Source organism: Butyrivibrio sp. MC2013, from assembly GCF_000424585.1.
Lineage (GTDB): Bacteria > Bacillota > Clostridia > Lachnospirales > Lachnospiraceae > Butyrivibrio.
Window position 1 is genome coordinate 1 of the sequence record NZ_AUKE01000013.1, and the last position, 112,195, is coordinate 112,195.

The window sequence follows — 112,195 nt, forward strand, 5'->3', positions numbered from 1 at the left end:
TTGACAGGCTCGCTTTCCTGCGTGCGAAGTCTACGCCGATAACGGGGAACTGAACATGAGTTACAGTCATACCGTTATCGAATCTCCATTGTACGCAGGAAAGACACTACATTCTGTACTGATACATGAACATAACCTGGGGCTCTGCCCCAGACCTCGGCCTCCTCCAAAGAACTGAATCTTGGTGCTCTGGCTCACAGGGATGTTCACTCGTTATCGAAGGAAGCGCCGCCTTAAGTGTAAGAGTAAATTCCACGTAAGATGAAGTGGAATTTGGTGTAAGACTAAATTCAACTTTCACCCCTTTGAAGTGGAATTTAACTTTTCACTTCATAGGAATAAACATCTCGTTGACTCACCTTGACAATTCACGTTTTCATGATTTATAATGTCGGCAATTGTATGGTAAAAGCTATGACGAAGACAGTAGCGGATTTTCCAAAGCTCAGAGAGCTGCCGGTTGGTGCGAGGTAGTGCAAGTAGTGGTCCGTGAATATCCCTTCCGAGCTGCAAGGTTGAATATATAGCATATATGATATCTGCTATAGTAGGCTGCGCCGGTATCTTACCGTTATTAAGACGCGTATGGAGCTCTTTTCCATCAGGACAGAGACAGTACGTATGTAAAGAGGTGGTATAACGATAGTCTATGGCTCTCGTCCTATTTACATAGGATGGGAGCTTTTTTCATCTTATCTTTTTCATGATCAAGGAGAGAAGAAATGTACAAGAAAGTATCAGCCGACATGAACTTCACTCAGAGAGAAGCTGAGGTTGTGGAGTTCTGGAAAGACAATGACATCTTCAACAAGAGCGTAGAGGGCCGCGAAGGTAGCGAGATCTACATGTTCTATGACGGACCGCCTACAGCTAACGGTAAGCCTCATATCGGACACGTGCTGACACGTGCCATCAAGGATATGATCCCCCGTTATCGTACCATGAAGGGTTATCAGGTTCCCCGTAAGGCAGGATGGGATACCCACGGACTTCCTGTAGAGCTGGAAGTTGAAAAGGAAGTTGGTATCGAGGGCAAGGACCAGATCGAAGAGTACGGTCTTGAGCCTTTCATCGCCAAGTGTAAGGAATCCGTATGGAAATATAAGGGCATGTGGGAGCAGTTCTCCGGTAAGGTTGGCTTCTGGGCTGACATGGATGACCCTTATGTAACCTACTATGACAATTATATCGAATCCGAGTGGTGGGCTCTGTCTGAGATCTGGAAGAAGGGTCTGCTCTATAAGGGCTTCAAGGTAGTACCTTATTGTCCTTCCTGCGGTACACCTCTTTCATCTCACGAGGTTGCCCAGGGCTACAAGAAGATCAAGGACCGCACAGCTGTTGTACGCTTTAAGGTCAAGGGCGAGGACGCATATTTCCTGGCATGGACCACAACACCCTGGACTCTGCCTTCCAATATCGCGCTCTGCGTAAACCCTGATGAAGAGTATGCCAAGGTAAAGGCTGTAGACGGACATACCTATTACATGGCATCTGCTCTTCTTGACAGCGTGATCGGACCTCTTGCAGCAGATGAGAAGGTAAACCCTGACAAGAAGCCCGCATATGAAGTTCTGGAAACCTATAAGGGCAAGGACCTGGAGTACAAAGAGTACGAGCCCCTTTATCAGTGCGCTGCAGATTCAGCAAAGAAGCAGCACAAGAAGGCATTCTTTGTATACTGCGACAACTATGTAACCATGGAAGATGGTACAGGTATCGTACATATCGCTCCTGCATTTGGTGAAGACGATGCAAGAGTGGGTAGAAAATATGATGCTCCCTTCGTACAGATGGTAGATGATCACGGAAGGCTCAAGGAAGAAACCGGCAAATTTGCAGGTATGCGCTGCAAGCCCACTTCCAAGGAAGTAGAAGAAGGCGCTGTAAGTGCAGATCCTGAAGTATTAAAGGACCTGGCTGAGAGAGGCATCCTCTTCTCATCACCAAAGGCCGAGCATGATTATCCTCACTGCTGGAGATGCGATACTCCCCTTATCTACTATGCTCGTGAATCCTGGTTCATCAAGATGACCGAGGTAAAGGATGATCTGGTAAAGAATAATCAGGAGATCAACTGGGTACCTGAATCTATTGGAGAGGGAAGATTCGGCAAGTGGCTGGAGAACATCCAGGACTGGGCTGTATCCCGTAACAGATATTGGGGAACACCTCTTAATATCTGGGAGTGCCCTGACTGTGGCAAGCAGATCGCTGTAGGATCAAGACATGAGCTGGCTGAGCTCTCCGGAGATCCTTCCGCAGAGACTACTGAGCTCCACAGACCTTATGTAGACAGATATATGATAAAGTGTGCAGACTGCGGTGGCTCCATGCAGAGAGTACCCGAAGTTATTGACTGCTGGTTTGACTCAGGAGCATGTCCTTTTGCAGAGCTCCACTATCCTTTCGAAAACAAGGAGCTCTTCGAGCAGCAGTTCCCCGCACAGTTCATTTCAGAAGCTGTAGACCAGACAAGAGGCTGGTTCTACTCACTTCATGCAGAGGCTACCCTTCTCTTTAACAAGCCTGCCTTCAAGAACGTTATCGTACTGGGACTGGTACAGGATGAGAACGGACAGAAGATGAGTAAGTCCAAGGGCAATGCTGTAGATCCTATGGAAGCTCTGGATCAGTACGGTGCAGATGCTATCCGCTGGTATTTCTATACAGGCAGCGCTCCCTGGCTTCCCAGCCGTTTCTATGGCAAGGCAGTACAGGAAGGACAACGCAAGTTCCTGGGTACTCTTTGGAACACCTATGCGTTCTTTGTACTCTATGCCAATATCGACGGCTTTGATGCAGGCCAGTACAAGCTGGAAAAAGATAAGCTGACTGTAATGGACAAGTGGATACTCTCACGTCTTAATACTACAGTAGCTATGGCAGACAAGAACCTTGAGAATTACAGGATCCCTGAAGCAGCCAAGGCTCTGGACAGCTTTGTAGATGACCTGTCCAACTGGTATGTAAGACGCAGCCGTGAGCGTTTCTGGGCTAAGGGCATGGAGCAGGACAAGATCTCTGCATACATGACTCTCTGGACCTGCCTGACTACAATCAGTAAGGCAGCAGCTCCTATGGTGCCCTTCATGACAGAGGAGATCTACCAGAACCTGGTAAGAAACAGCTTTGCAGATGCTCCCGAATCAGTACACCTCTGCGATTATCCTGTGGCAGATGCTGAGTACGTGGATAAGAAGCTGGAAGATGATATGAAGGAAGTCCTGGACATCGTAGTACTGGGACGTGCCTGCAGAAATGCCTGCAACATCAAGAACCGTCAGCCTCTGGGCAATATGTATGTCAAGGCTGAGGAGACTGTGGGTGATTTCTATCAGGATATCATCACAGACGAGCTCAATGTAAAGGCTATCAAGTTTACAGATGACGTTCGTGACTTTACATCCTACAATTTCAAGCCTCAGCTCAAGACTGTAGGACCCAAGTACGGCAAGCTCCTGGGCGGCATCAGACAGTATCTTACAGAGCTGGATGGCAATGCTGCTATGGATACCTTAAATGCTGAGGGTGCTCTTAAGTTTGAAGTAAATGGCGAAGCAGTAGAGCTGACAAAGGAAGACCTGCTCATCGACATGACCCAGAAAGAGGGCTTTATGAGCCAGGAAGACTGGGGCATCACAGTAGTGCTTGATACCAACCTGACTCCCGAGCTTGAGGCAGAGGGTCTTGTGGCCGAAGTCATCTCCAAGATCCAGAATACACGTAAGGATTCCGGATTTGAGGTTATGGACCGTATCAAGGTATCTATTACAGGCTCTCAGAAGGTAATCGACGCAGTTAAGGCAGGAGAGGCAGCTCTCTCTACCAAGGTCCTTGCTGACAGCATCGATTATGTAAATGACCTGCCCGGTGCCAAGGCATGGGATATCAACAAGGAAGAAGCTACTATCGGTGTATGCCGCGTATAATTTAATATAATAGCTAAGCGGGTTTTGTCTTTTAATAATGACAAAACCCGTTCCTCATAATATGGATTTGATAATTTTGCCCAAAATTAGTACACTAAACTAGTAAAGTTTTAACAGCCATCTTAGACTATTTGGCCGCATATGAATATCAGTTCAAGGAGGTAGGATCTTATGGCATCAAAAGAGCTCCGCTTTAACAAGGAACTGTTCAAGAGAAGTGTTCTGTACAATATCAAGACTCTCTACAGACGTACACTGGAAGAAGCTACTCCACAGCAGATATATCAGGCTGCTTCACTGGCTATCAAGGATCAGATCATCGATCAGTGGATGGACACACAAAAGGCTATGGAAGAGCAGGATCCCAGGATCGTGTATTACATGTCCATGGAATTCCTTATGGGACGTGCTTTTGGTAATAACCTGATCAATCTCAGAGCTTACAAAGAAGTGGCAGAAGTACTGGACGAACTGGGAATAGATCTGAACCTGATCGAAGATCAGGAGCCTGACCCGGCCCTTGGAAACGGCGGTCTTGGCAGGCTGGCAGCTTGTTTTCTGGATTCACTGGCCAGCCTTGGCTACGTTGCTTACGGCTGCGGTATCAGATATAAGTATGGTATGTTCCGTCAGGAGATCCATGACGGATATCAGGTGGAGAAGCCTGATGACTGGCTGGCAGGAGGTAATCCCTTCGAGCTGCGCCGTCCTGAATATGCCAAGGAGATCAAGTTTGGCGGTTATGTCAACATGTATCAGGACGAGAACGGAAGGACCATTTTCCGTCAGGAGAATTATACGGCAGTCCGCGCTGTACCTTATGACCTGCCCATAGTAGGCTATGGTAATAATGTTGTGGACACCTTGAGGATATGGGACGCTGAGCCCATTACCAATTTCAAGCTTGACTCCTTTGATAAGGGAGATTATCAGCAGGCTGTTGAGCAGGAGAATCTTGCCAAGCAGATATGCGAAGTCCTTTATCCCAATGATAATCATCTGGCAGGCAAGGAGCTTCGTCTCAAGCAGCAGTATTTCTTTATATCTGCATCAGTGCAGACAGCAGTTCAGAAGTATCTCAGGACCCATGATGATGTGAGACGTTTCCACGAAAAGAATGTATTCCAGCTTAATGATACCCATCCTACAGTTGCTGTAGCAGAGCTGATGAGAGTACTGATGGATGACTATTATCTTAACTGGGATGAGGCGTGGGAGGTTACCACAAAGACCTGCTGCTATACTAACCATACCATCATGTCCGAAGCTCTGGAGAAATGGCCTCAGGACCTCTTCCAGAGACTCTTGCCCAGGGTATATCAGATTGTGGAAGAGATCAACAGGCGCTTTGTCAATGAGATAATAGAGCGCTATTCCAGAAAGCCCGGCTATGACGTAGATGAGAAGATCCGCAAGATGGCTATCATATACGGCGGACAGGTACGCATGGCTCACCTGGCTATTGTGGGCAGCCGCTCTGTTAACGGCGTGGCCAAGCTCCACACCGAGATCCTCAAGAAGAGGGAGCTGGCTGACTTCTACGAGATGATGCCTGAGAAGTTTAATAACAAGACTAACGGCATCACCCAGAGAAGGTTCCTCATGCATGCCAATCCCCTGCTGGCTGACTGGTGTACCAAGAAAGTGGGAGACGGCTGGATCACAGACCTTACCGTACTTTCCGGACTTAAGAAATCAGCCAATCAGGTCAAGGCCAGGAAGGAATTCATGGCCATCAAGAAAAAGAACAAGGAGCGCCTGGCCAGGTATATTCTGCAGCATAACGGCGTAGAGGTGGATCCTGATTCCATCTTTGACTGCCAGGTAAAGCGTCTCCATGAATATAAGAGGCAGCTCCTCAATATCCTGCACGTGATCTATCTCTATGATCAGATCAAAGCCAATCCGAAGATGGATATACCAAAGCAGACCTTTATCTTCGGAGCCAAGGCGGCAGCAGGCTATCGCATAGCCAAGCTGACCATCAAGCTCATCAATTCCGTAGCGGATGTGGTGAACAACGACTCTGATGTAGACGGCAGGATCAAGGTTGTATTTATCGAAGATTACAAGGTATCCAATGCGGAGCTGATATTTGCAGCAGCTGACGTATCCGAGCAGATATCCACTGCCAGCCGCGAAGCATCCGGTACCGGCAATATGAAGATGATGCTCAACGGAGCAGTGACTCTTGGTACCATGGACGGAGCAAATGTTGAGATAGTACAGGAAGTGGGCGAAGACAATGCATTTATCTTTGGCATGTCTTCTGATGAAGTCATAGAGCACGAGAGGCGAGGTGACTACGATCCCATGAGCGTATATAACAGCGATCCTGAGCTTAAGAGGGTAGTGGACCATCTGGTAGACGGTACCTTCTCCAGGGACAAGGAGCTGTTCAGACCTCTGTGGAACTCACTACTTAATACCAGAGATACATCCAAGGCAGATACCTATTTTATCCTCAAGGATTTCAGATCATATGCAGATGCACAGGCTAGAGTAAGAGAGGCATACAAGGACCAGATGGCCTGGGCAAAGATGGCTGTCATGCAGACAGCCTGCTGCGGCAAGTTCTCGTCAGACCGTACCATCCAGGACTATGTGGATGAGATCTGGCACCTGGATAAGATAGAGATCAAGTAATATAAAAATATATTTATTTAGAGGGAGAGTAATTTAATGATCACAAGCACACAAGGCGGAGCATGGCTAATCGGCGGAAGGGAACTGATAGAGGACGGACCGGAGGCATTAGAAGCAGTCCGTGCAAAAACAGGTCTTTCTGCAGATAAGGCAGAAGCAGCTAAAGAAACAATCGCGTACCAGATCCTGAAGGATCATAATACATCAGGCAACATGGAGAAGCTTCAGGTGAAGTTCGACAAGCTGACATCACATGATATCACCTATGTGGGCATTATCCAGACAGCACGTGCATCAGGACTGGAGAAGTTTCCCATTCCTTATGTACTGACCAACTGTCACAATTCTCTCTGCGCTGTAGGCGGTACTATCAATGAAGACGACCATATGTTTGGTCTGACAGCTGCCAAGAAATACGGCGGAGTCTATGTACCCCCTCACCAGGCAGTCATCCACCAGTTTGCAAGAGAGATGCTGGCAGCAGGCGGCAGCATGATCCTGGGCTCTGACTCTCACACCAGATATGGCGCTCTGGGAACCATGGCTATGGGTGAAGGCGGACCTGAGCTGGTAAAGCAGCTTTTGGGACAGACCTATGATATCAATATGCCCGGCGTAGTAGCCATCTATATGACCGGCGAACCTGTTAAGGGTGTAGGTCCTCAGGACGTAGCTCTTGCTATCATCGGCGCTGTATTTAAGTCCGGCTATGTTAAGAATAAGATCATGGAGTTCGTAGGACCCGGCGTGGACGCTCTTTCTGCAGATTTCAGGATCGGTGTGGACGTAATGACCACAGAGACTACCTGTCTGTCCTCTATCTGGCAGACAGATGACAAGATAGAGTCCTTCTATGAGATCCATGGCAGAAAGGATGCTTATAAGAAGCTTGCGCCCGGTAATCTGGCATATTATGACGGCGTAGTAAAGGTGGATCTCTCTACTATCAAGCCTATGATCGCTATGCCTTTCCATCCTTCCATGGCTTATGAGATCGACTTTGTAAATGAGAACCTCTCCCAGATGCTCCATGAGACCGAAGAGAGAGCCAAGGTTTCTTTTGGCGACAGCATAGAGTATTCACTTTCAAGCAAGATCGTAAACGGCAGATTCCTGGTAGATCAGGGTGTTATCGCAGGCTGTGCAGGCGGCGGCTTTGAGAATATCTGTGCTGCAGCTGATATCATGAGAGGCAGCTACATAGGTGATGACAAGTTCACTATGAATATCTATCCTGCATCTACACCTATTTATATGGAGCTCTTAAAGAACGGCGTGGCAGCAGACCTGCTTGAGACAGGTACCATACTTAAGACTGCATTCTGCGGACCCTGCTTTGGTGCAGGAGATACACCTGCTAATAATGCATTCAGTATCAGGCATTCTACACGTAACTTCCCGAACCGTGAAGGCTCAAAGGTGCAGAACGGCCAGATCTCTTCTGTTGCTCTTATGGATGCCAGATCCATCGCGGCAACAGCAGCGAATAAGGGCTTCCTTACACCTGCTACAGCATTTGACGGCGAGCTTAAAGAGTACGTATATCACTTTGATGCAAATATCTACAAGAACAGAGTATTTGATTCCCACGGCGTGGCTGATCCAAACGCTGAGATCCAGTTTGGTCCCAATATCAAGGACTGGCCCAAGATGGAAGCTCTGCCGGAGAATCTCCTTCTCAAGGTGGTATCTGAGATCCACGATCCTGTTACCACAACAGATGAACTGATCCCTTCAGGTGAGACCAGCTCCTACAGGTCCAATCCTCTGGGTCTTGCAGAGTTTACACTCTCCAGAAAAGATCCCGAATATGTAGGCAGAGCAAAAGAGATCAGAAAAGCACAGGAAGCTATCGTAGCAGGTAACTGCCCTGTAGAAGCATGCGGCGAGTTAAAGCCTGTAATGGGCAAGGTACTGCCTATGCTGGGCCTTGGTGAAGAGCATCCTGACAGCAAGACTCTGGGCTTTGGTTCTACTATATTTGCAGTTAAGCCCGGTGACGGCTCAGCCCGCGAGCAGGCTGCATCCTGCCAGAAGGTACTGGGCGGATGGGCCAATGTAGCCAATGAGTATGCTACAAAGCGTTACAGATCCAACCTCATCAACTGGGGTATGCTGCCCTTTATCATCGAGAAGGGTGATCTGCCCTTCAAGAATCTGGACTACATCTTCCTGCCCGGCATCAGAGCTGAAGTAGAAGATAAGGCAGATAGCATAAAGGCAGTCGCAATATGCGGAGATGAAACAAAAGAATTTACTATGACCCTGGGCGATCTTACAGATCACGAGCGCAGGATCATACTGGACGGATGTCTTATCAACTACAACAGAGAGATCAGCAGGGGACGCGGATAATATATGCATTTCTGGGGGAGAAAGACAATAATACAAACAACATGGGCAGCTGTAATGGCTGCCTGTGTTCTTATTGGATGCAGTAAAGCTGAAGGTACGCCTACAGTCATAGCTCCTTCACAAGAAAATGCCCTGCCTTATGAGGACCCGGCAGATAAACTGCCTGTTACCGGCGCTATCAGCCCGGTAAGGCCAAGGATCCTGGTGGATCAGGGCGGGTATCTCACTGGAGCTGAGAAGATCGCCTACTTCATAGGAGATGACATTCCCCGTACCTATGAGATCAGGCGTACAAGGGATGACAAGCACATGTTCACGGGGAGCATCAGTTCTTCTTCCTATAGGGGAGAAGGAGAGCCTTGCCTGGCAGATTTTACTGAATTCCAGACAGATGGAGAATACTACCTCTATGCAGAGGGAATGGGCGAGTCCTGTGCCTTTACCATAGGGGATGATGCTTATGATAGCCTGTCATCTGAAGCTATGCATCTCTACTACCTTAACAGGTGTGGAGTGACTCTTAGCGAGGAATATGCGGGAGAGGCAGCAAGGAGCGGCTGTCATCTGGGAGGCGCAGCCACAGAAAAAGACCCGGCAGCTCTTCTTGATGTGACAGGGGGCTGGCACCTGGACGGCAATGCAGACAGGGATGTACCTGCAGGCTGCAGAGTGGTCAATAATCTCTTGTTGGCCTATGAGATGAATAAGGACAGCTTTGGAGATGACAGTGCCATACCAGAAAGCGGTAACGGCCTTCCGGATATACTTGATGAAGCAGGAGTGGAAGTCAGATGGCTCCTTAAGATGCAGGATGAAGCCACGGGCTCGGTACATGCTTCAGCCATCACAAAAGATACGGGCAAGGTGACGGTCACTGCAGCCACCAATGATGCTACTGTTTCTTTTGCGGCTACAGTAGCCTGGTATGGATACCTTTATGAAGAGTATGACAGAGGCTTTGCCGAGAAATGCAAGTCAGCTGCTGAAAGAGCATATGAATCCTTCTTAAAGAGCGGCTATCCGGCGGACTATCCTGCCAGTCTTCACGCTGCAGCCCAGCTCTACCGCCTTACCGCAGACAAGCATTATGAAAATGTACTGACATTGTATTTTAGAACTGATGATTATTACAAGAAGATGATCACAGATGAGAATCTTTTCCTGGCAGGTATTTGCTATCTTATGACAAACAGGCCTGTTAATACCCAGGTATGCAGCAGGATCATGGACGGCTTTAAGGACGAGACTCTTCGCATTGTAGGACAGTCCAATATGTCAGTGTGGGGAGTGGGAGAAGAGGACCTCTTTGATGAAGAGATGACAGTCAGGGAGGATGACAGAGAGAGCTTTGAAGCCTTCTATGAGAAGCTCGAGAGGATCCTTGATGAGATGAGGATCCTGACAGTCATGAATCATATTATATACAGCAGGGAGTACACAGGAGTCCTTGAGGATTATCTCCATTATCTCCTGGGCTGCAATCCTACCGGTGCAGATCTTGCTGCCTCAGGCGGAGAGTACAGCGCTTCTGATCTGGGAGCACCTGCAGGCGTTATGTACGATGCGGTGTATGATGCCAAGTTCCTGATACTGCTGGGAGCTGTCAGGTAAGATTTAAATACTAAACTATCTGTTAGTTATGAGAGGGAGATATAAGTCAGCCTTTTAGAGCTTTTGTATTCTCCAGATATTTATCCCTGATCATATTCCTGAAATACTCATGTATCTTCTTTTGATCATCAGCTGAGAGCTCGCTAAAGCGGACAGGAGGCAGATACTCAATAGTGACTCTGGCAGACTTTATCCAGGGGAAATGATTCTCAAATACATCTCTGGAGCCTGAGATCACCATGGGTACAATGGGACAATCTGTTCGCTGCGCCGGTTTAAAGCTGCCCTTGTGGAAGGGAAGCAGGTCATCTTCCTTGTCTGATCTGGTACCTTCAGGGAAAATGCAGATTGAGGTGCCGCCCTTTATCATATCTATGGCATCAAAAATCACCTGAGCGCTCTGCTTGATATCGGACCTGTCCATAAAGAGGCAGTTCATCAGGATCATCCACCAGCCAAGGATTGGCACTTTCTTTACTTCCTTTTTGGCAATATAGCCTGTGGGTCCTTTTACCAGAGGATAGCTGATCACAGTATCAAAGTCGCTCTTGTGATTGCCTATATAAAGAACCGCTTCATCTGTAGGAATATTCTCACGACCCTTGACAGTGAGCTTTATGCCCGCTATAAATGAGAGGACCTTAAATGCAAGGGAAACATTAAATAATGCTGCACGGGATGCGGCATTTTTATTAAAATGTCTGATGATAAACATTATCCCTATAACGGGAATTGATAGTACCAGAAAGACTGCAAGAAACAAAACTGCAATTATAAGTCGTAACATTTTACTCCTTTGATCAGAGGCATATATAATTATTATCACTAAAGTGACTTTAGCCCTGATTGTACTAGATCACATATATATTTTTGAATCTTTATCCCCTGCATATGTATTTTGACTTGCCTCAAACTAGACGTATATGGGATAGAACTGTAAACATTATAATAGTGCAGATGGAGATAAATCAAATGATAGTTGTAAAAACCGGCAATATTATTGACCCTTTGACTGATGATCGCTATAAAGGTGATGTCATTATCGGAGATGATGGAAAAGTAGCAGACATCGTAAGAGAAGGAGAACAAAGCCCTCTGGATGTCACAGGCGCTGTTATTATAGATGCATCCGGCCTTATGGTAAGCCCGGGACTGGTGGACGGTCATGTGCATTTTAGAGATCCCGGCCAGACAGCCAAGGAGGATATCATAACAGGAGCCGCTGCAGCTGCTGCAGGGGGATTTACCACTGTGGTCATGATGGGCAACACTATTCCTGCTATGGATAATAAGGACACTATCAGCTATGTACTGGACAGGGCAGCGGAAACAGGTATCAGAGCATATGCCTGCGGCAACGTGACAAAGGGCATGGCTGGCAGGGAGCTGGCTGATTTGTCTGAACTCTCTGAGGCAGGAGCTGTTCTTTTTACCGATGATGGTAAGCCTCTTACAGATAAGGAGCTGATGTTGGAAGCATGCAGACAGGCAGCAGAGCTTGGCAAAGTGGTGAGCCTCCACGAAGAGAATCCCGAATACATCAGCGAGAACGGAGTAAATGCCGGGGAAGTGGCAGCGGCTATCGGCCTGAAGGGCTCTGACAGGATGGCTGAAATATCTATGGTAAAAAGAGACATTGATATAGCAAGGCAGACAGGTTGCGAACTGACCATTCAGCATATTAGCACGGCAGAAGCTGTGGACCTGGTCAGGAAGGCAAGGGCAGAGGGATTAAGGATCCATGCAGAGGCTACTCCTCATCACTTTAGCCTGACTCAGGACGCCGTCCTTATAAAGGGCACCCTGGCCAAGATGAATCCGCCTCTTCGTTTGGAGTCTGACAGACAGGCCATAATAGAGGGTCTCAGAGACGGCAGTATAGATATGATAGCTACAGATCACGCTCCTCACACCATGGATGAAAAAAAGAGAGCCTTTAAGGAAGCGCCAAGTGGTATCATAGGACTGGAAACAGCGCTGTCACTGGGCATCAGGGAACTGGTCAATAAGGGATATCTGACCATGCCCTGCCTTATCAGGAGAATGACAGAGGCTGCAAGGGTATATGGCCTTAAGGGCGGCAGGATAGAGAAGGGAAGGGAAGCAGATATAGTGATATTTGACCCTGAAGGAGAATGGACCGTTCCTGCAAAGGGAGCCTCCAAGGCTACAAACAGTCCCTTTATCGGAGAGAAGCTGCCCGGAGTGATAAGATATACTATCTGCGAAGGCAAGATCATATACAGGTCCTGCTGATACAGATGTGGTTCAATGTCATAAGGGGATATTTATAAATAAACATATATATATTACAAAGGAAGAGGTCTATGAAAAAGAAGATCAGCTGCAGGGTATTATCCCAAAAAATGATTGCAAAGAATATATATGATCTGAAAGTGGAGAGCGAACTGGCAAAGGACGCTGTCCCCGGGCAGTTTGCCGGTATATATACAGGAGACGGCTCTATGCTCCTGCCAAGGCCTATCAGTATCTGCGGCGCAGATAAGGAGCAGGGGATACTCAGATTTGTATACAGGATCCAGGGCAAGGGAACAGCTTTTTTCTCAGGCTTAAAGGAAGGAGACAGGTTGGATATACTGGGACCTTTGGGTAACGGATACCCCATTGAGGAGGCTGTAGGAAAGCGCGCAGTACTTATAGGAGGCGGTATAGGTGTACCTCCCCTTCTGGAGATGGCAAAGAGATTGTCAGAGCTTGATGCAGACAAGGCACCCTCAGCTATAGATATAGTCATGGGTTACAGAGACAGTGAGACCTTCCTTTCAGATGAATTTAAAAAATACGGCAATCTGATCATAGCAACAGATGATGGAAGCGTGGGAGTACACGGAACAGTAACGGACGCCCTTAAAGAGAAGGCTGTCACGGACGGCGTGATCTACGCCTGCGGTCCCATGCCTATGCTAAGGGGACTGGCCTCATATGCAGGTGAGCATGAGATGAAAGCATATATATCGCTGGAAGAGCATATGGCCTGTGGAGTGGGAGCCTGCCTTGGATGCATAGTAAAGACCAGGGAGGTGGATGGTCATTCTCATGTGAAGAATGCTCGTATATGCACAGATGGTCCTGTGTTTGACGCAGAGGAACTGGACCTGTAAGAGTAATGTAGACTAAACTGAGGATAGGAAGGGTATATGAATACAAAAGTAACTATTGCAGGAGTAGAATTTAAGAATCCCGTTATGACAGCCTCCGGTACCTTTGGTTCCGGGGTAGAATATGGAGAATTTGTGGACCTTAGTAGGCTGGGAGCTGTAGTCACAAAGGGAGTGGCAGATCATCCCTGGGAGGGTAACCCGGTTCCCAGAGTAGCAGAGACAGCCAGCGGCATGCTCAATGCCATAGGACTGCAAAATCCGGGAGTAGATGTTTTTATAGAGCGTGACCTGGCTTTTCTTGAAGGCTATGATACCAAGGTGATAGTCAATGTATGTGGTCACAGTGAAGGGGAATACCTTAATGTAGTAGAGCGCCTCTCGGATGATGACAGGGTAGCTATGATGGAGATCAATGTATCCTGCCCTAATGTCAAGGAGGGCGGCATAGCCTTTGGTACCAGGCCTGATGCTCTCTTTAATATCACAAAGCTCCTAAAAGAGCATAGCAAAAAGCCCCTGATCATGAAGCTCTCTCCCAATGTGACAGATATAAAGGAGATGGCAAAGTCTGCAGAGGCAGCAGGCGCAGATGCTATATCCCTGATCAATACCATCACAGGTATGAAGATCGATATTTACAAGAGGAAATTCGCCCTGGCCAATAAGACAGGAGGACTCTCAGGTCCTGCCATCAAGCCTGTGGCTGTGAGAATGGTATATGAGGCATCTCACGCTGTGAATATTCCTGTCATTGGTATGGGAGGCATAGCTACTGCAGAAGATGCTATAGAATTTATCATGGCAGGAGCCAGCGCAGTTGCAGTGGGCGCTGTTAATTTTCACAATCCCTATGCGACAGTGGAAGTAATAGAAGGCATAGAAAAGTACATGAGAGATTACAATGTATCTGATATTGCTGACATCAGAGGCATAGTCTGATCCTCTTGTCTAAAAGGGGCGGCAGTCACAAATATAAATAGTGATGAGTAAACCATATATGCACGCCAAAAACAGGCCCGGGGATAAACCGGGCCTATTCCTTTGAGTAATACAATATGAACTTTTATTTGACTTCTGATAATGATACGCCTGCTTCTTCGGCCATCTTATCAAAGCCTTTGAGGACTGCTTCATAGGTCTGTTTGGAGATCTCAGGGAGTTCTCCGCCCCAGGTATCTGCAGCCTTCCGGTAGCCCTTTAAAAAGGCATCGCGCATCTTTTCAATCTGAGCAGGGTCTCCGCCTGTCAGTGCATTGGCGAAATCTAGTATCCTTTCGGATGTCTGCTTGACGCCCCAGTAGCCATTTTCAGAGATATCTTCCTGGGCCTGCTTTTTGGTCTCGGCATCGACTTCGAAATCGCCGCTGGCGAGGAATTTCCACATATCAGTGGCTCCCTCTGTGCCGCTGTTTGCCCGGCCAAATGCAGTAACCTGTTTGTTGAGCATCTTATTTACGATGTTCAGAAGGTTCTGCTGCTGTGCTGCCTGGTCTGCCTTAAGCTGCTGTACCAGAGCAGAATCGGGGCGGTAGGTGCGTTTGGCAGGCGCCGCATTACTCTCGGCCTGCTTGTCCGATCTGTCATAGACCGCGCTAACATCCTTTTTAGCATCGGATTCTTTCTGGCTTTTCTCCTTGGCAGTTACTTCGGGAGACAGATACGCTGTTTGCAGATTGTCAGTTGCTGTGTTGATTGAATTTACGCTCATCAGGGACTCCTTTCCCGCGCTACATGAGCACGAACATTATTATCCGGTTTGTATTTCGGCTGATCTTTCGTTTTAGAATAGGTCTTGTTGAGATTTTTTTGCGGAAAATATATCATGATATAGGAGACATGACACGGATCTGCATATAAAGCAGCCACGGCATCTGCTGTATATGATCCGGACAAACAAGCAAAATGAGCAATATGATATACGAGAGGAAATCCATGATTACTGTTAAAGCTTACGGTAAGATCAATCTGGCACTGGATGTGACTGGCAGAAGAGATGACGGCTACCACCTGGTCAGGATGATAATGCAGAATTTAGACATATATGACACCCTGACCTTTGAGAAGAACAGCGAGGGCAGAATCATACTCACAGCTGATAAGCCCGGCGTACCCACAGATGAACACAATCTCATAGTCAAGGTTGCGCAGCTCCTTAGGGAGAAATACAATATCTCAGAAGGCGTCACAGTGGACCTCAAAAAGAGGATACCTGTGGCAGCAGGCATGGCAGGGGGAAGCGCAGATGCAGCCGCTGCCTTTGAAGGTATGAAGAGACTTTTTGACCTGCCCCTTGAAAAGGTAGAGATGTGCAGGATGGCTACTCCCCTGGGCGCGGATATCCCCTATTGTATCATGGGAGGCACCATGCTCTCTGAAGGCATAGGCGAGGTGCTTACTCCCCTCAGGGATCTGGCGGACTGCCATATCCTGGTGGGTAAGCCATCAATAGATGTATCTACGGGATGGGTATATACAGAGTATGACAGCATGCCTGCCGATACACATCCCGATATAGACAGGATGTGTGCTGATATAGAAGAGGGTAACATAGGGGGCATATGCACCGGCCTCTACAACGTGCTGCAGCCTGTGACAGAGGGCAAGTATGAAGTTATAGGCAGGATCATAGATATCATGAAGGCAGAAGGCGCAGACGGCTCTATCATGACAGGCAGCGGTCCCACAGTATTTGGTATATATACAGATGAGGCAGCAGCCAAAAGAGCCTATGAAAAGCTGTATGCATCCGGTTTGTGTCCTGAGCTCTTTTTGACAAAGCCCATTAATCCTGCTGCTAACTCAGATTCTGCCGCGACCGGAGCTGAGTCTGAAAAGAGGGTTACAGTTAATATTAAAGGTTTGCACAAAAGGGGCGGCGGAAATGATGAGACCATCGAGAGCAGGAGCGGCGCAAGGCTCATAAGAGAGGAAGGCTGCATTGTGATCGAGGGCGATATGCAGGATGAGAGCACGGGGGAAAGGACGGCCACTAATTTCAGGATCTGGAAGGACAAGCTCAAGATGATCCGTAAGGGCGATTTCTCGTCGGTGATGGTATTTGAAGAAGGACAGGACCATCATAGCAGTTACCGTACTCCTTATGGTGATACCGACATGCGTGTCAGCTGTAAGACCCTAAAGCTTGATACAGATGAGAATTCAGGCACTCTTAGGGCACATATTGATTACGAGCTCTATCTGGATGGCGATAAGAGCTCTGACAGCAGCATCGATATTATTGTAGAGTGATGATAAATGTCTCTTATGGCAGGCATTGCTCTGCTTTGAGAAAATGATGATCATGGCATTATAAAAGCTGATATCCAAATGGGTATCAGCTTTTTATAATGCGACGAGCGCTTATCTATTTGGTTTGTGATGAAATTATTTGATCTGTTTTGCTCCTGCCTTTTCCTGAGCCTTTTCCAGTGCTCTCTTCCAGAAGCCCTTCTTCTTTTCCTCCTGAACTACTGTCCTGGAACCGTGGAGTCCTTTGACAGAGGAAACATATATGCCGGATACGCTGGCCTTTACTTCCTTCTTTTCAGGTACTGAATCAAAGATCTTGGAATCGCAGATCAGGTTCATGACCTGGGGACCTACCTTGACCTTGAGGATGGGGAGCTTCTGCCTGCGCATGAGCTTGGGCACTGACTGAAGTGCCTGAGCCGGAAGTCCTGCTTCATTCATCTTCATCATCTTCTTGCTGATAACAAACATGGATATAGTCTGCTTGGTAGCTTCGATCTGCTTCTCCATGTCAGCGGATTTCTCTTCCTGATTCTTGTAGTAGATAAGAGCTGCGGTGAAAACTGCTGCCATTATAAAGAGCATAACCGCAAGTACCGGATGACCGCTTACAAAGAATGCTATAACGATCGCCAGTGCGATCAGATCCCCTACGATATACGGCCAGTATTTCTTGATAACGTTCACAAAAATAACCTCCCTGAAAAACAATGGTAAAGAATAACATTAACACTATATCATTTTTTTAAGTGCGGGTAAAGAATATTGTACAAGCTGACACTTTAAAGCGGACGTGAGTTATGGTAATATTGACATGTTGTTCTAGGGCTCATCTGAACCTTTAAAACATATTATCTATAAAACTATGATTGAAAAGAAGGAAAAGTTATGAAAAAGAGAAAGCTTGCTGTATTAACAGCTGCATGTCTGATGGGCGCCGTTGTGGCAGGATGTGCAGAAAACGGGGACAATAAAGAGCAGGAGAATACCGCTGATGCTTCCGGCGAAGCTACAAGCGAGGATGTGACTGCAGAAGAAGTAGAAGAGAACGAAGAGGGCGCAGAGGCAGGAGAGGCAGGAGAGGCAGCTGCAGAGCCTGTTACCGTATTTGGCGAAGACGCCTATATCAGCTACTACAACTTAGATGAGTATGTAAAGCTGGGCGAGTATGAAGGCGTAGAGATCAAGGTAGAGCCTGTAGATGTTACAGACGAAGAGGTTGATAATGAGATCACTGCTAATTACCTCTCCAGGATCACTGAAGAGGTAGAGGGCAAGGCAGTTGAGAACGGTGATATTGCCAATATCGATTATGAAGGCAAGTATGCTGATTCCGGAGAAGCTTTTGAAGGCGGCACAGCTCAGGGCTACGACCTGACCATCGGTTCAGGAAGCTTTATAGCAGGCTTTGAAGAAGGTCTTATAGGCGCAGAAGTAGGACAGACACTGGATCTGAACCTGACCTTCCCTGAGGATTATCATAGCGAAGACCTGGCAGGCAAGGACGTGGTATTTACAGTAACAGTCAACAGCATCAAGGCTCCTGCAAAGGAAGTGACTGATGATAATGTAGGCAGTCTTGCCATCGAAGGCGTAGAGACAGTTGCTGACCTTAAGGCTTATGTCAAAAACGACCTCACAGCTACAGAGCAGAATAAGTATGACAATCAGGTATCTAATGATGCCATGCAGGCTGCTGTTGATAACGCAGAGTTCCTTCAGGATTTCCCTCAGCCGCTGGTAGACAGATATGTACAGATGTATGAGAACAGCCTGAATTACAATGCTCAGATGATGTCTTACTATACAGGTCAGACTATGACAGGTGATGAGTATCTTGAGCAGTATCTGTCTATACAGGGAGAAGATACGCAGGACCTTGATTCCTACAAGAATAAGGTTGCAGTAGATCAGCTCAAATCTACCTTTACAGCATATGCTATTGCCGCAGAGCAGAACTTTGAAGTAGCTGCAGAGGATATTGATAATGAGATCAATACAGCACTGGCTTCTTCCGGATATTCATCAATTGAGGAATATGTCCAGAACTACACAGATACAGTAGGAATGGATGTAAGACAGCTGGTAGAAGAGAGCATCATAGACGAAAAGGCTATCCAGTACGTATCACAGCTTGCAGTAGTAAGCGCACCGTAATATCGTTTATCAAAATCTTTTAAGGCCGGTATTTTGATGAACATCAAATAAAAAGAATAGAGAGAATAAAAAGATGAGAACAAGAATCAAAGAGCTGTTTGCAAAAACATCAGAATTTGCTTCAAAGGAATTGACTGTATGTGCGTGGGTAAGAACCAACAGGGCGCAGTCTAATTTTGGCTTCCTTAATGTAAATGATGGTTCTTTCTTTGACAATCTGCAGGTGGTTTACGAAAAGGAACTTGAGAACTTTGCTGATGTTTCTAAAATTGGCGTAGGTGCAAGTGTTAAGGTTGTGGGAACACTGGTGCTCACACCTGAGAATAAGCAGGCTTTTGAGATAAAGGCTAAAAGCGTTGAGCTGTTGGGAGATTGTCCCGAGACATATCCTATTCAGCCAAAGAGACATACGAGAGAGTTCTTAAGAACAGTTGCACATCTTCGCCCCCGTACCAATCTATTCAGTGCGGTATTCAGGGTAAGAAGCGTGGCTGCCATGGCTATTCACAGTTATTTCCAGGAGAGAGGATATGTGTATGTACATACTCCCCTTATCACCTGTGCTGACTGCGAAGGCTCGGATCAGATGTTCAAGATTACAACACTTAACATGAATGATCTTCCCATGGGCGAAGACGGTAAGGTTGATTTTGGCGAGGATCTCTTTGGCAAGCAGGCATTCATTACAGGTTCAGGACAGCTCCATGGTGAAACCTTCGCAATGGCCTTTGGTGACATTTATACCTTCGGACCTACATTCAGAACTGAGAATTCCAATACTCAGACCCATGCTAACGAATTCTGGATGATCGAGCCAGAAATGGCTTTTTGTGACCTGAATGATCTGATGGATATCGAAGAGGAAATGCTCAAATACGTAGTTAAATACGTGTGCGAAAAGTGTCCGGAAGAGATAGACTTCTGTGATAAGTTTGTTTCAAAGGGGCTTAAGGATAAGCTGGATGGTATTGTTAATTCTGAGTTTACCAGGATCAAACACCATGATGCCATTGATATCTTAAAGAAGGCAGATGTTAATTGGGAATTTGAACCGGATTATGAAGAGGATATTGCCAAAGAACATGAAAAGTATCTGGTAGATTATTTTAATGGCCCTGTGTTTGTTACTGACTGGCCAAAGGACATTAAGGCATATTACATGAAGCTGAATCCGGATGGCAAGACTGTTGCAGCAGTGGATCTCTTAGTACCTCAGGCAGGTGAGCTCATGGGAGGCAGCCAGAGAGAAGAGAACCTGGACAAGCTGCTCGAAAGAATGGATGCAAACGGTGTGGACAAGGAAGGAATCAAGTGGTATCTCGATACCAGAAGATATGGCGGATGCATTCACAGCGGATTTGGTATGGGATTTGAGCGTCTCATAATGTATCTCACAGGAGTAGAGAACATCCGTGACGTAATACCTTATCCCAGAACTCCTCAGTCATGTGAATATTAATATCTGAGCAGATATCGGGGCTTGTATCGTATAGGTACAGGCCCTTATCTTATGCGCTAAAGAGTTGCATTAGCCTGTGAGATTTGTGATAAACTATGTATTAGAAGAATGCACCGGGCGCGAAGATGAGTCCGCTTAACGGGGGAGATGATATGAAGGCAGGCAGGAGAATAGTATCTGCGGCATTGATAATAATTTTTACAATTTTGACATTGACAGCAGAACCCGTATGGGCCGCCACCAGTTCTGAACTTCAGAAAAAGCAGGATAAGCTTAATCAGCAAAAAAACCAAACCCAGCAGGAACTGGATAATGCCAATAGCAAGGCCGATGCCCTGGAGAGGGAGCAAAACCAGGTCGGTGAGAAGATAGAGGAGACTAACGGAGAACTTGTAGCTATTCTCGCAGATATAGAGCTGATAAAGGGCGAGATCAGCCAGAAGGAAGCCGATATCACGGATACTCAGGCCAAATATGATGAAGCACAAAGGCAGGCTGAGGAGCTTTATGCTGCCATGTGCTCCAGGATCAAATTCATGTATGAGAAGGGCAATGTGACCTATGTGGAGATCATGCTCAAGGCAGCCAGCTTCTCGGACATGACAACCAAGGCAGGCTATGCCGAGAGCCTCTATGAATATGACAGAAACCAGCTGGACGCATATGCTACTGCTCAGCAGGAAGCAGCTGATTATAAGGCTCAGCTGGAAGAAGAAAAGAGCGAACTGGAGACCACTCAGGAAGAGCTGGGTGAGGAACAGGGATATCTGGAGACCATGCTCTCCAAGTACAGGTCGGAATACAGTGATTATGGAACCAGGCTTGCATCTGCACGCTCCGCAGCCGGTGAATATGCAGCCAAGCTAAAGAAGCAGACGCAGGAGATCGCTTCCCTGGATACTGAGATAGCAAGGGCCAAGGCTCACGAAGAAGCGGAAAGGAAAGCTGCGGAAGAAGCCAGGAAGAAGGCCGCAGAAGCTGCTAAGAAGGCAGCGGCTTCAAATACTGCGGGTGGAGATGGGCAGTCAGCTTCGTCATCTTCTTCATCCTCAGGTTCCTCCAATAAGAGCTATTCGCCTCCGGGATCGGCAACAGGCTCCAATATTGCATCCTATGCCTGTCAGTTCGTAGGTAATCCCTATGTCTTTGGCGGTACCAGTCTAACCAATGGCTGCGACTGCTCGGGATTTGTATATTCCGTATATGGGGCTTTTGGTATCAGCGTGCCCAGAAGCTCTTATTCACTGGCTACTGCAGGTACAGCGGTATCATACGAGGATGCAAGGCCCGGAGATGTCATAGTGTATCCCGGACACTGCGCGATATACCTGGGGGATGGCAGGATAGTGCATGCATCCTCAGCAAAGACAGGTATCAAATACGGATACGCACTCTACAGGACCATCACTGCTGTGAGGAGATTTGTGTGAGTATATATTATGAGGTAGGTGTCAAAAGTTCCTTTTGACACCTTATGACTAACGGATTGTTCCGTTTCTTCGAAACTCTCACAATCCTAAAACATTCGCATAATTACGACATAGAAGTGCCTCCCTGCACTTCTGGACATGTCGAAATGCATCCATGCATTCCGCACTACGTGCTACTTTGCTCATGTTTTGCGGGTCATAAATTCATATTCGATTTCGAGCAAGCTCGAATCGAAATGACTTTTGACCCTTACGTCATATTATCAGCTGCTTGCGCCTTATCCTTCTGCTTCATAAATGCTTGCATTAAAAGACCCTTTGCTTTTAGGAATCATAATTATACTTGCTTTATTTCATCCCATAATATAGAGTATATGGTGTCCGAGATTTGAACATTTGGACAAAATTCTGTAATTGTTTTTAGAAAAGATAGGAGACAAAATGGCTCAGGAATGTGTATTGGTTCTGGACTTTGGCGGACAGTATAAGCAGCTTATAGCCCGCCGCGTCAGGGAGTGTAATGTCTATTGTGAGATCATTCCCTATACCACACCCCTTGATGAGATCAAGGCCAGAAATCCCAAAGGAATCATACTGACAGGCGGACCTGCCAGCGTATATGCAGAGGATTCACCCACTTATTCAGCGGACCTTTTTGAATGTGGTATCCCTGTTCTGGGTATCTGTTATGGATCACAGCTTATGGCATACCGCTGCGGAGGCGAGGTTAAGACTGCTCCCGTTTCAGAGTATGGTCACACCAAGGTGGCTATACAGGCGCTGGACAGCAAGCTCTTCACATCTGTGGAGACAGATTCTGATGGAGTGACCAGCTGCTGGATGAGCCATACTGATTATATAGCCAAGGCACCTGCAGGCTTCGAGATCACTGCCAGTACAGGCAATTGCCCTGTTGCAGCTATGGAAAATGCAGACAGGAAGCTCTATGCAGTACAGTTCCATCCGGAAGTGCTGCATACTCCCGAAGGCACCAAGATGATCCGCAATTTCGTAATGGACATATGCGGATGCTCCGGTGACTGGAGAATGTCCTCTTTTGCAGAGACTACTATCAAAGAGCTGAGAGAGAAGATTGGCGATGGCAAGGTACTGTGTGCACTTTCAGGCGGTGTTGATTCATCTGTATGTGCAGTACTGCTCTCCAAGGCTATCGGCAAGCAGCTGACCTGCGTGTTTGTAGATCACGGCCTTCTGAGGAAGGATGAGGGAGATGAAGTAGAGAGAGTATTCGGACCCGAAGGACCTTATGAGCTTAACTTCGTAAGGGTCAATGCTCAGGACTATTTCTATTCCAAGCTGGCCGGAGTTACAGAACCCGAAGAGAAGCGCAAGATCATAGGCGCCGAATTTATAAATGTATTTGAAAAAGAAGCAAAGAAGATCGGTGCTGTGGATTTCCTGGCTCAGGGAACTATTTACCCTGATGTTGTGGAATCCGGTATCGGCAAAGGCGCTACTATCAAGTCTCACCACAATGTAGGCGGACTTCCGGATCACGTGGATTTCAAGGAAATCGTAGAACCCCTCAGGCCCCTCTTTAAGGATGAAGTCAGACAGGTAGGCCTGGAGCTTGGCATTCCTGCTAATCTGGTATACCGTCAGCCCTTCCCCGGCCCCGGCCTTGGCATCCGTATCATTGGAGAAGTGACTGCTGAGAAGGTGAAGATAGTACAGGAAGCAGACTATATCTACAGGTCAGAGCTTGAAAAGGCCGGTATCGATATGGGCAAGGGTCAGTTCTTCGCTGCTCTCACCAACATGAGAAGCGTAGGCGTCATGGGCGACGAGCGTACCTATGACTACGCCATAGCACTTCGCGGAGTTATCACCTCCGACTTTATGACAGCAGAAGCTGCCGAGATTCCCTGGAATGTCCTCCAGATCTGTATGAACAGGATCATCAACGAGGTCAAGGGCGTCAATCGCGTACTCTACGATCTGACCAGCAAGCCCCCGGGAACGATAGAGCTGGAGTGATTTTTTCTTAAAAGAACCCTAGTATTTATGCGGGTTGCAAGCATATTTGTTTAAGAGTTGGCAACGATTTGGCAACATTTTAGAGTTATTCTCTGAATAATCTCAAAACACAATAATAAAAGACCTTACTGATTCATATTGGATGGAGAATCGGTAAGGTCTTATCTTTATTTCTTCTTATTGGATTTTGACTTTTTCTTTTCTTCTTTTATCAAGGCATCGCTGATCTCTCTTGGCAGGACATCTACCGAGAACTGATGTGTATCAAGTTCCGGATATTTGTACCGCCAGTCATCATACTGATCTTTCGAGATTTCTCCACCTTTAAGTTTTTTGGCTTCCTGAAGCCAGGAGCGAAACTTGTCATAGAGTTCCGGAAATTCCGGTGTGAATCTGTCCAGACGCAGAACCATCTCACCATCAAGCTCATCAATCTTCAGACCATACATATCTTCTATGGCAAAGAGCGTGTGCATGAGACCGAGCTGGGTGTCTATGTCGGGAACTGTCAGAGCTCTGGGATCCACATCAAGCAGATCAGCCATTTCTTTTACAAGGTCTGCTTTCGGAACCCGGACTTCGGATTCATATTGGGTGATCCTTACATCGGAAGTTTTTCCGAGAAAGCCTAGTTTCTCACCGAACTGCTTCTGAGTCATGCCCTTGCGGTTGCGGAAAAACTTTATTCGTTGCCCTATAGCCATAGCAATTTCCTCCTAAACATATATGTTGAGGATATTGTATCAGATACAGAATAAATACGCAAGCAAAAACTAAACAAAAATATTTAAGAAAATACTTGACCTAAACAAATATGTATTGTAATATATGAGACAACAACACAAAGCAAATATGTTTAGGGAAACGAGAGAGGAGGTGAATATCATGGAAAACAAAGCATTTTTAACGGTAGAAGAGGTGGCTGCTGAGATGGGAGTTTCAAAATCTTACGCTTATAAGATTGTCAAGAAACTCAATGAAGAGTTGCAGCAGATGGGGTATCTGACTGTCGCAGGACGTATCAATGCCAATTACTTCCGTAAGAAGGTATGTTACACGGAAACAGCTTAATGGAAGGGAGATGATGAAATGGCTGTTTATAAGGATGGCGATAAGTGGAGAGTGCTCTATCGCTATACAAACTGGAACGGAGAGCGAAAGCAGACGCAGAAGCGTGGATTTGCCACCAAGAGGGAAGCGCAGGTTTGGGAACATGAAGCAATGCTCAAGCAGGATGCCAACCTCGACATGACTTTTGAAAGCTTCTTTGAAATCTACAAGGCAGATAAGATCAAGCGGTTAAAGGCAAATACCTGGGAATCAAAGGAGCATATCATAAGAACAAAGATTATGCCGTATTTCGGATGGCGCAAGATTGCTGAGATTGAAGTCAAGGATGTAATCGCCTGGCAGAATCAGTTGCTGGCAAGGGAGATGGCAAGCGGTGAAAATTATTCGCCAACGTATCTGAAGACTATACATGCACAGCTTTCGGCAATATTTAATCATGCAATGAAGTATTACCATTTGAAATCCAATCCTGCAGCGATTGCTGGAACGATTGGATGTGAGGAGCGTAAGGAGATGCTTTTCTGGACAAAAGACGAATATCTGAAATTTGCCGATGCGATGATGGATAAGCCCAAATCCTACTACGCCTTTGAAATGTTGTACTGGTGCGGCATCCGGCTTGGTGAGCTTTTGGCACTGACACCTGCCGACTTCGATTTTGAAAAGAAGACTCTCAGGATAAATAAATCCTATCAGCGGCTTAAGGGTGAGGATGTGATCACTTCTCCCAAGACACCGAAAAGTAACAGAGTCATTGCCATGCCACAGTTCTTATGTGATGAGATGCAGGATTATCTGAAGATGTTGTATGAGCTTGGAGAGAATGATCGTATCTTTCCATTGTCAAAATCTTTTCTTCATCATGAAATGGATCGTGGAGCTGAGGAAGCCGGAGTTAAGCGTATCAGGATTCATGATCTGAGACATAGTGCAATCTCGTATCTGATTGAACTTGGATTTTCGGCGCTGGCTATAGCAGAAAGAGTTGGACATGAGAGCATAGATATCACATATCATTACGCGCATCTCTTCCCGTCAAAGCAGACAGAGATGGCGGATCGTTTGGATATTGAGCGCATGGGGAAGGATGGTGAAGGGGATGTCTGAGAAGCTGTTGGACTACAAGGGCAGATGGAGACACCGGATGGTTGCATTCAGGGTATCGGAGGAAGAGGCGCAGCTCATAGATCGTGAGGTTGCATTGTCCGGACTTACGAAGCAGGACTATATAACAAGGAGGCTCCTTAACAGAGATGTAGTAGTACAGGGAAATCCCAGGGTATATAAGGCACTTCGTAATCAGATGGATGAAATGCTTACAGAACTCCGGCGGATTGAAAAATACAGTGAGGATCAGGATGAACTTATGTACACGATACAGATGATCGCTGAAATTATGGAAGGAATGAAGGAGGATGGATTATGCGGAAAATAAAGAGGATCTTATTCCGGGTAAGAGATGAACCTTTGGAAAAATAAATGCCCCTGCCAAAAGCAAGGACATTCATCACCGAAAGAAAAGGACGAGCCTTTGTCTTCGATAAATCTCGCAAATTTATTATAGCAAAGGCTCTCCCGGATGTTAATACCCATTTTTCAGAAAGGAGGGCGTGATTTTGCCTATTTTTAAGGAAATAAAGGAACACCTGACCACCAGACAGATAGCTGAATACTATGGTCTGAGGGTTGGAAGAAACGGGATGGTCTGTTGTCCGTTTCATGATGATAAGCATCCCAGCATGAAGATCGATACCGGTTATTACTGCTTCGGGTGCGGAGCACATGGTGATGCCATCGGATATGTGGCGCAGATGTTTGGACTATCCCAGTATGATGCCGCCTGCAAGCTTATCGAAGATTTTTCTCTTCCCATAGAGATACATCCGGCAGATAAGCGTGAGCAGGAGAAAGCCAGGATTAAGTGGCAGAAGGAAAAGAAAGAGAGGGACAAGATAGTTCATATCAAGGATCGCTTCAAAAAATGGTGTTTTACACAGATAGATATCCTTCATGATGCAGAGGATGGAATACAGCGCATTAAGGATAGTTTCTGGAACGCTACACCGGATGAAGTATTTGGATCACCGGAATTTGAAACAGCAGTTAATGCGGAGTCACTCATTGGTTACTGGCTAGATATCCTGTGTATGGGAACTGATGAGGAGAAAATCGAATTGTTTATGAATGCCAGAGAGGAGGTGGATCGCTATGTCAGAAAAGTTACAGGAGCCGTCGAAAGACGCCTGGGAGGAAGTCGGACAGGTACTGGATGCGGAATGCAGCAGTGTGGATGATATAAGGCTTGATCTTGAGAAAAGTGATAAAGGCGGCGTGAAGCAGACTATAGAGAATTGCATGACAGTGTTTTACCGCGATCCCCTGCTGAAAGGGGCAATAAGAAAAAACGAGCTGACCTGCCGTCTGGATCTCAAAATGAAAACGGGTTGGAAAAGAAGTATTTCCAGTAGTCTGACAGAAGTTGATGAGTATCAGATACAACGTTATATGGAAAGTAATTACGGGTTGAGAAGCGAGAATAATATCAATAAGGCGATACATATCATAGCAAGTGAAAACGGCTATCATCCGATCAAGCAGTATTTGGAGTCACTTGAGTGGGATGGAGAAGAACGTATCAAACACGCGATGACGAGGTATCTTGGGGTTGACGAGGATGAGTATTCGGAAGCGCTTATGAAACTTTTACTGACTGCTGCTATAAAACGGATTTATGAACCTGGATGTAAGTATGACATCATGGTCTGTGCTGTTGGTGGACAGGGAGCCGGGAAATCAACTTTTTTCCGTTTCCTTGCGATCAACGATGACTGGTTCTCTGATGACCTGAAGAAGATCGATGATGAACAGGTGTACCGGAAAATGCAGGGACATTGGTTTATAGAAATGTCGGAAATGCTTGGAACAGTAAACGCAAAAAGCATCGAGGAGATTAAATCTTTTCTCAGCCGTACGAAAGAAACATATAAGGTCCCGTATGAAAAATATCCGGAGGATAGACCGAGACAGTGTGTATTTGTCGGAACATCCAATGATCTTCAGTTCCTTCCGTTTGATATGACCGGAAACAGAAGATTTGCACCGATTCTTGCACATCCGGAACGGGTTGAAAAACACATACTGGAGGATGAAGCAGAAGCCAGAGCATATTTTGTTCAGGTGTGGGCTGAAGCGATGGAACTGTATCGGGCAGACGAAAAACATGATCTGAAGCTTCCGAAAGAGATGGAAGATTATCTGAAAGAAATGCAGAAGGAATTCATGCCGGAGAATACTAATATCGGAATGATCCAAGCCTGGCTTGATGAATGTGGCGAGGAATATGTATGTACCATGATGATTTTTGAAGAGGTATATGCGCGAGATGGAGATCAGATCAAATCATGGCAGGTTAAAGAGATCAACGAAATCATGAATAACTCCATTGTCGGATGGGAGAAATATAAGCAACACCGGTTCCGTAAATATGGCCAGCAGAATAGCTGGAAACGTAAAGCAAGAACGGATGGATTTATGGAGCTTCCGGACGATGCAGATAATCCGTTCATCTAAAAAGTTTTTACAGCTCCATTGACAGTTGACATTGACAGGAGCGTCAATGGAGCGATTGACAAGAAAATCCAGTATTTATAGGGGATACAGGACTTGTCAATGATGTCAATGAACAAAATGAAAAAGACCTAAAAAGTTATACCGGTCATACCGGAGAAAGGAAAACTATGAGCAACAACAATGAAAGACTAACATACAAAAATATGGAGATCATCGGGATCGATCATGGTTTCGGTCAGATGAAAACAAGGTATAACACCTTTCGTTCCGGAGTACTTACCAGTGCCACGGAGCCACCTGTGGGTGGAGATATCCTGATCCTTGATGGAAAGTATCACCTTATCGGGGAGCAGCATAAGGTGTTTGCACAGAACAAGACGCAGGATGAGGACTACTATATCTTAACGGTAGCAGCACTAGCAAAGGAAATGGTTAGCAGGCAGATGAGGGAGGCGGATGTGATCATTGCAGCGGGACTTCCACTTCAATGGGTAAGTTCCGGCAAGGAGGATTTTAAGGAGTATCTTCTTCAGAGGGATATGGTTGAGCTTGCATATAAAGGAAAGGATTATCGTATCCGAATTAAAGGAGCTTTCATTTATCCACAGGGTTTTGCCGGGATTGCTACCAGACTGAATGAATTTGGTGGGATCAATATCCTGGCTGACATCGGGAATGGCACTATGAACACCATGTATATCAAGAACGGAAGACCGAGCGCATCGGAGTGTTATACGGATAAGCTTGGCGTTGAGCAGTGTATTATCCGGATGCAGAATGAATTTCAGACTATCGGTGGCTCAAAAGCACCTTATGAACTGATGGAAAGTTATCTGTGGACAGGGAAGACAGATCTTCCGGAAAAGTACCGCGAGATGATGAAAAAAACGGCAGAGGATTATGCCGCAAGGATTGTTGGAAGGCTCCGGGAATATGAGTACAATCCCGATATCATGAGGCTCCGTGTGATGGGCGGAGGTATCTGTATCCTTAAGAACTTCTGGGATTTTGGAGAAGCAAAAGTGGATTTCATCGAAGATATCAGAGCTACGGCAAAAGGATATGAAGCACTGGCACTTAATGACCTTCGCCGGGGTAAAGATGCGGGAAGGAGCAGGATACCGGCATGATAAGGAAGAATGAAAAATGCTTTCATATCAGGCTGAATATGGCTAAACCAACAGACCGGGAAATCTGGGAATGGCTTCATGGGAAAGAAGAGTCGCAGACAATATCGCTCAACTCTTTTCTGATCGAGGAGCTGCGGAGGATGATGTTGGCAGATAAAGGGATGGTGGCAGTAATGCCATCCCCGATATTGCCGGAACCTCCGACGGGTAAGGCATCATCGGAGAAGGATACAGAATCGGAGGAAGATTTGAACCTGTCGGAAGATGTATTGGACTTCTTAAGTCAGTTTTGAGAGTGGTAGCAATCTGGCACCACAGAAGATATGGAAGCCGGAATAATAGTAGCAATTTGTAACCAATAAAAAGAAAAGGGCTGCCGTATAAGGCAGCAAGATAAAGGCAAATGCAGGAGAAAATCATGGAAAATGACATGGTAAAGAACATATATAAGAGCCCTCGGCGATTGAGAGCGAAATACACCCATCGCACAAACCTTGCGGTTTATGCTCTGGATATTTCGCCACTGCGTGGAGCTGCCAGTCAGCAGAGGGCTGACCGGGTATCTGAACGAAACCTGCCACAGGCAGTTTCCGATATGTTCAGATACAGTCCCGAAATAAGAAAGCTATTTCGGGATATGCCGTGTTATGGGGTAGACACCCCATCCCGGCAAGGAAAACATCCACCGGATGTTTCCAGATGTATCCTGCGGATGCCTGAAAGCATAAATGCGAAGGAGGAGCATCATAAAAAGACATGTATTTGTGCAGGAGAGCAAGCTGAGCAATTTAAAAGGCAGAATCGATTATATTTCAAATCCCAAAAGGCAGGAACATCTCTATGCAGTGTATGATACTGCCGATCCACTTTTCTGGAGGGAACTTGCGAAAGAGAATATGAGAATCCATAAGCAAAGTGGTACCAAAGGTGATTGCATCGAAGCAAGGGAGTTAATAATAGCCCTCCCGGAACCTTTAGTTGAACTGGATCCGGAAAAACTGCTCCGGGGAGTTGTGGAAAGGTTCCGAGAAAAATATGGTGTGGATTGTATAGCGGCTCTCCATCATAACAAAACAAAGACGAATTATCATATACATCTGATCTTTTCGGAGCGAAAGCGTAAGGAGGTGGTTAACGAAAAGATAGCGACGAGGAATATGTTTTATGATGAAAACGGCAGACATGTCCGAACGAAGAAGGAGATCATGGACGAGGACGGCAATATACGAAAAGGCTGTTATATCATTAAAAAGGGAGAGGCGTACGAACGGGACATCTTCTCCATAAAGGACAAGCAGTTTAAGTCAAAAAGATTCCTGAAGGAAGCCAAGGTACATCTGATGGATTATATCAATACCCTGCTTCCAGAGAATTATCCGAAGCTGACGATCTTTGATGACGAGGAAGTATATCTTCCGATGCTGAAAATCGGAAAGAATAATCCGAAGGAAGCAGAAATAAAAGAGGCCAACGAACTGCGAAAAACTTGGAACCAGATTGCAGATCAGGCACTTGTGGAGGGAGTACCGCAGGCCGAGATAAAGAAGATCAAGCAGGAAGAAATAATGGAGACTGCACAAAAATCCATTAAGGAACATGGGAAAGAGCCTGGGCGGTTTAATCAGATCGTACGTAATGCTATCCAACATCTCCGAAAACTGATCCTTAAGATAAGGGATGCAATCAAGGAAGCAGAAGTTAAAGCAGAAACATCTAAGCAGCCTGTAAGCGAAAGCGATAACAGGAAAGAATTGCAGATTCCTGTTACCCTTGAAAAACCTGTCGAGCCGGAGTTGTCGAAGCAGTTCAAAAAATACTATGCTACATATAAGAAACTGGAAAGCACAGGGAAAGAAATACAGACACTTGAAGATAAACTTGAAACGCTTCAAGAAGAACTATCACAGATGACCGGTTTCTTCAAGGGGAAAGAACGCAACAGGATCATAGGTGAAATCGCAGATACACAGGTGGAGTTATCAAAGAAGAGAGCATCTCTTGGAAGGATAGCAATCAAGGCAAAATGCGGATCAGTTGATGAATTCTATACAAAGTATAACGCATCCAAAGCCAGTCATAACGAGTACCAGAAACAGCTTGAGGCGTGGTACGCCAAGTATGGTACCGGAGAAAATACTTCTACGCCGAAGGAATCAACAAAGGAACAAAAATCATCAAATCGGTCCAAGGTAGATACTTCCACACCTAAGCGGCAGCTCAATAAGGTAAGTATGAAGGCTGCGCTTAAGGAAAAGAAGGATATTGTCAAAGCATATGATGAACAAAAGGACAGATCACTAAAAAAGGTCAAAAACAGGAATGCTGGATTGGAATAAAGTATTATATTTTGCTGAAGTATTGCAATTTGGAGGAATCCCGTGGTTGTCAGAGATACCCCGCGACTACGGGATCCTTAAAAGTTTTTTAAATTTTTAATCAAATCGTATGTATGTTTCGTTTATATATATAGAGTGATCACTTAGGAGAACAAGAATTACATGAAAGACGATTTATTGATAAAGCGGATCCGCGCCGGGGATGAGGACGCTGCGGAGGAACTGGTACGAAAGTTTTATGCTCAGGTCATGAGATTCTGCAGATGGCAATGCGGTAACAATGATCTGGCTGAGGATCTGACGCAGGAAACATTTCTCAAGGTATTCAAGAGCCTTGATCAATACAGAAACAGAGGGCACTTTAAGGCATGGCTTTTCTGTGTTGCGAGAAGTGTATGTATTGATGAACTTCGGAAAGATCGAATCGAATATGAACCGGACATAGATATCAGCGAAATTGGTGACGAATATGACGGTATCAGGCATGTGGAGGATGAGGATGAACTTTACAGGCTACTGTCTGGGTTGCCCGACGAACAAAAAGAAGCGATCATCCTTCATTACATGGAAGGCTTCTCTTATCGCGAGATAGGAGAAATCTTGAATATTCCGTATAGAACTGTGCAAAGCAGGGTGAATCTGGCCAGAAAAACGTTGCGCAAGAAAGGGGAATACAGATGAGAGTAAATCAAATAAAGAAATGCCTTAGTTCATACGAGGGAACAGAGAATACACAAAAGATGGAAGAGACCATTGCCGAATGCCGGAGGATTACAAGAGAAAATGCTGCTGCATCAAGGCCACGAAGCAGTTTTCTGGATTTTTTATCTGAGGTTTTACGCATGAATGGGAAGATCATATTGGGCGGACAGATGGTTACATTAGTCATCATATGTCTGATCATTCAGATGGTGAGCGATTATCCAAAACTGATCCCTGTTTTTATTCCATTTTTTATCCTTGCCGCACTTCCGGTTTTGTTCCGGGCAGAGATCAACCATATGAGTGAGATAGAACTTGCGACAAGAAATTCATATGCGCAGCTGCTTCTTGCCAGACTGATAATCATTGGTGCGGCAGATATCATATGTTTTACATTGTTGCTGGCTGTAGAAATCTGCTGTTTCCGGTCAGGACTGGGATTGTTAAACCTGATACTATATGTGTTTGTTCCTTATATGCTATGCGTAACGGCAATGTTAAGGATGATACGAAGCGGAAAGGGGAAGATTATCAGTTCAGCTATGGTGGCGCTCACAGCAAGTTTTTTATGGGGCATTACAGCGTTTGCCATACCGGGACTGTATGTGGGTTCAGCAGTAGGCGTATGGATGATCTGCTTTATTGTATTTGGAGTCTTTTTTATTCGCGAGATGGAGTATCTTATCTCGTATGTTAAGGAGGGAAAAATATATGGTTTTGTCGCTTGATCGACTGACAAAGACATTTGGGAGCAAAATCGCAGTTGACCATTTAAGTGCCACGCTACAGCCTGGAGTTTATGGGCTTTTGGGAGCAAACGGTGCAGGTAAAACGACATTGATGCGGATGATCTGCGCGATTTTAGAACCAAGCAGCGGAGAAGTGTTGCTGGATGGGCAGAATGTGTCGGATATGGGGGCTGATTATCGGGATCTTTTGGGATATTTGCCGCAGGACTTTGGATACTATCCGAGTTATACAGCGAAAGATTATCTGGAATATATTGCTGTTCTGAAGGGAATTCCAAGACATGCAGCAACAGCGAAAATAAAGGAGCTGCTGAATGTGGTGGGACTTTCTGAAGTTTCAAAGAAGAAAATCAGGACTTTTTCTGGGGGAATGAAACAGAGGCTGGGTATAGCACAGGCGCTGCTTAATGATCCGAAAATACTGATCCTTGATGAACCGACAGCAGGTTTGGATCCAAAGGAAAGGGTGAGATTCCGTAATCTCTTATCTTCACTTGCAAATGACAGAATCGTTATTCTATCCACACATATTGTCTCTGATGTTGAAGCTATCGCAGACAAAGTTTTTGTGATGAAACAGGGAAATTTCGTTTCGCAGGGGAGCATTCGGGAGCTGGTGAAAGAGGCACAGGGACATGTATGGGAGATAGCCGTGAATCCTTCAGAAACGGGAAGATGGGAAGAGCAAATGACAGTTGCTAACTTAAGGAGAGAGGATGACAAGACAATACTCAGGATAATCAGTGAAAACTCTCCCTCTGAATCCGCAACTTGCGTCCCGGCAACACTGGAAGACCTGTATTTATACCATTTCCCGACAGAAAGGAGCGAATAAAAATGGAAATCTTCCTAGCAGAACATAAAAAACTGTGGAGCAAAAAGTATGTAAGGATCAGCGTGCTTTTATGCTTTGTATATATGATCATTTTTGCCGGAATACTTCAATTTCAGTGGTTCACCTTTGGCAGCCCTAAGGATGTTACAAGCGCGTTCGGGAACCACTTTGACGGGTATGAGGTGATACGGGAGCGACAGGAATATGCCGAGCAATTCCACGGAGTGCTGACGGATGAAACTTTATCGGATATGGTATCGGATTACCAGAGTATAGAGAAGAACGGATCATATGATGAAACCAAGAAAACGGATTGGAGCGTAAAGACATCCTGGCTGGAAACCCTATTTCCGGAACTGAAACAATCTGACACGTATTTATTAATGTTGAGTTATGTGGATCCAGAAAAACTGACGGACATATATGAGCGGCGGAATAAAGCAATTGAAGCATTCATGGATGCTTCAGGGATTGAAGGTGATGAGAAAGAATACCTGTTATCTATGAATGAAAAGGTTGAGATTCCGTTTTCATACGTCTGGACGGAAGGCTGGAGAACCGTTCTGGGGGATTCGCTTCCGGATTTTGGATTGATGATCGCAATCGTGCTAGTCGTCTGTCTGGCGCCGATGTTTTCAGGTGAATGGCAGACCAAAACCGGAGCAATGATCCTAACGATGAAGCAGGGGTGGAGGAAAGATGCTCTTGCAAAGTTGGCTGTGGGCTTTTCTTTTACGATAGAGATATTCCTGCTCATTGCTATTCCGAATATCATTGTTCAGATGGTTTATTTGGGGGCATCTGGATGGGATGCACCTATTCAGTGTATAAAGATGATCGCGATCGCACCGATGAATATGGTTCAAGCAGAGATTTATGAGTACTTGTTTGCTTTATTTGGAACGTTGGGATTTGCTGGGCTGGTAATGCTGATCTCATCACTGTCGAAAAATGATTTGCTGTCTATCGTCGGCGGATTTGCCTTGTTATTTGTACCGATGGTGATATCTGAGTATCTGCCATATACCCTGCAGCTTATAGTAAGTCTCATACCGATGGCAGGAAGTTCTGCTGACATATTCAGAATGAATACCCTGAATATATTTGGAAAAGCTGTGTGGTTGCCATATGTCGAGCTTTGGACACCATTGATTTTTATGATTGCATGTATCCCTGTCACAGTCTCTCGTTGGGCAAAGATACAAAAAAGCTGAACAGCGGCAGAAGACGTAGCAGAAGGAAAATTCGAAGGATAAGAGCAATCTGGACTGGATTGTTTGTGCTCTTATGCGTTTTTCTGGTCGCACATGTAATACATTGCTATGAAGGAGATTCTCTGGACTATGATGGAGATACTGACAGGGATGCGGTTGTTGAGACAGAGGATATTCTGTGGAATCTTATACTGGTAAACAAATGGAATCCGTTACCGGATGATTTCAACATAGAATTTACACTGTTGTCCAACGGTCAGAGGGTGGATAGCAGGATTTATCCCGATCTGCAGTCAATGTTTGACGATGCCAGGGAAGAAGGTGTCTTCCCGGTTGTAAGAGAAGGCTTCAGAACCCATGAGGAACAAGTAGAGGTTTTTGAAGATAAAGTCGCTGCTTTTATGCGTGAGGGATATCGAAGAAGAAAAGCAGAGGAAATGGCCGAGCAATGGGTCGCAATTCCGGGAACCAGCGAACATGAATTAGGCCTGGCAGTAGATATCAATGCTGATAAGGAGCAATCAAGCAACGAAGAGGTTTATAATTGGCTGGCGGAAAATGCTTGGAGATATGGGTTTATCCTCAGGTATCCGCAGGGTAAAGAGGATATTACCGGGATTGATTATGAACCGTGGCATTACAGGTATGTAGGGAAGGAGGTTGCAAAACAGATCTATGAGGAAGGGATTACGCTGGAAGAATATTACAGGAAAGAGAATCAGATTAAGGGATGGTTAAAATCCGATGATGGAAGCGGTGATTAACCTGTGTAGTGACATTAGAATATGCTATATACGGAATGGCTCCTGCATTTAAACCGGCAGGAGCTTTTTTGAAATCATTACTTGACATGTAACAACAATGTCGTTACAATAAGATTGTATGGAGGTGCCATTATGGAAAAAACTGCAACATTAAATTTAAGAGTAAATCCTACACTGAAGCAAGATGCGGAGTCAGTATTGGGGCGTTTAGGTATCCCGATGTCTACTGCTGTTGATATGTTTTTGAACCAGGTTGTCCTTGTTGGTGGAATACCTTTTGCTGTCACTTTACCCAATGCGCCTGAAAGCATCGATGCAACGAAGATGAGTGAAGATCAGATTCATGCCAAGATACAAAAAGGATATGAAGCGTACAAGGCCGGTCGAACCCAGAATGCTGCAGAAGCATTTAGCCGATTTCGGGAGAACCACAGCTGATGGATAGATACATAGTTAATATCACCGATGAGGCGCTTGCTGATATGGAAGCGTTATATGAGTATATTGCAAAGAAGCTGCTTGCTCCGGAAAATGCTATGGGGCAGTATAACCGTATCGCAGATGCGATACTGACATTAGATACTTATCCTGATCGATTTGGTCTGTTTGAATGTGAGCCGGAACATTCTATGGGGATTCATAGGATGATAGTGGATAATTATCTAGTTTGTTATGTTGTTGATCCAGGTGTAGTTACCGTTACTGATGTGTTGTATGGAGCATCGGATGTGCATAAAAGGTTGCAGGAGAGACATAATCAAGTTTAGTGATTGAGTTACGAAGGAGAAGATAGATATGCAGCATGAAATCGACAACAAGACATTGAAAGTAGAAGATTGCGCAGAGACTTTTGAGACAATTTACGAAAAGGATTATTTTCCTAAAAAATTGCTGAGCGAGATAAAGGAAGCCAATGTTCTCTTAATTCCAGATTATGTAAAAAGAAATGAGGGATATGTGTTCCCTGAACTTACACAAGAATTTCTAGAATACTTAAAAGATAATGCTTCAAACAACATAAGACCAGACATTGCTATTGATGATGAGGACTTTAAAAAATTAGAATTGCATTCCGCGACAATAACAGTCGTAACTTTTATTGTGAAAGATGTGGTTTTTCCAATAATGATAGGTATAGTGACCAATTTCCTATATGATCAAGTAAAAAAGATGCACAGAGAGAAAAAGGATGTATCTGCAAAGGTGAATATTATTACCACAGAAGAGACAGGAAAAAAGAGCAAGATGATTTCTTATGATGGTCCAGTAAGCGGGGTTGAGGACGCGTTAAATACAGCAGCTAGGGATATATTTGGGAATGATAGCAAAGGAAATTGAAGAATATCTTGATAAACCGAATCGTCACCTTGATTCTCAAGTCATGGATGAATTAGTAAAACTGAAGGAACAGGCAAGAATAAATAAAGATGAGTATATTGCAAATTATTTATGGTGCCTACAGCAGGTATATAAGATTCAATCATCATATTTAACGGCTTTTAGAATGATGAAGGTTGGGAAATATGAGGATGCTTGGAATGCGCTAGACAGAACAGATATAGAAATATCGTTTCTAGAGCCGCATTTTGAGAAATACTTTGGATGCATTGTTGGATTTAGGTTTTATATTGCTCCTATTCTGAATGCGGTAAAGCAATTTCAAAAATTATTTCCGTATAAATATTTTTTCAGTCATGAAATTATTGTGAAAGAAGAGAAATGTTCCATATGTGGTAAAAAGATAAGTTTGAGACATGGATGCAATCATAGAATTGGTCAACTGTATTTGGGGGAAATGTGTTGCCATGAGATTACTGACATGGAATTTCTTGCTGAGGCAATAGTTACAGATCCTTTTGACAAATATACAATCATACACGTTGAAGGACAGGAATATAACTATTATCCGTTAGAACAACTTATGAAAGTGATAAAGGATCCCTTTGCACTTTGGAATGTAGATGAGTTACAGGTGGTTAGTCCAGAATATAAAAATATTGGACGAAATGAATTATGTCCATGCGGAAGTGGAAAAAAGTATAAGAAGTGTTGTCTTGGGACTAATAAGATATATACAAAGCACTTCCGCATTAATCTTGCAAATAGAGAATTTGGAGAAATTCAACCATTAACATTTTATAATACAGTCAAGAAGTAACGAGGTGCTGATGAAAAAGTAATAATGGAATAAACAATACTGGCAACAATTTGGCAACAAAAAATCAGATAGTCAGAATAAAATGTGTAAATGAGATAAAAATATGCCTCAATTTGCACCGAAACTAAACATATATGTTTAAGAAAAACAAAGAACTTATAGAGCTGGAGTGATAACGAGCCAGGCACGAGAAATTCATATGGAAAAACCACGAAGTGGTTTTAGTAGATAGCGAATAACCGGTCTGAATGCTAACATTCAAGACCGGTTATTTGATAGCTACGGAGAATCCCATAGGGATTTCCATATGAATTTTCGAAGTATCTGGCGACAACAGACGCTTATAGAAATCGCGTTTTGTAGCGATTTCTATAAGAGGAGTGAATGTGCAGGATATAATTAAGTGAACGTTATGCCCCGGAAGCGCATATATGCGACTTCTAGGGCTTTGTTGTTTTGCAGGCTGAAATTGTCAGAGGCTTATCTTTCAGGCATAACCGTATGGGAATCCATACGGTTAGAAATTTCTTTACTTTTTTTCTGAGTTGTTATATATTGTCATATGTATTTCAAGATAGTTCTTTTAAAAGTTCGTTTTGAAATGGCTGTTCTTTCTGGGACAGCTTGGTAAATCCCAAAATAATAGATAAAGAAGGGGCAAAAGGAGACGGCTTACGTGAGAAGTAGTTTTTTTGAGCTGCTATTCCCGTAGTGACACGCATGATATTTATGGCATCTACGTGAGATGTTGCTCTTGATTCTCGTGGTTCACGTAGAAATAGGTAGATATCTGGATAATTTACGTGATGAGAGGCTTGTTTACAAGAGCGTATCACGTAGAATGCCTGATGTATCATTGCAGCACTACGTGATAACAGTCAAAAGATAAAGTGTAGTCACGTAGATCTGAATAAAGGAGTTTGGTGATGCAGAATTACAAGGAAGAATTGGAAAAACAAATACAGGAGATTGATGCTCTTATAACCCAAATTGACAAGAATACGTTAAAGGTAAAGAATCTGAGCAAATGTGGAATTGCAATAAGTAAGAGCAACGGGAAAGACCAGTATTACTGGGTAGATAAGCTTACACAAAAACGGAAGTATGCGAGAATCGAAGAAATGGGCAAGCTAAAGAAAGTGGCACAGCGTGATTATGAAATGCTGCTTAAAAAGAAACTTGGAATAATCAGAAATGATATTTGGGGGTTTTTAAAGCTCTATGATATAAAGGCGCTTGAAAATGTGTATATAGGCATGGCAGACGCAAGGAAAAAACTCGTTACACCGATTATTGAACCTCTGGAATTATATGTTGAGAATTGGAAGAAAGAAATTTATGAGCCGCTGGGATTTAACGAAGGCGTTACAGAGTTTTTTTCAAATGATGGAATAAGGGTAAGATCAAAATCTGAACTGATAATAGCTAATATGCTGGAACAAAAAGGCATTCCATACAGGTATGAATATCCACTTATACTAAAAGGCATAGGAACTGTGAGGCCTGATTTTACTTGCCTTAATATCCGTACCAGAAAAGAATATATCTGGGAACATTTTGGAATGATGGATAACATATCTTATGCAAACAAGAATATAGCTAAGATAGAGTCATATGAGCTAAGTGGATACTTTCCTGGGAAAAACATGATTATGACCTTTGAGACTTCTCAACATGCAATCAGTTCTAATATAATAAAGGCTATGATTGAAGAATATCTGGTTTAGCAGGTTGTGCTTCAAAAGAGGGAAAAAAGGCGAAACAGCAGTAGTTTAATTCAAAACTACGAATAAAAACTATCACTACTACTATTCACACAACAGGAAAAAGAATGGATAATAAGGCATTTGACTCAAAAAGGATAGCACAGGGCAATGCCAAGAGACCTTGGCTTCATAAGTCTGTAGTAGAGCAGATTCAATGGTTGAAGTGTGCGATGAGATTTATGGCACAGATCCTACTTACTCCTTTTATGCTGCTAAAGCGGAAGAAACAAGAATTCCGAATGAAAAATATGATATTGTAACTGCTGCAGGATGCATCAACTGGGTGGATGAAAGGTTTCATGAGATAGCGATGTATTTTAAAATGCTTTGGTATTTCCTTGATCGATGATCCGGGCGTTGTTTCGGATTTGTTGAACCGGCTGAAAACAGTATGAGTTGAGGATTCAAGAAAATCAACAGTATGAGAAAAAGGAAGAATTTATGCGAGAAGGAATAGCTATAGTTGGTCTGAATGGAAGCGGAAAATCCACGCTCGGTCATGCGTTGGCTAGGGAATTGAGTTATTACGAAATAGATGTCGAGGACTATTATTTCCCGGAGCAAAAGGAATCCAGACGTGCGGCTCTTGATGGAGAGTATGGAGATTGCCTAGATTATCTGGGGGATATGCCATATTCGGTATCTCGCACAAAGGAAGAGGTTGAAGAAGGCATAGCGAAAGATATTGCAGCGCATCCAAGATATATTCTTACCGGAGTTACCATCAACTGGAGCGAGGAAATCCTTTCTACGATTAAAAAGGTGTTTTGGCTGAAAACAGGGACGGATGAAAGAGTACGCCGGGTAAAAGATCGGGAAGAGAAACGGTGGGGCGACAGAGTGGCTGAAGGCGGGGATATGTATGAGCAGCAAAAATCCTTCCGAGACCTGATAGCTGGATTTACAGATGAAAAGGTTAAAGACAGTATCGGCAAGATCAACTGCGGTGTAATCGAACTGGACGGAACCCTTCCGGTTCATAGAAATGTAGAGATAATCAAGAATTGGATACAGTTATAGTCAGCTTTGTAAAAAGATCCAGAGAAATACTAAAGGATAATCTGGTTGGAATATATCTGCACGGGTCAGCGGTTATGGAATGTTTCAACCCTGCTAAGAGTGATCTGGATCTAATCGTGGTTGTAAAGGAATTTCTGACAGATGCAAATAAACGATTCTTTATGGATATGGTAGTGGAACTAAACAACAAAGGCCCGGCAAAAGGGATTGAAATGAGCATTGTCAGGCAGAGCGTTTGTAAGCCGTTTGCTTATCCAACGCCTTTCGAATTACATTTTTCGATTGCGCACCTTGATTGGTATAGGAAAGATCCGAAAGACTATATTTCCAAAATGGAAGGTGAAGATAAAGATCTCGCAGCGCATTTCACGATCATAAACCACAGAGGTAGGTGTTTGTACGGTGCTCCAATCAAAGAGATTTTTGATGATGTTCCAATACGGGATTATATAGATTCCATCTGGAATGATATAGCTGATGCTGAGGATGAGATAACGGATAATCCGATGTATATTATCTTAAATCTGGCAAGAGTTCTTGCGTACGTCAAGGATGGTCTTGTCCTTTCCAAGAAAGAAGGCGGCGAATGGGCACTAGACAACATTCCAGAGGTTTATCATTCTCTGTTGCATAATGCACTGAAGGAATATGCAGAGGGAATAGATATGGAATACGATATGAACAATGCAGAGAACTACGCTGTTTGCATGGTTGAACAGATAAGATCTGAGATGAAAAGAGTGGAAAAAACATGGAACTGAAGATTGTTTAGAATAGAGTTGTAGAAATCTGGTGTGACCGGATTGTTTTCTTCGATGTAAAGGGTTACCATAGTCTTGCATGTTTTCGTACACTTCTGTGTACGGAGTTGCTAAGGCAGTATACCAAACTTTGGTCGGGGAGGGATCCTGCCTTTTATTGTCAGTAACTTTCCCATGATAACACAAAAGGCATGGCATTAAAAAATCTGGTGTATTATGCACCAGAATAAATAAGTCCACACCTTTAAATAATCTGCTTGAAAAACTGGAATTAGGAAGCATGTAAAGTTACGAATAACGCTTATGATGGAAAACTAAATAGGATTGATGTAATGACATTAGTACGTGGGGAAGAAGTCCCAAATGGAGTTTTTCACCTTGTATGCGAAATTATAGTAAGACATGTCGATGGTACTTATTTACTTATGCAAAGAGATCCCAGAAAACATCTGGGCGGAATGTGGGAAGCCACGGCAGGCGGGTCTGCACTTCAGGGAGAAGACCCACTAACATGTGCGTTAAGGGAACTCTCTGAAGAAACCGGAATCAAAGCTGACAAGCTTACAGAAGTCGGCCGTGTGTTACATCACCTACATAAATCAATATATGTAAACTATCTGTGCGAGACAGATGCTGATAAAAATAGTGTGGTATTACAGGAAGGTGAAACATCGGCATATAAATGGGTTACGGTAGAAGAACTACGCTCAATGCCCCGCAATGAACTGGCAACACAGAGGATGCTTAATTTTATTGAAGAACTGAAATGAGGGACGGAATATGTTAAAACATAAGCTAATAGAGCAAACTGAAGATTTTTTGAAAAAGGCTTTTGAGGATTCTTTATATCTGAACGCTGAGGAGCATTTAGCGGGCAAAAACTATCGGTTAGAGCATACCTACAGGGTGGCCAATATAGGTCTTGAGATTGCGAGAAAAGAAGGATTTGATGAAACGGAGATGGTAATAGCCTGCTTGCTTCACGACATTTCGTATTGTGAGGATTTCGGAGAGAACGGCTGGATCGAACATGGAAGACGGGCAGCGCAACTGGCTCGCTCATTTCTCGCGGGGCTGGGTCTGTCAGAAGATCGAATAAACGATATCTGCTATGGAATAGCTATTCATGTAGATGACAAAGCAGATTTTGAAGGAGAAAGAACGCCTTTTGCGCTTTCTGTGGGTGACGCTGACAATATCGATCGCTTTGATGTTTACCGCATTCACGAGATTCTCAGTCATGACGGCTTTCTTGGAATGGAATACGAACAAAAACGTGATTACGCCCAAAAGCGTCTTGAAAAGCTTCGTGAGATCATAGATATGCCTTTGGGAACGAAAGCAGCAGAGGAACTTTGGAGATCCCGTCTGTCTTTCTACATACAGTTCTTCGAAAAACTTGTCAGCCAGGTAGAAAACAGTAAAAGAATTATATTTTGAAAATCGTATAGTATTAAGAACGGAGAGCAGAAGCAAATCTGCACAGATGATAGAGAAACGTGATATCTATATTTAGATAGTGATTATCTACAATAGACATATTATTTAATGATAATGAAGGGAGAATACTACTATGGTGGCATTTTTGAGATTAAGAAATATCTGATAGCATGAGACTTTATTATTAGTTTCATGCTTATAAAGTAGATAAAAAGCATACTAATAAATAAAGGAGAAGCATTATGATATTTCAAGATAATGTAATTAAAGAGTATTTAAAAAACGTATATTTTATCACCGGAACACCATGCGGAGGAAAAACTACCGTATCAAGAGCATTAGGAAAAAAATATGGTATTCAAGTTTATGACATTGATGAGATGTTTCCAAGTCATCAGTTGCTGTCAAATGCTGAGCATCAGCCTGCTATGAATATGACTTTTACAGATGCTGACGAATTCTTTGGAAGGTCTGTTGAGGAGTATCGGAATTGGCTGGTCTCTAATACTCGCGAACAACTTGATTTTGTGGTGTTAGATTTGATCAGACTTTCTAAAAATACAAAGGTCATTTGCGATTGCCATTTGACAGTAGAACAGGCTGATTTATTGTCAGATCCATCAAGAGTAGTTTTTATGATCAAAGAACCTACCGATTTGGTTGACGATTACTGCAATAGGCCGGATCATCAGGGGTTCAGTGATTATATACACAGTGCGACTGATTTTGAAAGTGCGAAAAGAACTTGTAATGAAACTCTATATTCGCTTAATGCAGAAAAATATGCGCAAATAAAGGCAGGAAACTATTTCTGGATTGAGCGAGACACCAAAAGAAGCGTAGAAGAAACAGTTTCTTTGGTTGAGAAGCATCTAGGATTAGTTTAGATTGGTGTTGATAACACTCCTGTGATAACAATTTGATAACGTTAAAGGCCGGAAAGTACATTGGAACACCATTAAAATATTATTTTGAAGATGTAGGACTTCGTAATGCAAGACTTGGATTTCGTCAGGTTGAAGAAACTCACTTGATGGAAAGTATTGTCTATAATGAACTGAGGGCAAGAGGATATCAAGTTGATGTTGGCGTTGTGCCAATTAGAAGAAACAATGATACCGGAAGCAGAGAACGGGCATACAGGGCGACAGGACTGGTTCTTGCCGCCTTTTTAAACTTTTTAAAAATTTTCCAACACTTTTTCTATCCATTACGTCTTAACTAATAGAAGGACAAAAAGACCTTTCGGCCGAAGGGTATTTCACATGAAGGAGGAACCGTCATGGATACCCGAAATATGTACATGGAAATATATGGCTCTGGCTGCGTTATGGGGAATGCATACTCTGTACCAGCATGGGCCAAGAGCGAGCGACTTGAGTATTCTGTGCCGCTTGCAGAAATATGGAGGATGGGAGAGAGTGCTGTAGAGAAAAGAAAACGATGGAACTTGAAGCGATTTTTCAACAATTTAATAAAGATCTGCTTGCATACATCTACAGAATGTGCGACAGCAGACAGCTTTCGGAAGATGTAGTTCAGGAAACCTTTGTCAGGGCAACTGTAAATCAGGAGCTGCTGAAAACACTTCATAAAAATCAGGTGAAATCATGGCTCTATAGAACAGCACGCAACATCTACATAGATGTAGTTAGAGCCGGAACACTAAGGGAAAATCCGGATGATGATATTCCGGAATCGATGGAGGAGCCTGAAGATTATTCCAGGATAGAGTGGTCGCAGCTTTTGGAAGAACTTCCGGGCAGGCAGGGCGTAATAATGTACATGAGATATGTGGAAGGCTATACCGCTGAAGATATCGGAAAGATACTTGAGATGCCATCAGGTACAGTCAGATATGAGATCAGTATGGCGAGAAAAACACTGAGAACATCAATGAAAAACTATTGGAAGAGGTGAAGAGGAATGTCAAAAGAAAATCTTGTTATAAATGTAGAAGTATGTGATTCAAGACAGATGAAGGAAGATGTTTACGAAGGATATAAGAGGATAATCATAAATGCAGAAGTGCTTATTGCCAGCCCAAGGAGCAGGGAGATTCTGAACAAACTTGGGGCTGTTATCAATAGTGAGGCGATTGTCGATGTGGCTGAGGATGAGATTGTTGAGAGCAGGATTAGTAATGGAAAAGAAGTTATTTCAAAGGGGTCAAAACCACAGAATAAGGTAATCCTGCTCGCTAATGGAAAAGTCACAATCGAGCCCGGCTCTGAGGAGGTAATGGAACAGTATGTATATATGCTTATAAATGGTCCATTATACTGCCCGAGAAGTATGAAAAGGTATACTGACAAAATGCTCATAAATGGGCCAACAGTAATTTATCCTGAGGATGCAGTCATGCTTGATTCAAAATTTGTTATGGATAAGTTCTTTCCGCTCCGGGTTAAGGAAAACGAAAAGTACTATATCGCGAAAAAGCTTATTATCGAAGACGCAGTTGACGCAGACAAGTTAGTGGAGAAGAATGTGAGATTTGAGACTCCCTGCGTGGTCATGCGTGAGAGCAAGGTGGAGAAGCTTGCCGGATTATTTGATATTTCAACCAGGATAAATGTAATCCCTGAAGAAATGACTTTTGTAAAAGGCGATGCAGAACTAGATGACGCCCTGTTTGATAAAAGTGGAAGCAGGTTGTATGTTGACGGAGATCTTACAGTATCAACAGAATTTACAAGGCTTGATAAGTTGGAAAAGCTCACTGTAACAGGGACCCTTATTGTAAGGGAGAGCATGTATCAGGATATGAAACATGTTGATATTAACGCGGATGTGGTGGAGTATTTATTTGAAGGAAAGAGCATAGTCAACAGTGCTAAGGCAATAGTTGACAGATCACTTCTTATGGCTAATGAAAAGGGCGTGAGAGTAGTAAACTGCGCTCTGCTTTCCATAGATAAGGATGTAGAACCACAGCTTATCTGTGACAGGCTTCAGATTAAGAACTGCGCAAAAGTCTCCTGCACAGAGGAACAGGAAAGTGCTGTTCATACTGTAGCTAAGAACGTTGCTATGGTGGGATCACTCAAACCTGGTGAGAATGGTGGAGAGTCCGGAGGCATTATGGGCATGATGGGCTCAGTATTTGATGTTGTAAAGCAGGTGGCAAATACAAGTATGATCAATGCAGAGAAGCATATCATGTAATTATAGCTGAGCATATAGTGATGCAAGGGAGACCGGAAGCGCTATTACTGTTGTAAGTGCAGTTTTGATGAGAGTTATTATGTGCCATGCATTTGAAGAGATGTTAAATGATGCCTCAATGAGGATACAGGATCAGAATAGGAAGAGGCTGGATTATCACCCGGCCCCTTCCTGTTTATTCCTAAATTTTATTATGGGAATTCGACACCGTTTACAATGTCCTGTCACATACTCTCATAAAATATAAAAAAGAAAAAATTGACACGACCAAGTATCCACCGGAGATTCTGGTAGAAAGAAGAGAAGCTGCATTAAAAAAGCTTGAAAATATGCGGTCTGCCGTTATTGAACCCGGCAAAGAAACGGTCTATAATGGAATTGTTGAGAGAGGTGGTCATTTAGATATAGTAATTGGCTTACCTGCGTCTGGAAAATCTTCCGCGATAGTAGATACCCTTTCACAATTTTATAAAGCAAGAATTGTTGACAATGATGAAGCTAAAAAACAGCTCCCAGAGTTTAATAATGGTTTTGGGGCAGATTTGGTTCATCGAGAATCTCAGGACATTTCAAATGCACAGATGCTGGAATGCTTTAAAATGCATGAAAATGTGGTAATTCCTAAGGTGGGCAGCAATTACAAGAAAATTGAGGATATTGTTAAAACAGCCCAGGAACACGGATATAAAAAAATCAATGTTCATTATGTTGATTTGCCACATAACAAGGCTATGGGTAGGTTACTTGGAAGATTTGTCACTCAGAATCGATATCTGAAACCAGAGTTGATTGATGAGTACAACAATATACGGGAAGGGAACAAAATCGAGAAAACATTTGACGCATTTAAGGCAGCTTTTTCAAAAGGAGGTATTATCGATGGATATGCAAAATGGAACAATGACGCTAAAAGAGGCGAAAGTCCAGTACTTGAAGAAAGCAAGGGAATTATGGAAATCGAGAGGATCCAATCTGAACGCTCCGGACTACATAATTCAGGACGAGATAGGGGAGATGGCACTAATACTAATCAGGTTATTCAAGAAGGAAAACGGGAAACAGCTAACAGACCTGGAAGAAATTAAGCTGCATCAGCAAATTCTGGCAGAGTTGGACGGGGAGAAGGAACCCGACTTCCTGAAAGTGGAGTAAAAAAGCCGTCAGTGCTTAATCCACTAAAGGCTAAGCAAAAAATAGTAGAACAGTATAAAGCTGAGAGGACATAAAGATGACGCTAGAGATGCCGTTATGGCCTATGATAATGATAATGACCAACAAAAAAATATTGAAACTAGTCAAAATATGCACTATAATACACTAAAGCGTGAAAGTGCAATTTATCAACCACAGGAAGAAAGGAGTGATCTTTTATGAAAAAAAATAATCGTGTACGGAGGGCCCGCGAAATTTGACCCTCCAATAAAAAATCGGAGGATTATAAAATGGTCAACTTAATTGAATTAAGTGAAGAGAACTGGATGGACTTTGCCGGACTATCCGTTGATGAAAATCAAAAACACTATCTGGCAAGTAATATTGGCATCTTGGCAAGAGGGTATGTTTATCGTTATTCTAGGGCAAATGTCATTGGAATTGTGTTTGACGGAACTCCCATAGGACTGGCTATGGTAAGGGATATGGATGATGAACCGGCATGCTATGAATTGCAGCAGTTTATGATCGATAGGAATTTTCAGGGCAAAGGATATGGATTTGAAGCGCTGAAACTTATTCTTGCCAGGCTTAAAGATGAGCAGAAATATGACTGTGTGGAAGTTTGCGTTAAAATGGAAGATGCGCAAGCAATACATGTCTATGAGAAGGCTGGATTCGTTGACACCGGTTATATTGATGATGATGTTCCCGACAGCTATAATTTAGTTTATCGCTTTGAAGGTGATGATAAGCTTGAGGATGTGGGCATAAGAATTATTAACGTAGAGGAACCAACAGAGAAGCAGTTGATTTCCAGAACAATACTTGAAGCGCTTCCTGATTGGTTTGGAATTCCTGAATCTAGGGAACAATACATAAGAGAAAGTGTATCTCAGCCTTTTTTTGTGGCATATGATTCAGAAAAACCTATAGGTTTTCTTTGCCTTAAAGAGACGGGAAAAGAAACCGTAGAACTCTGCGTTATGGGAGTGTTGAAAGACTACCACAGAAAAGGTGTTGGAAGGAAACTTTTTGAACAGGCGAGAGAAAAGGCCAAGCAAGCGGGTTATTCGTTTATGCAAGTTAAGACGGTTCAGATGGGACGATACGAAGATTATGATGCTACCAATCATTTTTATCTGTCCCTCGGGTTCAAAGAGTTTGAAGTGTTCCCGACCTTGTGGGATGAGTGGAATCCATGTCAGATATATGTAATGACTCTTTGATAACACTCCCGTGATAACAATTTGATAACATTAGCTGATACAGTCCGTGTGATATGGACAGCTGAAACCAAATGAAGTCAAATCGCAACAGAAAACCCTAACAAAAATGTTTAAGACACAGGTCTGGTTAGGGAGCTGGAGTAGACGAATAAATGTGGGAATCCGCGCGGGCAGTGGGTTCCCATTTTTGTTGTTGCAAAATGGTTGCAATTATTTTGCATTCACTCTTTTTAAGAATCTTACAAGCTGGATGAGGTTGAATATTTACTTGACTGATTAAAACATTTAGTATCTTAAGAACAATGTGTTTGATGTATGTCGCTTTCTTTAATGATATATTAAAACATATTACGTGGATTGACAAAATAGGTATAAAGCATTAATACTTTTCCAGAATTGAAAAGATAAACCCGCAAAGCGTGTATTTACAAGGCTTTGCGGGTTTTGTATACAATATTTTGTATTTGTATACAAATTTATATATATACTACTAAAATCCATGGACTTTTATTAATATAATTGTTATTATCTGACAAAATGCCAATTTAAGTCAAAATATAACAAGTTATTGCTTGAAAATACACATCTTTGTAACATATACTCTTCATGTAACTTTTCAATCCGCACAGAATGCCGGATTGATATGTATTTTACAAATAGGAGGTTTATGTAAATGAAAAGAAAGCGATTTGGGTCTTTAGTAGTTATGGCTTTAACGCTTATTATGGTTTTCGCCACAGTCATTTCACCGCTTGGGGCGAAGAAGGCTCTGGCTGCCAGTGAGGCGCCTGCTTATCGCAATGTAATGTATTACGGCGAGTGGTCAATTTATTCGGGACAGAAAAATTTTTATCCCGGCAAAATTGACGGAAGTCAGATCACTCACTTAAATTTTGCATTTCTTGACATGGATTCAAACGGAGATCTGGTACTGTGTGATGAGCACGCGGATTTTCTTGCGATCCTTCCGGAACAGACCGGTCTTACCTATGGAGAGCCATACGCAGGTGTTCTCGGTGCAATGAGTATTCTTCGCACCAAATATCCCAATATGAAGATAGGAGTCTCAGTTGGCGGATGGACTCGTTCGGGAGATTTTTCGGCGGTTGCTGCTTCTGCAGATAAGAGAGCACATTTTGCAAAAAACATTGCAAAGTTCGTTGATTACCTGGGATTTGACTTTGTGGACATAGACTGGGAATATCCCACTGCAGTTCGCGAGAGCGATCCTGCGGGCAACGGTGTGACTATCGATGAAGGATGCCCCGGCTCTGAAGCTGACACAGTTAACTTCACTAAATTATTGCAGGCAATACGTGACGAGCTACGCAAACTTGGAGATGCCAACCAAAAGTACTATGAGCTTTCTGTAGCAATGTCTGCTTCGCCCTCTATGATGTCAAAGATCGAATACGACAAGGTCCTTGGAATTGTAGACTTTGCAAACATGATGACCTACGACCTGAATGGCGCATGGAATAGCTATACAGGTCACCAGACTGCCCTTTACACCAATCCTGCATACGATCCGGTAAATCAGAAGGACGGTGCTTACTCGGTTGATGCATGTGTTCAGTATTTAAGGAATACTTATGGAAATTCCATTGATTACAGCAAGATTGTGATCGGAGTTGCTCCTTACACAAGGGGCTGGGCAGGTGTACAGTCTGATGGCAGAGATGCTGCAAATCCGGGGCTTTATGCTACAGCAGAGCCCAACTCTGTTCGCGCTGACGATGGCGTTATGAGCGGCACTTTCGCTTACGGAGATATCGAAAGCCTGAAGGCAAAATATCAGCTTAATGAATACTATGATGAAGTAGCCCAGGCTGCATATTATTACAGCCCTTCCACAGGTTATTTCTTTACCTGTGACAACGAGCGCTCCGTTGCAGCTAAGGGACAGTATGTAAAAGAAAACGGTCTTGGAGGACTTATCTCCTGGATGGCTTCCCTTGACAGCGCAAACAGCATAACAAGAACCATGAAGGAATCTCTTTATGGAAATGCTCCGCTTCCCGTACAGGATATAAAAACAGGAGATATCAAGGCTGAAGTATCTGTCAGCGCAAGCGGCAACACATATACTTTCACCATTAAAAACAATGAACTTGCAAGTGAAAATAACACAGCGCTTAAGGATGCTGAGTTGTTCAAAAAGACTGTGATGTTTCCAAAGCTTTACATTTCCACAAAGAGCGGCAACACATTAAGCGCAGGCTCTGAATGCGGTCAGGTAAGCACAAAGGGCGATGTGACCGTGGTGGATCTGTCAGGTGTTTATGCTGCAAAGTCCATGAAACCCGGAAGCTCACATACATTTACTTTGAGAACATCCGGCGATGCCGATGTTAATGACATCGAAGGCATCACCATGACACAGAGAATCCTTACAAGTCTTGATGAGTTTGGTACTCAGTCTGTCTATGGCGCAGGCAGTTCTGCCACTCCCGGCAGCGATCCTGAAGGCAATGACGATCAGCATGAGGGTACTACTCCTGACACTGAAATCGGCGATGATGACAATCAGCATGAGGGTACTACTCCGGAAAACCACTATACTGATAACGGCCTGCTTCCTCAGCATATGGTTACAGGCTATTGGCACAATTTCATCAACGGCTCGGCCAATCTGAAACTTAGCGATGTGCCTTCCTATTACGACATGATATGCGTTGCCTTTACAGATAACACTTCTGTTCCTGGTGAAGTGACCTTTAGTCTGGACGATGATCTGAGCCGTGCTTTGGGCGGATATAGCAAAAGTGAATTTATCAGCGATATTGCTGCTTTGAAGGAAAAGGGCCAGCACGTAATAATCTCTGTAGGAGGTGCTGAAGGACGTATCACCATTAATAGTGCAGAAGCTGCAGACAGATTTGCAAACGGACTTATAAGCATTATCGAGGAATATGGATTTGAAGGCGTGGACATTGATCTGGAAGGCTCAGCGGTATCAGGAGTTGACTATATTGCATCTGCTTTAAGAAAAGTGCACGACCATTTCGGAGACGGCTTTATCATCACCATGGCACCTGAAACCTTCTATATTCAGGCTGGAAGACTTGCAAATAACGATTATACCACTTCATATTTAAGGCTTGCTCTGCAGATCAAAGATATTCTGACCGTATGCTACCCTCAGTTCTATAATTCAGGAAGCATGGTAGGCTACAATGATGTGATAGTAAATCCCGGAACAGCAGACTTCATCACATCCCTTTCAACACTGATAATCGAAGCTGGACTTCGCCCTGATCAGGTGGCTGTTGGTGTTCCTTCCACTTCAGGCGCTGCAGGCAGTGGTTATGTGACACCTTCAGTTTTGGAAGGTGCAGTCAATGCACTGGTAAATGGCACTTCTTCAGGTACTTTTACAGCTCCTCGTTCATATCCTACACTCAGAGGTGTTATGACCTGGTCCATTAACTGGGATGCTACCAATAATTATGAATGGGGCCGTGCTATGGCTGCAGCCATGGACAGAATTCCCGTTGTAGAAAATGATGGAACTATCACAGATCCCGGTACCGGTTCAGGTACTGGTTCAGATGAAGGCGGCACTACTGACCCTGGCATCGGTGACAGTACGGATCCAGGCTTGGGAGACAATACAGATCCTGATGCAGGCTCAGGTACTGGTCCTGACGCTCCTTCAGGCTCCTATCCTGAATGGAATGCCACACAGGTCTATCTAGCAGGAGATATGGTCAGCTATGGCGGCAAGATTTACAGAGCTGCTTGGTGGACTCAGGGCGACAACCCTGAAAGTCAGGGGCAGTGGGGCCCATGGAAGCTTGTGGGAAATAATCCCGGTGTAGGTGCCGGTTCCGGAGGCAATACCGGAAGCGGCTTGGATGCCGGTTCGGACGCAGGCGGAACAAGCGGCCCGGCTACAGGAGATGCTACAAATCCGCCTGCAGGCGATACTGGTACTCCTGACACCTCTTTGGGCTCTTATCCTGAATGGAATGCCACACAGGTCTATGTAGCAGGCGATATGGTCAGCTACGGCGGCAAGGTTTACAAAGCCGCATGGTGGACTCAGGGAGATAATCCTGAATCTCAGGGTGCATGGGGACCATGGAAAATCCAATAATAATAATGTAAACTAAACAAAGAGAGGCATATCCTTGTGATATGCCTCTCTTATGTTGATTGCCTTTGTTTGTTTTAAGATCATAGGTGAAGAGAACGATAACTGTTGAGAAGATAGTTGACAATATGGATCAAAAAATGTATCTTTAAAGCAGAAGTACTAATGGAGAGCAGAAGCAAATGATAACAGAATGGCGTGACAAAGAAGCCGAAAAAATATGGAATATGAAATTTTCGACAAAGCTACCTCATGATATTCAGAAGACAGCGAGGAGAAAGCTTATAATGATTCACTCGGCTGCAAGCATCAATGATTTGAGAATACCTCCGTCCAATCATCTTGAAGAATTAAAAGGTGATCGAGAGGGACAGTATAGTATTAGAATTAATGATCAATATCGAATCTGTTTTTATTGGAATAATGGAAATGTGATCATTCAAGACGTTGGTGATTATCACTAGGGAGGTGACTATTATGATGAATTTAGAACCTGTATCACCAGGAGAAGTATTACAGGAAGAATTTCTGAAACCTATGAATGTAACAGCATATAGACTCGCTAAGGAGGTACACATTCCTCAGTCAAGAATCAGTGATATTATAACCGGTAAGAGAGGAATTACAGCTGACACTGCTATGAGATTTGCAATGTACTTTGGGACTACTCCGCAGTTCTGGCTGAATATTCAAAATCAGTATGATCTGGATATGCTTAAGGTATCAGGTAAGATTGTTGATATGTCCGATATCAGACCTTGCAATCTGATGCAAGGATAAAGGAACATGATGTCAGGTTCAGGGAAAAGCTTGCAAGCAAAGTACTAAATCTATGATATATATTTATTTTTATAACATTAATTCACGTTAAATGGTAAAAATAATCTGTATTGATATGTGATATCTTGACTTTATTACAGAGGATGCAGATTGAAGAAGAGATATATCATCATCATTAATATCATGATAGTAGGTTTGATCCTGTTCATTATCGTGAAATACGCCAATGACAGGGCATCAGAATCAAACCATGTTTCTGTTGCGTCTTTTGAGAAGATGACAACGACCACAGAGCAGATTATCGCCAATTATCTGGAGGATGAGCAGCATCTGTGCGATATCTGGTCCAATTATATAAACAGGTCTGCGGAAGCAGGGATTCCAATGACCATTGATGATGCTATATCATATATCAGAAAAGCCAAGATTTCTCCTGAAATATCAGGGCACCTTATCTATATTGATGACGGCTCCATGGCAGGCATTTCCACATCTGCCAGTACTACTGATGAGTCAGATTATTCAATTGATTATTCCAATATTCCTATTTTTGAAAACCTGGAGATAAGTAATGTAAATGGTGTGGTCAACCTCACAAGGGCCTATACCAATCCCTTAAACGGCGTCCAGTCCATAGCTTTCCTGAATAATGTAAAAGTTAGGGATGAAAAAACTGAAGCAATGCGGGAAGGACTTCTCATTAGAGTGGTACCCGTAAGCCGCCTTGAGCAAAAGCTGGTATTCTTAAAGGGCGAGTATGAGAATGTTGAGATCTCAATAATAGATTGGGATGGAGACTACATGATCCATGGTAAGTCTCTCAAAAACAGCAATTTCTTTGAGTATTTTAAGTCTTACAACCCTATGTCCGCCCAGGATTATAACAAGGTGGTAGAAACTATCCGCACGGGAATAGGATCCATGCATATCCGTAATTCCCAAAATGCTGACAGTGTGATCGCTTATACTCCACTTAGTGGCCTGGAGTCCTGGTATCTTGTAGCTTATATTCCCACTAAGGAGCTTACGGTCAACAGGTCTATAGACTGGATGCTTCTTGGAATTGTGTCAGCAGGCCTATTGGTCCTGCTTCTTTGCAATCTGCTGATAATCCTTAGCTTTAACAGAAAGCTTCAGGTAGCAGCAGAGGCGGCAAATCAGGCAAACGAAGCCAAATCCCATTTCCTCTCAACGATGTCCCATGATATCAGGACTCCCATGAATGCCATTATAGGCATGAATGAGATGATCCTTAGAAGCAGCCTGGAAGAGAAGACTCTTGTCTATGCAGAGAGCATCAGGACTGCAGGAAATACCCTTCTTGGGATCATCAATGATATCCTGGATTTTTCAAAGATAGAAGCCGGCAAGATGGAGATCATGGAGGTGGATTACAATTTTGTGTCCTTATTAAATGATCTCGTAAACATGGTCCAGAACAGGGCGGAGGAAAAGGGCCTTAGCTTTGAGCTAGATGTAGATAGAAATATACCAAGAATATTACATGGCGATGAAATTAGGATCAAACAGGTCATCACCAATATCCTTTCAAATGCGGTGAAGTATACAAAAGAGGGAGGTGTCATTTTTGCTATAACCGCAAATAAATGCGAGGACGATGCAGATCAAGTGATCCTACATGTAAGTGTGAGGGATACGGGAATAGGTATCAGGAAAGAAGATCTTGATAAACTATTTGTGGCATTTGAGAGGATTGAGGAAAAGAAAAACCGAAATATAGAAGGAACAGGACTGGGGATGGCTATCGCCCAGAGTTTTCTGAATATGATGGGAAGTAAGATCCGGGTGGAAAGCGAATATGGCAAGGGATCGGAGTTTTCCTTTGACCTTAAGCAAAAGGTTGCAGACTGGGAGCCTCTTGGCGACTTTGAATCGGCCTTTAAGCATTTCCTTAGTGAGAGAAAAAGGTACAGAGTACAGTTTGTGGCGCAGGGGGCGAAAATACTGGTGGTGGATGATACTGAGGTTAATCTCAAGGTATTCGTAAGCCTTCTTAGTGAAACAAGAATGCAGATAGATACTGCAGACAGCGGTGATGCCGGCATAGCTCGCTTTAAGAGAAAGCACTACGATGTGATCTTCCTCGATCATATGATGCCGGATAAGGATGGCATAGAGACTCTGAAGGAAATGAGAGAGTGCAAGGACTCGCCAAACCAAAAGACCCCTGTAATATGCCTTACTGCAAATGCGATCTCCGGAATGAGGGAAATGTACATTAATGCAGGCTTTGACGATTATCTGACAAAGCCTATTGATACAGGCAGGCTTGAAAGTATGCTTATGAGGTATCTGCCTCAGGACCTTATTGAGAAGACGGATATTGATGATAAAGAGCTTGGATCTCCGGATACTGAAATTGCAGATAAAGCCGCTGATAGCAGGCATAGCATATTGCTGATAGATAATGACGTTGATCATTTGCGCAGGGCAAAAGATTGGCTGTCAGATGATTACAAGGTAGTGGTAGTCAAGTCCGGGGAGCAGGCAAGGTCCTATCTGGAAAAGCATGAAACAGAGCTCATAGTTCTTGATAAAGATAACGAAATAAATAGTGAATTTGAGGGAGGCAGGGTCCTTAGAAATAATTTCAAAGAGCTTGGAAGGGATGAGCTTATATCACAGGTAAATGATTTTTTTGGTAACTGATATTTGAAAATAGAGATAGTTTTGACAGGCGGATCACTTAAGCTATATGACCGTATAGCAAGGAGAGAATATGACTAAGGGAATAAAGAAAGCTATATCGACTGTACTTATGTTATCACTTGTGGCAGCCTGCACTGGCTGCGGACAAAGCTCTGAAGAGACCGGAGAGTTTTCGCCAAAATACTCATCAGATACAGAATACAAGCTGTCCGTAGCGGGGACTTATTCTAATTTTGAGTCTTTGGAAAGTGCCATCGAAAGGTTCTATGCTTACTATCCAAATGGCGAGATCGAATATACCTACCTTGATGATTACAGAAATACCATAGTCCATGCACTGGCTGGGCAGGAAGCGCCTGATATATATGTGGTACAGCCATGGATGTTCAAGGATCCACAGTTTACTTCCCTCTTTGAAAGCGCAGAGGTTCTTTCTGATCCCGACCTTAAGATTGACCTTTCCCAGATCCGTTCCGGAGTCAGATGGGAGATGGAAAACGGAGATGTTCTGGCGCTGCCCATATTTGCCAGCTCCATTGGAATGCTGGTCAATGAGGATATCTTTGCCAAAGAGAAGCTTGAAGTGCCTGCAGATTATGAAAGCCTTGTCAAATGCTGTGATAAGCTTAAGGCAGCAGGCTATGAATCTCCTGTTATGGGGGCCAATACCAACACTTCACCGGGTATTGGCTACGCCTTTGCTTATCCTGTCTTTGCCAAAGCAGTAAAGGATGACAGAACTGTTGAAGAGGGGCTAAATGCCCTTGATCCTTCTGCCGGCGAAGTGATGAGGGATTCTCTTGTCAGGGTAAAAGAGTTTGTAGATAGCAGCTGCATAGATGTGGATAAATGCACGGCGGAAATAGAAGATGATTATAATGCTGTGATCATGCGTTTCTTTGAGGGAGATGTACCCATGATGCTCTGCTCCGGAGATGTGGTTTCAGGGACCAGAAAGCGCGAGAGTAAGTCTGAAGCATTTATAGAGAAGCCATTTAAATACAGCTTCTACGTAGCGCCCTCCGGAGACAAGGGCGGCTACTACATGGACTCTGTATCCATTCTCTTTAGCGTCAATAAGAATAGCAGCTCCCTTGATATGACCAATGAATTCATCAGATTTCTCACCAGCAAAGGGGAACTGGGCCTTATGGCAGAAGAGAAGGGGCTGATCACCCCCACCAAAGACTACTCCATTGACGAAGTATATGCATCCCTGTCGGACTTTCCCGGGGACAGGACTATAAGCTTTAATGACATAGAGCTCCTTGATACTGCGGTAAAAGAGTTCAGGGCAGCAGCGTATGCTGTGGTCAATGGTGAGATGACTGTAGATGAAGCTGTATCAGCCTATGGCAGCTTGTTCGGCGAATGAGTCCGGCTTTATTGGCAGAGCATAGCCGGTAGAACAGATAGTTGCAGCTTCAAAGATTGTCAGCTTCAAAGACCGGATAGTATCTGCATGGACAGAGCCCTGGCCTCATCATAATCAAGATTACTGATAAGTCCGTCCAGGATCTTAAGTTCCTCTGATAGCTCCCTGCTGCAGTCGTAGGCCATAAGCTGCCTTGCAGCTTCTTCGGCAGCGCTCAGGTCAAAGTCATCTATTGCTGCGAGCAGCTCCTTTAAGTAACCGGAAACTTTATTTTTGTCGAATACTTTATGAGCGGCGTAATTTTGGCCAGCGTAGGGTTCAAGATAGGGCTTTAGAGCCTTGAAGGAGTCAAGGACAGCGGGGGTGAGCTCCAGGAGCTGACCCAGATCACCTTCTTTACCCAGCTTTTCAAGACTGTAGAAGTCTTCGCCAAGCTCCATGGCTCCTATCATGCGGCAGGTGGTCTTAAGGGAATGTACCTGAATGGTATAGTTATGCAGATCCTTATCTGCGAGATATTTTTGTGTGAGAGCGACCTTATCGTCCATCAGCTTGTAGACGTCGCCAAGCAGCTCCGTAAACAGCTCATAGGAGCCGGAATTTTTGACTGCTTTATCTATATCAATACCGGGGATATTAATGCTCATTAGCTGGCCCTCTTTTTGGACTATATTACCGGTGAGTTGAAGGATAAATGGATACAGGATATCATTAATTGGGGCTGATCATGGTCCATAGATATTATCGGCATTTGTCGCAACTTACAAAAGCAGCAGGCGCTCATAGAGAAGAGACAATGATATCTGATAGGAGGACAAGATGATTCCGCAGATCGTAGTTGTTGATGATGATCCCATAATTCTGAAGAATACCTGGAACACACTTACAGATGCAGGCTTTAAGGTGATAATATTTAAGTCCGGAAGAGCTCTCCTTGAATATACACAGGATAATGCCGCTCCGGATCTTATCCTCATGGATATCAATATGCCTGAGATGGACGGCTTTGAAGTTATCAGGGAGCTTGGGAAAAGCGAGACTGCCTGGAAAAACACGCCGGTGATCTTCCTGACAGCCAATGAAGATGAGGATACCGAGACCAGGGGACTGGCCCTGGGCGCCATGGACTTTATCAGAAAGCCCTTTGTGGTAAGCGTCCTGGTGCTGAGAATAAAGCATGCTGTGGAGCTTATCAGGCTGCAGCGGGATCTGGAGAGCATGGTAGATGAGAAGACCAGGGAAAATGAGAACCTCTTTCTGCACGTAGTAGAGAGTCTGGCAGATGCCATTGATGCCAAGGATAATTATACAAAAGGTCATTCTGGAAGAGTGGCATCATATTCAAAGGATATCGCCGCAAGGTATGGCTATGATGAAAAGAGGCAGGACAAGATTTTTATGATGGGCCTTTTACATGATGTGGGCAAGATAGGCGTGCCGGATGAAGTTATCAATAAGCCGGGAAGGCTTACAGATGAGGAGTTTGCCTGTATAAAAAAGCATCCTGCAATAGGCGGCAAGATCCTGGGTAATATAAGGGAGATGCCGGAGCTTCAAGCAGGAGCCAAGTGGCATCATGAAAGATATGACGGAAAAGGATATCCGGAGGGCCTGTCAGGGGAGGATATCCCGGAAGAAGCCAGGATCATAGCTGTAGCAGATGCCTATGATGCGATGACCAGTAAGAGGAGTTATAGAGATGCTCTTCCTCAGGAAGTGGTCAGAGCAGAGATAGAAAAGGGCAAGGGAAGCCAGTTTGATCCCAGATTTGCAGATATCATGCTGGAAATGATCGATGATGACAAAGACTATCTTATGCGGGATGATCCGCCGGATAAATAAAGGGCTATAAAAGCCGGGGACGGAGAAAAGGGGACTTGATTATTATGAAAGATCAGCTGATCAAAAGGGGAGCCGCAGTACTTGTGACTATGGGCGTGGTGGCAGCAGTCACCATCGCAGGAGCGGGAGATATGGGAGATGGAGCAGGAGAACTTGAAGGCCTTATCTGGAGTGATGAGTTTGACGGAGATAGCCTGAACAGGGACTATTGGAACGTAGAAGTAAACGGCTATGGCGGCTGGAATAACGAGCTGCAGTTTTATCTTGATAATCCGGATACTGTAAGTGTAAGTGACGGCACACTGAAGATAAGAGCCAGTAAGGTGAAGTTCTGGAACAAGCCTTACAGCTCCGCAAGGCTCAATACAGATGGCAAGGTGTCTCTTGATTTTAGCAGGATAGAAGCCAGGATGAAGCTTCCCTGCTTTATGGGAGCGTGGCCCGCATTCTGGCTTATGGGGACCAATGGCCAGGAGTGGCCTGCTTGCGGAGAGATAGATGTGGTAGAGACTATTAATGATGAAGGTATAGTATATGGCTCTGCCCATTGGCCCAGCCTCTCACCGGGCAAGCAAAATGACAGCGTATCCGGAGGCACGCAAGGGTATGATATTGATATTACTGACTGGCATGTCTATGGCATAGAAAGAGATGAGGAGAAGATCATCTGGTACGTGGATGATCACAAGTATTCCTCTGCGTATTTAAATGACAATGCATTAAAGGCACCGCTCTCGGGAGAGCAATACGTGCTGCTCAATCTTGCCATAGGCGGCAACTGGCCGGGCTTTAAGATTGATGACACAGCCCTTCCTGCCACACTTGAAGTGGATTATGTAAGAGCATATAAGTAAGGCATGTCCGGATATTGTGATCACAAGCAGACTGTCAATAGGTCAATAGGCAAAATGGTTTTAGCCTATTGACAGTTTTTCTTAATAAGGATAAAATTAAGATAAAAGTTAGCTATAACTAATTATAAATATCATCTGCTAACAGGTATTAGGAGGTTCTTATGACATTAAATGAAGCAAAGCTGGGAGAGGAGTATTTGATTGACTCCGTAGATACAGTGGGTGATGAGGAGATGGAGAGCTTTCTCTTTTCCCTGGGCTGCTATAGCGGAGAGAAGATCACAGTTGTAGACAGGAAACGAAATCTGGTAGTCGCTATTAAGGATGCAAGATATAATATTGACCCTGAGTTAGCTACCGCTATCAGAATTTAGTTATATCAATTTTTGTTTTTCGGGAGGGAAAGATAATGAGAATTGCAATGGCGGGTAATCCCAATAGTGGTAAGACCACTATCTACAATGCGCTGACTGGCCGCAGCGAGAAGATCGGTAACTGGGCAGGTGTTACCGTTGATAAGAAGGAAAGTCTTATCAAAAAGAACTATTATGATGGGGGCAAGGAACTCATCGCGGTGGATCTTCCCGGTGCGTATTCCATGTCTCCTTTTACTTCTGAGGAGAGCATTACCAGTGCTTATGTGAGAAACGAGCATCCTGACGCGATCATCAATATCGTAGATGCGACCAATCTCAGCAGGAGCCTCTTTTTTACCACTCAGCTTCTGGAGCTTGGAGTACCTGTGGTAGTAGCCCTTAATAAAAATGATGTTAATGACAAGAAGGGCAACAGCATCAATGAGAAGCTCCTGTCGGAGAAGCTTGGCTGCCCTGTTATCAAGACTGTGGCTACATCAGAGACCGGCTTAAAGGAGCTGGTAGCAGCTGCCGCAGAGCTGGAAGGCAAGGGACAGAAGAAGCCTTATACTCAGGGCGATATTGACCTTAGCAATAAGCAGGCGGTTGAAAGCGCAGACAGAAAGAGATTTGCTTTTGTTAATAAGATCGTTAGCGAAGTCGAAAATCGTAAAGTCCTGACCAAGGACAAGAACTTCGGAGATACCATTGATAATGTCGTAACTCATCCTGTTCTGGGCCTTGTTATATTCGCAGCAATCATGTGGCTGGTATTCTATATCTCCCAGACAACTGTAGGTACCTGGCTTGCAGATATCCTGGCAGGCTGGATAGAGAGCTTCCAGGAAATGGTAGGTGAGGCAATGTCAGATGCCAATCCTCTCCTCTATGCTCTCCTTGTAGATGGTATCATCGGCGGCGTAGGCGCTGTAGTTGGATTTCTTCCCCTTGTTATGGTCATGTATTTCCTCATTGCACTTCTGGAGGACTGCGGATATATGGCAAGAGCTACAGTAGTTCTGGATCCCATATTCAAGAGAGTGGGTCTGTCCGGTAAGTCCGTTATTCCTATGATCATCGGTACAGGCTGCGGCATCCCTGCGATCATGGCATGCCGTACCATCAGAAATGAGAGGGAGAGAAGGGCCACAGCCATGCTTGCCACCTTTATGCCTTGCGGAGCCAAGCTTCCCGTTATCGCTCTCTTTGCGGGTGCATTCTTCCCTGAGTCAAGATGGGTGAGCTTTATCTGTTACATGGGCGGTATCGTACTGATCCTTTTGGGTGCCCTTCTTATCAAGGCTATTACAGCTACAAAATTCAGAAAGAGTTTCTTTATCATAGAGCTTCCCGAGTACAAGATACCCAGCCTCACCTTCGCATTAAAGTCCATGCTTGAAAGAGGTAAGGCATACATTATCAAGGCAGGTACCATTATTCTGGTATGTAACACAGTAGTACAGATCATGCAGACCTTTGACTTTAGCTTCAACCCTGTAGAAGAAGGTATGGAGAACACTTCCATCCTGGCGGGTATCGCAGGTCCCTTTGCATATCTCCTCCTCCCTGTTGTAGGCGTAGTCAGCTGGCAGCTGGCAGCCGCAGCTATCACAGGCTTTATCGCCAAGGAAAATGTAGTAGGAACCATTGCAACAGTATATGCTATCTCCAACCTCATTGACACCGAAGAGCTTGAGCTTATCGGCGAGGGCAATGCAGTAGCAGCAGTCATGGGCATCACCAAGGTAGCAGCACTGGCATATCTGATGTTCAATCTCTATACACCGCCTTGCTTTGCAGCTCTTGGTGCCATGAATTCCGAGATGAAGTCTGTCAAGTGGCTCTGGGGCGCTATTGGACTCCAGCTGGCTACAGGCTTTACTGTGGGCTTTTTGGTATACCAGATAGGCAGCCTTATCACCACAGGCTCACTTGGAGCAGGATTTGCAGCAGGCCTTATTGCTATAGCAGTATTCGCAGGTGTTATAATATATTTGATAAAGAGAAATCAGAAAGAGGTATCTCTGGAGTACAAGCTGGATTAAAAAAGCTTATCAGCATGGAGGTTTGATATGGCTGATTTTATAGCGAGCGCAGTGATAGTCCTATTGGTTGGCCTGGCTGCAAGATATATCTATAAGGAAAAGAAAAAGGGCAGGGGCTGCATAGGCTGCCCTGCATCAGGAGCCTGTCATAAAGGCTGCTCCTGTAAAAAATGATAATAGCAAAATGATAAAGCCTCATCAGACTAATGCGGGTCTGATGAGGCATTTTTTTACAATTTTTTATATAAGTGTTTTTTGCTAATGCCTTTTTAGCTATTGTCCTTTGGACTATAGTCCGCTATGGTGACAGGCTTACCAAATACTGTAAACTCATGGATGATTGGAGTGATGCTGCCGTAGTAGCTGTCATGGCTATCTGAGAGCTCCTTTAGATTATCCCTTGTCATTTTGACCTGCGTCATACCGGCTGCGGAGGCAGCCTTTGTGATCTTATCTCTGCTAGTTATGGCCTTTCTCATCAGCTCCTTGTCTGTACATATGAGCTCGTCCGGATAAAAGCAGATGCTGATGCAATCATACTCGTTTTTATGAGACAGTTCCTTTATCTTATTAGTTACGGCAGGCAGGAGGTTGTCAGTATATTCTGCATATTCATAAAAGGCGATGCAGTAAAGGAGTCTGTTTTTTGCTCTTGAGGCCTCTATATTCCCCCCATCATCAGCTGGATCTCCTGCACCACCAGGGAGCATGGCAGTTTTAGGAGCAAAGTATTCTTCCTTTACCAGGAGCTTATCTTCCCAGATATCAGTGCTCTTATCACCGGTAAAGGCCATGAGCGCTGATATATATCTTTTCCTTATATTATCTGATTGAAGATATACATGGTCAGCGGCAAAGAGTCCCGGCATGCATACATAATAGTCGAGATTTTTGATATCAGGTACGTCGCTGTCATCAAATTCCGCAGTCCTGCCAATGGGGACGTAGATCAGATTACTTGTCCACAGCTGTAGATTTGAAGAGTAGTATTTGGGAGATACTGTAATATATGGATTCTCACCGTCATAGGGATTCTGGATATATATGGTGTCCGGACTGTGCAGAGAGAGTACATAGTTGTCTATGACGTCTATACAAGGATGTATTTGGGCATGCTCAGAAGTGCAAGGTTGTACTTCTATACGGTATATGGTGGCTTTGGGAAAACGACCTGATACTTTCTCCAGATCTTTATCTGTAATAGCGCTTACTTTATTGCTGTCTATAATACCGCTAAAGCTTCTCGCATATATGGGCAGGGGCATAATGGATATATCTGCAGACTCGTCGCCGGTAAGCTCATCATATATCCTGGCAAATACATCAAGGTCGCTGGTCCCTACAGGCAGGAAGAGGACTTCTCTTCTGGAGATAATGTGCCTGGCTACAGCTTCTTCAAGTTCGGACAGGGCATCATTCAAGGGAGAGAGGACGTCTCCCCCTTCACCTGATGAATATCTCTCATAAGAGCCAAAGATCAGCTCGCAGAATTCCTCTAATTTAGATACCAGGCTGATGGTATGGGGGTCATCTTCGCCCCTTACATTCTCAGTGAGGGTGCCAAGGTTTATAGCCAGCTCCTGCATACAGGTCAGGTCTTCAAGAAGGTAGTCTACTGACATGGCAGAAGCGTGCTCTATAGTAGCAGACAGGAGGCGCTCCAGCTCTTCAAGGGATTGTGCAGCCATAGCCTTAAGGGAGGCTGACAGGTCTGGAGTCCTTCTTTTTAGGAGCTCCTTGCTGTAAGTAAATACAGGGAGCCTCACACCTGTTGCTTCTTCAAACTGCTGTCTCTGTGCTTCAAAGGCTGGATACTCGTGACCGTCCCAGGACTTGTGTATCTCATGATAATTGCGATATCTTCTGGAGAGGACCTTGTTGTAGCAGGCAGGGACAGGGATAGTGCTGTCTTCAAAGGGGAGACGTATGATGCTCTCATAATATTCCTTGAGATCTCCCCTGTTGCCTTTGAGCCCCCAGGGAAAGATCTGTACCAGCTTTAGGGAGTCAGCAGCTTTGACCCTGCCCATCTGCTGTTCTGCCAGCCTGTACAGAGCTATGGGGAGAGCCATTTCATTATCTCCACCGGCAGCTGATACAAAGGGAAGCTGTGTATCATATTTTTGCTCCAGCTCTCTTAGGCGTGGTAGGAGCCTATTTTTGTCCACCAGTCCCGAAGAAATGGAATCTGCTGTGGCGATGATGTTCATGATCTCATCGCAGCGCTCTTTTTCTTTGTCCGGGTCCTGATAGGTATAATCTCTGACGAATATGTCCACGCTGGCCAGCCAGGGGAAATTGTAGCATTCATCCAGATGCTCCGATCTAAAGTCGGGCTTACTGCCGCCAACCACTCTTGCCAGGAAGAGCCAGTGACCTTCGTGGCGCTCATAATCATGGATGCAGTAGCCTGGCGGAAGATCTTTATCACAGACATGTCTAAAGCGATTGTAGTCATCTCTTATCATGCATATATCCAGGTCATCGTCCCAGGGCACGAAGCCCCCGTGACGCACTGCTCCCAGGAATGAGCCCCAGTCTGCAAAATAGCGTATGTCGTGCTTTTTGCATATCCTGTCGATCTCTGACAGGACATCCAGACAGTTTGCCCAATATATTTTCATGGCGGTGGGAATGTAGAAACCGTTTCTTATCTCGTCTTTGAAGAAATCCAAGCTGTGTTTCATGGCTACCCTCATGGGAGACCTACGTCGTCGCAGATCAGAGATTGCTGTAAAGACATTGTGTTCGGTAATGATTAGTAATGACTGCTAATGACTGCTAATGATAGATAATGAAATATTATGAAACTTGTTCTTTTCTCTCTATTCTATCATATATGAGCTGACAGGTGCATCCTTGCTATCCATGCAGGCCTTTATGGGTGCTGCTGCTCCTTCATAAATGCAAACTCTGCAGCTCCTTGCAATGACAAAAGCTCCGTACCCTTTGATCCGGGTACGGAGCTTCTAGATAAAACTTTCATATGGCTTTGTGCTGTATATGAGCTGCAAGCCCTGACGCTTATTATTCGTAGAGCCAGCCGTATATACGAAGGTCGATGTCATCTAAGGTCTCATCCTCAGAATCCAGTCCGATGGTGATGCGGTCGTTGTTGTCACCTATCTTGATCTCGTACTGGTGGTACTTCTTTTCGTAGCTGAAGTCGATATTGTTGTTCTTGAGAACTGTATCTACTTCGTCCTTGGTCTGTCCCATTGCCAGTCCGATAGGAAGCTTGAACTCGGGAGCAGCATAAGAGGAGATGCTCACGGAAGTAACGATTGTGTTCTTGAGAAGGCATGCATTGGTATCAAAGTTGCCTGTGGTCAGGAAGAGTCTCTTCTTGCCTTTTTCAGCTGTTACCACATAGGATACGCCTGCACCGCAGGTCTCATCCAGTCCGCTTATCTTCCAGCCGTTGTCTGTGAACTCGGTGAGAGGAACGGGAAGTGTGTATACTGTGCCTTCGATATCGATATTACCTGAGAGCAGGTCGCTGCCCAGTGACTTGGGAGCACTGTAGAGTGAGAGATAATCGGGAGCTTTGTCAGATACTTCCTCTTCTTCGATCTCGGGCTTGTCTTCTACACGGATGGATACCCAATCCAGCTTCTCGTCATCCTCTGTTTCAAAAGAGAATGCTACGCTGTTATCTGAATAGCTGTCCTCTGACTCTGTCTCATATCTGTAAGTGTTGCTCAGAGAAGACTCGTTGGAGCTTGTAGGCTCACCCAGAGCTGCTGTGAGCTCATCGTATGTAGCTTCGCCCAGTACCAGGTCTCCGTTGTGGAAGGTTACATTGTAGCCCTTGTCAGTCAGGGAATTAGCATACAGAGTGATATCACTTATATGGCAATCCTTGAGCTCCTGAGCATTGATGGAGTAGTTAGTAACTGTTACAGAGATATTGGTGTGGATGTCATCCTGGTAGAGCAGGTATATGTACTCTCTGTCTCCGGAACCCAGCATGATCTCACCATCAGAATCATCTGAGAAGGTAAAGCCCTGATCCAGGAAATCTGTAATCTTGCAGGGAAGCTGATAATCTGTTCCGTCGATATTGAAAGCAAAGAGGCTTGAAGGATCTACATTTACATTAGATACTACCTTTTCTTCTTCCTTCTCTTCTACAACTTCCTCTTCTTTGGCTTCAGGAAGCTCTTCCTCTACTTCTTCAACAACTTCTTCAACTTCTTCTTCTTTGGCTTCAGGAAGCTCTTCTTCTACTTCTTCTACAACTTCCTCTTCTTTGGGCTCTACCTCTTCAACAACCTCTTCCTCTACAGGAGCTTCATCATCCTTTTTGTTAAAGAGAAGCACAGCTGCGATAACGCCTGCGATCAGGATAAGGCCTGCGATGATAGCTATGATGATGGGAGCCTTGCTCTTCTTGGGAGCTTCGCCGCCTACAACAGGAAGACCTGTCACAGGATCGATGGTTACGCCCTGATTCATATTGGGATCAAAAGGTCCGTTCATGGGCTGGCCGTTCATAGGGCCATTCATAGGCTGTCCGTAGGGAGCGCCGCTTATAGGCTGTCCGTTCATAGGGCCATTCATAGGCTGTCCATAGGGAGCGCCGCTTATGGGCTGGCCGTTCATAGGGCCATTCATGGGCTGTCCATAGGGAGCGCCGCTTATGGGCTGACCGTTCATGGGCTGGCCGTTCATAGGGCCATTCATAGGCTGGCCATAGGGAGCACCGTTCATAGGACCATTCATAGGCTGACCAAAAGGTGCAGGACCTGTGGGCTGGCCATTCATAGGGCCGCCTGCAGGCTGATCATTCATGCCCTGGCCGGGATTCTGTCCGGGAGCATTGTCTGCAATAGGCTGACCCGTCATAGGATCAAATTTCATCTCACTCATAATTCCTCCAAATGTTTCTTCTTAATAAACGTTTTTTTCGCAAAAGCATCACCCATTATAAAGTATTGCATGTCTAAATGCAAACGTTTTCTAATGGGATTAGGAAGCTATAATACCGCAAAAACGGCGTAAATAAAGGGGCTCGGTATATGACCCGAACGCAATGGTTAAAATACTTGTATCGTAATAGCGACAGAAGACAAACGTAGTTTTAAGACTTTACTAAACTATCGCGGGAAAGTGTAGTATAATAATCTGGATACTTGTATAGGCAAAAAAAACAAACTAATAGGGGAGGGAACTATGACAACAGCACACATTGGAATCATCATAGCAGTTATTGTATACCTGGCTATGATGCTGGTGGTTGGATTCAGAGCATCCAAGAACACCAATGACGTATCGGACTTTTATCTTGGAGGCAGGAAGCTGGGACCTTTCGTAACTGCCATGAGTGCAGAGGCCTCCGACATGAGCTCATATCTGCTCATGGGCGTACCGGGCCTTGCTTATTTCTCAGGTATAGCAGATGCAGGATGGACTGCAGTAGGCCTCATCGTAGGTACATATCTTAACTGGCTCTTCACAGCCAAGAGGCTGAGAAATTATACAGCCGAGCTTGACGCCATCACTATTCCCGATTATTTCAAGAACAGATTTAATGACAAGAAGAACGTGACGCTCCTTATTGGTGCCGCAGCTATCATCATCTTCTTCGTACCTTATACTGCATCGGGCTTTTCCGCTTGCGGCAAGCTCTTTGAATCACTCTTTGGAGTGCAGTATCAGCTGGCTATGATCGCATCCGCAGTCATCATAGTAGGCTATACTTCTACAGGCGGATTCCTTGCTGCATCCAAGACTGACTTTATTCAGTCTATCATCATGAGTATCGCACTTGTGGGCGTGCTCTTCTATGGCATAAAGAGCGCCGGCGGCATGGGCGCAGTGATTGAGAATGCCAAGGCACTTCCCGGATACCTGAGCATCAATCATACATATGACAATGCAGCAAATGCAGCAAATCCTTATGGTATCTTCAACAAGATCACCATGTTCTGCTGGGGCCTTGGATACTTTGGTATGCCTCATATCCTTCTGAGATTCATGGCTATCGAGAATCCTGAGAAATTAAAGCTCTCCAGAAGGATCGCTTCAGTGTGGTGTCTGATCTCACTGGGCATCGCGGTATTCCTGGGCGTAGTCGGCAGAGCAATGACAGTATCAGGCAGCCTTGACAGCCTCATCGACGCAGCTAATCCTACAAGCTCTTCCAAGGCAGAGACCCTGATAGTACGACTGGCAGATATGATCAGCCAGAACGGCCTCATCTTTGCTATCATGGCAGGCTTTATCATCGCAGGTATCCTGGCATCCACCATGTCCACTGCAGATTCGCAGCTTATCGCAGCATCCTCAGCTGTATCAGAGAATATCATCCAGGACGTATTTGGCGTGAAGCTCACAGAGGCAGCGGCCATGCTCACAGCCAGGATGACACTCCTTGCAGTAGCAGTTGTAGGTGTGATCATTGCATGGGATCCTTCAAGCTCCGTATTTGGCATCGTATCCTTTGCATGGGCAGGCTTTGGTGCAGTATTTGGACCCGTCACACTCATGTCTCTCTTCTGGAAGAGAGTCAATATCTATGGCGCAGCAGCAGGTATGATCAGCGGCGGCGCAGTAGTATTTATCTGGAAATATCTGGTAAGACCCATGGGCGGTATCTGGGACCTGTATGAACTGGCTCCCGCTTTTCTGGTGTCCATCATCGTGATCCTTGTTGTCAGCCTGCTGACACCTGCTCCGCCCGCGGAGATCACAGATACCTTTGACAAGGTAGTAGAGAAGTCCTGAGTAAAAAGTACATGGAACAAAAAGATTCCCGTCAGATGCATATGCATCCGGCGGGAATCTGTTATTATGCTCATATGATAGGTTTAATGCTTGTCCTGATGGGGCATGTAATATGAATCCATGCGTATCAGCAGCAGGATCAATAATTCTCAGCGTTTACTTCGAAGTAGCTCTGAGGATGTGCACATACAGGGCAAACCTCGGGAGCCTTGGTGCCTACTACGATGTGACCACAGTTGCGGCACTCCCATACCTTAACTTCGCTCTTAGCGAATACTTCCTGAGCTTCTACATTGTGAAGCAGAGCTCTGTAACGCTCTTCGTGATGCTTCTCGATCTGACCTACCATACGGAACTTTGCAGCCAGAGCCTTGAAGCCTTCTTCTTCAGCAGTCTTTGCAAAGTCTTCGTACATATCTGTCCACTCGTAGTTCTCGCCGTCAGCAGCTGCAGCCAGATTCTCAGCTGTATCGCCGATGCCGCCCAGTTCCTTGAACCACATCTTAGCGTGCTCTTTTTCATTATCAGCTGTCTTGAGGAAGAGAGCTGCGATCTGCTCGTATCCTTCCTTCTTTGCCTTGGAAGCAAAGTATGTGTATTTATTTCTTGCCTGTGACTCACCTGCAAACGCAGCCTGCAGGTTCTTCTCTGTTTGTGTGCCGGCGTACTTGTTCTCTGCCATGGTATTCCTCCTTCAAAATCCCTCAAAATGTTGATAAATGTTACCAATAACACATTTATTCTACCATAGCAGACATTTATAGCACAATTGATTTATTCGCTGTTATCAAAAGGGAAATAAGCCGCATCAGAAGTTTTATCCTCTGATACGGCTTATGTGAATACCTGTGTTATGGATTATCTTATAAATTAATATCAAGGAGTATAGGAGCGTGGTCTGCACGTTCCCCTGAATCTATCATCTCTGAGGCGACCACCTTGTCCATGATCCTGTCACTTACCAGGAAATAGTCTATGCGCCAGCCTGAGTTATTGGCCTTGCTGGTGGTGATCCTTTGTGACCACCAGGAATATGCCCCTGTGAGACCCTCATGGAGCTCTCTGAAGGAATCCTTAAAGCCTCTGGAAAGAAGAGCGCTAAAGCCCTGTCTCTCTTCATCGGTAAAGCCTGCGCTGTTGTGATTGGAATCTGGATTGGCCAGGTCTATCTCTGTGTGGGCTACGTTGTAGTCGCCGCAGGCGATGACAGGCTTGTCCTTGTCAAGAGAAGCGAGATAATCAGCGTATTTCCTGTCCCATATCTGGCGCTCGCCAAGGCGCTTTAATCCGTCGCCTGCATTGGGAGTGTAGACCAGGTTCAGGTAGAAGGAGTCTGTTTCCAGGGTGATCATCCTGCCTTCATTGTCCATGGTGTCCGGCGCTCCTATGGCAGGATGCTTGGCAGTTACCTTCATGCCCTTTTTGTAGAGGACCATGGTACCTGCATAGCCCTTCCTTGCGGGAGGCACTGAGCTTACATAGTCCAGCTCGTAGTCCCTGAATATATCAAAGAGTGCTTCCTCCTGCTTTTTGTTCATACCCTTTGCGGGAAGCTTGGTCTCCTGCAAAGCCAGGATGTCAGGTGACATGTCAGCTATCTTTTTCAGGACCTGCCTGCTGAGCAGGGCTCTTGCGCTCTCGCTTGTAAGTGCTGCATTTAGTGAATCGATATTCCAGGATATCAGTCGCATCTTCTTATAGCCTTTCTTATTATTTCCTTTATTATTCTGCTTGTCTTATCAGCTTGTACGGACGTTGTTTTCACCAAAGAGTCCCCGGAGCTTGTCCAGCATCTCTCTGGAAGCGTTGATCCTCATATTCGGAGGATACTTTTTCATCTGCTTTGTATCTTCCAGATAAGCTACCACGGAGTCCTTGCCCCCGTGACCCTCCATAGCCTTAAGGAGAGTTTCTTCTTCCTTTTCAAAAATGCGCCTGTCTTTGAAGCGCACCCATACGGTAATGGGTATCTCTTCAAAGGTCTGCACCTTGTCCGCTATGAGCTTGGAATCCCGCTCCTCTTCTTCGGAGACGTGGCCTTCTATGAAGACCTTGCTGTCCACTCTCAGGCGGCTGTAGGTCTTTTCGTAGGTCTTGGGAAAAACTATCACTTCCAGGCTCCCTGCCATATCCTCCAGAGTACAGAAGGCCATCATCTGGTTATTCTTGGTGTATTTGGTGGTAACAGCTGTAATGATACCGCCGACTGTTACCTGCTGCTTGTCAGCAAGGCCCCCATCCTTTCTCTCTTCGTCGTAGACAAAGTCAGAGCTCAGGGCGCTGCAATGCTTCTTTAGAAGGGCTGCATAGGGCTCAAGGGGATGACCGCTTATATAAAAGCCCAGCACCTCTTTTTCAAAGGCCAGGAGCATGTCTGTATCAAACTCGCCGATATTGGGCAGAGGTATCTCAAACTGGCTCCTCTCCTGAGGCGCCATCAGGTCCATCAGGGTCATCTGCCCGGTAAAAGAATTCTTGTTCTTGTGCCTGGCATCCATGATCTCCTGGTAGATGTTCATGTACTGCTTTCTGGTGCCGCCCAGGCAGTCCAGGGCTCCTGACTTGATCAGCACTTCCACTGCCTTCTTGGTCAGATCCCTGTCACCGGATAGTCTGGAGAGGAAATCGCCAAGGCTCCTGAAGCTTCCGTTGAGCATTCTTTCCTTTAAGATAGCATCAATGGCGGTAGGTCCCAGGGACTTGATAGCTGAGAGGGCGTAGGAGATAGCCTTTATCTCTTTGCCGTCTTTTACTACAGTGCGCACAGAGAAGCCTGCATCGCAGGTATTCACATCAGGAGGCAGTATCTCTATGCCCATGAAGTGGCAGACAGAGATATACCAGGATACCTTGGCGGGAGTATCTATGACAGAGGTCATGAGCGATGCCATGTATTCTACAGGATAGTAGTGCCTAAGATACGCCGTCTGGATGGCTACCACTGCATAGCAGGCTGCATGGGACTTGTTAAAAGCATAATTGGCAAAGTCCATCATGGAGTCGTAGATCTTATTGGCCGTGGCTTCGTCTATGCCGTGAGAGATGCAGCCTGATACATTCTCTTCTTCATTGCCGTATACAAAGTTGCGCCTCTCTACTTCCATGACTGCGTGCTTCTTTTTACTCATGGCGCGGCGCACCAGATCCGCTCTGCCCAGGGTATAGCCGCCCAGCTGCTGCACTATCTGCATTACCTGCTCCTGATATACTATGCAGCCGTAGGTGGAGCGCAGTATGGGCTCTAACAGGGGCGTATCGTAGCTGATGCCGCTGGGATCGTTCTTGCCCGCGATATATTTGGGTATAAAGTCCATGGGGCCCGGTCTGAAGAGGGATACGCCTGCTATGACATCTTCAAGGCTCTTTGGTCCCAGCTCCTTCATAAAGGCCTGCATTCCTGCGGATTCCAGCTGGAAGACGCCTTCGGAGTGGCCGGTGGAGATAGACTTTAGTACTTCGGGATCGTTGTAATCTATATTGTCGATGTCCAGGTAATTGCTGTCACCGGGGATGGCTCTGTTTGCTGCGTTCACAGCGTCCACGGCGTCCTTGATGACAGTCAGGGTCCTAAGGCCTAGAAAGTCCATTTTGAGCAGGCCCAGCTCTTCGATGGTAGTCATGGGGAACTGGGTAGTGATAGGCCCGTCCGAGGATCTGGACAGAGGCAGCAGGTCTTCTGCAGGCGCAGAGCATATCACTACTCCTGCTGCATGCATTGAGGTGTGCCTTGGCAGGCCCTCCAGCTTTCTGCACATATCAATAAGGAGAGTAGCCTTGTCATTTTCCTCATATTCTTTTCTAAGGTCGGGACTGATCTCCAGTGCTCTGTCCAGGGTCATCTTCAGATCATTTGGAACCATCTTGGAGAGAGTATTGGCATAGTTGTAAGGTATATCCATGGCCCTGGCCACATCCTTGATGACAGCCTTGGCAGCCATGGTACCAAAGGTGATGATCTGCACCACCTTGTCCTTGCCGTATTTCTCGGTCACATGATCTATGACCTCCTGGCGACGGGTGTATTCAAAGTCCACGTCTATATCAGGCATGCTGACACGTTCAGGATTCAGGAACCTTTCGAACAGAAGGTCGTATTTAATAGGATCTATGTTGGTGATGTGCATGCAATAGGACACAATGGAGCCTGCGGCAGAGCCACGCCCCGGTCCCACGGCTATGCCATGCTCTCTGGACCAGTTGATATAGTCCCATACTATAAGGAAGTAGTCCACGTAGCCCATGCGCTTTATGATGCCCAGCTCGTAGTCCAGCCTCTTTTTAAGCGCTTCGTCCCCATCAGGATATCGTTCTTTAAAGCCGTCCTCGCATAGCTTTTGCAGATATGTCCAGGAATCATAGCCTAGAGGCACATCAAAGCGTGGGAGCTTGGTCACTCCAAACTCTATCTCCACATTGCACCTGTCAGCTATGATCATGCTGTTCTCAATAGCTTCCCTTGCATAGGGAAAAAGAGCTCTCATCTCTTCTTCACTCTTTACATAATATGAAGGCTTGCCCTCCATATGCATCCTGTCTGTATCAGAGACCTTCCTCTGAGTTTGGATGCACAGGAGCAGGTCCTGGGCCTTCCAGTCTTCCTGCCTGGTATAGTGGCAGTCGTTGGTAGCCACAAGTGCTATGTCCAGCTCCTTGGACAGTCTCAGGAGCCCTGCGTTCACATCTGCTTCCTGGCCTATGCCGTGGTCCTGGAGCTCCAAAAAGAAATTGCCGTGGCCAAAGATATTGTCGTATCTCAGGGCAGCTTTTCTTGCTCTGTCGTAATCCTTCATGGCAAGAGCCCTTGGTATCTCACCTGCCAGGCAGGCAGAGAGGCAGATCAGGCCCTCGTGGTACTTCTCAAGGAGCTCCATATCTACTCTGGGCTTGTAATAATAGCCTTCGGTAAAAGCTCTGCTGACTATATGGGTAAGGTTGCTGTAGCCTGTATTATTCTCAGCCAGGAGTATCAGGTGGTAATATTTCTCATCTGCGGGAGCACTCTTATCAAAGCGAGAGGACGGCGCCACATAGACTTCACAGCCGAGAATGGGCTTGATGCCATTTGCTCGGGCTTCCTTGTAGAAATCTATGACACCATACATAACGCCGTGATCCGTAATGGCTCCGGCGCTCATTCCCAGCTCTTTGAGTCTGGCTACATAATCTTTGATCTTATTGGAACCGTCCAAGAGAGAATATTCGGTATGGACGTGCAAGTGCGTAAATCCCATTGTCTTTTCCCCCGCTAACAGCTTTATCTTAACATAAATCAAGATAAAAAATACGTATAAAAATAAAGAAGGTCCATTGCACAAGAGATAATCTTGCGCTAAACTTATATCGTATATGTGAAAAAATGCAATAAAGGGGCATGCTGAGTAAGAGCATTTTTTCTTCGGAGGCCCTGGGCAGATGGTGCTTCCGAGGGACTACTTAAGCAGCGCAAGAAGGAAGGGAAATCGTGGACAAACAAATTAAGAAAATCGGTGTATTGACCAGTGGTGGTGACGCACCCGGAATGAATGCCGCAATCCGTGCAGTTGTACGTAAGTCTATTGCTAATGGACTTCAGGTAGTAGGTATCAAGAAGGGTTATCAGGGTCTTCTTAACGAGGACTTTATTGAGATGGACCGTCATTCGGTTTCAGATATCATACAGAGAGGCGGTACTATCCTTGGTACAGCCAGATGTATGGAGTTCAAGACTGCAGAGGGTCAGGCCAAGGGTGCTGAGATCTGCAGAAAGCATGGCATAGACGGCGTTATCGTAATAGGTGGTGACGGTTCTTATCGTGGAGCTCAGGCTCTGGCCCGTCAGGGTATCAATACAATTGGCCTTCCCGGCACTATCGATCTGGATATCGCTTGCACCGAATATACTATCGGTTTTGACACTGCCATTAATACAGCGATGTCAGCTATAGATAAGGTACGTGATACATCTTCATCTCATGAGAGATGCTCTATCATCGAGGTTATGGGTCGTCATGCAGGTTATATCGCTCTTTGGTGTACTATCGCCAACGGCGGTGATGACATCCTGATCCCTGAGAAATATGACTTTAATGAGCAGAAGGTCATCGACAATATCATTGACAACCGTAAGCGTGGCAAGACTCACCACATCATCATCAATGCTGAGGGTATCGGCCATTCCACATCCATGGCCCGCAGGATCGAGGCAGCTACAGGTATCGAGACCAGAGCTACAATCCTGGGTTACATGCAGCGTGGTGGTTCACCTACATGTAAGGACCGTGTGTATGCTTCTTACATGGGCTGCTTTGCAGCAGATATCATGGCTGAGGGCAAGTCCAACAGGGTTGTAGGCTATCGCGATGGCAAGTTCCAGGATTTTGATATCGAGGAAGCTCTGTCAATGACCAAGGATATTGATGAATATCAGTATCAGATTGCTAGGATTTTATAATCCTTAAAAACATAATTCGACTAATGAGAAGCTTCCTGCACAGGGAGCTTCTTTTCATACGACATAGAAGTGCATCCATGCACTTCTGAACATGTCGAGTTACATCCTGTAACATACGACATAGAAGTGCATCCTGTAACAACGATACCGAGGTATAATATGATAACCAGTGCTACCAATGATAAGGTCAAGAAAATAGCTGCATACATAGCAAAGCCGCGGCTGCGCAGGAAGGACAAGGTCTTTGTGGTGGAGGGCATCCGTATGGCACGTGAGGTACCCTTTGACCTCCTCATATCCGCATATCTGTCAGAGTCATTTATCAGGGATATGTCGGATGAGGACAGAGCCTATGTGGAGAGCCTGCCCTGCGGTTATGAAGCAGTGTCTGACCAGGTATTTAACAAGATGTCGGATACCACAACGCCTCAGGGTATACTCTGCCTTGTCAGGCAGAAGGAGTATGAGGAGAGCGTCATCACAGACGCAGCTGATCCTCTTATATTGATACTGGAGGACATCCAGGATCCCGGCAATATGGGCACTATATTCAGGACTGCAGAGGCAGCAGGCGTCAGCGGTATATATATGACAAGGGGCTGCGTCGATCTCTTTAGCCCCAAGGTGGTCAGGTCTACCATGGGAGCTATATTCAGACAACCATACAGATATACTGATAATATAGTAGAAACTATCGCGTCCCTCAGAGAGAAGGGTATAGTCAGCTATGCGGCGCATCTTAAGGCGGACAAGTCTGTATATGATACGGATCTGACGGGGCCTGTTGCCTTCCTTATAGGTAATGAAGGCAACGGCCTTAAAAAGGAGAGCGCAGATGCAGCAGGAGGCTATCTTATCATTCCCATGAAGGGACAGGCGGAATCCCTTAATGCAGCTGTATCTGCAGCCATACTGTCCTTTGAAGCCATGAGGCAAAGAGGAATATAAGCTGTCATGTATGTTCAGAACCCCGCAAAGCTGAAGGCTTATGCAGGGTCCATCAATAATATAAGTCTAGATTGAGGAGGATATCAAAATGGTAATAGGTTTTATCGGACTGGGTAACATGGCAAAGGCCATCATAGGAGGAATACTCAAAAAGGAGATCGTAGGAGCTGAGGATATCATAGGCTCTGCTGCTACCAAGGAAACAAGAGAGAGGGTAGCAGGGGCATTTGGCATCGGTGTCAGGGATTCCAACAGGAAGGTGGCTCAGGAAGCTGATGTCATCGTACTGGCTGTAAAGCCTCAGTATTTCAAGCAGGTGATCGCTGAGATCATGGATGATGTGGATGATTCCAAGCTGATCATCTCTATTGCTGCAGGCAAGACCATCAAGTGGATAGAGAATGCCTTTGAGAAAAAAATCCGTCTGATACGCGCTATGCCCAATACACCCGCTCTGGTGGGAGAAGGCTGCACTGCAGTGTGCAGGAATGAGCTGATATCCGACCAGGATCTGAGCTTTGTGATGAGTATATTTGAGAGTATTGGCAAGGCCAGTGTGGTAAATGAGAACCTGATGGACGTGGTAGTAGGCGTATCAGGCTCCAGCCCGGCTTATGCATTTATGTTTATAGAGGCTATGGCAGATGCGGCTGTAGAGGGAGGCATGAGCAGGCAGCAGGCTTATCAGTTTGCAGCTCAGTCACTCCTTGGCAGCGCCAAGATGGTACTGGAGACAGGCAAGCATCCCGGAGAACTCAAGGATATGGTATGCTCCCCGGGAGGTACTACCATAGCAGCTGTTCATACACTGGAGGAAAAGGCCTTTAGAGGTACAGTCATGGATGCTATCAAGGCCTGCATAGACAAGAGCAGACAGCTCTAAAAAGCGCCGCCCATCACCTGAAGGTGGTGGGTTATCTTGATTATTTTATATATTGTTGCAAAAACAAGCAATAATTACCAAAATTTGACAATTTTGCCCCTCACTGTTAAGATAGAAATTGCGATTTGTTACTGAGATCGTAATACATCTTGTCAGATCCACTATTTACAGGGTTTTGATACACGTAAGGGGACTATAACTTATGAAAAAGAACAGAGCATGCGTTCTGTTCCTGGGGATGATGATCGGTGCAAGCCTGTACGGCATGACTGCACCAATTAAAGCTCAGGCGTCCGGTGTCGGAGTCGCTGCAATGCTGGGATATACCGGCAACGAGGCTCCTGCCATGGAGCAGCTTGAAGAAGCTGCCGAATTGGCTGAGACGATATCGGTGAACGCAGAAGCGGCGGGCTCTCATAGAGAGTTTGTCGAGGGAGACAGCTCCGATCTGGTCATGGCGAATGTCAACAAAGCGATGAATGTCAGAACAGATCCAAGCGAGGACGGTGCCAAGGCAGGTATCCTGTACAAGGATTGCGGCGGCAGGATCCTGGAACAGAAGAACGGCTGGACCAAGATCGAGTCCGGCAATCTGGTAGGCTGGGCCAAGGATGATTATCTTCTCTTTGGAGAGGATGCTCAGGAACTGGCTGCAGAAGTGGGAAGTACCATTATCACAGTAGACTGTGATGCTCTCTACCTTAGAGACGATGACAGCGTGCATGCAGATTCCATGGCAGTACTGACCAGGGGAGATTCACTGGATGTCATCGAGGAGCAGGACAACGGCTGGACCAGTGTGGAATATGATGATGAAGTAGGCTATGTGCAGTCCGATTATGTATCCGTGACCTTTAGGATCGACTCCGGCGAGACTATGGCGGAGATCCACAAGAGGGAAGAGGAAGAGAGACAGGCAGAGCTTAAGAGGAACCGCGGCAGAGTAGATGCCAATGCAGATGAAGTAAGGCTCCTGGCAGCGCTTATCGTATGCGAGGCGGGCAATCAGCCTTATGAAGGCAAGGTATCCGTGGGCGCGGTTGTTATGAACAGAGTAAAGAGCGGTGGTTATCCCAATACCATCCACTCAGTAATATATGCTTCAGGACAGTTTACACCTGCCCTAAACGGCAAGGTTGCAAGCGTCTACAATGGCAACATATCCGATTCCTGCCTGCAGGCAGCACAGGCCGCTATCAACGGCGAGACCTATGTTGGCGGAGCTACTCACTTTAAGAGAGCGGGGCGCCACGACGGCCAGGTGATCGGCGGACACGTATTTTGGTAAAAACGCCATAGAAGTGCATCCGTGCACTTCTGAGCATGGCGGTTCACATCCTGTGAACACTTCATATAAGTGCATCCTAAACGGAGACTATTTTGGTCTCCGTTTTTCGTGCTTTTGGGGGTATAAGCCCTTTCTTTTTGCTATAATTGCCCTTTTATTAAAACTATATTCTGATATACTAAAGACATATAGAAAACACATATATTCTGTGTCATATCATGTAGGAAGGAGGAAGGATGATGGAAACGAGTATGGTTATGATCTGGCTGATCCTCACTATTATACTTGCAGTATTTGAAGTGATATCCACGTCTCTTACAAGTATATGGTTTGCCTGCGGCGCGCTGATCGCATGCGGAGCTGCAGCAATAGGTCTTCCGCTGGCGGTGCAGATAGTAGTCTTTATAGTGGTATCCGTAGCTATCCTGCTTACGGTGAGACCTCTGGCAGTTAAATATTTTAACAGGAACCGTGTCAGGACCAATGTGGAAGCTATGGCAGGGAGAAAGGCCATAGTAACAGAGAGAATTGACAATCTTACAGAGTCCGGACATGTGAAGATTGACGGTATGGAGTGGATGGCAAGGTCTGCTGATAATAACGTCAGTATAGACAAGGACAGCACTGTGATCATCAGAGCTGTAGAAGGTGTCAAGCTCATAGTTGAGAAGGTTCCTGAGACGGTAGCGGGACAGACCACAGTTCAGGGTCAGGGCTTTATAGGTCAGTAAATATCAGATAAGATATTATTGAAAAAGGTGTGCCGAAAAATCGGCAGGAAGGAGATATATATGATATTTTTTGTAATCGTGATCATTTTGCTGGCATTTCTGGCATCATGTATCAGAGTAGTACCTCAGTCATATGCATACATGGTTGAGAGGCTGGGAACCTACCAGAGCACATGGGGCGCAGGTCTTCACATTCTGATGCCTTTTATGGATAAGGTTGCCAAGAGGGTCAACCTCAAGGAGCAGGTATGTGACTTCCCCCCTCAGCCCGTTATCACCAAGGATAACGTAACAATGCAGATCGATTCAGTTGTGTTCTTCATGATCACAGATCCCAAGCTCTATACATACCGTGTAGAGAATCCTCTGATGGCTATCGAGACACTGACAGCTACCACTCTTCGTAATATCATCGGTGAGATGGAGCTGGACCAGACACTGACCAGCCGTGAGACTATCAATACTCAGATGCGTTCCGCACTGGATATCGCTACAGACCCTTGGGGTATCAAGGTAACCAGAGTAGAGCTCAAGAACATCAATCCTCCCGCTGCTATCCGTGACGCCATGGAGAAGCAGATGAAGGCAGAGCGTGAGAGACGTGAAGCTATTCTCCGCGCAGAAGGTGAAAAGAAGGCTACTATCCTTGTAGCAGAAGGTAAGAAGGAATCCCAGATCCTGGAAGCTGAAGCAAAGAAGCAGGCTACAATCCTTGCAGCTGAAGCTCAGAAGGAAAAGGAGATCCGCGAAGCTGAAGGTCATGCACAGGCTATCAGAAGCGTCCAGGAAGCTAATGCAGACGGTATCCGCTATGTCAAGGAAGCCGGCGCTGATAAGGCAGTACTCACACTCAAGAGCCTTGAAGCCTTCGAGAAGGCTGCAAACGGCCAGGCTACCAAGCTCATCATCCCTTCGGATATCCAGGGAATTGCAGGTCTTGCATCCTCACTTAAAGAGGTTGTGGCAGGAGATGCCCCCAAGGCTTGATATATGGTATACTAAGCTGACTGTATTTTTATACAGTCAGCTTTTTTATTGTAGTGAACTGTTTATCATAAAGGGAAAGGAATGAGAGAAATGGGCGAAATTAACTTAAAGGGACGTGATTTTCTAAAGCTCCTGGATTATACACCTGAGGAGATTGAGTATCTTTTGGATCTGGCAGCTGAGCTCAAGGACAAGAAGAAAAGGGGCGAGGCTCATGCTGTATATCCTACCAAGAACGTGGCATTGATATTCGAAAAGACCAGTACCAGGACCAGGTGTGCTTTTGAAGTGGCAGCTCACGATCTGGGCATGGGTTCTACTTATCTGGACCCTGTTGCATCCCAGATAGGCCACAAGGAATCCATAGCAGATACAGCCAAGGTCCTCTCCCGTATGTTTGACGGTATAGAATACAGGGGCTTTGAGCAGACTATTGTGGAAGAGCTGGCAGAGCATTCGGACGTACCTGTATGGAACGGCCTGACCAATGAATTTCATCCCACACAGATGCTGGCTGACCTTCTGACTATCAGAGAGCATTTTGGACACCTTAAGGGCATACACCTGTGCTATTTTGGCGATGCCAGGTACAATACAGGCAATTCACTGATGGTAGCCTGTGCCAAGATGGGTATGCACTTCACAGCAGTATCCAACAAGAAGTACTTCCCTTCCAAGGAGTTGACAGACGAGTGCATCAGGATTGCTGAGACTACAGGCGGCCAGATCGACTTCTTTGAAGATCCCATTGCTGCCAGCAAGGGTGCTGACGTAATAGCTACCGATATCTGGGTATCCATGGGCGAGCCCGATGATGTATGGGAAGAGAGGATTGCTGACCTGTCTCCTTATAAGGTGACTATGGATATCATGGACAATGCAGGAGAGGGCGCCGTATTTATGCACTGCCTGCCCTCCTATCATGACCTTAATACCAAGATGGGGGTCAAGATCAAGGAGAAATTTGGCCTGGACGATATGGAAGTGACAGATGAGGTCTTCACATCTGAGAGGTCACTGGTATTTGACGAAGCTGAGAACCGCATGCATACCATTAAGGCTGTAATGTATGCTACACTGTGATGCAGATTATAGTTCTTTTGCAGGCAGGTTGGTGATATGCAGGATCTGACAGATAAAGATATATTAAAAAATATAAAGACCGGGGTCATGGGCCGCAATATCATTATCAAGGACCGGACAGGCTCCACCAATGATGATATAAGGGAATTGGCTAAAAGAGGTGCTCCCGAAGGGACTGTTGTCCTGGCCAAGGAGCAGACCCTTGGAAGAGGCAGGAATGGCAGGCACTGGCATACTCCCCCGGGGGATAATATAGCCATGAGCCTTCTTCTGCGGCCATCTTTTCCGGCAGATAAGGCACCTATGCTCACGCCTGTCATGGGACTTGCCATAGCAAAGGCCATTGAAGAGCTGGCAGAGTGTAGAGCCATGATCAAATGGCCCAACGACATAGTCCTTGAGAGGAGAAAGGTCTGCGGGATACTCACAGAGCTCCATATAGCCCCGGGAGGGGGAGAATATTATGTCATAATAGGAGCGGGCATCAATGTGAGGCAGCAGGTCTTTGCTGAGGATATCAGGGATATGGCTGGCTCTATCCTGACTCAGACGGGAAAGAGCGTAGACAGGAGCAGGCTCATCGCTGCAGCTATGAATGCTTTTGAAAAGGATTATAATATCTTTAAAGAGAGCTGCTCCATGGCAGGCCTGAGAAAAGCTTATGAGGACAGGCTCCTGAACCTGGGGGAGACAGTGAGGGTCCTGGACCCCGCCGGGGAATACCAGGCAGAGGCTGTAGGCACAGGAGACGGAGGCGAACTCATAGTCAGGCGCGCAGATGGCAGCACAGAGAGAGTCTATGCCGGAGAAGTCTCTGTAAGGGGACTCTACGGATATGTATAGTTAGAGTATCACAATAGAATCAGATCAGGAGGCAAATGCTGTGAGTGGCATGATCTTAGTAGTAGATATAGGTAATACCAATTTTACATTTGGAGTATATGAGAAAAAGGAGCTCAGGGCCCTCTTTCGCATGATGTCCCAGAGTCCCCGCACTTCAGATGAGTACGGGATCAATCTCCTGGCGCTGCTTAGAGCCAATGATATTGACAAGGATGAGATAGATGGTGTTATCATAAGCTCTGTTGTACCTCAGGTCATGCACGCATTTGTGAGCTCCATTATCAAGTACCTGGGCAAGAGACCCTATATAGTGGGTCCCGGCATCAAGACCGGCATCAGGATCACAACCGAGAATCCCAAGGAGATAGGGCCCGACCTTATCGTAGATGCTGTTGCAGGATATGAGATCTACGGCGGCCCTGTCATGGTCATCGACTTTGGTACAGCCACTACCTACGAGATCATCAACGAGAAGGGCGAGTTCTTCACAGGCGTCATCTCTCCCGGTATCAGGATATCGGCCAGAGCTCTTTGGGAAGATACTGCCAAGCTCCCTGAGATCGAGATCAGAAAGCCCGCTTCCATACTGGCCAAGGAGACTGTGTCGTCTATGCAGGCCGGCCTTATGTATGGACAGATAGGCCAGACCAGGTATATCATAGACCGGATGAGAGAGGAATCGGGCCTCAAGAATATGAAGGTCATCGCCACAGGCGGCCTTGGCAGGATGCTGGTAGATGACATCCCCGAGATAGATGAGTACGATCCCTGCCTGACCCTGGAAGGCTTGAGGATCCTATATGAGAAGAACTGCAGGACCAAGCCCAAGGAAAGTGCATACGAGGATTAATAGATATGTCAAATAATGAGAATGTAAATAGTGAAAAAAAAGAGCCTTCTGTAGATAGAGACGTGGACGCAGCCATTCCTCAAGAGACTCTTGAAGGTCAAAAGAGAAAGCCCCAGCACCTGATCATCAATAAGGAGACAGGCAAGGTCATCAATGCTGACAGCGGCGAAGAGGTACAGTCCATTGATATCGTCACTGAGGACGGCATGCTGGGCAGCGTATCCTCCAGCGGCAGGATCGTGCTCTGCGGTGCCAATGCATATGAGGAAAAGTATTACTTTAATCCCCTCTTCAAAAAGGTACCTGAGAGTATCCAAAAGGAGCTGCGCATTATCAGTGTGCTCTATACCCAGAACGCCGGCGGCGTATTTACCATTGAGTTTGAAGAGGATGGCAGCATCACCATGGAGACCAATGCCGATGAAGAGGATATCACTTATGATGAAGTCAGCGCAGGCCTCCTCATAGGCGAGATCCGCAGGCAGCGCCAGGATATGTTCAAGGCACTGGAGTCATATTACAAGGTGATCGTGCTCCATCAGAGCCTGGAAGAAGTACTGCTCACAGAAGATGAGACTGACGATGAAGACTAATTCAAATTATTATCATCCATTTAAAATAGGGGATGTAGAGATCCCCAATAATCTGGTTTTGGGACCAATGGCAGGGGTAACCGACCTGCCATTTCGTTTACTCTGCCATGAGCAGGGGGCAGGCCTGGTGGTCATGGAGATGGTAAGCGCCAAAGCCATAACCTATCATAACAAGAAGACCAGAGAGCTCATGGCAGTGCATAGCGATGAGCATCCGGTGGCACTGCAGCTCTTTGGCTCAGAGCCCGATGTGATAGCACAGGCCATAGGAGAGATCTCGGATATAGACTATGATATCCTGGATATCAATATGGGCTGCCCTGTGCCCAAGGTCACAGGCAACGGCGAGGGCTCTGCCCTTATGAAGAACCCATCTCTCATAGGAGAGATAGTGGCGGCTGCTGTAAGGGCCAGTGACAAGCCTGTGACGGTGAAGATCAGAAAGGGCTATACAGAGAAGAATATCAATGCCGTAGAGTGCGCTCTGGCAGCAGAGGAGGCAGGAGCCTCTGCCATAGCAGTGCATGGCAGGACCAGAGAGCAGTTCTATAGCGGTCACGCAGACTGGTCCATTATCCGTAGGGTTAGGGAAGCGGTATCCATACCCGTCATAGGTAACGGAGATGTGACAGATGCAGCTTCTGCCATAAAGCTCATAGATGAGACAGGATGCGACGGAGTCATGATAGCAAGGGGAGCCAGGGGTAATCCCTGGATCTTCAGAGAGATAGCTGCAGGCATGCAGGGCATGGGTATCCCTGAGAGACCATCCAGCCGCGAGATTTACGATATGATCATCAGACATGCCAGGCTGATGAATGAGGTAAAGGGCGAATATATAGCTGTACGTGAGATCAGAAAGCACGTAGCCTGGTACAGTGCAGGTATCCCCGGATCAGCCAGACTCAGAAACCTGGTGAGCAGCGTAGAGGATATGGCTAGCCTGGAAGAGATTTGCAGAGAGATATTCGGTGTATAGGACGAAATAATAAGAGCCGCAGAGGTATTACTATCTCTGCGGCTCTTGTATTATCTCACGCACTTACGCTATCTTTCAAAAAGTCATATTGAGATTCATACAGACTTCTGTACATGCCACCCTCTATTTGCATCAGCTCGTCGTGGGTGCCCATCTCCTCGATGACGCCATGGTCTACATATAGGATGCAGTCTGCGCCTCTGATGGTGGAGAGTCTGTGGGCTATGATGAAGCTGGTCCTGCCCTGCAGCATACGGGAGAGGCCCTGCTGCAAGAGGATCTCAGTCTCTGTATCAATGGCTGCAGTAGCTTCGTCCAGGATCAGGATGCGGGGATTAGCAAGGACCGCTCTTGCAAAGGATATGAGCTGGCGCTGACCGGCTGATAGTCTGGAGCCTCGCTCATTTACCTGGGTATTGTAGCCGTCCTCTAATGACATGATAAAGTCGTGGGCACATACAGTCTTTGCGGCAGCTATTACTTCTTCGTCAGTGGCTTCTTTTCTGCCGTATCGGATATTGTCCATGATGGTACCGGAGAAGATGAAGCTGTCCTGCATCATGACGCCCATCTGGGTCCTGAGGGACCTTATGGTCACATCATTGATGCTGATGCCGTCTATGGTGATATCGCCGGTATCCAGGTTGTAGAAGCGGCTGATCAGGTTCACTATGGTACTCTTGCCTGCACCTGTGGGACCTACTATGGCATAGCTCTCGCCTGCCTTCACATCAAAGGATACTCCGTGGAGGATCTCTACGCCATCGTCATAGGAGAAGCGTACATCCTTGAAGGATACGTCTCCCTTAATGGGTGGCATGATACCTGCGCCTTCCTTGTCCTTTACAAGGACAGGAGCATCTATGGTCTCGAATATCCTCTCCAGGTATGACACGGCTGTCAGCAGGGAGTTGTAGAAGTTCGCCAGGGTCATGATAGGCTGCCAGAAGCGGGCCACATATCCGGTGAAGGCTGTGAGGAGACCTACTGTGATCAGGGTCTCGCCCCTTATGAGCCAGCTGACGCCCAGCACGTAGATCACTGCTGTGGACAGGACATTAATATTGTCAATGACAGGCCTTAATATAAAGTTGTATTTCACAGCGTCCAGCCATGCCCGGCGGGATTGCCTGTTGAGCTCGTTAAAAAAGTCTGTGTTGTAGCCCTCTCGTACAAAGGACTGGGTGACCCTGATGCCGTTCACCGATTCGGCGATATAGGCATTGAGATTGGACTGCTTATTGGACTGGATCTGCCAGGCCCTGTGCTGCCTCTTCTTGACGAAGAGGACTATGAATACCAGTATGGGAAGGCCGCACATCACGATGAGGGTGAAGCGCACATTCAGGTATAGCATGAAGAATACGATGAATACCATGGAAAACATGTCCGTGATGGTATTGACTATACCGTTGGAGAGCAGGTCCGAGAGGTTATTTACATAGTTGACTACTCTTACCTGGATCTTGCCGTGGGGCTTGTCATCAAAATAGGAGAAGGGGAGCTCCTGAAGGTGCAGGAAGAGCTCTCTTCGCAGGTTGTAGATGACGCCCTGGCCTACCTGGGAGGTGAGCTTTATCTTCTGCCTGGTGATATAAGCGCATATGCAGGAGATGAGCAGTGTCAGGCCTGAATATATAAGGATCTGCCTGATGGCTTCCTCTGAGGACAGGTCTCCTGTGAAGCTGGTGATGGATACAATATCCATGACGTTTTTGATGAATATGGGGATCAGCATGGACAGGCCGCTGCTGATGACCATTATCACTACTGCCAGTATGAGTTTATTCTTAAAGGGCCCTACATAGTGGGCCAGACGCATGAGCTGTGCCAGGTCAAAGGATTGCTCCAGCTCTTCATCTTCATTGATCTTATTACGTGCCATCCGGGTGGCTCCTTTCAGATGATATGTCGGTCACAGGATGTATCACTGTTACAGCCTGTGACAGACTCTATATAGTCGTTATGAGGCAAGGATACTGCAGCATTTGGCTCAGCCGGCTGCCTTGTCTCCGTACTGGTGGGCGAATACTGTGCTGTAGTAGCCCTCCTGCTGCACCAGTTCTTCATGGGTACCCTGCTGGGTAATACGGCCGTTCTCCACAACCAGGATCATATCAGCATCCTTAAGTGAGGAAATACGCTGGGCGATGATAAATACGGTCTCATTCTCCAGGCACTTGAGGTCGTGCTGGATCTGGCTCTCAGTCTCCATATCCACGGCTGAGGTGGTATCGTCCAGGATCACTATGGCAGGCTTTTTGAGAATGGCTCTTGCCAGGGAGATACGCTGCTTTTGACCACCGGAGAGACCAATGCCTCTCTCGCCTACTACGGTATCATAGCCGTCTGGCATCTCTCTGATAAAGCCGTCTGCGTCAGCCATTTTTGCAGCCCATTCCACCTGCTCAAAGGTACATTCGGGATCGCCGTAGGCTATGTTGCCCTCTATGGTGTCTGAGAAGAGGAACACATCCTGCATGGCCAGGCCTATGCCGTCTCTAAGTGTATGGAGCTGCAGGTCTCTCACGTCTGCGCCGTCTATGAGTACCTCGCCGTCTGTCACGTCAAAGAAGCGACAGATCAGGTTCATGATGGTAGTCTTGCCTGAGCCTGTGGCACCCAGGATACCTATGGTCTGACCGGGCTGCACATGGAAGCTCACATGGTCCAGTATGGGCTCTCCCTCTACTTTGTAGGACACATCGCGAAATTCCACTTCGCCCTTGATGCGCTTTGCAGACTTTGGATATCTGGGATTCTGGATATCAGGCTTTTCTGATACTGTGGCATATATCTTCATTACGGAGGTAGTGAACCTCTGATAGTCATTGATCAGCCAGCCAAACATCCTTAAGGGGTTATTGAGCATCCAAAGGTAGGAGTTGATCATGACCATATTGCCCAGGGTCATGCTGCCGTGTATGCACATGATGCCGCCCACTACCATGAGTATCACCACCAGGAGTGATGCCAGCACTTCAAAGATAGGTACATATAGAGTCCAGACCTTGGCTGCATCCAGCTCGGCATCTCTGTACATGCCGTTTTCTTTGTCAAATTTCTCTATCTCATAATCCTCTTTGGCAAAAGCACGTACTACCCTGTTACCTGAGATATTCTCCTGGACAAAAGCATTAAGTGAGGAGAAGCGGTCTCTGATATGCATGAAGCGGGGCTTGATAGTCTTGGACTGCAGGTAGGTCATAAGTGCTGTGATAGGAAGCACTGTGATCATGGCAAGGCCTATGCGGTAGTCTGTGGAGAAGATCATGACAAGGGCTATGACAAAGAGCAGGGCATTCTCATAGATATTATATATAACAAATGCTACGAAATGTCTGATAGCCATCATATCACCGGTCTGCCTGCTCATGAGGTCACCTGTCCTGTTCCTGTTGTAAAAGGCAAAGTCCTTTTGCAATAGGCTCCTGTACACGCCGTCTCTCATGTCATAGAGCATGTCCTGGGAGCAGGTCTCAAAGTTCCATAGGAAGATGAGCCTGATCAGTGATTGGGACAGGGATACCACTATCATGAGTAGGAGCGCCTTGGGTAATAGGTCAAACCTCTCTCCTATATCCCGCCCGTCACCTATGATATTGTCTACTATGTATCCCGTGATCCTGGGATTGACTATAGCCAGGATACTGGTAATGGTCACCAGCACCAGTCCCATGACTATCTTCCATTTGTACTTGGCCAGAAACTGGTAAAACCATCTCATGGCCCTGCGGAAACTCTCGTCTTTGAATTTGGGTCTCATATTATGCCTCTTTTAGTCATTATTTCCTATTAAAAATGTTTTTATATTCTTTGCCGCAGCAGACGCAAATCTGTTTTGAATGACAATTCAAAAGCTGATTGCTGTATAAAGATGTTACGCCATATAAATATAAAGACAATGACTTAAACTGCTATTCATTTGATCTTTTCTGCTATAAAATGTTGGTGACAGGGAAAAACAGATAGAGCTTTGAGGCTTATAAAAGAAAGGGTGTCCACATATGCTTTTTAGAGTGATCGCATCAGGCTATAACTTTGTCCATCCAAAGGGCTGGAATATATACAGGCCCCAGGGCATAGGATCCTATATTATCGTCTATATCAGGAACAGGTTCTATTATGATGACTGCAGTGAGGGGGCAGAATCCAGGTACTCCCCTTATCCTGCATATATGTTTTATAAGCCGGGCCAGGCCCAGCACTTCTACCTGGACCATGAGGAGTATGCAGATGACTGGATGCACTTTGAGATAGATGAGGAACACAGGCAGGAGGCAGAAAGCTTTATAGATGCCCTATCCCTCCCCTGGGGAGAGCCTGCTGTAGTGGGGAGCAATACCGAGGCGGGAATACTCTTTCGCCTGATAGGAACGGAGCTTAGAAAGCATGGCCCATCCAGGGATGAGATACTGGACTGCCTCTTAAAGAGCCTCTTATATAAGCTCAGCGACATATGCGGCAGCAGCGGCGATGCTGGCTGTGCCTATCCCTCATCTACCCTGGAATCCTACAGGCAGTCCTTTGACAGTCTCAGGAACAGGCTCTATCAGGGCGGCGTGGCAGCCGGGATATCAAGCGTTGATGAGATAGCAGGTGAGATGAACCTGAGCACCTCCTACTTTCAGCATATATACAAGGCTCTATACGGTATACCTGTGACCAGGGACCTGATCACAGCCAGGATCGAATATGCGGCATATCTATTGCAGAACCATGCAGGCTCCATAGGTGATATAGCATCCAGCTGCGGCTATGAGAGCGTGGAGCACTTCAACAGGCAGTTTCGCAAGATCAAGGGCTGCTCCCCCAGCAGGTTTATCTCAGCAGGTGATTACAAAATGGAGTAGCTTAAAAAAGACCTATTGATTTTATTGGCATTGGGCGATATAATACGTAAGTCGCATTGTATACAGGCAATGCTACGTACAAAAGTATCTTATATATCGTTTATACGATAGGAAGACATATGGGGATGTGTAGTATAGCGTCTCTTATTTTTTAGGAGGTAATATCCATGGAACAGAAGCGTGTATTGACATACGAAGGTCTCAGAGCATATGAGATGGAGCTCGAGGATCTCAAGGTTAACAAGCGTAAGGAAGTAGCTCAGAAGATCAAGGAAGCCCGCGAACAGGGCGACCTGTCAGAGAACGCTGAATATGATGCTGCCAAAGATGAGCAGCGTGATATAGAGACCAGGATCGAGGAGCTGGAGAAGATCCTCAAGAACGCAGAAGTCGTTGTTGAAGATGAAGTCAATCTGGACAGGATCTCCATCGGCTGCAAGGTCAGGGTCAAGGACATGGAGTTAAATGAGGAATGTGAATACAAGATCGTAGGATCATCAGAGGCAGACTCCCTCAAGGGCAAGATCTCCAATGAGTCTCCTGTAGGAAGAGCTCTGATGGGTGCGAAGAAGGGCCAGACAGTGAAGGTAGAGACCCAGGTAGGTGTGCTCAAGTTCAAGGTTCTGGAGATCGATCGTCCTCAGAGCGCATAATAGTGTATGACCCGAAGTCCTGTTTACCGGTGTGTACACAGGACTTTTTTATGTAGATAGTAAGGGAGATAAGTAAATGTCAGAGAATAATCAGAAGAACACACAGCAGGAGAATCCGGAACAGAACGTGGGACGCCTTCGTCAGGTAAGACGTGATAAGCTCGCTGAACTCCAAGCTCAGGGCAAGGATCCCTTCGTAATAGTGAAGTATGATCAGACCCACCATACCAAGGAGATCAGGGAGAGAGCTGAGGAGCTTGAGACTATCCTTGAAGTAGGCGAAGATGGCAGGACCATCACCCCTGAATGGGATACTATCCCTGCTGATAAGATCGTATCTATCGCAGGCCGTATGATGAGCAAGCGTGTCATGGGTAAGGCTTCCTTCTGCAACCTGCAGGACAGAGACGGCCGCATGCAGATATATGTATCCAGAAATGACCTGGGCGAAGAAGCATATGCTGATTTTAAGAAGATGGATATCGGCGATATCATCGGTGTGAAGGGCTTTGTATTCAAGACCAAGACCGGAGAGCTCTCAGTACATGCAAAGGAGCTCACACTCCTGTCCAAGTCACTGATGCCCCTTCCTGAGAAGTTCCACGGACTGACAGATACAGAGATCCGTTACAGGCAGAGATATGTAGACCTGATCATGAATGAGGATGTAAAGGAGACCTTCAAGAAGAGAAGCGCTATCCTTCGCGAGATCAGGAACTTCCTGGCAGGCAGAGACTTTATGGAAGTAGAGACTCCCATGCTGGTAGAGAATGCCGGCGGCGCTGCAGCCAGACCCTTTATCACTCATTACAATGCACTGGATGAGGACAGAAAGCTCCGTATCTCCCTGGAGCTCTATCTCAAGAGACTCCTGGTGGGCGGTCTTGAGAGAGTATACGAGATCGGCAGGGTATTTAGAAATGAGGGTACAGATCCCAGACACAATCCTGAATTCACCCTTATGGAGCTCTACCAGGCATATACAGATTATGAAGGTATGATGGAGCTCACAGAGAGCATGTTCAGATATCTGGCTGAGAAGGTATGCGGTACTACACAGATCCCTTACGGCGATCACATCATTGACCTGGGCAAGCCCTTTGAGCGCCTGACCATGAATGATGCTATCAAGAAATATACAGGTGTGGATTTTGATGCTGTAAAGAGCGACGAAGAAGCCAAGGCTATCGCCGATGAGCACCACGTAGAATATGAGGATCGCCACACCAAGGGCGATATCATCAATCTCTTCTTTGAGGAGTTCTGCGAAGAGAAGCTGATCCAGCCTACATTCATCATGGATCACCCCATCGCTATCTCACCCCTCACCAAGAAGAAGCCCACAGATCCCGAGAAGGTAGAGCGCTTTGAGCTCTTCATCAACACCTGGGAGATGTGCAACGCCTACTCCGAGCTCAATGATCCCATCGACCAGCGTGAGCGCTTCGCTGCTCAGGATGCCAATGCGGCAGCAGGCGACGAAGAAGCCGAGCACACCGACGAAGACTTCCTCAACGCCCTGGAGATCGGCATGCCCCCCACAGGCGGCATTGGTTACGGCATCGACAGACTCTGCATGCTGCTGACCAACAGCCCAAGTATAAGGGACGTGCTGCTGTGGCCTGCGCTTAAGAGTCAGGATAAATAAGGAATTATAAATAACACAAGTGAACGAGAGCCATTCTTGAAGAAATTCAGGAATGGCTCTTTATATAATGTTCATAGGATAAACAAAGTAAAAAACAACAAAAAAGAGTACTATTCCAGGAAGAGACGCACCTGGGGAGACATTGATCCGGTAACAGTGTTGCCGGACGGGGCTATTGACATGTCTATCCTTCGATGATAGAATGCAATTAACCAAATGGTTAATATATATTTGGGGGATGGTGGTGGTCATTATTGAAAATTACATATGCGAATAAAAAGGTTGAAAAGTATTTTACCGATTATTCGAAGATGAAGAAAAAGCTACCGTTTGAATGGGTACGTGCAATAAAGAAGCTTATGGATCAGCTAATTGCAGCAGATAATTTTGGGATATTTTTATCTCTGGGGTTGGGAAAGCCGGAACAGTTATCTGGATATAAGCAGATTACATATTCTTTGCATGTATCTGCAAACGTACGGTTGATTATAGAATTAAACGCAACACAAGACACGGTTATAATTTGTGAAGAGATTGAAGTGGAAGGGGTGAGTGATTATCATGGCGACAAAGATAACTGGTATATCCCGTGATTTGATTATTCATCCGGGAGAAACGATAAGCGATATTCTTGAAGAAAGAGGAATAACTCAGGCGGAGTTGGCTGCGAGAACTGGAGTGACCCCGGCATATGTTTGTAATGTTATAGCAGGAAAAAAAGATATTTCTGCTAAGTTTGCTTTTGCATTGGAATATGCTCTGGGTGTATCGAAATCCTTTTGGATCAATTTGCAGGCAAATTATGATGCTGAGTTATTGGAAGCTAATGAGGCAGAAACAATCACTGAAGAAGAAAGGGTAGCAAGAAGCAGCTTAAAGGATATTGTGAAATATCTAAGAGAAATTGGAAAGATGCCAATTAGAGAATCTATGGATGATTCGATTCTTTCTCTAAGGAAGGCTCTTCAGATGAGTAATATAGCCAACCTTAAAGGGCTTGTTCCTGAAGGTGCTTTAAGAATGTCTTCAAAATTCAAGGTAGATCCGTATGTGATGGGTGCATGGATTAGACTTTGTCAAATTGCTGGAGAAAAACGCAATGTTAGCACGAAGTTTGATGTTGAGAAGATTGATGAACTCGTGTTCAAAGCAAAGACAGTCATGTGTAATGCAGGAGAATCCATACAAAAATCACTGACAGATTTGTTTGGGGAATATGGAATAGATTTTTCTGTTGTTAGAAACTTCCGTGGGGCTCCTGTTCAGGGATTTATATCGAAAAAAAACGATGGTACTTATCAAATGATTTTGACTATCAGAGGTTCCTATGCTGATATCTTTTGGTTTTCATTATTTCATGAATTAGGACATATTGTTAATGGCGATGTTAACAGTTCCATTAATTTTATTGATTATGATGAAAACGCTGATATTGAGATAGGAGCTGATGATTTTGCAAGCACAAGACTGATTGATTCAAATGCTTATGAGACATTTGTGAGACGTGCGGATTTTAGTCTTAGCGCGGTCAAATTGTTTGCTGAGAGTCAGCACATCAGACCATATATAGTAATCGGGCGGCTTCAACGCGAGAAGCTGTTAGAATACAATCGCTATAGTTCTGAAAAAGTTCGATATAAGTGGGCTTAAATTTGTAGTGTATACTTGAATAATTATGAAAGGGCATCGACTAAGATATTAGCTGATGTCTTTTTTGATACAAAAGAATTTTGAAGGGAGAGATTCCACTGGCAGGGAGAAAACCCTCATTCATGAGTACCAAACAAAAAGCGCTTACAATAATTATACCGAAAAGAGAAATGAAAAATGATCAGAAAATGATAAATAGATTTCAACTCAGCAAATAGTTATACCGAAAAATATGATTAGAGCCGGTACTAATACTGGAGATTTTATAAGTGTTCGGTATAATTCACACTTCGGTATAACGAAAAAGCGAAGACACATTCTAAAACATATTTGGCAATTTATATGATAGATCACTAATAGAAGTAAAAAGCGAATAAAACTTTTTGTACGGTTGCATGCTTGTATCACTCGAAAGTGGCTCGCAAGAAATTAAGAGTTCTAATTGTGATTGTATACTTCCCAGTGATATAATTAAATGGTGTTTTATCAATGTTTATCATGTTTGTCGCTTACTTTGACAATGAGAAAACGGAGGACATATGGGAGTATCGTATAACAAGCTTTGGAAACTTTTGATTGATAAAGGAATTTCTAGAGCAGAATTACGCAAGAGAATTGAGCTTGCTCCTAACACTTTGACAAAACTAAATAAAAATGAAGAAGTAGCTTTGACTGTTTTGGAAAGAGTCTGTAAAGAGTTACATTGTGACTTCGGAGATATTATCGAATATATAGAAGACCAGGAGGATTAATAATGGCAGCAATCAATGACTTAATTGCTTAGGTTGCAGATGAAAGTCTGCGTGATAAATTGGAAAGAGAAGTCAATAAACTTGCCAAACAGAAAAAGTTTGGTTTGGTTTTTGAAAGTCATTTACCTGAAGTAACACCGCTTTATGATATGCCGATTAAGGTTGGCTGCAAGGTGATGCTTCGGGATAGAAGTGAAAATAAAACTATCTATATTGCATTAAAGATTAACGAAGAAACAGTTTTGTGCGGAACAAATTCTGAAGAAGAATCAGTAGAAATATCTAAAAATGATCTTGTTAGAGTGGCAGAATTTGGGGAATCAATTTATCCATATTTAAAACCAATCGATTCTGTGTGCAATGCTCCTGATAGTGATTTGTGGCATACATTGATTGAAGCAGATAATTATCATGCGCTTCAGTTATTGGAATATTTATATGCTGGAAAGGTAGATTGTATATATATTGATCCTCCTTATAATACAGGGGCAAGGGATTGGAAATATAATAATGATTATGTGGATGGCAATGATGTCTATAGACATAGTAAATGGCTTTCAATGATGGAGAGACGGCTTAGACTTGCAAAAAAGCTTTTAATCATCCAGCATGTGGGCGGATAATAGATAATAAAAAGCAACATATGAGGAGAAAGGTATGTTTTTGAGTGGTATAGAGTACCCAAATCAGATATTGGATGCGATAAAGAGTGGTTCCTTAGTTGTTTTTGCTGGTGCAGGAGCGTCAATGGGTGCACCTACAAACCTGCCCAGTTTTGAGCAATTATGTAATCTGATTGCTGAAGGTACTTCATTTGAAAGAAATGGAGAAGCGTGCGAAGTTTTTCTTGGGACATTAAAGGCAAAAGATATACCGGTTAACGAAACAGCGGCAAAGATACTGTCTGATTCCTGTAAGACGCACAATGCCGAACATAAAGCAATAGTAAACCTATTCCTCAATCCGCAGGATATAAAGATTGTTACGACAAACTATGATCAGATGTTTGAGCAGGTTACAAGCGGTTTCAATATTCCTGTGTATGATTCGCCCGCTTTGCCTCTCGGGAGTGATTTTGCAGGGATTGTACATATTCATGGTAATGTAAATTGCTCTCGCTATATGGTAGTAACTGATGAGGATTTTGGAAAGGCTTACCTTACAGACGGGTACGCGTCCAGATTTTTGACACAGTTGTTAGATTCGTACACGGTCATTTTCATTGGATACAGCTATAATGATACTATCGTGAAGTATCTTACGCGAGCTATGGCGCGCGAACATAAGCAGAACAGATATGTATTAACTGATAATAATGCTCAAAGTTGGAGCAATTTGGGCATACAACCGATTATGTTTCCGAAAAATGCTTTTTCCAAAATGGTAGAGAGTCTAGAAAAACTCGGTGAAAGAGCAAAGAGAAGTTTGCTTGAATGGAAGGCGTATTTAAATGAAATTGCCAAGAATCCTCCGCGAGATCAAACAGTCGGAAGTGAGGTTGAGTATTGTTTAGAAAGTACTGAACGAGCTCAGATTTTGGCTAATTGTATAGAAGGAAATACGTTTTGGATAGATTATTTGGATAAGCAGAGTGTATTTGATAATCTATTTAGTAATCATAGTAATATTATTAATAGCAATTTTGATTTGATTTGGGCGGATTGGTTATGTAATAAAGTCGTTGGGAAAGAAGATGTTCTTTTCTTTAAATTGTTATTTAAGCATTCGAATGTCGTTTCTGCAAAACTTGCAGAGAAGATTCTTTGGCGTTTGGAAGAAAACTCATTTCCAATCGACAACATAGGCGAGTACATAGTATTATGCGAAAAATTCTTTCAATCTCCGCATCAAGTGTATCGTTTGATTGAAAGGTGCTATGAAAATGAACAGCTGCATTTAAGTGAATTACTTTATAAAAAATATTGGGGAATAGAAATTACGCCGGTAAGAAAATACTGGCTTAATGAAGATGTTGTGTATTCACATAAATTCTGGGGGGAAACCTGGGTTACAAGAGAGTCGTGGAAACAATGTCAGTGGGGAACTAATAAAGACTATTCCAAGGAGCTTTTGTCATTTTTTAAGGCTAAACTAGATGAACTCTTTTTTAAATATAAGTGTATTAGTTCATCAGCTGATGCTGTGGAGCCTTGGGACCTATACATGCATGTAATCGAAGATAGGGAGGAAAATTATCACGAAGAGATGGTTGATTGTTTGGTGGAACAGATGCAAGAACTATGTCAAACAGTCGAAAGTTTTGATGCTGATTTCCTTCGCGGATATATTATAGAAGGTCTACAGTCTCAATCTATTTTTTCCCGAAAGATATTCCTTAAACTATTACGTGAAACTAATGTATTTACAGCAGATGAAAGTTTTGATCTGTTTGAAAAAGGAGATTATTTCAATTTTAAAGTTGGAAAAGAACAGGTATTTTTGTTGATAAAAAAAGTCTTTGTTGATTTATCTGAAGAAAGGAAAGATCAGATAGTAGACCATATTGAAAGAATAACGCCCCGAGAAGATGACAATGAGTATGAAAAATACAACTGGTGCGTATGGATAGAATCATTCTGCCCAGCTAATACCCGTATTAGCACTATGAAAAAGGATATTCTTAGCCGTCATAATTATGAACCAGAACCACATCCAGAATTGGATATGTATATGTCTTCTTGTTCATGGGGATCAGATAGAAGTCCGTATAGCGCAGAAGAGTTGAAGGCTTTTGGCTTCGAAAGGGCTTATGAAACAGTTCTTGAATATAAAGACGACAATTTGGTAGAAGTGAATAGATATGGCTTACTGGAAGCTTTTTCAAAAGTTATAAGAGATGATTATTCCTGGGCGTTTCAGATTTCTTCGTTGTTGAACAATAGTGATGCTGACAAAGATCTATGGGAGTGTTGTTTTAGAGGGTTCCAATCCGAGTCTTTTACTGTCATTGAAAGCATTGAGTTGATTGAAGCATTGATACAAGGAAAGAATTCCGCTATGTATTCTTCTGAAATAGCTATGCTAATTTGGAAAACAGTACAACGCGAATCGTTCAAAAAAGAATACCAAAAATATGAAGGGCAGATGTTTGGGCAAATTGAAAAAGTATGGAGCACACGTACTGATGAGGAGGTTGAGTGTCAGCGAGTTATTGAATATACGCTTAATTCTACAGTTGGAATACTTCTTCAATCATTAATTTATCTCATTTCATACAATGAGAATAATGAATTAAAAAAGGAGTATAAGGCTTTTTTGGAAAACGCATTATTGATTACTGGTTGGGAACGCAAAATAATAATCTGTGTTATTGCAGGTCATTTTAATTTCTTATTCTATAGAGATAAATCTTGGGTAGTCAAATACTGCGAACCAATGTTAAGAGGAAAGGACGAACAAGATTTTGCACCTGCATGGGAAGGAATTGTATGGTTTTCTCGCAGTCTTAACCGTGATGTCGCAGATGCAATGTCAAAGATATATTATGAAGCAGTTACTCATATTTCTTTGTTGACGGGAGAAGTGCGGAAAGGACTATTGGAACTCTACTTAACTTTGCTAATATATGTTATTTCAAATCCTATATCTAAATATGTTCCAAGGTTCTATAAGTACGCCTCGCTTGAGGACAGGGTAGAGTTTTTGAAGGACATTGAGCATCGTCTTTGGAATATGGAAGACAGTATGCAAAAACAATGGTGGGATTCCTGGTTAAAACGATTTTTTGTTAATTTGAAAGAGAATAATAAACCTGAAAAGCCTGCCGATAGTGAACTAATAGTCCTTCTGCAGTGTGTTGTGAAGATGAAATCCATTTTTCCAGAAGCGGTTGATATTATGACAAAAGGCTATCTTCCACCAAATGTCGATGACATGATCTTTTATGAAATGAAGGAGAATGGGAATGCTTCCCTGTATCCTCAAAGTACAGCCAAATTGCTTATATCGCTTTTGAATGCTGGAAACTCATTTAATCGCTCTGTTTTTTCTATACGCGATGTAGTCAAAGATTTAGTAGGATTATCACCAAAAGAACAAGAGGGTTTGGATGAAGCTTTGCTAAAACAAAACATTCAAGTATAACGAGCTAAAGAATAAGGGATTTACAAACGTTAAGCTGAAAAGGACTAATGATGAAATAGAAGAACTAACGCACATAAATATGAGGAGAATAAGTTATGTCTTTAGAGAATGGTAAACCAAGGGATATAGATTATAATGGGGTACTCAGTTATTTTGAAAAGAATCAGGAAGTTCCATATTTCAATCCTGACAAACCTGGAATTAGCAAGGCAGCTAGAGAACAAATGCTTGCAGTAAAAGAAGGCGGGGAAAAAGCTGTTGCTGAAATGGAAAAGATGGCAAAAGCTTGCATGGCTGAATATAACTTGGATAAATGTTTGCCCATAGCTTGGTTGGACAGTTCTAATACTAAGACGAGAAAATATCTTGTAGCTCAGATGAAATATAGTAATTACTCGGAAGACCCAACCAGCTTATCCATTTTCGTAGAAAAAGACGGAAATCAGTTCCCTAGATATAGAATTAGTTTGGATATAAAAAATGATGGTGCCAGCAAGGAAACAATGGAAAGATTTCATTCTTTTTTAGACTTACCCATTGATAAGAGTTCTGGGCTCGTATGTGTGCATGGCAGAAATGCTTGGGGAAATCCTGAAGTCATAGATAATGATCAGAGTGAAATTCGGGATAGGATAAGTAAAAGAGAACTAAGAAAAGTACAGCTTTGTAAATATATCCAACGGGCTGATGATGAGTCGAATGAATACTATCATGATGAACTGATTAAAGCTGTGGGAGAACTTATACCTTTTTATGAGCATGTTCTAGGAATTGAAAAACCTGTCTATTGGCCATCTAAAGAAGAGTATGATCCTGGAATTACTATTGAAGATTGGATTGACATACTAAATAAACCAGATTGTACTACTGATTCAATCCTTCAATTACTAAGTGCCATGGTTGATATTGGCGGGGAAGCGACATGTACAAAACTTGCTGAGATATATGGCGGAAATCACAATACTTACAACGGAGCTGGGCAGGATTTAGGAAGACGTGTTCATAATAATTATGGGATTCCGCTATGCAAAGATGGAAATGATGAAAGATTATTTCCGATTTCATTTGTAGGAAGGTATGTAAATGAAAATGGGAATAAGAGATATTCCTGGAAATTACGCGATGAATTATCAAAGGCGCTAAAAACCATAGATTTACCAGACCCTAAAAGGGGAAAAGAAAAAAGTATGAATACATTTGGACTTAATACGATCCTATACGGACCTCCTGGAACAGGTAAAACTTATAACACTGTTAAATACGCTGTTGCAATTTGTGATGAAGTTCCAATAGATAGCATTGTTGATTATGCTGAAGCTTTAAGGAGATTTAATGAGCTTAAGAGGGAAGGACGTATAGCATTTACGACATTCCATCAATCATATGGTTACGAAGAATTCATAGAAGGTATTAAACCAATAATGGTTTCTGATGCGAGCTCAAGCGAAAAAAAGGATGTTAGTTATGACATTATACCTGGTGCGTTTAAGGAGTTTTGCGACAATGCTAAGAAAAAGGTAATTGATACGAAATCATTTACCATTGAAGAAGGAGCTGTTGTTTGGAAGGCAACTGTACTAGATGAAGTCCGTCAGGATTGTTTTGATAACAATCGTGTAAGAATCGATTGGAAGATTAACTCTGCTGGTGCGTCTGGGTTTGTAAATGATATTACTAGGGGGGATATTATAATTACCACAGACAGGAATCGAAGACGTATAAATGGTATAGCTATAGTAACTTCTGATGAGGCGTATGAACTGGATGGAACCGAGCATAATGTGACTACAAGAGATGTTAAGTGGCTCGCCAAAAATATTGATGTGGATATTACTGATATTAATTCTGGAAAAATGCTTCATAGAATGACAGTGGCGAGAGTACCTTTTATGTCTACTGATGATATTGTTGCGCTCGCTGTAAAAGAAAGTGGTGGCTTCGAGGATACAACAATAGAAGAAAATACCAAACCATATGTGTTTATTATTGATGAAATTAACAGGGGTAATATTTCTAAGATCTTTGGAGAACTCATAACACTGATTGAGGAATCTAAGAGAGCTGGTGCAGAGGAGGCAATGACTGCAAAACTCCCATACTCGGGAGAACTCTTTAGTGTGCCAAAGAATGTATATATTCTTGGAACCATGAATACAGCTGACAGGTCAATAGCATTGATGGATACTGCGCTAAGACGAAGATTTGATTTTGAGGAAAGAATGCCGGATGCAAATGTCCTCGAAGGCATAACTGTAACGCATGATGGAGTAAGTGTAGATATTGCGGAGATGCTGCGAACAATAAATCAGCGAATTGAGTATTTATATGACAGAGAGCATACAATCGGTCATGCATTTTTCATTAAACTAAGGAAAAAACCAACGCTGAAAGTTTTGGCAGAGATATTTAGAAATAATGTAGTGCCGCTTTTACAAGAATACTTCTATGAAGATTATGAGAAGATTCAGATGGTGCTTGGTGATAATGGCAAGTCATCTTCTGATTATCAATTCATCAAAGATGAAAAATTTGAAGCGCGAGATATTTTCGTAGGAAATATCAATTATGACAACCTGGACATAATTGAAAAGAAGTTCAAGATTCAGAGCAGTGCTTTCGATAAAATTCAAAGCTATAAAGAAATCGGTAGAAATATTTAGGAGAAGACGTGGGACATTTAGTAGAAGTAAAAGAGTTTGATTCGATAATACAAAAAAGTGATTATTCGGATAACAACTTTACATGTCTTGATGAGCTGGAATTTGGATGGCTAAGAGAATTTGCAGAGAACTATTCATCTGAAGATGATAGTTCAGATGCATTGGACTTTATGCGTGTTTATTTAAAGAAACCTTATGGTTATGTGGTTTCTGTGAAAAACTATGTGGGTCTTATTCAGCTTAAAAATGGATTCCAAGTTCAGATACTCCCCAAAATATCTTTTGATAATGGGGAAGATAGTGGAAATGAACGAACAAAAAGAGTTTTTTTGCGGATGCTAAGGAGTATGCGAGATTTCCCTGGAAAAGTCTTCAATGAAGCTACATTAAGGGCTGATCGCATGGACCTTTATGAGCTTTTTATTAACATGTATCTGCAGGAAGTACGTCAATTGATTAAGCATGGACTTAGATCTTCATATGTTTCACAAGAGGATAACCTTAGGTATTACAAAGGAAAACTTATTGTTGGCCAGCATGTAAGATCTAATATAGCTCATAAAGAGAAGTTTTATGTCGCATTTGATGAGTTTCATCCTAATCGACCGGAAAACCGCCTGATTAAATCTACTTTGATGAAACTTCAAAAACTTACTTCAAGCGCTGAAAATTCAAAAGAAATGAGACAGATGCTTTCTCACTTTGAGATGGTTGATCCATCTGATAATTACGAGAAAGACTTTTCAAAAGTTGTTATTGATAGGAATACAAAAGACTATGAAATGCTTATGAAATGGTCTCAAGTATTTCTTATGAATAAAAGCTTTACAACTTTCTCGGGTAAAACTGATTCCAGAGCCCTTCTTTTTCCAATGGAAAAAGTATATGAAAGTTATGTGGCGAAGGAGATGAAAAAGGCTTTTGTGCCAGACGGATGGTCTGTATCAAGTCAAGACCGTGGATATTTTCTTTTTGAAGAACCGCACCAACAGTTTGCATTAAGGCCAGATATTGTTATGAAACGCGGAGCTCGTACCATTATTATGGATACAAAATGGAAATCTCTAGCAGATAATGAATTTAAAAATTATGGGATAACGCAGGCTGATATGTATCAGATGTATGCGTATTCCAAGAAATATCATACACCTGAGATATGGTTACTATATCCAATGAACGATGAGATGCGTGGGCATACTCCTATAGAGTTTGCGAGTAGAGATGCGGAATCAGAAACGCATGTGAATGTACATTTCATTGATTTAGAGCATATTGAAGATAATTTAGATGAATTAAAAGCAAAATTATATTAGGGAGGTAAATAGATGGCTGTTTCCGAAGATATAGCCAATAGGCGCGATTATTTGGTAGAATGGCTTAAACCAGAACTTAAGATTTTGCCAGTAACAATAGATAGTGAAAATGATAGTGTTTTTGTGAGACTTCAAGATTTATTGATTTGTGGAATTCAGGTGAGTGATGAAACTTACCGCATTTTCAATGTCAGTAATGAGTGGTCAAATGAAACTACATATCATTGTGAACAGGGTGATGATAAATATTGGTTTTATTATTTAGAGTCGGCTGATGAGTGCATTTCAGAGTGTAAACGGCTAGTGATTTTTGAAGCAAAAAAAGGAAACGCTCGTGACAATAAAAACTATAGCTCTTTACCTATAGAAGACGAGTATTGGCAAAATAAGCTCCGTGATTTGTTGGGAAATACTGTTAATGAAAAAAAGTCTGGGTACAAGCATGAAGCAGGTAAAGATCAATTTCGTTACGAATGCTATGGAACTGGCCCGGAAAATAGGATGCGTGTGTATCTGCACAATGCAACTGCAAAAGATCCGGAGATTATTTCAGTTTGGATAGGTCAGAATGTTGTGCCGTCTGTACATATCAATCCTGGCAAAAGAAATATGAAATCCTCTAAAAAAGAATGTAACATAAAATTTAGAATATCAACTGTAAATCGTCAAAAGGATATAGATGAAGTTTTGAGTTTTCTTGAAGATATAATGAATAAGCATGATGAATTTGGAACAGTGTAGTAAATATAATTACAGGAGAGAGCGTTAAATATGACTATTTCTGAAAATATAAAAAATAGACGCGACTATTTGCTTGAATGGCTTAAGCCTGAGTTAGAAATCTTACCCGTTGCAGTGTACAGTGATGATAATATAGTGATGGTTTCTTATCAGGAATCCTTGATATGCGGGGTAGAAATTCTTGATGAATCTTATCGGGTATTCAATGTTTCAGATGAGTGGAAAGAAAAGACATCATATCATTGTGAGCAGGCTGATGATAATACTTGGTTCTATTATTTGGAATCAGTAGATGAGTGCATTTCCCAATGCAAGATGTTGGTCTTCTTCGAAGCAAAGAAAGGGAATAAGAGTCAGAGTAACGTTGACAAATCAGGAACCTCTATTGAAATTATGGGTAAAGAACTTGAGGTGGTTCGTAAAGAGTTTATTGGACTAAATAGTGTGCAAAGTAAGCGAAGGGCCCGAGAGCCGGAGTATTTCAAGCTGTATTATGCAAATGAATTTATTGGAGAAATCTGGGATGATCCGAAAGGACCTACTCTTTGGACAAATACAGTATCAATCAAAGATAAGAGTGAAGCTAAGATTTTACCAAGGCGTGTTACTACCAAGACTCCAGATGTGCTATATCTAAAAGAATCGAATTCAGATGCGGGGTTTCACTATACGATGCTAATATCCGATTTTGATAAAATACCCGATGCCGTTAGGCATTTGATACATGTTATAAAGGGCATTGACGACTGATACTTTGTGTTACTGTAAATATTAGAGGCTCCTATAGATTAAGCAAAGGTCCACCTAGATTAAGTTGAGTGCATTTGTGAAGGTTGTAACAAGGAGCTAAAGCTTAAGGTTAGAAAAATATATTTATAGGAATAGGTGAATAAGTAACCTGGTATTTTTAACGGACACCTCACCGTGTAGTATAGAGTCAGAAGCAAACAAAAGCATTTCAGCAGGGCTTTGATTTTGAGTGGTAAAATGACTGGAAGTTAAGATTATAAATAATAAATAACATCTCTCGCACACCAAAAAGGATATAACAAGAATTAGACACCGAATAAATAAACATCCGGTGTCTAAAAAAATCAGTTATACATCAATTCCTTTATGCTCTTTATATCCTCAGCCATATTGTCACTTGCTTCTCTTATGTCTATGGCATTTTGAATGTTCAGGAAATACTCATATGAAACCCCAAAATATCTCCCTAACCGTATTGACGTATCTATAGTAATCTTTCTGTTGCCATTAAGTATTGCCTGGATCCTGGATACGGGCACGTTTATATCTTTTGCAAGACGATAAGCAGAAATCCCAAATGGTTCCATAAATTCTTCTCTTAAAATTTCACTTACTGTTGGCAACTCAATCCTTTTATTCATAGTAATAATCTCTTTCTGTATAGCGTGAATCCGCTATATATACATAATAGTTAATTATACCTTTTATCAGCTAATTAAAAAGTCATAATAAAAACTTATTAGTGATAATCTACTAGTTCTACATCGTAACAATCGTTACTTTTAATCTTAAAGCATATCCTGTATTGGTCATTAACCCGAATACTTACCTGACCAAGTCTGTCTCCCTGAAGATGTTCAAAATGGTTTCCTGGCGGTACTCTGAAATCTTTATAGTCTTTAGCAGCATCAATCATTATAAGCTTTCTTAATGCTCGTTTTTGGATATCTTGCGGAATTCCCTTTACATATTCTTGATGAAATATTGATTCCGTGTCTTTATCTGCGAAACTTTTTATCACATTTCTCCTCCTCCTCCCCAACAAATTTTTAGAAAAGCTTTTCTATATCATTATTATACCCGCTTCGCATATATACGTCAAGCGGGCATAATAATTTTATCGAGGCACACAATAATCAATCCTGAATGGTCATGGCAAAACCTTTTGATTATTTACTCATACAGCCTGAATATCTGTTGATTCCGCTGATGTCGCAGGATGCGATGTCTCTTGCGACGCATCTTCCTGCTGTATTGGAGAGCCCTTAGCCTTTTGCCGTTTACAAAACCATGAAAATGAAGTATATGGGTGGATTTTATGGATTTGAAGTGGCAATTGAGAAGGCAAAAGAGTATGTTTTGCTGAGAACCAGGGATAAAGAGGAGGTATATTTTTTCTCTGGAATGTTTATGGTATTATATTGGAACGGGATGGTGTCGTAGATTCTTTTTGATAATAGAGGAGGCAACCATGGACATTTTTGAAGTATTTGTGGATATGCAGGCTACTGGTGATAAGATCAAGCAGCTTCGTAAACAGAACCACTACAAGGTATTTGATTTGGCAAATGCGCTGGGGCTTGAATCAGAGCAGGCAATTTATAAATGGCAGCGCGGACAGTGTTTACCTAATGCAGATAATCTTGTAAGACTTAGTATATTGTTTGGGTGTCACATTGATGACATTCTTGTTCATAACATGACAGCTGGAGAGGACGAAAGCCCTCTTCTTCCTTTATGTGCATGATTTTCATTGCTTCAGTATTCAAGCATATTATTCGAAATATAAATTGTGATCTTGAAATATAAAAATGTTCAGAGGGAATATATGAGAGAATTATTGTTATTTCACCACATGCCTGACCCGTGAGGAGGTTACTTGCCTTTGATACTCCTTGCAGGGGAGGTAAATACTTATCGAAGGTGGTGAAACTAAATATGTCAAGAAGCAGAGCGTACAGAAGAGATATGAGAAACCGGGCTATTACGCGCAAAAAGCGGGTAAGTCATGATGTTTATGGCCTTGATTGGTTTAGAGTTGATGGAGCATATTCCAAGGGACATATAGGCTGTGGATGCAGAATGTGTAAGTTCACAAAATTTTATGGTATTCCTCTTCCGTATGAGGCTAGAGATCGAGAATATGTAAAAAAATATCTCGAGGAAATGAATTTGTAAACCTTGGATTGGGGTCGGCTTTTTTATGTGCCGACTCTATTTTCATATACTCTTTTACTGATTATATGAAATAATAAAAAGTAGTAAACTCTCGTATGTTTTTTAGGATAGGGATAAATGAATAAAAAGATTATTATTATTGGTTCGGCTATAACAAAATATGTGTTATCTACTTTTGATCCTGATTATTTAAACTCTGTGTTTGGAGGAGTAATAGATATTGATGATTTGGTAGATCAAGTAATTTTGGAATGTATAAAGAAAGCTTTTGATTCTACCGAGGAAAAGTATTCTTTAAGACATTATTTGAAAACTAATGGAGACGAATTTTCAGATGATGTAAGAATGAGATATAGCAGATTGATGGCAATTGTTAACGAATCCAAGAGAAACGAGGTGGAGTTTATCAGATCATTTGGTGTTGATGCCAATGCTAAAGCAGTTCTTAAAAGCATGGATAATATTTCCGACAAAATAGATGGCTATGAGTTGTCAAAAATGAACTTTTTTGAAATCAATAATATAGGCGACTTGGATTTGATAAAAGCAATTATTAATCACCGAATGCCCGATGTCCACAAAATTGATAATACAAGATTTAAGGAGATTGCTACCCAATACGATAAAAGAGTTTTGTCTTGGAAAGAACTTGCTCAAAATGATGATAGATCAATGGTCTTTTACTCATTGGCGTATTTTACAATTGAGTGGAAGTACGCATTTAATTTTTTGTTTGAATGTGCCTTGGTTATGGAAAAATATCCGGAACTAGACGAAAATGAGGTGTTATCACAGGTCAACATGCTATTTGGATACAAAGACTTTAAGACAGAAATTGGTCATGTTACGACGGACAGCCGAATGGTTGGATACCGTGAAAAACTTATAGGTGATTTTTTCTCTTTTCAAAAATTGCGCTATCAATATTCTGAATTGTTAGGTTTAGTTACCTTGCTAAAAGAAAATATGCTTATAGAAAATGAGCCTGTTGAAAAATGGTTTATAGAGAATACGAATATTAACGACTGGGCTTCTTTTTTTAGGGAGTATGATGTTTTTAAATATGCTACTTTTGAAAAGAACTGGTCAAATAAGAGGATAAGAGCTGTTAGAAAGCTTATGAATTCGATATTCCCAAAAAATCCCGAAAATCGTTCTTATAAGACAGAAGAAGATTTTGATACTCTGATGATGACAATATTAAAGGAGGAATCAGAGTTGGATAAACTGGAATGTTACATTGAGGAATATTTGAATGAAAACGAGCAGCTGTGTGCAAGGATTAGAGATAAGAAATCAGGGAAAAAAGTGGAATTGATTGGAGATTCTTTTGTGAAAAAACATTTTTTACGCTTTTTGTCTCAAGCAAAGATAAATATCAATATTATGCCAACGGTGTTTGAGCCAGATGGTGTAGATGTAGTTGCTGTACGTGGAATAAAAAGAAATGAAGATGATACCTCAATTGTAATAGAACTAACAGGTCTAGGTGCTGGTTACTTATTTGAATAGTAATTGGAGGCGACAAAATGAGTTTTTGGGCTTTTAACGAAAATGGAGACTATCAAGAATATGATTCAAGCACAAGTAAGGTTACATGTAATCATTGTGGAAAAGAATACAGACAGACTGTAGAAGAACAGATTCCTGGATTTCGGGATAAATCATATGATATTTGTCCATATTGCAAACAAGAAAATGGTAGCAGTATGGAAGTAGATTACTATAATCAAAAGCTTTAGGAGACAAGAAATGAGTTTGAATGATATAAGCAAGTACATAGCATTAATACTGCGCCATAAGCCAGAAACCATTGACATTTCATTAGATGAACATGGCTGGGCAAATGTAGATGAACTAATAGCAGGAATTGCCAAGAATAACACTTTTAATATGGCTATGCTTGAGGAGATTGTGGCTACTGACAATAAGCAGAGATATTCATTTAACGAGGATCACACGCTGATCAGAGCAAATCAGGGGCATTCAGTTCCTGTAGATGTTGAGCTCAAGAAGGTAGTACCTCCGGAGATCCTTTATCATGGAAGTGCAGTGAAGTTTGAACAGTCTATAGATCAGCAAGGACTCATACCGAAGTCCAGATTATATGTCCATCTTTCGAAGGACTATGATACTGCGGTTAATGTGGGAAAGAGACATGGGAAGCCTCTAATTTATGAAGTGTTGAGTGGAAAAATGGCACAGGATGGATATGAATTCTTTCTTTCCGCTAATGGGGTGTGGTTAACCAAAGCAGTGCCGGTGGAGTATCTAAAGAAGATAACAAATTGAATTTGTAATAACCCATAACGCAGAACGAGGAGCGTATTCAAGACCATGGACGCCCCTCGTTTTCTTATGATATGTAGGAGACTCTCGCTCCTACATGGAGTGGTTCTATTTTACCATGATTGAAAAATAGTAGAGATAATACTATATTCTTGCCAAACGTGATAACATATAAAAGTATCGAAATTGACTAGAGGAATAGCGCAGTAATATGACAGAGAGAATAATTGATGAAGAAATAAAACTGATTCCGTACTACAGGAATGATGAAGCGTCGCTTCCATGGTACCAAGATTTGGATGTATGTAAGCAGGTAGATAACAGAGATGAGCCTTATGATTTAGAGCTTTTGCATGCTATGTATGATTACTTAAGCTCTCATGGGGATTGCTACTACATAGAATATAAGGGGACATTGGTAGGGGATGTTTCGTTAAGAGACAATGAAGAAGTTGCTATTGTGGTATGCAAAGAGTATCAAAATCAGCATATTGGAAGACGATGTGTTGAAGATATGCTTAAGCTTGCGAAAGAAAAAGGAATGAACACTGTAAAGGCAAATATCTATTCCTTTAATGAGCGGAGTAGGCGAATGTTTGAAGCTGTTGGATTCAAAAAGATAGACGAAGAATGGTACGAATATCAAAGCAGATAATTGGAGTATGTAGCAAGTATTATATGCCAGCATAATGGAGCATGAAGAATGATTTCAATCAAGGAAGAAGAAATAGTAAAGTATTTAAAAGAATCTTACAATCCTATAGCTATTATTAAATTTGGTTCTTTTGCAGATGGAAGTGCTAATGAGAACAGTGACTTTGATGCGTTAGTAATTACCACAGATGTTGAAAAGCATGATTCTTCCGTTGTTGCAGATACTGTTTTGGACGTTTGGGTATATCCAGAAAATAAGTTTTCTTCTGGATATGATCCGGATGAATTTCTGCAGGTATTTGATGGCATCATAATTCAGGATCAGAGAGGATTAGCGAAAAAACTGATAGATAGAGTAAATGATTATATAGATCAAACACCGGCAAAATCTGATGAAGATATAATACAGGAGGTTGCATGGTGCGAAAAGATGCTAGCTAGAACTGTCAGAGAAGATGCTGAAGGCTATTACAGGTGGCACTGGCTACTTATGGATAGTTTGGAAATATATTTTGATATAAAGCATTTGTATTATCACGGTCCAAAGAAGGCTCTCAAATATATGCAAAATAATGATTTAGAAACATTCGATATATACTTGTGTGCATTAAAAGAAATGAATCAAGATAATCTTGCACGGTGGATTGGAGTGCTTAAGGCTCTAAAATAAATAATTTCAGTAAAACGGACTATGAAAGAAAGATTGGGGAATTCAAAATGACAAAAATATATAAGAAAAGTGAGATTACTTTTGCAATCCTGTGGATTGTTGCTTATGTTGTTCTGAGCAGTTTGGCAGATCAGTTTTCAGAGAACATTGGCATTACAAAATCTATAACAGCAGTGCTTCACATAGCAATGTCTTTGATTTTGTTTTTCTGGATTCAAAAAAATAAACTTGGTGAAAAATACGGGTTTTGTAGGTTATCTATTCCAGCAAAACGGTTTCTGTTTTATATACCGCTTATTATAATTGCATCGACAGCCTTTTGGGGCGGAATAAAATTGCAATATGACATATTGGAATCTCTGTTTTATTTCATCAGCATGCTCTGCGTAGGGTTTCTTGAAGAAGTTATTTTCCGTGGACTATTATTCAGGGCAATGGAGAAGGACAATCTTAAGAGTGCAATTATTGTTTCTGCGCTGACATTTGGATTGGGACATATTGTGAATCTTTTCAACGGAAGTGGAAAAGATTTGATTTCGTCCATGATTCAAATTGTATTTGCCGTTCTGGTCGGATTTGTGCTAGTAATAATCTTTTATCATGGGAAGTCTATTGTACCATGTATTTTATTCCACTCTGCTAATAATGCGCTCAAAGTTTTTTCTGCAAATGGAATGAGTAATCCTCTGACAGAAAGGGTAATCAACTTAGTGTTGATTATTGCTGTTTTGGGAGGGTATCTATTCTATCTGGTTAAAGAATTTGGAAATGGAAATAGCTTGGATGCGAACAATTAGGAATGGGGTGATTTGGAGTTTCAGTGGTTCCCGGTTTTTGATTATGCCTGCGAATGCAGAGATGGGGATATGTGGTAATGGATACAGTTGCTTTTGTTGCAAAGCGCATTACTGAAATGGAATCCATTCTAGATGAGGCGCTTAGAAGAATGGATAAGGCGGAGGAGGTACCAAAAGTTCTTTTGGCCTATCAGTCAGAGATAAAGAAGCTTGGTGAGTATTATTCTAGCCAGGATTGGAAAGATGATTATGCTATGGATGAAGATGGACTTTTGCCAAGAGATTTGAAGCGTGGAGTCCTGTCTGAAGATGGAATCTACAATGCGCTTGAGCGGAACAAAGAGTTGATGGAAAGAATAAAGGAAACGAGAATGGTTAAGCATGTGATTTTATGGACGCTAAAAGACGAGCTTTCTGCAGGGGAGAAGGCAACTATTAAGCAGGGGATCAAAGAAGGGCTTGAGGGATTAAAGGGCAAGGTCCCCGGAATCGTTGATATCAAGGTTAACATCAATGGCCTTGAGTCCTCTAACGCAGACCTGATGCTTGATTCAACTTTTGAGAGTGTAGAGGCACTTAAGGGATATTCTGTACATCCTGAGCATGTAGCAGTGGCTGATTCCAAGGTAAGACCTTATACCAAGATCAGAAGCTGCCTGGATTATGAGGTTTAAGGCATGGTAAGGAAAAGTTTAAGGATGGTAAGGGCTTTTCAAGCAGAAACATTCGTTACATGGTTAGGTTCTATCAGCTATATAGAGATGGATCAAATTTGCCACAAGCTGTGGCAGATTTGAATGAGACCATGTATGAGATATTGCTTCAAATGTCGATGCGTGGGTTCTATGGGATTTTTCAGCATTGAATTCTCTGGCAGAGGATAAATATGATGAGCAACCCGGTGAAACATACAATGAAGCGGAGTATCAGGCAATCTACAGTGATGTTTACGAGAAGAGAAAAAAGATTTCACTGATAGATTGGAAAAACTCAAGGCATTGATAGAAGAGAGTGAAGAACACTTTATGTCTAAAAAGAGCTAAATATAATAAAAGAGTAAATATCGGTAATAAATATAATATTACCGATATTTACTTAAATTGATTGCTTATCCAAAT

General features: G+C 43.9%; 98 protein-coding genes and 3 pseudogenes. 87 read left to right on the plus strand and 14 right to left on the minus strand.

The window, feature by feature from the left end:
• The first annotated feature begins 722 nt into the window (after positions 1-722).
• The 4 genes from ileS (at position 723) to G636_RS0108850 (ending at position 10,544) form a co-directional block, all read left to right on the plus strand.
• Positions 723-3,932 (plus strand): isoleucine--tRNA ligase, encoded by a 3,210-nt coding sequence (gene ileS / locus G636_RS0108835; protein WP_026507760.1) that lies wholly within the window; start codon positions 723-725, stop codon positions 3,930-3,932.
• Positions 3,933-4,103: 171 nt separating this feature from the next.
• Positions 4,104-6,578, plus strand: a complete 2,475-nt coding sequence (locus tag G636_RS0108840) for a glycogen/starch/alpha-glucan phosphorylase (protein WP_026507761.1) — start codon at positions 4,104-4,106, stop codon at positions 6,576-6,578.
• Positions 6,579-6,614: 36 nt separating this feature from the next.
• Positions 6,615-8,933 carry a hydratase gene (locus tag G636_RS0108845; protein WP_026507762.1) on the plus strand — a complete coding sequence of 773 codons (2,319 nt, stop codon included), beginning with the start codon at positions 6,615-6,617 and terminating at the stop codon, positions 8,931-8,933.
• A 3-nt stretch (positions 8,934-8,936) separates the two neighbouring features.
• Complete coding sequence (locus G636_RS0108850) at positions 8,937-10,544, plus strand: glycoside hydrolase family 9 protein (RefSeq protein WP_081668340.1); 1,608 nt, start codon at positions 8,937-8,939, stop codon at positions 10,542-10,544.
• Positions 10,545-10,590: 46 nt separating this feature from the next.
• Here G636_RS0108850 and G636_RS0108855 read toward each other — a convergent pair whose 3' ends face one another.
• Positions 10,591-11,331 (minus strand): lysophospholipid acyltransferase family protein, encoded by a 741-nt coding sequence (locus G636_RS0108855; protein WP_026507764.1) that lies wholly within the window; start codon positions 11,329-11,331, stop codon positions 10,591-10,593.
• A gap of 185 nt (positions 11,332-11,516) precedes the next feature.
• Between G636_RS0108855 and G636_RS0108860 the strand changes: the two genes are divergently transcribed.
• The 3 genes from G636_RS0108860 to G636_RS0108870 all read left to right on the plus strand — a co-directional run bounded on the left by G636_RS0108860 (position 11,517) and on the right by G636_RS0108870 (position 14,605).
• A complete protein-coding gene (locus G636_RS0108860) occupies positions 11,517-12,800 on the plus strand; it encodes a dihydroorotase (protein WP_026507765.1) in 1,284 nt (427 codons plus the stop codon).
• A gap of 71 nt (positions 12,801-12,871) precedes the next feature.
• Entirely contained in the window at positions 12,872-13,666 is a 795-nt protein-coding gene (locus tag G636_RS0108865) for a dihydroorotate dehydrogenase electron transfer subunit (RefSeq protein WP_026507766.1), read from the plus strand.
• A gap of 36 nt (positions 13,667-13,702) precedes the next feature.
• Positions 13,703-14,605: a dihydroorotate dehydrogenase gene (locus G636_RS0108870; protein ID WP_026507767.1), complete on the plus strand. Its 903-nt coding sequence runs from the start codon at positions 13,703-13,705 to the stop codon at positions 14,603-14,605.
• 124 nt (positions 14,606-14,729) lie between these two features.
• Here the strand turns inward: G636_RS0108870 and G636_RS0108875 are convergent, their stop codons facing one another.
• Positions 14,730-15,374, minus strand: coding sequence for a hypothetical protein (locus G636_RS0108875; protein ID WP_026507768.1), 645 nt, complete (start codon positions 15,372-15,374; stop codon positions 14,730-14,732).
• Between the two features lie 224 nt (positions 15,375-15,598).
• On the opposite strand from G636_RS0108875, the gene ispE reads away from it, so the two are divergent.
• Positions 15,599-16,915 carry a 4-(cytidine 5'-diphospho)-2-C-methyl-D-erythritol kinase gene (gene ispE / locus G636_RS20500; RefSeq protein WP_242826945.1) on the plus strand — a complete coding sequence of 439 codons (1,317 nt, stop codon included), beginning with the start codon at positions 15,599-15,601 and terminating at the stop codon, positions 16,913-16,915.
• Positions 16,916-17,050: 135 nt separating this feature from the next.
• Here ispE and G636_RS0108885 read toward each other — a convergent pair whose 3' ends face one another.
• Positions 17,051-17,602: a hypothetical protein gene (locus tag G636_RS0108885; protein ID WP_242826946.1), complete on the minus strand. Its 552-nt coding sequence runs from the start codon at positions 17,600-17,602 to the stop codon at positions 17,051-17,053.
• Between the two features lie 201 nt (positions 17,603-17,803).
• Here G636_RS0108885 and tig point away from each other — a divergent pair, with 201 nt between their 5' ends.
• From tig to guaA, 4 genes are all read left to right on the plus strand, one after another.
• Positions 17,804-19,072, plus strand: a complete 1,269-nt coding sequence (gene tig / locus G636_RS0108890; RefSeq protein WP_026507770.1) for a trigger factor — start codon at positions 17,804-17,806, stop codon at positions 19,070-19,072.
• Between the two features lie 73 nt (positions 19,073-19,145).
• Positions 19,146-20,531, plus strand: a complete 1,386-nt coding sequence (gene asnS / locus G636_RS0108895; RefSeq protein ID WP_026507771.1) for an asparagine--tRNA ligase — start codon at positions 19,146-19,148, stop codon at positions 20,529-20,531.
• A 125-nt stretch (positions 20,532-20,656) separates the two neighbouring features.
• Complete coding sequence (locus G636_RS0108900) at positions 20,657-21,961, plus strand: C40 family peptidase (RefSeq protein ID WP_242826947.1); 1,305 nt, start codon at positions 20,657-20,659, stop codon at positions 21,959-21,961.
• 441 nt (positions 21,962-22,402) lie between these two features.
• The gene (guaA, locus tag G636_RS0108905) at positions 22,403-23,959 is read left to right on the plus strand and encodes a glutamine-hydrolyzing GMP synthase (protein ID WP_026507773.1); all 1,557 of its coding nucleotides are present in this window, start codon (positions 22,403-22,405) and stop codon (positions 23,957-23,959) included.
• 167 nt (positions 23,960-24,126) lie between these two features.
• Here guaA and G636_RS0108910 read toward each other — a convergent pair whose 3' ends face one another.
• Entirely contained in the window at positions 24,127-24,663 is a 537-nt protein-coding gene (locus G636_RS0108910) for a helix-turn-helix domain-containing protein (RefSeq protein ID WP_026507774.1), read from the minus strand.
• Positions 24,664-24,844: 181 nt separating this feature from the next.
• Between G636_RS0108910 and G636_RS0108915 the strand changes: the two genes are divergently transcribed.
• The 34 genes and pseudogenes from G636_RS0108915 to G636_RS0109090 all read left to right on the plus strand — a co-directional run bounded on the left by G636_RS0108915 (position 24,845) and on the right by G636_RS0109090 (position 57,945).
• Positions 24,845-25,030: a helix-turn-helix domain-containing protein gene (locus G636_RS0108915; RefSeq protein WP_026507775.1), complete on the plus strand. Its 186-nt coding sequence runs from the start codon at positions 24,845-24,847 to the stop codon at positions 25,028-25,030.
• Positions 25,031-25,048: 18 nt separating this feature from the next.
• The gene (locus tag G636_RS0108920) at positions 25,049-26,137 is read left to right on the plus strand and encodes a site-specific integrase (RefSeq protein WP_026507776.1); all 1,089 of its coding nucleotides are present in this window, start codon (positions 25,049-25,051) and stop codon (positions 26,135-26,137) included.
• Positions 26,130-26,465, plus strand: a complete 336-nt coding sequence (locus G636_RS0108925; RefSeq protein WP_026507777.1) for a plasmid mobilization protein — start codon at positions 26,130-26,132, stop codon at positions 26,463-26,465. The genes G636_RS0108920 and G636_RS0108925 overlap by 8 nt, the downstream gene beginning before the upstream one ends.
• A 181-nt stretch (positions 26,466-26,646) precedes the next feature.
• Positions 26,647-27,324, plus strand: a complete 678-nt coding sequence (locus tag G636_RS17935) for a CHC2 zinc finger domain-containing protein (protein WP_051226784.1) — start codon at positions 26,647-26,649, stop codon at positions 27,322-27,324.
• Positions 27,239-28,600 (plus strand): virulence-associated E family protein, encoded by a 1,362-nt coding sequence (locus G636_RS0108935; RefSeq protein ID WP_051226786.1) that lies wholly within the window; start codon positions 27,239-27,241, stop codon positions 28,598-28,600. Before G636_RS17935 ends, G636_RS0108935 begins: the two co-directional genes overlap by 86 nt.
• A 167-nt stretch (positions 28,601-28,767) precedes the next feature.
• Positions 28,768-29,730, plus strand: a complete 963-nt coding sequence (locus G636_RS0108940; RefSeq protein WP_026507779.1) for a ParM/StbA family protein — start codon at positions 28,768-28,770, stop codon at positions 29,728-29,730.
• Positions 29,727-30,023 carry a hypothetical protein gene (locus tag G636_RS0108945; protein WP_026507780.1) on the plus strand — a complete coding sequence of 99 codons (297 nt, stop codon included), beginning with the start codon at positions 29,727-29,729 and terminating at the stop codon, positions 30,021-30,023. Before G636_RS0108940 ends, G636_RS0108945 begins: the two co-directional genes overlap by 4 nt.
• 471 nt (positions 30,024-30,494) lie before the next feature.
• Positions 30,495-32,066 carry a MobA/MobL family protein gene (locus G636_RS17940; protein WP_196803068.1) on the plus strand — a complete coding sequence of 524 codons (1,572 nt, stop codon included), beginning with the start codon at positions 30,495-30,497 and terminating at the stop codon, positions 32,064-32,066.
• Positions 32,067-32,228: 162 nt separating this feature from the next.
• Positions 32,229-32,747: an RNA polymerase sigma factor gene (locus tag G636_RS0108955; protein WP_026507781.1), complete on the plus strand. Its 519-nt coding sequence runs from the start codon at positions 32,229-32,231 to the stop codon at positions 32,745-32,747.
• Positions 32,744-33,496: a hypothetical protein gene (locus G636_RS0108960; RefSeq protein ID WP_026507782.1), complete on the plus strand. Its 753-nt coding sequence runs from the start codon at positions 32,744-32,746 to the stop codon at positions 33,494-33,496. The genes G636_RS0108955 and G636_RS0108960 overlap by 4 nt, the downstream gene beginning before the upstream one ends.
• Positions 33,480-34,352, plus strand: a complete 873-nt coding sequence (locus G636_RS0108965) for an ABC transporter ATP-binding protein (RefSeq protein WP_026507783.1) — start codon at positions 33,480-33,482, stop codon at positions 34,350-34,352. Before G636_RS0108960 ends, G636_RS0108965 begins: the two co-directional genes overlap by 17 nt.
• A gap of 2 nt (positions 34,353-34,354) precedes the next feature.
• Positions 34,355-35,566, plus strand: coding sequence for an ABC transporter permease (locus G636_RS0108970; protein ID WP_026507784.1), 1,212 nt, complete (start codon positions 34,355-34,357; stop codon positions 35,564-35,566).
• Entirely contained in the window at positions 35,542-36,330 is a 789-nt protein-coding gene (locus G636_RS17945; RefSeq protein ID WP_305803589.1) for a M15 family metallopeptidase, read from the plus strand. The genes G636_RS0108970 and G636_RS17945 overlap by 25 nt, the downstream gene beginning before the upstream one ends.
• Positions 36,331-36,462: 132 nt before the next feature.
• Entirely contained in the window at positions 36,463-36,768 is a 306-nt protein-coding gene (locus G636_RS0108980; RefSeq protein ID WP_026507785.1) for a type II toxin-antitoxin system RelB/DinJ family antitoxin, read from the plus strand.
• Positions 36,768-37,097, plus strand: a complete 330-nt coding sequence (locus tag G636_RS0108985; protein WP_026507786.1) for a type II toxin-antitoxin system RelE/ParE family toxin — start codon at positions 36,768-36,770, stop codon at positions 37,095-37,097. Before G636_RS0108980 ends, G636_RS0108985 begins: the two co-directional genes overlap by 1 nt.
• 28 nt (positions 37,098-37,125) lie before the next feature.
• Positions 37,126-37,668, plus strand: coding sequence for a hypothetical protein (locus tag G636_RS0108990; RefSeq protein WP_026507787.1), 543 nt, complete (start codon positions 37,126-37,128; stop codon positions 37,666-37,668).
• Complete coding sequence (locus tag G636_RS17950; RefSeq protein ID WP_035779317.1) at positions 37,649-38,488, plus strand: YecA family protein; 840 nt, start codon at positions 37,649-37,651, stop codon at positions 38,486-38,488. The genes G636_RS0108990 and G636_RS17950 overlap by 20 nt, the downstream gene beginning before the upstream one ends.
• Before the next feature lie 926 nt (positions 38,489-39,414).
• Positions 39,415-40,215 (plus strand): hypothetical protein, encoded by an 801-nt coding sequence (locus G636_RS19535; RefSeq protein WP_051226794.1) that lies wholly within the window; start codon positions 39,415-39,417, stop codon positions 40,213-40,215.
• A gap of 193 nt (positions 40,216-40,408) precedes the next feature.
• On the plus strand, positions 40,409-40,603 hold the full coding sequence (locus G636_RS20305; protein WP_155832362.1) for a hypothetical protein: 195 nt from the start codon (positions 40,409-40,411) through the stop codon (positions 40,601-40,603).
• A gap of 92 nt (positions 40,604-40,695) precedes the next feature.
• Complete coding sequence (locus tag G636_RS0109010) at positions 40,696-41,274, plus strand: AAA family ATPase (protein ID WP_026507789.1); 579 nt, start codon at positions 40,696-40,698, stop codon at positions 41,272-41,274.
• Positions 41,259-42,035 carry an aminoglycoside adenylyltransferase domain-containing protein gene (locus tag G636_RS17960; RefSeq protein WP_051226795.1) on the plus strand — a complete coding sequence of 259 codons (777 nt, stop codon included), beginning with the start codon at positions 41,259-41,261 and terminating at the stop codon, positions 42,033-42,035. The genes G636_RS0109010 and G636_RS17960 overlap by 16 nt, the downstream gene beginning before the upstream one ends.
• A 332-nt stretch (positions 42,036-42,367) precedes the next feature.
• A complete protein-coding gene (locus tag G636_RS17965; protein ID WP_051226797.1) occupies positions 42,368-42,805 on the plus strand; it encodes an NUDIX hydrolase in 438 nt (145 codons plus the stop codon).
• 10 nt (positions 42,806-42,815) lie between these two features.
• Positions 42,816-43,475, plus strand: coding sequence for an HD domain-containing protein (locus tag G636_RS0109025; protein ID WP_026507790.1), 660 nt, complete (start codon positions 42,816-42,818; stop codon positions 43,473-43,475).
• 242 nt (positions 43,476-43,717) lie between these two features.
• The gene (locus tag G636_RS0109030; RefSeq protein WP_026507791.1) at positions 43,718-44,362 is read left to right on the plus strand and encodes an AAA family ATPase; all 645 of its coding nucleotides are present in this window, start codon (positions 43,718-43,720) and stop codon (positions 44,360-44,362) included.
• 29 nt (positions 44,363-44,391) lie between these two features.
• Positions 44,392-44,613, plus strand: a pseudogene (locus G636_RS21170) (ATP-binding protein); the annotation flags it as partial.
• Positions 44,614-44,879: 266 nt separating this feature from the next.
• Entirely contained in the window at positions 44,880-45,395 is a 516-nt protein-coding gene (locus G636_RS0109045) for an RNA polymerase sigma factor (protein ID WP_081668342.1), read from the plus strand.
• A 6-nt stretch (positions 45,396-45,401) separates the two neighbouring features.
• Complete coding sequence (locus G636_RS0109050; RefSeq protein ID WP_026507794.1) at positions 45,402-46,643, plus strand: hypothetical protein; 1,242 nt, start codon at positions 45,402-45,404, stop codon at positions 46,641-46,643.
• Between the two features lie 329 nt (positions 46,644-46,972).
• A complete protein-coding gene (locus G636_RS0109055) occupies positions 46,973-47,728 on the plus strand; it encodes a zeta toxin family protein (protein ID WP_026507795.1) in 756 nt (251 codons plus the stop codon).
• A 357-nt stretch (positions 47,729-48,085) separates the two neighbouring features.
• Positions 48,086-49,024 (plus strand): GNAT family N-acetyltransferase, encoded by a 939-nt coding sequence (locus G636_RS21070; protein ID WP_081668343.1) that lies wholly within the window; start codon positions 48,086-48,088, stop codon positions 49,022-49,024.
• Positions 49,025-49,697: 673 nt separating this feature from the next.
• The gene (locus G636_RS19540) at positions 49,698-53,123 is read left to right on the plus strand and encodes a glycosyl hydrolase family 18 protein (RefSeq protein ID WP_051226799.1); all 3,426 of its coding nucleotides are present in this window, start codon (positions 49,698-49,700) and stop codon (positions 53,121-53,123) included.
• A 179-nt stretch (positions 53,124-53,302) separates the two neighbouring features.
• A complete protein-coding gene (locus G636_RS0109075) occupies positions 53,303-53,584 on the plus strand; it encodes a type II toxin-antitoxin system RelE/ParE family toxin (protein ID WP_026507797.1) in 282 nt (93 codons plus the stop codon).
• A gap of 13 nt (positions 53,585-53,597) precedes the next feature.
• Positions 53,598-53,900 (plus strand): HigA family addiction module antitoxin, encoded by a 303-nt coding sequence (locus G636_RS0109080; RefSeq protein WP_026507798.1) that lies wholly within the window; start codon positions 53,598-53,600, stop codon positions 53,898-53,900.
• Between the two features lie 150 nt (positions 53,901-54,050).
• On the plus strand, positions 54,051-56,570 hold the full coding sequence (locus tag G636_RS19545; protein ID WP_051226801.1) for a response regulator: 2,520 nt from the start codon (positions 54,051-54,053) through the stop codon (positions 56,568-56,570).
• A 70-nt stretch (positions 56,571-56,640) separates the two neighbouring features.
• On the plus strand, positions 56,641-57,945 hold the full coding sequence (locus tag G636_RS0109090) for an ABC transporter substrate-binding protein (RefSeq protein ID WP_026507799.1): 1,305 nt from the start codon (positions 56,641-56,643) through the stop codon (positions 57,943-57,945).
• Between the two features lie 65 nt (positions 57,946-58,010).
• Here G636_RS0109090 and G636_RS0109095 read toward each other — a convergent pair whose 3' ends face one another.
• Positions 58,011-58,592 carry an Hpt domain-containing protein gene (locus G636_RS0109095; protein ID WP_026507800.1) on the minus strand — a complete coding sequence of 194 codons (582 nt, stop codon included), beginning with the start codon at positions 58,590-58,592 and terminating at the stop codon, positions 58,011-58,013.
• Positions 58,593-58,764: 172 nt separating this feature from the next.
• Here G636_RS0109095 and G636_RS0109100 point away from each other — a divergent pair, with 172 nt between their 5' ends.
• The 5 genes from G636_RS0109100 (at position 58,765) to G636_RS20310 (ending at position 63,216) form a co-directional block, all read left to right on the plus strand.
• Positions 58,765-59,787 carry an HD domain-containing phosphohydrolase gene (locus tag G636_RS0109100; RefSeq protein WP_026507801.1) on the plus strand — a complete coding sequence of 341 codons (1,023 nt, stop codon included), beginning with the start codon at positions 58,765-58,767 and terminating at the stop codon, positions 59,785-59,787.
• Between the two features lie 44 nt (positions 59,788-59,831).
• The gene (locus G636_RS17980) at positions 59,832-60,641 is read left to right on the plus strand and encodes a glycoside hydrolase family 16 protein (RefSeq protein WP_051226802.1); all 810 of its coding nucleotides are present in this window, start codon (positions 59,832-59,834) and stop codon (positions 60,639-60,641) included.
• A 161-nt stretch (positions 60,642-60,802) separates the two neighbouring features.
• Positions 60,803-61,015: a FeoA family protein gene (locus G636_RS0109110; RefSeq protein ID WP_026507802.1), complete on the plus strand. Its 213-nt coding sequence runs from the start codon at positions 60,803-60,805 to the stop codon at positions 61,013-61,015.
• 35 nt (positions 61,016-61,050) lie between these two features.
• Entirely contained in the window at positions 61,051-63,042 is a 1,992-nt protein-coding gene (gene feoB, locus G636_RS0109115) for a ferrous iron transporter B (RefSeq protein WP_026507803.1), read from the plus strand.
• 27 nt (positions 63,043-63,069) lie between these two features.
• Complete coding sequence (locus G636_RS20310) at positions 63,070-63,216, plus strand: FeoB-associated Cys-rich membrane protein (protein WP_155832363.1); 147 nt, start codon at positions 63,070-63,072, stop codon at positions 63,214-63,216.
• 95 nt (positions 63,217-63,311) lie between these two features.
• On the opposite strand, the gene G636_RS0109125 is transcribed toward G636_RS20310, so the two are convergent.
• Both G636_RS0109125 and G636_RS0109130 read right to left on the minus strand, forming a co-directional pair.
• Entirely contained in the window at positions 63,312-65,729 is a 2,418-nt protein-coding gene (locus tag G636_RS0109125) for a LicD family protein (protein ID WP_026507804.1), read from the minus strand.
• A gap of 340 nt (positions 65,730-66,069) precedes the next feature.
• A complete protein-coding gene (locus G636_RS0109130; protein WP_026507805.1) occupies positions 66,070-67,914 on the minus strand; it encodes a hypothetical protein in 1,845 nt (614 codons plus the stop codon).
• Between the two features lie 303 nt (positions 67,915-68,217).
• On the opposite strand from G636_RS0109130, the gene G636_RS0109135 reads away from it, so the two are divergent.
• On the plus strand, positions 68,218-69,771 hold the full coding sequence (locus tag G636_RS0109135) for a sodium/proline symporter (RefSeq protein ID WP_026507806.1): 1,554 nt from the start codon (positions 68,218-68,220) through the stop codon (positions 69,769-69,771).
• A 139-nt stretch (positions 69,772-69,910) separates the two neighbouring features.
• On the opposite strand, the gene rbr is transcribed toward G636_RS0109135, so the two are convergent.
• The 3 genes from rbr to G636_RS0109150 form a co-directional block, all read right to left on the minus strand.
• Positions 69,911-70,453 carry a rubrerythrin gene (gene rbr, locus G636_RS0109140; protein WP_026507807.1) on the minus strand — a complete coding sequence of 181 codons (543 nt, stop codon included), beginning with the start codon at positions 70,451-70,453 and terminating at the stop codon, positions 69,911-69,913.
• Positions 70,454-70,634: 181 nt separating this feature from the next.
• On the minus strand, positions 70,635-71,462 hold the full coding sequence (locus tag G636_RS0109145) for an exodeoxyribonuclease III (protein ID WP_026507808.1): 828 nt from the start codon (positions 71,460-71,462) through the stop codon (positions 70,635-70,637).
• A 48-nt stretch (positions 71,463-71,510) separates the two neighbouring features.
• Positions 71,511-75,002, minus strand: coding sequence for a DNA polymerase III subunit alpha (locus G636_RS0109150; protein WP_026507809.1), 3,492 nt, complete (start codon positions 75,000-75,002; stop codon positions 71,511-71,513).
• A gap of 230 nt (positions 75,003-75,232) precedes the next feature.
• Here G636_RS0109150 and pfkA point away from each other — a divergent pair, with 230 nt between their 5' ends.
• The 11 genes from pfkA to dusB all read left to right on the plus strand — a co-directional run bounded on the left by pfkA (position 75,233) and on the right by dusB (position 85,386).
• Entirely contained in the window at positions 75,233-76,201 is a 969-nt protein-coding gene (pfkA, locus tag G636_RS0109155; protein WP_026507810.1) for a 6-phosphofructokinase, read from the plus strand.
• Positions 76,202-76,360: 159 nt separating this feature from the next.
• Complete coding sequence (locus tag G636_RS0109160; RefSeq protein ID WP_026507811.1) at positions 76,361-77,149, plus strand: TrmH family RNA methyltransferase; 789 nt, start codon at positions 76,361-76,363, stop codon at positions 77,147-77,149.
• Between the two features lie 88 nt (positions 77,150-77,237).
• Complete coding sequence (gene proC, locus G636_RS0109165; RefSeq protein ID WP_026507812.1) at positions 77,238-78,032, plus strand: pyrroline-5-carboxylate reductase; 795 nt, start codon at positions 77,238-77,240, stop codon at positions 78,030-78,032.
• Positions 78,033-78,234: 202 nt separating this feature from the next.
• Positions 78,235-79,320 carry a cell wall hydrolase gene (locus G636_RS17985; protein ID WP_051226804.1) on the plus strand — a complete coding sequence of 362 codons (1,086 nt, stop codon included), beginning with the start codon at positions 78,235-78,237 and terminating at the stop codon, positions 79,318-79,320.
• A gap of 239 nt (positions 79,321-79,559) precedes the next feature.
• Entirely contained in the window at positions 79,560-80,051 is a 492-nt protein-coding gene (locus G636_RS17990) for an NfeD family protein (protein ID WP_051226806.1), read from the plus strand.
• A gap of 60 nt (positions 80,052-80,111) precedes the next feature.
• Complete coding sequence (locus G636_RS0109180; RefSeq protein WP_035779322.1) at positions 80,112-81,038, plus strand: SPFH domain-containing protein; 927 nt, start codon at positions 80,112-80,114, stop codon at positions 81,036-81,038.
• 99 nt (positions 81,039-81,137) lie between these two features.
• Positions 81,138-82,121 (plus strand): ornithine carbamoyltransferase, encoded by a 984-nt coding sequence (gene argF, locus G636_RS0109185; protein WP_026507814.1) that lies wholly within the window; start codon positions 81,138-81,140, stop codon positions 82,119-82,121.
• A gap of 36 nt (positions 82,122-82,157) precedes the next feature.
• Complete coding sequence (locus tag G636_RS17995; RefSeq protein WP_051226808.1) at positions 82,158-82,964, plus strand: biotin--[acetyl-CoA-carboxylase] ligase; 807 nt, start codon at positions 82,158-82,160, stop codon at positions 82,962-82,964.
• 49 nt (positions 82,965-83,013) lie between these two features.
• Positions 83,014-83,814, plus strand: a complete 801-nt coding sequence (locus G636_RS0109195; RefSeq protein WP_026507815.1) for a type III pantothenate kinase — start codon at positions 83,014-83,016, stop codon at positions 83,812-83,814.
• 5 nt (positions 83,815-83,819) lie between these two features.
• Positions 83,820-84,407: a DUF6145 family protein gene (locus G636_RS18000; protein WP_242826948.1), complete on the plus strand. Its 588-nt coding sequence runs from the start codon at positions 83,820-83,822 to the stop codon at positions 84,405-84,407.
• A complete protein-coding gene (gene dusB, locus G636_RS0109205; RefSeq protein ID WP_035779325.1) occupies positions 84,397-85,386 on the plus strand; it encodes a tRNA dihydrouridine synthase DusB in 990 nt (329 codons plus the stop codon). Before G636_RS18000 ends, dusB begins: the two co-directional genes overlap by 11 nt.
• 55 nt (positions 85,387-85,441) lie before the next feature.
• On the opposite strand, the gene G636_RS0109210 is transcribed toward dusB, so the two are convergent.
• Together G636_RS0109210 and G636_RS0109215 are read right to left on the minus strand one after the other, a co-directional pair.
• Positions 85,442-87,271: an ABC transporter ATP-binding protein gene (locus G636_RS0109210; RefSeq protein WP_026507817.1), complete on the minus strand. Its 1,830-nt coding sequence runs from the start codon at positions 87,269-87,271 to the stop codon at positions 85,442-85,444.
• Between the two features lie 108 nt (positions 87,272-87,379).
• Positions 87,380-89,152: an ABC transporter ATP-binding protein gene (locus G636_RS0109215; RefSeq protein ID WP_051226811.1), complete on the minus strand. Its 1,773-nt coding sequence runs from the start codon at positions 89,150-89,152 to the stop codon at positions 87,380-87,382.
• Positions 89,153-89,393: 241 nt separating this feature from the next.
• Between G636_RS0109215 and G636_RS19550 the strand changes: the two genes are divergently transcribed.
• The 12 genes from G636_RS19550 (at position 89,394) to G636_RS0109280 (ending at position 104,489) form a co-directional block, all read left to right on the plus strand.
• Positions 89,394-90,239: a helix-turn-helix domain-containing protein gene (locus G636_RS19550; RefSeq protein ID WP_051226813.1), complete on the plus strand. Its 846-nt coding sequence runs from the start codon at positions 89,394-89,396 to the stop codon at positions 90,237-90,239.
• A gap of 167 nt (positions 90,240-90,406) precedes the next feature.
• The gene (gene greA / locus G636_RS0109225) at positions 90,407-90,892 is read left to right on the plus strand and encodes a transcription elongation factor GreA (protein ID WP_026507819.1); all 486 of its coding nucleotides are present in this window, start codon (positions 90,407-90,409) and stop codon (positions 90,890-90,892) included.
• Between the two features lie 76 nt (positions 90,893-90,968).
• Entirely contained in the window at positions 90,969-92,540 is a 1,572-nt protein-coding gene (gene lysS, locus G636_RS0109230) for a lysine--tRNA ligase (RefSeq protein ID WP_026507820.1), read from the plus strand.
• Positions 92,541-92,851: 311 nt separating this feature from the next.
• On the plus strand, positions 92,852-93,133 hold the full coding sequence (locus tag G636_RS0109235; protein WP_242826949.1) for a hypothetical protein: 282 nt from the start codon (positions 92,852-92,854) through the stop codon (positions 93,131-93,133).
• Positions 93,102-94,190 carry a HigA family addiction module antitoxin gene (locus G636_RS0109240; RefSeq protein WP_026507822.1) on the plus strand — a complete coding sequence of 363 codons (1,089 nt, stop codon included), beginning with the start codon at positions 93,102-93,104 and terminating at the stop codon, positions 94,188-94,190. Before G636_RS0109235 ends, G636_RS0109240 begins: the two co-directional genes overlap by 32 nt.
• Before the next feature lie 539 nt (positions 94,191-94,729).
• The gene (locus G636_RS0109250; RefSeq protein WP_026507823.1) at positions 94,730-94,942 is read left to right on the plus strand and encodes a helix-turn-helix domain-containing protein; all 213 of its coding nucleotides are present in this window, start codon (positions 94,730-94,732) and stop codon (positions 94,940-94,942) included.
• A gap of 59 nt (positions 94,943-95,001) precedes the next feature.
• Positions 95,002-95,565, plus strand: coding sequence for a DNA methyltransferase (locus tag G636_RS0109255; protein WP_026507824.1), 564 nt, complete (start codon positions 95,002-95,004; stop codon positions 95,563-95,565).
• A 34-nt stretch (positions 95,566-95,599) separates the two neighbouring features.
• Positions 95,600-99,025, plus strand: coding sequence for an SIR2 family protein (locus G636_RS0109260; RefSeq protein ID WP_026507825.1), 3,426 nt, complete (start codon positions 95,600-95,602; stop codon positions 99,023-99,025).
• Positions 99,026-99,120: 95 nt separating this feature from the next.
• On the plus strand, positions 99,121-101,685 hold the full coding sequence (locus G636_RS21025) for an AAA family ATPase (protein WP_026507826.1): 2,565 nt from the start codon (positions 99,121-99,123) through the stop codon (positions 101,683-101,685).
• Positions 101,686-101,693: 8 nt separating this feature from the next.
• Positions 101,694-102,998, plus strand: a complete 1,305-nt coding sequence (locus tag G636_RS0109270) for an McrC family protein (protein ID WP_026507827.1) — start codon at positions 101,694-101,696, stop codon at positions 102,996-102,998.
• A gap of 12 nt (positions 102,999-103,010) precedes the next feature.
• Positions 103,011-103,739 carry a hypothetical protein gene (locus G636_RS0109275; protein ID WP_026507828.1) on the plus strand — a complete coding sequence of 243 codons (729 nt, stop codon included), beginning with the start codon at positions 103,011-103,013 and terminating at the stop codon, positions 103,737-103,739.
• A 30-nt stretch (positions 103,740-103,769) separates the two neighbouring features.
• Positions 103,770-104,489 (plus strand): hypothetical protein, encoded by a 720-nt coding sequence (locus tag G636_RS0109280; RefSeq protein WP_026507829.1) that lies wholly within the window; start codon positions 103,770-103,772, stop codon positions 104,487-104,489.
• 344 nt (positions 104,490-104,833) lie between these two features.
• Here G636_RS0109280 and G636_RS0109285 read toward each other — a convergent pair whose 3' ends face one another.
• Positions 104,834-105,130 carry a HigA family addiction module antitoxin gene (locus G636_RS0109285; protein ID WP_026497306.1) on the minus strand — a complete coding sequence of 99 codons (297 nt, stop codon included), beginning with the start codon at positions 105,128-105,130 and terminating at the stop codon, positions 104,834-104,836.
• Between the two features lie 98 nt (positions 105,131-105,228).
• Positions 105,229-105,510 carry a type II toxin-antitoxin system RelE/ParE family toxin gene (locus tag G636_RS0109290; protein ID WP_026507830.1) on the minus strand — a complete coding sequence of 94 codons (282 nt, stop codon included), beginning with the start codon at positions 105,508-105,510 and terminating at the stop codon, positions 105,229-105,231.
• A 269-nt stretch (positions 105,511-105,779) separates the two neighbouring features.
• Here G636_RS0109290 and G636_RS20515 point away from each other — a divergent pair, with 269 nt between their 5' ends.
• The 12 genes and pseudogenes from G636_RS20515 to G636_RS21275 form a co-directional block, all read left to right on the plus strand.
• Positions 105,780-105,932, plus strand: coding sequence for a hypothetical protein (locus tag G636_RS20515; RefSeq protein WP_196803069.1), 153 nt, complete (start codon positions 105,780-105,782; stop codon positions 105,930-105,932).
• A 28-nt stretch (positions 105,933-105,960) separates the two neighbouring features.
• On the plus strand, positions 105,961-106,236 hold the full coding sequence (locus tag G636_RS18010) for a helix-turn-helix domain-containing protein (RefSeq protein WP_026659545.1): 276 nt from the start codon (positions 105,961-105,963) through the stop codon (positions 106,234-106,236).
• A gap of 191 nt (positions 106,237-106,427) precedes the next feature.
• Positions 106,428-106,667 (plus strand): hypothetical protein, encoded by a 240-nt coding sequence (locus G636_RS0109305; protein WP_035779331.1) that lies wholly within the window; start codon positions 106,428-106,430, stop codon positions 106,665-106,667.
• A 117-nt stretch (positions 106,668-106,784) separates the two neighbouring features.
• Positions 106,785-108,179, plus strand: coding sequence for a hypothetical protein (locus tag G636_RS0109310; RefSeq protein ID WP_026507832.1), 1,395 nt, complete (start codon positions 106,785-106,787; stop codon positions 108,177-108,179).
• A 17-nt stretch (positions 108,180-108,196) separates the two neighbouring features.
• Positions 108,197-108,409 carry a hypothetical protein gene (locus tag G636_RS18015; protein ID WP_035779333.1) on the plus strand — a complete coding sequence of 71 codons (213 nt, stop codon included), beginning with the start codon at positions 108,197-108,199 and terminating at the stop codon, positions 108,407-108,409.
• A gap of 10 nt (positions 108,410-108,419) precedes the next feature.
• Positions 108,420-108,959, plus strand: coding sequence for an RNA 2'-phosphotransferase (locus tag G636_RS0109320; protein WP_026507833.1), 540 nt, complete (start codon positions 108,420-108,422; stop codon positions 108,957-108,959).
• Between the two features lie 208 nt (positions 108,960-109,167).
• Positions 109,168-109,611 carry a GNAT family N-acetyltransferase gene (locus G636_RS0109325; RefSeq protein ID WP_026507834.1) on the plus strand — a complete coding sequence of 148 codons (444 nt, stop codon included), beginning with the start codon at positions 109,168-109,170 and terminating at the stop codon, positions 109,609-109,611.
• A gap of 48 nt (positions 109,612-109,659) precedes the next feature.
• Entirely contained in the window at positions 109,660-110,280 is a 621-nt protein-coding gene (locus G636_RS0109330) for a nucleotidyltransferase domain-containing protein (protein WP_026507835.1), read from the plus strand.
• A 47-nt stretch (positions 110,281-110,327) separates the two neighbouring features.
• Complete coding sequence (locus tag G636_RS0109335; protein ID WP_026507836.1) at positions 110,328-111,077, plus strand: CPBP family intramembrane glutamic endopeptidase; 750 nt, start codon at positions 110,328-110,330, stop codon at positions 111,075-111,077.
• 116 nt (positions 111,078-111,193) lie between these two features.
• Positions 111,194-111,424 (plus strand): annotated as a pseudogene (locus G636_RS21175) (DUF4298 domain-containing protein); the annotation flags it as partial.
• Positions 111,425-111,448: 24 nt separating this feature from the next.
• On the plus strand, positions 111,449-111,751 hold the full coding sequence (locus tag G636_RS21180) for a Dabb family protein (protein WP_026507837.1): 303 nt from the start codon (positions 111,449-111,451) through the stop codon (positions 111,749-111,751).
• A gap of 26 nt (positions 111,752-111,777) precedes the next feature.
• Positions 111,778-111,942 (plus strand): annotated as a pseudogene (locus G636_RS21275) (hypothetical protein); the annotation flags it as partial.
• Positions 111,943-112,195 lie beyond the last annotated feature (253 nt).

Coding starts and splice junctions, on each gene's coding strand:
- ileS (WP_026507760.1), top strand. CDS start 723: ATGTACAAGAAAGTATCAGCCGACATGAACTTCACTCAGAGAGAAGCT.
- G636_RS0108840 (WP_026507761.1), top strand. CDS start 4,104: ATGGCATCAAAAGAGCTCCGCTTTAACAAGGAACTGTTCAAGAGAAGT.
- G636_RS0108845 (WP_026507762.1), top strand. CDS start 6,615: ATGATCACAAGCACACAAGGCGGAGCATGGCTAATCGGCGGAAGGGAA.
- G636_RS0108850 (WP_081668340.1), top strand. CDS start 8,937: ATGCATTTCTGGGGGAGAAAGACAATAATACAAACAACATGGGCAGCT.
- G636_RS0108855 (WP_026507764.1), bottom strand. CDS start 11,331: ATGTTACGACTTATAATTGCAGTTTTGTTTCTTGCAGTCTTTCTGGTA.
- G636_RS0108860 (WP_026507765.1), top strand. CDS start 11,517: ATGATAGTTGTAAAAACCGGCAATATTATTGACCCTTTGACTGATGAT.
- G636_RS0108865 (WP_026507766.1), top strand. CDS start 12,872: ATGAAAAAGAAGATCAGCTGCAGGGTATTATCCCAAAAAATGATTGCA.
- G636_RS0108870 (WP_026507767.1), top strand. CDS start 13,703: ATGAATACAAAAGTAACTATTGCAGGAGTAGAATTTAAGAATCCCGTT.
- G636_RS0108875 (WP_026507768.1), bottom strand. CDS start 15,374: ATGAGCGTAAATTCAATCAACACAGCAACTGACAATCTGCAAACAGCG.
- ispE (WP_242826945.1), top strand. CDS start 15,599: ATGATTACTGTTAAAGCTTACGGTAAGATCAATCTGGCACTGGATGTG.
- tig (WP_026507770.1), top strand. CDS start 17,804: ATGAAAAAGAGAAAGCTTGCTGTATTAACAGCTGCATGTCTGATGGGC.
- asnS (WP_026507771.1), top strand. CDS start 19,146: ATGAGAACAAGAATCAAAGAGCTGTTTGCAAAAACATCAGAATTTGCT.
- G636_RS0108900 (WP_242826947.1), top strand. CDS start 20,657: ATGAGTCCGCTTAACGGGGGAGATGATATGAAGGCAGGCAGGAGAATA.
- guaA (WP_026507773.1), top strand. CDS start 22,403: ATGGCTCAGGAATGTGTATTGGTTCTGGACTTTGGCGGACAGTATAAG.
- G636_RS0108910 (WP_026507774.1), bottom strand. CDS start 24,663: ATGGCTATAGGGCAACGAATAAAGTTTTTCCGCAACCGCAAGGGCATG.
- G636_RS0108915 (WP_026507775.1), top strand. CDS start 24,845: ATGGAAAACAAAGCATTTTTAACGGTAGAAGAGGTGGCTGCTGAGATG.
- G636_RS0108920 (WP_026507776.1), top strand. CDS start 25,049: ATGGCTGTTTATAAGGATGGCGATAAGTGGAGAGTGCTCTATCGCTAT.
- G636_RS0108925 (WP_026507777.1), top strand. CDS start 26,130: ATGTCTGAGAAGCTGTTGGACTACAAGGGCAGATGGAGACACCGGATG.
- G636_RS0108935 (WP_051226786.1), top strand. CDS start 27,239: ATGTCAGAAAAGTTACAGGAGCCGTCGAAAGACGCCTGGGAGGAAGTC.
- G636_RS0108940 (WP_026507779.1), top strand. CDS start 28,768: ATGAGCAACAACAATGAAAGACTAACATACAAAAATATGGAGATCATC.
- G636_RS0108945 (WP_026507780.1), top strand. CDS start 29,727: ATGATAAGGAAGAATGAAAAATGCTTTCATATCAGGCTGAATATGGCT.
- G636_RS0108955 (WP_026507781.1), top strand. CDS start 32,229: ATGAAAGACGATTTATTGATAAAGCGGATCCGCGCCGGGGATGAGGAC.
- G636_RS0108960 (WP_026507782.1), top strand. CDS start 32,744: ATGAGAGTAAATCAAATAAAGAAATGCCTTAGTTCATACGAGGGAACA.
- G636_RS0108965 (WP_026507783.1), top strand. CDS start 33,480: ATGGTTTTGTCGCTTGATCGACTGACAAAGACATTTGGGAGCAAAATC.
- G636_RS0108970 (WP_026507784.1), top strand. CDS start 34,355: ATGGAAATCTTCCTAGCAGAACATAAAAAACTGTGGAGCAAAAAGTAT.
- G636_RS0108980 (WP_026507785.1), top strand. CDS start 36,463: ATGGAAAAAACTGCAACATTAAATTTAAGAGTAAATCCTACACTGAAG.
- G636_RS0108985 (WP_026507786.1), top strand. CDS start 36,768: ATGGATAGATACATAGTTAATATCACCGATGAGGCGCTTGCTGATATG.
- G636_RS0108990 (WP_026507787.1), top strand. CDS start 37,126: ATGCAGCATGAAATCGACAACAAGACATTGAAAGTAGAAGATTGCGCA.
- G636_RS17950 (WP_035779317.1), top strand. CDS start 37,649: ATGATAGCAAAGGAAATTGAAGAATATCTTGATAAACCGAATCGTCAC.
- G636_RS19535 (WP_051226794.1), top strand. CDS start 39,415: ATGCAGAATTACAAGGAAGAATTGGAAAAACAAATACAGGAGATTGAT.
- G636_RS20305 (WP_155832362.1), top strand. CDS start 40,409: ATGGTTGAAGTGTGCGATGAGATTTATGGCACAGATCCTACTTACTCC.
- G636_RS0109010 (WP_026507789.1), top strand. CDS start 40,696: ATGCGAGAAGGAATAGCTATAGTTGGTCTGAATGGAAGCGGAAAATCC.
- G636_RS17965 (WP_051226797.1), top strand. CDS start 42,368: ATGACATTAGTACGTGGGGAAGAAGTCCCAAATGGAGTTTTTCACCTT.
- G636_RS0109025 (WP_026507790.1), top strand. CDS start 42,816: ATGTTAAAACATAAGCTAATAGAGCAAACTGAAGATTTTTTGAAAAAG.
- G636_RS0109030 (WP_026507791.1), top strand. CDS start 43,718: ATGATATTTCAAGATAATGTAATTAAAGAGTATTTAAAAAACGTATAT.
- G636_RS0109045 (WP_081668342.1), top strand. CDS start 44,880: ATGGAGGATGGGAGAGAGTGCTGTAGAGAAAAGAAAACGATGGAACTT.
- G636_RS0109050 (WP_026507794.1), top strand. CDS start 45,402: ATGTCAAAAGAAAATCTTGTTATAAATGTAGAAGTATGTGATTCAAGA.
- G636_RS0109055 (WP_026507795.1), top strand. CDS start 46,973: ATGCGGTCTGCCGTTATTGAACCCGGCAAAGAAACGGTCTATAATGGA.
- G636_RS21070 (WP_081668343.1), top strand. CDS start 48,086: ATGGTCAACTTAATTGAATTAAGTGAAGAGAACTGGATGGACTTTGCC.
- G636_RS19540 (WP_051226799.1), top strand. CDS start 49,698: ATGAAAAGAAAGCGATTTGGGTCTTTAGTAGTTATGGCTTTAACGCTT.
- G636_RS0109075 (WP_026507797.1), top strand. CDS start 53,303: ATGATAACAGAATGGCGTGACAAAGAAGCCGAAAAAATATGGAATATG.
- G636_RS0109080 (WP_026507798.1), top strand. CDS start 53,598: ATGATGAATTTAGAACCTGTATCACCAGGAGAAGTATTACAGGAAGAA.
- G636_RS0109090 (WP_026507799.1), top strand. CDS start 56,641: ATGACTAAGGGAATAAAGAAAGCTATATCGACTGTACTTATGTTATCA.
- G636_RS0109095 (WP_026507800.1), bottom strand. CDS start 58,592: ATGAGCATTAATATCCCCGGTATTGATATAGATAAAGCAGTCAAAAAT.
- G636_RS0109100 (WP_026507801.1), top strand. CDS start 58,765: ATGATTCCGCAGATCGTAGTTGTTGATGATGATCCCATAATTCTGAAG.
- G636_RS17980 (WP_051226802.1), top strand. CDS start 59,832: ATGAAAGATCAGCTGATCAAAAGGGGAGCCGCAGTACTTGTGACTATG.
- G636_RS0109110 (WP_026507802.1), top strand. CDS start 60,803: ATGACATTAAATGAAGCAAAGCTGGGAGAGGAGTATTTGATTGACTCC.
- feoB (WP_026507803.1), top strand. CDS start 61,051: ATGAGAATTGCAATGGCGGGTAATCCCAATAGTGGTAAGACCACTATC.
- G636_RS20310 (WP_155832363.1), top strand. CDS start 63,070: ATGGCTGATTTTATAGCGAGCGCAGTGATAGTCCTATTGGTTGGCCTG.
- G636_RS0109125 (WP_026507804.1), bottom strand. CDS start 65,729: ATGAAACACAGCTTGGATTTCTTCAAAGACGAGATAAGAAACGGTTTC.
- G636_RS0109130 (WP_026507805.1), bottom strand. CDS start 67,914: ATGAGTGAGATGAAATTTGATCCTATGACGGGTCAGCCTATTGCAGAC.
- G636_RS0109135 (WP_026507806.1), top strand. CDS start 68,218: ATGACAACAGCACACATTGGAATCATCATAGCAGTTATTGTATACCTG.
- rbr (WP_026507807.1), bottom strand. CDS start 70,453: ATGGCAGAGAACAAGTACGCCGGCACACAAACAGAGAAGAACCTGCAG.
- G636_RS0109145 (WP_026507808.1), bottom strand. CDS start 71,462: ATGCGACTGATATCCTGGAATATCGATTCACTAAATGCAGCACTTACA.
- G636_RS0109150 (WP_026507809.1), bottom strand. CDS start 75,002: ATGGGATTTACGCACTTGCACGTCCATACCGAATATTCTCTCTTGGAC.
- G636_RS0109160 (WP_026507811.1), top strand. CDS start 76,361: ATGATAACCAGTGCTACCAATGATAAGGTCAAGAAAATAGCTGCATAC.
- proC (WP_026507812.1), top strand. CDS start 77,238: ATGGTAATAGGTTTTATCGGACTGGGTAACATGGCAAAGGCCATCATA.
- G636_RS17985 (WP_051226804.1), top strand. CDS start 78,235: ATGAAAAAGAACAGAGCATGCGTTCTGTTCCTGGGGATGATGATCGGT.
- G636_RS17990 (WP_051226806.1), top strand. CDS start 79,560: ATGGAAACGAGTATGGTTATGATCTGGCTGATCCTCACTATTATACTT.
- G636_RS0109180 (WP_035779322.1), top strand. CDS start 80,112: ATGATATTTTTTGTAATCGTGATCATTTTGCTGGCATTTCTGGCATCA.
- G636_RS17995 (WP_051226808.1), top strand. CDS start 82,158: ATGCAGGATCTGACAGATAAAGATATATTAAAAAATATAAAGACCGGG.
- G636_RS0109195 (WP_026507815.1), top strand. CDS start 83,014: ATGATCTTAGTAGTAGATATAGGTAATACCAATTTTACATTTGGAGTA.
- G636_RS18000 (WP_242826948.1), top strand. CDS start 83,820: ATGTCAAATAATGAGAATGTAAATAGTGAAAAAAAAGAGCCTTCTGTA.
- dusB (WP_035779325.1), top strand. CDS start 84,397: ATGAAGACTAATTCAAATTATTATCATCCATTTAAAATAGGGGATGTA.
- G636_RS0109210 (WP_026507817.1), bottom strand. CDS start 87,271: ATGGCACGTAATAAGATCAATGAAGATGAAGAGCTGGAGCAATCCTTT.
- G636_RS0109215 (WP_051226811.1), bottom strand. CDS start 89,152: ATGAGACCCAAATTCAAAGACGAGAGTTTCCGCAGGGCCATGAGATGG.
- G636_RS19550 (WP_051226813.1), top strand. CDS start 89,394: ATGCTTTTTAGAGTGATCGCATCAGGCTATAACTTTGTCCATCCAAAG.
- greA (WP_026507819.1), top strand. CDS start 90,407: ATGGAACAGAAGCGTGTATTGACATACGAAGGTCTCAGAGCATATGAG.
- lysS (WP_026507820.1), top strand. CDS start 90,969: ATGTCAGAGAATAATCAGAAGAACACACAGCAGGAGAATCCGGAACAG.
- G636_RS0109235 (WP_242826949.1), top strand. CDS start 92,852: ATGAAGAAAAAGCTACCGTTTGAATGGGTACGTGCAATAAAGAAGCTT.
- G636_RS0109240 (WP_026507822.1), top strand. CDS start 93,102: ATGGCGACAAAGATAACTGGTATATCCCGTGATTTGATTATTCATCCG.
- G636_RS0109250 (WP_026507823.1), top strand. CDS start 94,730: ATGGGAGTATCGTATAACAAGCTTTGGAAACTTTTGATTGATAAAGGA.
- G636_RS0109260 (WP_026507825.1), top strand. CDS start 95,600: ATGTTTTTGAGTGGTATAGAGTACCCAAATCAGATATTGGATGCGATA.
- G636_RS21025 (WP_026507826.1), top strand. CDS start 99,121: ATGTCTTTAGAGAATGGTAAACCAAGGGATATAGATTATAATGGGGTA.
- G636_RS0109275 (WP_026507828.1), top strand. CDS start 103,011: ATGGCTGTTTCCGAAGATATAGCCAATAGGCGCGATTATTTGGTAGAA.
- G636_RS0109280 (WP_026507829.1), top strand. CDS start 103,770: ATGACTATTTCTGAAAATATAAAAAATAGACGCGACTATTTGCTTGAA.
- G636_RS0109285 (WP_026497306.1), bottom strand. CDS start 105,130: ATGAATAAAAGGATTGAGTTGCCAACAGTAAGTGAAATTTTAAGAGAA.
- G636_RS20515 (WP_196803069.1), top strand. CDS start 105,780: ATGAAAATGAAGTATATGGGTGGATTTTATGGATTTGAAGTGGCAATT.
- G636_RS18010 (WP_026659545.1), top strand. CDS start 105,961: ATGGACATTTTTGAAGTATTTGTGGATATGCAGGCTACTGGTGATAAG.
- G636_RS0109305 (WP_035779331.1), top strand. CDS start 106,428: ATGTCAAGAAGCAGAGCGTACAGAAGAGATATGAGAAACCGGGCTATT.
- G636_RS0109310 (WP_026507832.1), top strand. CDS start 106,785: ATGAATAAAAAGATTATTATTATTGGTTCGGCTATAACAAAATATGTG.
- G636_RS18015 (WP_035779333.1), top strand. CDS start 108,197: ATGAGTTTTTGGGCTTTTAACGAAAATGGAGACTATCAAGAATATGAT.
- G636_RS0109320 (WP_026507833.1), top strand. CDS start 108,420: ATGAGTTTGAATGATATAAGCAAGTACATAGCATTAATACTGCGCCAT.
- G636_RS0109325 (WP_026507834.1), top strand. CDS start 109,168: ATGACAGAGAGAATAATTGATGAAGAAATAAAACTGATTCCGTACTAC.
- G636_RS0109330 (WP_026507835.1), top strand. CDS start 109,660: ATGATTTCAATCAAGGAAGAAGAAATAGTAAAGTATTTAAAAGAATCT.
- G636_RS0109335 (WP_026507836.1), top strand. CDS start 110,328: ATGACAAAAATATATAAGAAAAGTGAGATTACTTTTGCAATCCTGTGG.
- G636_RS21180 (WP_026507837.1), top strand. CDS start 111,449: ATGGTTAAGCATGTGATTTTATGGACGCTAAAAGACGAGCTTTCTGCA.